Source organism: Paenarthrobacter ilicis (genome assembly GCF_016907545.1).
Taxonomy (GTDB): Bacteria; Actinomycetota; Actinomycetes; order Actinomycetales; family Micrococcaceae; genus Arthrobacter; species Arthrobacter ilicis.
Genome location: NZ_JAFBCD010000001.1, coordinates 970,438 through 1,085,780, shown reverse-complemented (window position 1 = coordinate 1,085,780; position 115,343 = coordinate 970,438). Strand labels below are relative to the sequence as shown.

The following is a 115,343-nucleotide window of genomic DNA, read 5'->3' as shown; positions in this document are numbered from 1 at the left end:
GTGGCTCCTGCCATCAGCGAGCTGTTTCTTGGCGACCTCCATTCGAACTTCCCCTATGCCGTGGAGCAAGCCCAGTCCGGCGCTCCCGTTCTCCAGGTCGCCTTCAGCACTGGCGTGGGAATCTTCTTCGGCCTCACGGGTTTCTTCGTAGGCCTCGCGGTGAGAAGCACGCTTCTGCCGAGCTTGGCTGCTGGTGGCTTGCTGATGGTTGCGCCGTTTGCCGGATCGTACGATCCTCGAAACATACTCACGGCCGCGGGCCAGAACGTCTTCACTTACCGGGGTGGCTTCAGTCCGCGGCCACCCTACCCAGTAGCGGTCGAGCCTGGGCTTCTACTGCTTATGGGATGTCTGATGGTGCTCGGAGTTTTGTCCATCGGCACCTGGGTACGCATTCCGAAGTTCGACTGACGGGCACCACCAGAACGAGCCTTAAACAAAAGCAGGGCCGGTCAGTGACCGGCCCTGCTTTTTGCGTTATCCGAAGACTAGATAGCCTGGATGTTTACTGCCTGGGGACCCTTGGGGCCCTGCTCTACGTCGAAGGAAACCTTCTGGTTCTCTTCGAGGGAGCGGTAACCCGAGGAGTTGATCGCGGAGTAGTGAGCGAAAACGTCCTGGCTGCCATCTTCAGGAGAGATGAAGCCGAAGCCCTTTTCGGAGTTGAACCATTTCACGGTACCTGTAGCCATTTTTTTCAGTCCTAACTGAAGGTGGAGATGATCCCGACTGTCGGGTCTCCGGTGTGGGGTGTTCTCCACCGTTACTTCAGAACATCACAATCCGGAAGGATTGCGGGGACTGCCTGAACTACCAAATGCCAAACACAACAACAGTCTCAAGTGTACAGGGATTCGGCCGTATGGCTAGTGCCACGAAACATTTATCCATCGGATGTTCAGGATGAGCATCAGCATGCTGGTCACGTGGAGTGTCTGCGTCCTGTTGTCTGTGGTCACGATCTGCAATCCCACCAATAGTTGATGAGGCGCCAGCCTTACGCTGGTGCCAGAGAAAAGCAGGTCAAGAGCATCCCCCCGCACCGTCCTGAAGCGTAGAATTCCACCGTGGGATCTGCCCCAGATACCGTGATCATTGGTGCCGGCCAAGCCGGGCTCGCCACCAGCTACTGGCTGACCCAGGCCGGCGTGGAACACCAACTCCTTGAGCGTCGCGAATCTCTGGGCGGCGCGTATCAGGACCGATGGGACGGGTTCTTCCTCAACACTCCGAACTTCTCACTCAACCTCCCCGGTATGCCCTACACCGGCGACGAGCCAGAAGCCTTCCTGCCCCGCACCGCCGTCGTGAATCTCCTGCGGCGCTATGCGGAACTGATCAGCGCCCCGGTGAATACCGGCGTCGACGTCCTCCGGCTCGACGTGGAGCCGGGTGGGGCCTTCAGCTTGGAGACCTCGGCAGGCCACCTGATGGCCAGGAACGTGGTCTTGGCGACGGGTGCGTACCAGGTTCCCAAGCTGCCGCCCATCGCCAAGCAGCTGCCGGCGACCGTTACCCAGCTGCACACCCACCACTACCGCAACCCGCAGCAACTTCCTGACGGCGCGGTGTTGATTGTCGGGACCGGCCAGTCCGGCGGGCAGATCGCCGAGGAACTGCACGACGCCGGACGCGAGGTCCACCTGGCCGTGTCCACGTGTCCCGAGGCTCCCCGCCGATACCGCGGGCACGACATTCTCTACTGGCTCCTGGAAACCGGCAAGCACGGACCGGGCGTCGGCATCAACGCGCTCACCCGCGAGGCCCTGCCCTCCCCCGCCGCCCGCTTCGCCTGCAACCCGCTCCTTTCCGGCACCGACGGCGGCCACAACATCCACCTCCGCGAGCTCGGCCGCCGGGGCATGCACCTGCACGGCCGGTTGGAAACAATCGACGACGGCGACATCACCTTCAGCGACGACCTCCCCGAACGCCTGGCAACAGTCGAGTCAGGTTTCGATCAGCGGATGCGCAAGGCCCTGGACGGGTACATTGACGCGGCCGGCCTGGACGCGCCTCTGCAGCCGTCTGTGCCCGTGGACGACTGGCTGCCGTCCGAGCCGGCTTCACTGAACCTGGCTGATGCCGGGATCACTTCGGTGCTGTGGGCGACCGGGTACGGGCTGGACCTGTCGTTAATTAACCTGCCTGTGCTGGATGAATGGGGATACCCGAAGCACTCTTTGGGTGTTACGGAGCAGGCTGGGCTGTACGCGGTGGGGCTTCCCTGGCTGACGCGGCACTACTCGTCGATTCTGGGCGGGGTGGGGATGGATGCGGAGTATGTGGCGGGGCGGATTGCTGGATGAGACCTTGGCTTTCCGTCTGACTTCTACTGGCCTTCCGTCGTCATGTCCCCAACCACGGGCGTCCCTTCAACCAAGGAATAGCGCTGCATTACGGCACCTTTTGGCGATGTGACCACAGGTTCGATGAGCCGGAGGTTCGTCGGGACCACGCCACCGGCAAACACTTTCTTTCCACTCCCCAGCAGGATCGGGTACACCCATAGGTTGAGCTGATCGAACATGCGTTCTGCGAACAAAGTCTGGACAAGGTCGACGCTGCCGATCACGTGGATACTCTGGTGCTCCTCGCGCAACTGCCTCAGTGCGCTGACAAGGTCGGGGCCGAGCTGCGAGGTGCCTGCCCATTCGGGTTTCAAAGACTGACGCGACGCCACATATTTGGGAATGCGGTTGAACAGCTCCGCGATCCGGCCGTTCTGGTGCGGCCAATACGCGGCAAAGATGTCATAAGTACGGCGCCCAAGAAGCAGTGCATCCATCCCCTCGATGCCGGCCTCAATCTGCTGGCCCACGACCTCGTCAATCAGTGGCGCCTGCCAACCGCCGAACGCGAAGTCATTGGCCGGATCTTCCTCGGGGCCACCAGGCGCCTGCGCGACACCATCGAGCGTGGTGAACAGGTCTATGTGGATGAGTCCCATGATGGGCTCCTTCTCTGCAGCCCATCGTCACCCTGGCGACAGGATCACCACGAGGGTGCCACAGGTGGGGTTGTTGGGCAATGGCCGGGCGAGAGTCGGGCCTGCATTGCCTCTGAGCGCCCGAAGCTGAACCTGGCATCCTCGGCGTCCCGATATAGGTCCCCACCATATGTGATGGACACCTGAGGAACGTGACGCCAATTTTCGTATATTTTGACTACAGATCGGTGGCACCATGCCAAGACTCAGACGATCTAGCGATGTGAACTCAGACCACGTCGCTAAAAGGGATAGGACCGGGGGCTACTTCTGTGCGCGCATTATCGGAGCTGACTGACGCATCAGCAATCGCAAGGACCGTCGCCGAGTTTCAAGCTTTAGGGCGAACTGCATTCCTTAAAAAATATGAACAGCAGGCGTCACATAGGTACTTCGCTGACGTTGATGGCACGCTGGTGGATTCGAAGCCGCTCCTGGCCGTCGCATATGGAAAGCAACATCCGGCCAACGGCCCTCTTTCGATTCGCCTATTCTCCGGCGGGGAAGAGACGCGGCAGACCCTCAAACGCTTTGGCATCGAACTTGTCGTTCGTGACGATCACCAACCTTCACCACAATACGGAGAAATCCCTGAATGTCCCCCCGGTACCATTTTTGCTAACCGGCGAGAGGCCTACGACGCCGGTGTGCACAGGACTCTGCAGGCAGGCATTGCTGGTCAATCACACGGAACACAGTCCATTTGTCTGTCAGCGGGATACTCAGATGATGAGATTCAAGGTGACCTCATCACATACACCGGATTTGGGGGCCGCAATCCCAATTCGGGCAGACACATAGCGGACCAAAAACTCGAGCAGGGAAATCTCGGCCTCGTCGAAAACCACAATTTGGGCCGGCCCGTTCGGGTGCTGGTCAAGGAATCGGTGCTCACGGGGGTTCGGTCACACGAACAGTACATTTATCTCGGATTGTTTACAGTCACCAGTTGGAGCTGGGGCATACGCGACGGCTGGAAAGTGCTGATCTACCAGCTGCGGGCAGTCGCAGGCGACAGCCTAATGCCCGATGAGACTGCCATCGCCCTAACACGTGGGGAAGACCTGGCACCACTACGCCGCGCGTCACAGATCTATCGCATCGTTAGAAACTATGAAGTTACAACCTCGGTCAAGCGGCTTTATGACCACAAATGCCAGATTTGCGGCACACGGCTTGTCACTTCCGCAGGGCCGTATTCGGAGGGTGCACACGTCCGACCGCTGGGCATACCCCACAATGGGCCCGATACGTTGGACAACATTCTTTGTCTATGCCCAAACTGCCACAAGTTACTGGATGGGCATGCCCTGACTATTCGTCCAGACGGTACCGTGCTGAACCTGGGTGAGCCAGTTGGGCAACTTACTATCTCCGCAGCCCACGGGCTAAATTTTGAGCACATCGCCTATCAGGAGCAAATTTCCAGTAGCGTTTCAGGCCGCAGGTAGTCAGTACTTGCGGTACGAGCGATCGCTCCAGGAAGGGAGGACAGTTCCACTACTTACAAGATCAGCAAGGTGAGCGGATCGAACAACACCGTCGACCTGGCAATGGTTCCGGGCAGTCCCGCCATGGCCTAGCTAGGTCTTGCTTTCTGGACCCCTCGCCGCCAGAGTTGACTTCTTCTACCCTGGGCGCTGGAACTCATCGTCCCAGCCCCCTGCACCAAACCCACCGACCCCAGCACCAGCACCGCCCCCACAATCTGCCACCCAGACAACGCTTCCCCCAGGAACACGAACCCCAGCACCGTTGCCACAAGCGGGCTCAGGAATCCCAAGAACGACACCACCATCGTCGGCAACTTCTGGATCCCCCGGAACCAGACTGCGTAAGCAGCCAGGGCGCCGATCACGCTCAAGTAGGCAAAGCCCGCCACGTTGGGCAAAGAAACCGACCCAGGCAGACCCTCGACCGCCAAAGTCACGGGCAGCAGCATTACCCCGCCCATCGCCAACTGCAAGCCGGTAAACCCAAGCAGCCCCACGCCGTCGGGCTTTCCCCAGCGTTTGGTGAGGACGATGCCGGCCGCCATGCTCAACGCGGCCGCCAGACCGGCGAGCACACCCACAAAAGTGAGCGACGCGTCGGATCGCAGTACCAACAGGCCGACGCCCGCAGCCCCGACGGCGCAGGCCACGATATGCCTGAACCGGATCCGTTCCCCCAACAGCAAGACACCAAGGAACAATACAAACAGGGGCTGAACGGATCCGATCACCGCCGCGAGCCCGCCCGGCAATTGGTAAGCCGTGAAGAACAGCAGGAAGAAGAACAGGCCGATATTGAGTGCGCCCAGCGCGGCCGCTTTGAACCACCAAACACCTCGGGGCCACGTCCGGGTCAGCAGGAGCAGGATGATGCCCGCCGGCAACGCCCGCACAGTGGCGGCCAACAGCGGCCTGTCCGCGGGGAGGAACTGCGTGGTCACCAAGTAGGTGGACCCCCAAATCATCGGCGCCAAGGCCGTGACAAGCAGGTCGCGCGGCGACGCTCCCTTCGTGATCATTCCTGCACTGGCAACAGACTGAGCCGTCTTCATTATTTGATTCCAAACATTTTGATGTCGAACTATTTGATAGAAGACAATGTAGGTGCTGTACTGTTTGAGGTCAAGCATGGGAGGGTGATGGATCGCGACGCAGTAGACCTGATTCTTGAACAGTGGAACAAGGAGCGGCCCGACGTGGACGTCAGCTCCATGGGCGTTCTGGGCCGGCTCAACAGAGCGAGTCGACTGGTGGGCTTGGACGTTCAGCGGTTCATGATCCGGTTCGGCCTGGAACCCTGGGAGTTCGACGTCCTGGCAACACTCCGGCGGTCGGCAGCTGAAGCTCCGCTCACGCCAGGCAGGCTCGCGAGCCTGACCATGATCGGCTCCGCCGCCATGACCAACCGCGTGGATCGGCTGGTATCCCGAGGCTTGGTCCACAGGGAGACGAATCCGCATAATCGCCGCCAACTGCTGATCAGCCTTACCCCTGAGGGTCGCACCCTGGTAGACGAGGTGGTGGAGCACCACGTCGGGAACCAGCAACGGATGCTCGACGGAATGTCCAAGACTGAGCAGGCCCAGCTGGCGAACCTCCTGCGCAAGTTCCTTTTGATGAACGACGACGGCGAACCCGCCTAAGCGGGCGACGGCACCCATGCAAGGATGAGGCGTGGACACTTCCTCTGAGCAACTGGCGATCGCAATAGGCAAGGCAATGGGCGGTGGGCAGTCAAGCGCCTACAAGGGGACGGTCTTCTGCCAAGGCCTCAACCACATGATGAGTTACGCCATCTCGGTGTATCCCAGAGCTTTTATGTGGTCTGCGACGAGCCGGCCGAACGGTCCTACGCGCACGTTCGATACCCAACGACTGATCATCCAGACTGACGGCGTGGATGAACCCTATGCCCTCTCCATTGATCGCATCCCCGCGTCTTTCCCTGAGTCAGTTCAACTCTCGTTTCCTCTGTCGCTACCCATTTGGGGCCGTCGTCTGGACGACTATCACCCAATCGCCTGCGAAGTGAACGGTTCCGATACAACGCTTCTGCTCAGGCACCGCGTTGATCCGACCATCTTCGGGTCCTTCACCTTCGACACGGAAAGCGGGATAGCGAAGACGTTCTTCACACCCACGACGGCACTGAAGCTTGAGCGTGAGTTTCCGCCGGAGAACGATAAACACAACTTCGGGTTCGTCGCCGGATTTGGCGACCCCGACTTGCAGGATCGCCTCCGCCGGGACCAACCAAGCTAAGTTCGCTTGCCTCGACGCAACTGATAGATGCCGTAGCAACCGAATCCCAACATCAGGGCCGCAGCAGCGACACGCCACAACGCAAATGGCTGCCATGCCGCGAAGACCATAGCCAGGGCAAAGAATGAAGCCACCTGGAGTGGGTGGGGAACTTTGCTGTTCATATGGGTCACCCTAGTTCAGTGCGGGCGTGGCAGGATGGGCGGATGTTGACTGACGCCGATTCGTTGCTTTTGGGTCCACGTGGGCGTCGCCTGTGCCTGGAGCTGGCGATGGAGGCGGACGCGGATGTTCGGCGAGCCATCCTGGAACTGGGCTTTGACCTTGAACCCAGTTACAGCAAATCGCGGGTCGTCCGATATTCATTGGGTTCAGGCCCGCTTGAGCCCGTCCCAACATCGATGCTCAGTGTTGCTGAGGTCGCCAACATCATCGCCATGTTGGATCTGTCCCTCATTGATGATGATCTTGTTCAACGTGCGCTGCCGCAGGCCGTAGATGCCGCCAGATACTGGCAGCAACCCGACGGCGTGGATGTTTTGGCCGACACCCCGGAGGTAAGGGTTTCGTCAGCCCGCATTGCTGAGAAGGTGCTTCTGATGCCAGCCGCGCAGTGGTGGCTGCGAGGCTTCCAACCCGGCCAGTGGGCGATCGACTGGCGTGTTTCGGGCGACCCCACTCCACTCCCCCGAAACCCGCGACAAACCCTGGCCGACTGGGCACGAAAGGAACGGTCCGAGGAACTACGGGCTGTACGCGAACGGCCGCAAGACCCCCACGCCAACTACGGGGGTGAGTGGTGGTCCATCGCCCACGGACTGGTGCAGACAGTCCCACAGATTCCAGAGGGGCTCAGTTTGGTAGAAGATTCACTCGGCTGGGAATTTGCCACCACCATCCCCGTCAGCGGGTCCGGACGAATCCTTGAAATTCGCTCGGCCGAGGATTGGACTGATCTGTGCCGGGCTTTCCCCCTTGAAGTCACCGCATCACGGCGGCACGACTGGTTCCGCACCACCGGTAGGCACGTAAGGTGGGTCATTCCTGATTGGGAGCAGGCATCGGCACAATGGGACGCCGTCCATCTCACGGTCATCGGTTATCTCAGTGCAGCAGGACGGGCATTGTCCGTCGATGGAGACACGGCCTCAGTCATCGCGGGCTGGGACCCCGGCAGCACCATCTGGCTCAGGGACGTAGCCCGCGAAAATGAGGAACCCCGACAGTTCTGGCGGTCGAATCAGGAAGACCGCTGGGACCTAGTGGGAACTGGCTAAGGACTCACTTTTTGGCGAGGCCCGCAGATAGGGCCGACGCAATAGTACACAACCCACGGCGGCGCCCTCCCAGCACCTAGACGTCAGCTTTTCAGGCTGTGGCAGCCGAATCTGGCACCTAATTTGACCCAAAACGGCACCTAGATGATCTTTTTCACCACCTAGTTGTCTTTTTATAGGGCATTGTGGCTCCCGGCACATCATGACGGCCGTAGAGATTTGCAGCTGGGTGGTTTGCCTTCTGTTGGATTGCCGGGGCAGCAATGATGCTGCCCCATTCGCCAAAGAGGGGAATTTCAATGAATAACGCGCAGAATCGACGTGTTGCAATCGCTGCAACGACCTTGCTGCTTGCAGGAGCAGGTGTCGCCGTAGGCAGCGCTCCCGCACAGGCCGCTTACGACTGCCAATATGCGATGTGCCTATGGCAGGACACGAATTATGCAGGGTTCAAGGTGAGTTACAGCGGTTCTGTCAATTACGTCGGAGCCGGCATGAACGACCAAGCAAGTTCTGTTGACAGCCGATCATCCAGAGTCTCCACGTTGTACGCAGACACAAACTGGTCTGGCACTTGGTTACAACTGGCACCGGGCGAAGACGTTGGCTACCTCACGAACTACGGCGTCCCGTACAACTGGCCTTACACATACTCTGACATCATTTCGAGCTTGTCACTTTAGGCCCATCTGCGGAATGGACTAATGCCCCGGCTTCGCACTATCGCTGAGCCCGGACATCAGCTCCTCTACAACTTGAAGGAACCCATGCTGTTACGCCAACTCGTTGCTCCGTCCCTTGTTTTCACGGTGATGCTCACGGCATGCGGGGGCAACCCATCGCCATCAGATATCGGCATCAGCCCAGGCCATGGCACAGCACTGCTTCGGTCAGACATGGAATCAATCGTTTACCCGCTGGACGGATACTCTGTCTCCACTCAAGAGCTGAACCTCATCGAACGTGCTGGAAGTATCCGGATTCAGCAGTGTATGTCCAAGAACGGGCAACCTATTGACCTCATCGGTTCGTTTAAAGACAGGACTTCGGCTGCTGAGCGACCCTACGGAATCTGGCTGATGTCAACGGCAGAGCAGTACGGATACGGGCGGCCCGAAGAGAACCTGGGCACCCCACAACTAGAGACCAAAACTGTCGAGTTCAATCGCCAGTGGGATTCTTGCCTTGGTGAGGCGGTGCCCTCCACAAGCTATGGGGCTGACCAAAACGCACTCTCCGTTCAGCTTGCCGCGAGGGCTACCGCCGCAGCCAAAAAGGATCCAAAGACCATAGAACTAGTTCAAGCATGGAAAACCTGTCTTCAAGCGAAGGGAGCTACGTTCAAAGACAACGAAACGTGGAGTCCAATCGAAGCCCGCAGCGACGCCGAAACGGCGAGCAGGGTGGCTATATCGGACGTCCGATGCAAAGAAGACATGGACTTCGTACAGAAGATGGCTGATATTGAAGCGTCGTACCAAGCAACGCTCATTTCAGATAACGAAGCAGGGTTGCTGGCCCAACGGCAGAAAATCGAGAAGACGCTGCATGAAGCCGCTCAAACGGTCGCAGCCTTTGTTGGGGACTAGAACAACCTTGAGCCCGCACTTAGCTGACACTAGAGACAACGGAGCCTCGTTGGTCGGCATGAAAGTACGACGTGTTCTCCATCCAGCAAGAATATTCACTTTCTTCCTCATCTTGCTCGTACTTCTCACAGCAGCCTTTTGGGCCGGAGCCACGGTTAAAGGCCCGAACGACGAAGCTCTGAACAACGCCCAGCGGCGCTTGGAGGTCACTTATCCAGTTTCATTGAAGGTTGTAGACAAGCAGTTGGCGCTCAAAGGGGTGGTCGTCCGGGGCCAGACCACAGTTGTCAGTCCCCCCACTTCGGGAACCTCCTATCGGCACGTCGTCACCAAGCCCGGTCCGCCGGTAGGGACGGTGGTTGCGCCAGGGTCGTTCCTTGGCGCTGTCGGAGGGCAACCGGTATTTTTGCTTCCCGATAATGTCCCCATCTACAGAGACTTGGACATCGGTGATTCGGGAGACGACGTCACTCAACTCCAAGAAGCCCTACGGACGATGGGCTTCAACTCCGTCCAAATCTCAGGGAAGCTTGATGCGGTCTCCCGCGACGCCCTTAACCGGATTTACAGTGGGGACGGGCTCGTCCCGCCCGGCAAGCCCGCGTTCAGGGTTGGGGACTTCGCTCAGATCCCTGGAAACAGGGGTGTAGTAGCCCAATCTGCTGGCTTAGCAACGCTAATCACAGAGACAACAGCTCTCATCACGATCCAAACAACACCGGACACCGTCGTGGCGCGTGCCTCCGTAGTCGACGCTGATGTTCTCTCGGCAGGCATTAAGGTCCGCCTTTCGCTGGGAAACGAATCCGTGGAAAGTGACGTCCTATCCGTGGGTGGATTTACGGACAAACCCGGACCCAGCGGTGAAGGACCCGGAAGGGATGTCACTATCTCCGTTCCTTTTCAAGGCTCAGCTTGGTTGATCCCTGACAAGCAGATCACCGTGCAGGGCGTGACGCCTCCCCAAGAAAAGCTTGCGGTGCCACTCATTGGAATCCAGCACGACGGATCCGGGCCATTTGTTGAGGTGCTCGTGCCGGATTCGTCCGGTAATTCGGAAAAGACCATATACCAAAGGGTCGACATAAAGGTGAAAGCGCAGGATTCCGGGTGGGCTGCCGTTGAATCGGTCACACCTCTTACAGCTGGCCAACAGGTTCGAATCCCATGAGAAATCCCAGCTCAGGCGTTGCCTTGCAAGCAAAGCATTTGAGGCGCGTCTACGACGGCGCAGTTTCGACCATCGCTTTGGATGAGGCCAGCTTCACCGTGCGTGAGGGAGAATTTGTTGCAATAGTAGGTCCTTCAGGGTCAGGGAAGAGTACACTCCTGAATCTTCTCGGCCTCTTGGACAGTCCTACCGGCGGCAACCTAGAAGTGATGGGGCGGCGCACAGAAGATTTGACCGAAAAACAGCGTAATAAACTGAGGTCGGAAACAATAGGCTTCATCTTTCAGAACTCATTCGTTCTCTCTCACGAACCAGCAGCGCTAAATGCCGCGCTCGGTTTGAGGATTCAAGGAGCACCCACCAGACAGAGGTCAGTCGCGGTGACTAGAGTTCTGACCCAATTCAGGCTTGCCGACCGCGCCAATGTTCGCGCGGGATTGCTGTCCGGCGGTGAGCGTCAGCGACTCGCCATCGCCCGAGCGATGGCACCTGGCCCTCGAGTGTTACTGGCCGATGAACCCACCGGCAACTTGGATTCAATGAACACAATGTTGGTCATTGAGGATCTTCGAATGATGGCACAAAGCGGAGTAGCCGTCGTTGTGATAACGCACGATGAGCAAGTAGCGGCCGCCGCCGACCGCCGCCTTTCTCTTACGGATGGCGTACTGACCGAGACTTGTTCCGGCCGAGTTCCAACCTCCCTTCCTCATTTCAAGGCAATGAAACCCGAGCCAAGCTTGGCGCGCACCGCCCCTGGGTCCAGTCTTTTGCGAGTTCTTGATTCCGTGGCGGATAGCCTGAATGAGCTCTCGACCCGACCACTGCGAACCGCGTTGCTACTTGCCGCTTTCCTCTTGGGGGCCGGCGGATTGACCGCGGCGAATGGACTCACTCAGACCACCTCCGTGCAGGTCGCCGAACGTCTCGATGTCGCTGCTCTAGACGAAGTTAGATTCACAGACGACCGGCTCACCCCCGGCACGATGCCTACCCTTACCGAACAATCGTCCATCGTTGACTCCGTTGGGGCACTGGAGGGGGTTGAACTCGTCGGGCTGACATCAATGGTGGCTCCATCGGATGGGGCTATCTCACGCCCGCCTTCCTCCGAAACGTATTTCAGTGGACCAATCGAGGTTGCGGACGTCAACTTCCTGACGATCTTGGACCTGGATATGGCGCCGCGCTCGGCGCAGGACAATATGAGGGTCTATCCCGAGGTTCCGTTCGCCGTGATCGGAAGGAATGCGGCCACAACGATTGGAATTCAAAATGCGGCACCTGGCATCGTCATCTGGGTGCAGGGCGCACCTGTACCCGTCATCGCCATTATCGAGAACAGCTCAAGGGACGCTTCGGCACTGGACAAGATCTTTCTGAACCCAGCCGCAGCTTTTTCCATCCGAAACCTACAACCCACCTACGTGGTCAGAACCAAGCTGGGATCCCCAGCCCCCTTGAGCGACGCAATCCCACGAGCCTTGAGTCCAGGTAGCCCTGGTGCGATCGACGTTCAGACCGTAGCCGACCTTCGAAGCCTCAAGACCGGTATCGGCGAAGAACTGGGACTTATGGTCGGGCTAATATCAATAGTTCTCCTTGTGCTGGCCTCTTTGACGGCCGCAACTGCGATGTACTTATCAGTACAGGCACGATCCGGCGAGGTGGCTCTTAGACGGGCATTAGGTGCAAGTAGGTGGGCCATTGCTCGTATGTTTCTATTCGAAGGCATCCTCATCGGAACGGCCGGGGGCCTGTCGGGCAGCGTTCTCGGGACAGCGGCTGTAATTGCCCTATCTGCGGTCAACGGATGGACACCTGTCATGACTCCCGTCATGGCTGCCATTGGAGTAGCCGCGGGTATGGTTACCGGTGCCACTTCGGCGGTGTACCCAGCTGCTGCCGCGGCGCGCGCTGATCCAGCGGTGGGCCTCAGAACTTAGAACCACGACGGCCCCCGCCACCAAAGGCGAGGACCGTCGTCGGGCTTTAAGAACCAGATCACCCGCCCGCAATCTCCCGCAGCGTCCGCAGGTGTCCCGCCCACACATCCCTGCCAGCGGCGGTAAGGCTGGCCGAGGTCCGCGGCATCTTGCCAGCGAAGCTCTTCCTGATCTTCACGAACTCCGCCTTCTCCAGGATCGCCAGCTGCTTGCTGAGCACGGAATCGCTGACTTGGATGGCGTCCCGCAGGTCCTTGAAGTCCAGTGACTCGGCCTTGGCCAGCGCCGCCATGATGGAGAACCGGACCGGGGAATGGACCAACTCGTTGAGCTGGTGGCGTGGGTGTTCCGCCGGAGCGCTCATGCGCGCAATTCCCGGAACGCGGCAGCGAGTCCTACAGCCCCCATGGCGATGGCTGCGGGCAGGTAGAACCACAGATTACCGTCGCGGAACAGGACAGTACCCATGACGAGGACAACAACGTAGAGGGCGAAATAGGCCAGGAGCGAGGTCAGGAAACGCTTGGTGAACCCGGCCTTGGTGGAATTTTGGAACATGGGCCAGATGCAGGCAGTGATGGCGGCCCATGCGCCCACGGAGCATGCCAGCAAGGCGGCACCATAGCCGGTCACCAGGACTATGTGCATTCCGATCATCAACATCGAGCCCAGGATGGCCAAGCTGGTGAACGTCACCGCAACCGGCCAAGCCGCTGCGTTGATTGATGTTGTGCCAAGTGATTCCGCCTTGGCCAGGAGCTCCTTGGCTTCATCTGCGGACATGTGACCAGTGGTGTCGCTCATGGTTCCCCCTCGATGTGAATTGATGCACTCATCCTAAGAAACTACTTTCCAAAGTGTCAAGTACTTTCCGCTAGACAGTCTAGTTACCTAATATCGAGCTAAACCCGGTAAATTTGGTTTCACGAGTTTGACCCTCGGTGAGCAACACCACTTAGCGCGCCTCACGAAAGCAGGATCACATGACCGTCTCTCCCCTCATCTGGGGCATCACCATCGTCGTCATTCTGGCGCTTTTGGCCTTTGACTACTTCTTCCACATCCGCAAGGCACACGTCCCCTCGCTGAAGGAAGCGGCCATCTGGTCCTCCATCTACGTGGGACTGGCAGTCGTCTTCGGAATCCTCGTCCTGATCTTTGGCGGGGGCCAGATGGGGTCCGAGTACTTCGCCGGCTACATCACGGAGAAGGCCCTCTCCGTGGACAACCTGTTCGTGTTCCTGATCATCATGTCCAGCTTCCGGGTACCCCGTGAGGACCAGCAGAAGGTGCTGCTGTTCGGCATCGTCTTCTCGCTGATCGCCCGCACCGGTTTCATTTTCCTGGGCGCCGCCCTGATCAACTCGTTCGCTTGGGTGTTCTACATCTTCGGCCTCATCCTGCTGCTCACCGCCGGCAACCTGCTCAAGCCCGGCGACCACGAAGGCGATCAAGCCAACAACTTCGTGATCCGGGTGGCCAAAAAGCTCTTCCACACCACGGACAAATACGACGGCGACAAGCTCTTCACCATGGTGAACGGCAAGCGGGCCCTCACCCCGATGCTCCTGGTGATGGTGGCAATCGGCGGCACGGACATCCTCTTCGCCCTCGACTCCATCCCGGCCATCTTCGGCCTCACCCAGAACGTCTTCATCGTGTTCACCGCCACGGCGTTCTCCCTGATGGGCCTCCGGCAGCTGTACTTCCTCATTGACGGCCTGCTGGATCGCCTGATCTACCTTTCGTACGGCCTGGCTGCCATCCTGGGCTTCATCGGCGTGAAGCTGATCCTGCACGCCCTGCACGAGAACAACCTCCCGTTCATCAACGACGGCGAGCACGTGAACGTCATCGAGATCACCACGGGCCTCTCCCTCAGCGTCATCATCGGCGTCCTGATCATCACCGTGGTGCTCTCTCTGATCAGCCCTGCGGGCAAGGCCCAGACCGCCATCAACAACGCACGCCGTCACGCCGTGGACTACCTGGATCTGGACTACACGGCGGACGCCAACGAACGCGAACGTATCTACCGCGCGCTGACCGCGGAGGAAGCACAGATTGTGCAGATGCCCCTGAAGTACCGGAACAAAGCCAAGGACGTGGAGACTATCCGCGAGCAAGTGAAGGAAGCGCACCGCCAGCACGAGGAATTCCTCAAGCGCGAGGCGCACTGACACCGCACTCTGACAGCAGCACCGTGGAACGACAACGGGACCTTGGCTTCGGCCAGGGTCCCGTTTCTTATTGAAAAACCCCACAAAAAAGAGGAGATTCCCTCTCCTCACTTTCAATCTATACGGCATGGGGGGCCTTGCCGCAAGGCCCAGGGGCTGCTGCACAATGGGGAGCTGAATCCGGACCAAGGAGCTCCCCGTGCCACTGACCACCAGCATTTTCGATCTTCCCGAGCACCTCTCCCCCAAGGCCAATCCCGCCCTGATATCCGACGACGACCATCACCTCGCCGCCGTCGGCACCAGTCTGGAACAGACCATCCAAGACCTGGCCGGCCAGCTGGAGACCACCAGGAAATCGCCCAGCCGTTTCGGGCAGGAAGCGGTGGAAAAGGACGTCGAGATCCGCCGGCTCACCAGCCGCATGAGGGCCCTGAAGCGGTTTGGCGTGGACCTCTGCCTGGGCCGAATGGTCAGCGAAACATCGGGCGAAACCCTCTACATTGGCCGTCTGGGCCTCACGGACAGTGACGGCAAGCGGCTCCTGGTCGATTGGCGATCACCCGCAGCCGAGCCATTTTTCGGGGCCACCCACGCCAACCCGATGGGCCTGGCAAGCCGCCGCCGCTACCGCTGGACCCGGGGCCGGATCACTGATTACTGGGACGAGTCGTTCACGGCATCGGACACCGGTGGGACGGCAGCCTTGGAGGATCTTTCCGCCTTCATCGCCAGCCTGGGCACCAGCCGCTCCCCACGCATGCGGGACGTTCTGGGCACCATCCAGGCGGACCAGGATGCGATCATCCGAGCTTCCTCCCGGGGCACGTTGGTGGTCGACGGCGGACCGGGTACCGGCAAGACCGTGGTGGCGTTGCACCGTGCCGCGTACCTGCTCTACTCCGACCCCCGGCTGGGGCATCGCCGGGGCGGGGTGTTGTTCGTGGGACCGCATCGCCCATTCCTGAATTATGTTGCGGACGTACTTCCAAGCTTGGGCGAGGACGGGGTGCAAACATGCACCATCCGCGATCTGGTTCCCGAAGGAGCCGCCGCCGCTCCCGAGGCGAGTGCCGCCGTCGAACGCTTGAAGTCGTCAGCCAGCATGGTCAAGGCGGTTGAGCGGGCTGTCCGGTCCTACGAGGTTCCCCCGGCTGAGGGCTTGGAAGTGGAGACGCCGTGGGCGGATGTTTGGCTCAGCCCTGAGGACTGGGCGGATGCGTTCAGCGCGCCCGGTCCGGGCACCCCGCACAACGAGGCGCGGGATGACGTGTGGGAGGAGTTGGTGGCCATCCTGCTGGACAGGTTCGACACCGACGAGGTTCCAGGGGACCTGCTGCGGCGTGCGTTCGCGCAGAACACCGACCTGACAGAGACCTTCCGGAAGGCGTGGCCGTTGCTCGACTACGCTGCAATGGTGGCGGACCTGTGGCGAGTACCCGCCTTCCTTCACGCAGCGGCGCCGTGGCTGACGGAAGAGGAAGTCGCCGCGTTGCAACGATCCGAACCGGAGGCCTGGACGGTTTCGGATCTTCCCCTCCTGGATGCCGCCCGCCAACGGCTGGGCGACCCGGAAGCGTCCCTCCGCGCCCGCCGTCGTAAAGCCGAGGCTGCCGCGGAAAAGGAACTGATGGACCGCGTGGTGGAGGACCTGATCGCCTCCGACGATTCCGAGCTCATGGTCATGTCCATGCTGCGGGGCGACGATATGCAGGAGAAACTCGGCGAGGACGCAGCAGCCATTGACCCTGACACGTTGGCTGGTCCGTTCGCCCACGTGGTGGTGGACGAGGCCCAGGAACTCACCGATGCGGAGTGGCAGGTGCTGCTGCAACGCTGCCCGTCGCGCAGTTTCACGGTGGTGGGCGACCGCGCGCAGGCACGCCACGGGTTCCGCGAATCCTGGCAGGAACGCCTGCAGCGCGCTGGGCTGGGCAGCGTGAACCTGGCCAGTCTCAGCATCAACTACCGCACGCCCGAAGAGGTCATGGCCCACGCCGAACCGGTGATCCGGGCCGCGCTGCCGGATGCCAACGTGCCCACCTCCATCCGGCGCAGCGGGCTGCCAATAGTTCGCGGAGCGGTGGATTCCTTGGGGACGTTGCTGGAGGACTGGCTTGCGACGAACGGTGAGGGCGTGGCGTGCGTCGTGACAATCGACGACGCCGGACCCGGCCCGCTGCCAGCGTCGCCGCGGATCCGGGTGCTGGCGCCGGAACTGGTGAAAGGGCTGGAGTTCGATTGCGTGGTGCTCATTGATCCGGACCGGTTCGGCGACGGAATAGAGGGCGCCGTGGACCGATACGTCGCGATGACCAGGGCCACCCAGCAGTTGGTGATCCTGTCCTCCACAGAGCAGGACCAGACTATGAAGCCGGTTTCCGCCACATGACAGCCAGAACCAGAACCAGCACGCTCAAACCAAGCATCACCAGCACCATGAGCCCCCAGTTGGCCTGGTTGACCCCCGGGCCGTAGAAGACGCCGATCAGCACAGTGGCCGTAATGGCTCCCAGGTAGCGGCACGTCTGGAAGATCCCGGCGGCCACTCCCCTTTCCTCGGGACGGGCGGAAACATACAGGCCCTGGTTGGAGGCGGTGCTGACCATGCCATACGGGACACCCATCAACGCCGTCATCACGAACACCAGCGGAACGGCCAAGGACAACGTCAGCGAACCCAACGCCCCGGCGGCCACGGTCAGCACCAGCACACCGGCAATGAGCACCGAGCGCACGCCGAACCGTTCAATCAACCTCACAGTCAGCGGAGTCACCACCACCGACAACGCCGCAAGGGGCAGCATGAGCAGGCCTACTATGCCGGCGTCGTAATGTCCTGCCTCCTGCAGCAACTGCGGAAGGCCGAAGAACGCGAAGTAGTAGACACCGCTGAAAACGATGAACAGCAGGTACACCAGCAACAGTGGCCGGTTCCGACCCAGCAGCCGGAGGTCAAGGAAAGGTGGTTGGAAACGCAGCTCGCGCCATGCGAAGAGGGCACCAACCACAATTCCGGCACCCAGCAGGTACCAGCGGTATCCGGGAGCCACGTTCAGGAGCGCCATCATGGCGAGCATCAAGGAGACAACAAAGGCAAGAATGCCCGGAATGTCCGAGTCGCGGATCAGCTTGCCCAAGGAACCGGTCTCACGTCCCGCATCAACGGGAGCCGTCTGCCGCACCACGATCATGGCCAACAGGGCGATGGGAACGTTGATCGCGAACAGCGCCTGCCACCCCACCAGGCTCACCAGCAGGCCACCAACCACCGGACCCACGGCAGCCGCCGAGGTGTTGGCCATCTGGATACGGCCCAGTGGCCGCGTGGATGGCAGGTTGGCCAGTTTGCTGAGTTCGGTGACCATGACGACGGCGGACGGGTACGCCGTCGCGGTTCCCACCGCCATGAGGGCCCGGGCCACGCACACCAGCGCGAAGTTGGGTAGGAATGGTGCGATTGCACAGGTAACGGCCACCAACGCCATGCCGAACATGAACAAGCGGCGCGGCCCAAAGCGATCGGCCAAGCGGCCCATGAGCGGCTGGCCTGCAGCGGAAGCAAGGTAGAAGGAGGTGATCACCCAGGTCACCGTGGCCACGTCCAACGCAAAATGCTCCCGCAGGACCACCAGGGCCACCGCGATCATGGAGGAGTTCAGCGGGTTCAACGCTGTGCCCAGGCTGAGGGCAGCTATCGCGAGGCCGGGGCGTGGATTGGTGGCAGTCACCACCCCAGCGTGGCGCATTGTTGCTTCGGGTCACCAAACTGGCTCGCGGACCGGACGCGGAGACCCGCGCCGGGGACCGCAGGGAACCGCAGGGAACCTCAGGGAATCTCAGGGAACCGCTATCCAACATCCCCTATGCGAGATTCAGTGCCCAAAAAGAGAGGCTCACGCTACTCCTCAAAGTGCGTGGTGACCCTGTCCGACGAAACGCCCTCAATAATGGAACGCGCCAGGTGCCGCAGCTTGATGTTGCGGTTGCTGGACGCTGTCCGGAGGATGGTAAACGCCTCGTCCTGGCTGCAATGGTTTTGGGCCATGATGGTTCCCACCGCCAGATCGATGATGGTCCGTGACTGCATGGCGGCCGCCAGGTCATTCCGGGCATCGCTGAGCTGGGCGATCTTCAGGGCCAGCCGAAGGGACTTGGCCGCATGGGAGGCGAACACCTCGGCACGCCGTACATCATCCGCGCCGAACGCATTGGAGTTCTCGGAGTACAGGTTCAGCGCCGCGCGCGTCTCGCCCTCAACAAGGAGTGGCACGCTCAGGATGGACCGCACTCCCTGCTCCGAAGCGGGATTCACGTAGTCCGGCCAGCGATGCTCGAGGGCCAAATCGGACACCAGGACGGACGCAAGTTGGTCCATGGCGGTGAGGCACGGACCGTTATATTCATTCTGGAGCTCGTCCATGATCCGCGCGCGCTCGTCGCTGCTTGCTACCGCGGGGGATTTTTTGCGTCGCAGCACGGTGATGCCTGCGGAAACAGGAGCTTGGTGACGGGACAAGCACTCGGCCGAAAAAGATGCCAGGTCACCCAGAAAACCCTCAACATCCTCGCTGTCCAGAACGAGGTCCAAGAAGTATCCATTGAGGAGAGCTTCCTGCTCCGGGCGCGGGTTGTACATATGACACGTTCCTACTGACTGAAAAGCGTCCCCGGCAGACAGCAAAGGAGCGAATTTGCCGCCCTCTGCAAAACGGTCTGGGAATACCTTATCGCCCAACGATCACCGGTACAAAGTCTATGCAAACTCCCTGATGATGACGGGGGAAACGCCCTCTGCCTGCAGCAACGGCACTAAGCGCGCGCGGCGCCGTCGAGCCCCGCCCGAACCTTATGCGAACCGTACGTCCGTGTCCGGGTCCTTGCGTTCGTCCAGCATGCTGACGATCTTGCTCTCCAGCGCTGCAACGGTGGCCTCCGGCAGGACGATCAAGCCGTCGAGTTCCTTGCGGGCACGCTTGTAGGCGGTCTGCCTCTCAGCAGGGGTGGCCGCAGCGTCCTCGGCGATGCGCAGCAGCTTCCGTGCCGTCGCCAGCCGTTGGCGTTCGGGGCCGGTGAAGTTGCCGTCCTTGATACGTCGGGCTTCCCGCTCGGCGACGTCGAACGCAAGTTCGTAGCTGTGGACGGCGGCGCGGTACTCGGCCACACGGGCCGGCGTCGTGACATCCTCGGGAGCAGCCGGCCGCAAGCCGTCGGCCTCCTTCTTGGCTTTGAGGAAGGCCACTGTGAGGGGTTCACGCACGTCGGTCATGAGGGGGAAATCGATGAGGTTTCCTACGTCGAGCTCGTACTCGAGCCACCTTTGGTTCACGGAATCATGCGCAGCAATGAGCGAGACCACCTCTGCTTGGTTGGCTTCCTCATGCACCGCCAGTTGGTTTTTCAACTTCAACAGCTCCACCTTCCGGCGGTGCCGTTCCTCGCTGGCCTTGGACCATGACCTCGCCCAACCACCAGCCATCCCGCCGATAGGAAAGATGAGCCACCAGTAACTGCCAAGGAAGTTGAAGAGGGGTTCCACGGCTCCATCCTGCCACCGGCTTGGACCGGGGCTCAACAGGACATGGCCGAACCGGCCGGGCAGGTGAGCGCATCTGCGCCCCGGGCCGAGGCGGCTAGGCTTCCCCTATGGAACAGCGACTGCACTTCCTCACCTTCGCCACGCCGGACCTTGATGCCGCCCGTGCCTTCTACAAAGACGGGCTCGGCTGGGACCCGGCCATGGACGTTCCCGGTGAGATTCTCTTCTTCCAGATAGCTCCGGGGCTGATGCTCGGCCTGTTCGACGCCGAGAAGTTTGACCAGGATCTTGGCGCTGCCGTGCCAACTGCGGGCGTGAGCGGGGTGACGCTCTCGCACAACGTCGGCAGCGCAGAGGAAGTTGCCAGAACCATCGAGGCTTTGGTCGCGGCTGGCGCAACGGTGGTCAAGCCCGCCCAGGCCGGAGCTTTTGGCGGGATCTTCCACGGCCACGTCAGGGACCCCAACGGCATCGTCTGGGAAATCGCCCACAATCCCGGCTGGACCATCTCCGACGACGGCACGGTGGTTTTCGCATGAGTTCACTTCCCCCGGGCCGCGCCGACGACGTGATTAACCAGGATGCGCGCATCCAGTTCGACACCTTCCTGAACGAGCACCGCAGGGCGCTCAACGAATGCCTGGACGATCTCACGGAAGAACAAGCACGACGACGGCTGGTCGCCTCACGAACCACGCTTCTGGGACTCGTGAAGCACGTGACATTCGTGGAACGGGTGTGGTTCGACGAAGCGATCACCTGCCGGTCCAGAGCCGACATCGGTATCCCGGCCACCCCGGATGAATCCTTCATCCTGGATGATGGCGACACCATAGCCAGTATTCAGAAAGCGCACGCCGAAGCCTGCGAGGCCTCGCGTCGGGCGGCCGCTCCCTTGGCGCTCGATGATCTGGTGTTGGGCAACCGGCGCGGCCCGCTGCCGCTCAGATGGGTGTACCTGCACATGCTGCGGGAGCTGGCGCAGCACTGCGGCCACGCGGATATTTTGCGGGAACAAGTCACCGGGTAGCCGCGGCCCCCTAAAATGTCAGACCCCCATGACAGGGTTGGTCCATGGGAGCGATAGGGCAGATTTTGGCGCGGAGGGCACGTTCGCCCCTCGCCGATGCCCGCCGCACTGATGCGTCCCGCGCTGACCTGACACTGCGCCCTCGACCCCGCAGGCACGTGGCCGGCTTCATCGATACAGGAGCGACCTCCCCCGAAGTGGCGGACGGTCACCTCGAGCAGGCTGCGTTTTCCCTGGAGTCCGTCAGAGAGACCATTTCGGAAGACATCCGGTTGTTCGGGGTCCAGGACGCGGCCGACTTTGCCGGCAAGGTAGAAGACTTGTCGCGGGTCTTGGAGTACTTGCAGGTGGTAGCAGCCCAAGCCGTGGAACGGACCAGGGCAGAAACAACCAGCCCGTTGGATGATGGGTATCGCAACGCGGCTGAGTTCCTCAGGGCACGGCTGCGGATCGGCATCAGTGAGGCGAAGCGCAGGCTGGCCCTGGCCCCGGACGTCCTGCCGGGAAGCAGCATCATCGGTCAGGACATCCCTGCGCGGCGCGAAATCCTCGCTGCGGCTGTCGGATCGGCGGAAATTTCCTCCCGCTCGGCCACGATCATCAGTAATTCCTTGGACAAGGTCCGGAACCTCACTGACCACCAGACACTCACGCGGATGGAACACGCCCTGACCACCACCGCGGTCCAGACCGACCCGGACTTCGTCTCCAAAATGGCGGCACGCTGGATTGACGTCATTGATCACGACGGTGCTGAACCCTCCGAAGAGGTCCTCCGGCAGGTCCAAGGCGCCTTCCTCCGGCGTCGACGCCGTCACGGACTGCACCACATCGAAATCTTCGCCACCACCGAGCAATATGAAACCCTCACCACTGCCATGAACGTCGCCACCAACCCACGGCTCACTACCCGCGCGGGCAGCACAGGAGGCGAGGAAGATACTGCTGGCGAAACCTCTTCCGGCCCGGAACTGGACCGACGGTCCCGGGCGCAGAAACTCCTCAACGGCTTGGTGGGTGCCTGCGGCGTCGCGATGACCACCGGGGAGCTGCCCTCCAATGGTGGGCTCCGGCCCCAGCTCACCGTGACCATCGGTTATCAGGAACTCTTCGAACAACTGACGGGCCCGGGCACCAGTACCGGCACCGGCACCAGCACCAGCACCGCCACGTTCGCAGGCCCGATCCACCCCAACACCATCCGCAAAATCGCCTGCGACGCCGACATCCTCCCCGTCCTGCTCGGCAGCGACTCGCGTGTTCTGGACATCGGGCGCGCCACCCGGATCTTTCCGCCCCACATCCGCAAAGCGATCGTGGCCCGGGACGGCGGCTGTGCCTTCCCTGACTGCACCATTCCGGTGCCCTGGTGCGAAGCACACCACGTCACCTACTGGTCCCAGGGCGGCACCACTGGAACAGACAACGGCACCCTGCTCTGCAGCCATCACCACCACCTCATCCACAAGGAGCAGTGGCGCATCGACATGACAACCGGGGTCCCGTGGTTCGTTCCTCCACCCCACATCGACCCCCGCCAATCACCCCGACGGAACCACCACCACCACACACCCCACCGGACGTAGAGCTGCCCGGCGGAGATCAGTGGTGAGCGCGCGGAAATTGCTGGGATAGGACCACGAGGTCGCGGGAAGCGTGCAGAAACGCCCGACGGGAACGGCGACCCCACAGCGTTCCGGCGAACTCGCGGCAGTCGCGGCACTTGCGGCACTCGCGGCGGTCCAGTCGATACCGTTGACATGTGACTAAACGGTCACCTATTCTGGCGTTATGGACCCCGTGTTCAAAGCCCTGGCAGACCCCACCCGCAGAGAACTGCTGGACGAGTTGTTCCGCGAGGACGGTCAGTCAGCCTCCGCTCTCGGAGCCCGGTTCGAGATGACCCGCTTCGGCGTCGCCAAGCACCTCAAGCTTCTGGAGGATGCCGGCCTGGTGGTCACCCGCCGTCGGGGGCGCGAGAAACTGCACTTCCTGAATCCGGTACCCATCCGCCTCATCCACGACCGCTGGGTGAGTAAATACGCAGAACCATGGGCCGCTGCCCTCAGCGACCTCAAATCCAGATTGGAAAGTCCCATGGAAAAAATCTTCGAAATCTACATCAAGACCACCCCGGAACGGCTCTGGGAAGCCATCACCAGCTCCGACATCCGCAGCCAGTACCAGTTCGGCAACGTCTTCACCTCGGACTGGACACCAGGCGGCCGCTTCGAGATGCGGAACCCGCGGGCCGATGAGCCGCTGGGTGAGGGCCAGAACATTGAGGTGGACCCGCCCCGCAGGCTGGTGCAGACCATGACTGCGCTGTGGGGCGATGATGTGAAGGCCGAGGGGACCTCCCGCATCACGTGGGACATCGAACCCGTGGGCGATTCGTGCCACCTCACGGTTACGCATGATCAACTCCGCGACGGCGCCAATGACCAGCTGTACGGCGGTTGGCCCATGATCCTCTCCGGCTTGAAGACGTGGCTGGAAACAGGTGAAAAACTCACTACGCCCGGCTCGCTGATGTACAGCTGAAAAACGCGAAAGCCCGCCCTGGCTGCTCGGCAAGGGCGGGCTGGTCGGCAAGGGCGGGCTTTCGGTAGCTGGGTGCTAGCCGATCACGATGTCCCGCGTCTGGTGGCTGTACGTGATGGTGACGGGGCCGCCGTCGTGGTTCAACTCGTGGTTGGCACCATCGCGGGCACCGAACGCGCCGTAGTTCTCATCCCAGGAGCGGTTCAGCGCAATCTTGAAGGTGTAGTGGCCGGCCGGCAGGTCAGCCGTCAGCGTCCACACCTGGACCAACGGATTGAATTCCATCTGCGCTTCGTCGTACTGGGGAGCCCAGTCCTCGGGAGCGCCCAGGACGGTGTTGAAATCGCCCGCCACTGCCACGGCGCCAGGCTGCGGCAAGCTCTCGACGGCGGGTGTCGCCTCGGGCGTGGTCGCTGCCTTGCGCGGGGACTTCCTGGCGGCCGGCGCCTTGGCAGCCGGCACCTTGGCAGCCGGCGCAGCTTTCGCCTTTGCCGCAGTGGCCTTCGGTGCGGACACCTTGGCGGCGGCGACCTTCGGCTCGGACACTTCGGTTGCCGCGAGTTCGGGAGCCGTGACCTTCTTGGTGGCCGCCCGCTTGGTGGCAGCCTTCTTGGCCTGGGCGTTGACCGGAGGGGCGGTGGGAACGGGAGTCTCGGCCGGTACCGGAGTTCCGGCGTCGAGTGCTGCCGCGAACGTTGCCGCATCCGGGAAGGCGACCGTGGCGCGGAGGCCGTCCTCGGGGATGGTCCAACCTGAACGTCCCTTCACCAGCCAGCCGGCTTTGACCAGCTTGGCCGATGCCGAGGTGAGGGTTTTGTGCCCGCGCGGGATCCCGCCGCTGAGGAGTTCGGACTCGTGATCATTGAAGGGAACGCGGGCCGTGGCTTCTGCCAGCACTTCACCGGCATTCAACGTGGCCCCGGACCACACGCCTTCGGCGAGGATGTCCAGAACAGCCTTCAAACGAAGGGTTGTGTTTTCCGCGGTGTTCGCGCCCATGCTTCTCCTTCAACGGTGGATACTCCACAGCAGTTTGCCAATGATTTGTTAATTCCCACGACTGCCCAAGGTAAACACCGCGTGTCGTGACTGAGTGTGACATCACAGCGTTTGCAAGTGATGTACGGGTATCGGCTGCCTGCCGTCGGCCGGACCTTACGGGTGCGGAACCGAGGCTTTAACCCACTCTGTGACTTCATCCAACAGTACGGCCTTCCGGGCGTCACTTGCGAAGGATGACTTGATGGAATTGACAGCCAGCGTGGCTTGCTCCGGGACGGAGAACTTCAGAACGTCCACCAGCTGCTCAAAGTTATCGTCCACGTAACCGCCAAAGTACGCAGGATCGTCCGAGTTCACGGACACATTCAAACCGATGGCCAGCATCTCAGGCAATGGATGGTCCGCCAACGTATCCACCGCACGGAGGCGCACGTTGGACAGGGGGCACACGGTCAGGGGAATCTGCTCCACAACCAGGCGCTGCACCACGTCGGAGTCCTCCATGCAGCGGATGCCATGGTCGATGCGCTCAACATGGAGGATGTCCAGGGCCTCGGTGATGTACGACGCCGGCCCCTCCTCACCCGCGTGGGCGATCCTGCGCAGGCCGGCTTCGCCGGCGCGCTGGTACAGGCGTTCGAATTTCGACGGCGGATTGCCCACCTCCGCGGAGTCCAGCCCGATGCCGGCGATCGGAGCTTTCATGGCAATGAGTTGCTCAAGGACTTCCACAGCGGACTCCTCGGACATGTCACGCAGGAACGCGGCGATCAGCAAGGTGGATACGCCAAAATCTTCCTCGGAGGTGGCCAGCGCAGTGGCAACGCCGTTCACGCAGGTCTCCAGGGCGATGCCGCGGGACGTGTGGGCCTGCGGGTCCATCATGATTTCCGCGTGCCGGACTCCCCCGGCCGCAGCGCGCTTGAGGTAGGCGCGGGTCATATCGGTGAAGTCCTGCTCGGTTTTCAGGACCGCCATGTTGGCGTAGTAAAGGTCCAGGAATGACTGCAAGTCCGTGAACTCGTACTTTTCGCGCAGTTCTTCAATGTCTTCATACGGCAGGTCAATGCCGTTTCGTTCGGCCAGGGCAAAGATCAGCTCTGGCTGGAGAGTCCCTTCGATGTGCAGGTGCAGTTCGGCTACCGGAGGTGCCGTCGTCGTTGTTTTCTCGCCAAATGTTTCCACCCGTCAACTCTAGGCCCGAACCCGCGGGCGTGTCCCGCGGCACTGAACTTGGTGAAGATCCCCGGAACCCGTCAAACTGAAGGGATGCAGACCTTCCTCCCCTTCGCCGACTTCCGTGAGAGCGCAGCCGTCTTGGACACGTCCAGGCTCGGTAAGCAACGCGTTGAAGCACTCCAAGTCCTCCGCGCGTTGGTGATCCCGGAATACGGTTGGCAGTCCCACCCCGCCATCCGCATGTGGATGGGCCACGTTCCCGCGCTGACCATGTACGGCCTGGCCATGGCTGACGAGTGGATGAAACGGGGACACCCGGACAACACCCGTGACAACATCGCGGAATTTGCTCCCCAGGCGGCGCACCCGGAGTACGCTTCCAGGATTGTGATGCCGCCGTGGCTGGGGCATGAAGACCTGCACGTCAGTCACCGGTCCAAGCTGATCAGCAAGGACCCCAAGTTTTACAGCCAGCTTTTCCCGGGCACCGAGGAGAAGCTGGAGTACGTGTGGCCGGAACCCAAGCACGAGTTCCACCCGGAAGAACCCGAGGACGACACCCTGTGGATCCTCCGCGCTCCCGTGGGGGACCTCCGCCCGGATCAGCTCACCACCGTGAGCATGCCTCCCCACGGCAAGGCCCGCGCCGCAGCTCCCGCGAATGATGACGACTACCAGTTCGTCTACGCCGAGGAAAAATCCCGCCGCCAAGTGGGTGGACCCAAGAAGCGTCCCGTCGCCCCGAAGCAGAAGAAGCCTACGCTCAAGCGCCAGGCCCAGAATCAGGCGTTCAACACCCTCCCGGGCAAGACCGAGTTGGCAGTGCCGTTCGACGACGGCAAGTCCTTCGCGGTGGGCCTCATCCACGGACGCCCCATCACCGTCGATGGCCACTTCGCCCGAAATTTTGAGGTCACCAACGTCATTGAGCGCTCCCGCTTCGATTACCCGGCACTGTTGCAGGACCCCCGGGTGTTCTTCCGGGTGCCGGCACCCGAGCTGTAACACCGGCCCATAACTCACGACGGCGGCAGCCGGGTTCCGTTATAGCGGAACCTGACTGCCGCCGTCGTCGTTGGTGTGAGACTGTGGAGGCACGCACCGACCGGGGAGGGTCATGGATTTCCAGCACATCATCGAAGCTGTTGGCCGGTACATGGACTTCGCCGGAGTCGCCGTGATGGTGGTGGGCGCCGTGGTCTCCTTACCCATGGCCCTCCGCGGCTATAGGCCCAAGCGTGCCAGCGGGCTGGAACCTTTCTCGCCGTACCGCGCCTACCGGCAGCTCCTGGGCAGGTCCATCTTGCTGGGCCTGGAACTCCTGGTAGCGGCAGACATCATCCGAACCGTCGCCGTGACTCCCACGTTTGAAAGCGTGGGAGTACTGGCGATCATCGTCCTGATCCGGACGTTCCTCAGCTTCTCCCTGGAACTCGAAATCACGGGCCGTTGGCCGTGGCAGAAGGAAAAGTCCGCGTAGGGTTCCTGCTGCCCGGGCTGCTCCCCGGGGCTGTTGCCCCGGTTGTTCCCAGTCCGGATCTGCTATTTCCCGAGTCCGGCGCGGCGCAGAGCCTCGGCCATGGCTGTGTTGGCGGGAGCGGCTGGAGCCTGTTGGGGCTTGCCCTGACGCTGCCCACCCTGCTGTGGCCGACCTTGGTTACCGCGGCGATCGCCCTGGCCGCGTTGGCCTTGCTGACCGGCTCCCTGGGGTTGCCCGCCGCGCTGGGGTTGGCCGCCGCGCTGCCCCTGCTGTCCCCCGGGACGCTGGCCATCACCCGAAGCACGCCCACCGGAAGTGCGTCCGCCCCCGGCGCCTGGTTCGTCGTCGAGCCTCAACGTCAGTGAGATGCGCTTGCGCTCGGGATCAGCCTCAAGGACTTTGACCCTGACCACCTGGCCCGATTTCACGATCTCGCGGGGATCCGAAACGAACTTGTTGGACAACGCCGAGACGTGGACCAGGCCATCCTGGTGCACTCCTACGTCCACGAACGCGCCGAACGCGGCAACGTTGGTGACTGTTCCCTCCAGGATCATGCCGGGCTTGAGATCGGAGATCTTCTCGATGCCTTCGGAGAACGAGGCTGCTTTGAAGGCCGGGCGCGGATCGCGGCCCGGCTTTTCCAGCTCGGACATGATGTCCTTCACGGTGGGCAATCCGAAAGTGCCGTCTACAAAGGCTTGTGGATCCAGCGCCGTGGCCTGTCCGCCACCTGCCGCCACCAAAATCTTGCGGGCTACCGAGTAGGCTTCCGGGTGCACACTGGAAGCATCCAGCGGCTCCGCTCCCCCGGTGATACGAAGGAATCCTGCGCACTGCTCGAACGCCTTGGCGCCCAGGCGAGGCACCTTTTTGAGGTCGGAACGCTTGGCAAACGGGCCATTCTCGTTCCGGTAAGCCACGATGTTCTCGCTCAGCAGCGGCCCGACGCCAGCCACCCGGCTGAGCAGCGCAGGCGAGGCGGTATTCACGTCCACGCCTACCGCGTTCACGCAGTCTTCCACCACGGCATCCAGCGACCGGTCCAGCTTGGCGGCCGTAACGTCGTGCTGGTACTGCCCCACGCCTATCGACTTGGGCTCGATCTTGACGAGCTCGGCCAGCGGATCCTGAAGCCGCCGGGCAATGGAAACAGCACCGCGGAGAGAAACATCCATGCCCGGGAGTTCCGAGGCTGCGAGCGCGGACGCAGAGTACACGGATGCTCCGGCCTCGGACACCACCAGCTTCTGGATGCCCTTGGAGCCGGCGTCTTCGAGGGATTTGATGAGCTCAGTGGCCAGCTTGTCCGTTTCACGCGACGCCGTTCCGTTGCCGATCGCCACGAGTTCCACGGTGTACTGCTTGGCCAACCGGGTCAGTGTGGCCAGGGCGTCGTTCCACTTGTTGGCGGGGGCGTGCGGGTAGATGGTGTCCGTGGTGACCACCTTGCCGGTGCCATCCACTACCGCCACTTTGACGCCGGTCCGCAGTCCGGGATCCAAGCCAAGTGTTGCCCTGTTGCCGGCGGGTGCAGCGAGGAGGACGTCGCGAAGGTTGGCCGCAAAGACGCGTACGGCTTCGTCCTCGGCGTCGGCAAACATGCGGCCCCTGAGGTCGGTGGTGAGACGATCAAGGATCCGGCCGCGCCAGGCAAGCTGCGCGGTCTGGGTGAGCCAGGCGTCCGCCGGCCTGCCCTGGTTGGAAACGCCGAGGCACTTGGCCACCGCATTCTCGTATTTGCCGCGGGCGGCGGCCAGGGCGTCGTCGTCCGCGGGGTCTGCTTCGGCGAGGTCCAGCTCCAGGACGCCGTCCTTCTCGCCGCGCAGCAGGGCAAGCACACGGTGTGAGGGCATGCCCGACGGAACCTGCGTGAACTCGAAGTAGTCCTTGAACTTCTGGCCTTCGGTTTCCTTGCCCTTCTTCACCCGGGACACCATGCGGCCTTGCTTCCAGAGGCGTTCACGGAGGTCCTCGGCAAGATCGGCGTCCTGCCCCACGCGCTCCACCAGAATGGCCCGCGCGCCGGCAAGTGCCCCGGCCGGATCCTCAACCGAATGTTCGGCGTTCAGGTATTTGGCAGCCTCCGCGGCAGGATCCAGCTGCGGGTTGGCCAGCAGGGTGTCTGCCAAAGGTTCCAGCCCTGCTTCGCGGGCGATCTGGGCTTTGGTGCGCCGCTTGGACTTGAACGGCAGGTAGATGTCTTCCAGCCGGGCTTTGGTATCGGCCCCGACGACGGCGGCTTCAAGTTCCGGGGTCATCTTGCCCTGGGCGGCAATCGCCTCAAGGACGGACCTGCGCCGTTCTTCGAGCTCCCGCAGGTACCTCAGCCGTTCTTCGAGGTCGCGGAGCTGGGTGTCATCAAGCGTCCCGGTGACTTCCTTGCGGTAGCGGGCGATGAAGGGAACGGTGGATCCGGCGTCGAGCAGTTCCACGGCGGCCTTCACCTGCCACGCCTTGACGCCGAGTTCCTCGGCGATCTGGGCATGGATGGCGGCATCGGCTGATTGGCTTTGGAGATTTGAAGTCACCATGACAGTTTGCCTCAACCGGCTGACAATTTACTCAGCGATGTCCTCGGACCACAGTTCCGGGTGCTGCTCCTGGAAGTTCCGCATCATCCCGACGCAGCGCGGATCGTCCAGCACCACGACCTCCACACCGCGGGATCTGAGGAGCTCAAACTCACCCGGGAAGGTTTCTGCCTCACCCACCACCACGCGCGGGATCTTGAACTGGATGATGGTCCCGGTGCACATGGCGCAAGGGGCCAAGGTGGTGTAAAGGGTGGTGTCCCTGTAGCTCTTCTGCCGTCCGGCTGCGCGCAGGGCTGACATTTCACCGTGGGCAATGGGGTCGCCGTGCTGGACGCGCTCGTTGTGCCCGCTGGCAATGACTTCGCCGTTTCTTGCCAGGGCAGCGCCGATCGGTATCCCGCCCTCGCTGAGGCTCTTCTGTGCTGCCTGGTAGGCGGCCTCGAACGCGGGGTCTGCTGCGCGTGCTGATTCGGTCATGGGTGAAGTCTAAGGGCCCGGCCTGTTTTGTCGGTGCCCGCTGATAGCTTGGCTTCAAGGGTTCAGCCATTCATGGAAGACAGGTAGGTCGCGGTGTTCTTTCTCGAAGCAGAGGCAACAGGTGCGCCGCAGGACCATGCCTCCCGGGACCTTGTGTTCTCCGCCAGTGATCTGGTCATTGCTGCCACGTGCGAGTACCAGTTGCTCCGGAAGCTCGATGAGAAATTGGGGTGGGCAGCCAAAGCTGTCTTTGCCACGGACGCGATGCTGGAGCGGACGGCAGAGTTGGGCGATGTCCACGAGCACCGTGTGTTGGCGGATTTCATCAAGGAGTTCGGCCCGTGGGACCCTGCGACGGGCCGGGGCGTGTATGACGTCACTCCTGCGGAATCGATGGAGCGCGCAACTCTGGCGGCCAAGCACGCCGAGTCCATCGAAGCCCTGGAATCCGGCGCGGATGTGGTGTTTCAGGCTGCTTTCTTTGATGGCCAGTTCCATGGCCGCTCCGACTTCCTGGTGAAACGCCCCGGAGGAATGTACGCAGTTTATGACACCAAGCTGGCCCGGCACGCCAAAGTAACGGCCCTGCTGCAGCTGGCTGCTTACGGGGATCAAATGATGAAGGCCGGCATCACCCCTGATCCCACCATCACCCTTGTCCTGGGCAACCTGATCCACAGCGACCACCCCCTCTCCCAGGTCCTGCCGGTCTTCAAGGAACGCCGAGGACGCTTCTTGGAGATGACGGCCACCCACATTGCCGGTGAGTCTCCCGTGGCGTGGGGCGATCCCCGGTATGCGGCCTGCGGTCGCTGTAATTACTGCTTGGAACAGGTCACTCTGCACCGCGACCTGCTGATGGTGGCGGGGATGCGGATCAGCCGGCGGAAGAAGCTGATGGAGGACGGCATCACCACCATCGATCAGCTGGCAGCATCCCCGGCAGAGGGTGACGCCCTGCAGCTCCGCCTCCGCGAGCAGGCACAGCTGCAGACCGGAACGGGCACTCCCGATGGCACAATCCAGTACACGGACGCCGCCGGTGAAGCCAAGGCCGTGAGCTACACAGTTCTGCCTGACAACACTTTGGGTCGCCTTCCGGCCCCGGACGCGGGAGATATCTTCTTCGACTTCGAAGGTGATCCCCTGTGGCAGGATCCTGCCACAGGGAAATGGGGGCTCGAATACCTCTTTGGTGTCATCGAGAATCCCACCGAGCCGGGTGCCGAACCCATTTTCCGGCCGTTCTGGGCCCACTCCCGCGCCCAGGAGCGGCAGGCCTTTGTGGACTTCCTGGACTATGTGGCCAAGAGGCGGGCGCAGTACCCCGGGATGCACATTTACCACTATGCCGCTTATGAGAAGACCGCTCTCAGGAACTTGTCCCTGACGCATGTGGTGGGCGAGAACGCCGTTGATGACCTCCTCCGCCAGGGTGTCCTGGTGGACCTCTACGACACCGTGCGGCACAGCATCCGGGTGTCCCAAAACTCCTACAGCATCAAGAAACTGGAACCGCTGTACATGGGCCAGCGCCTGCGCTCCGGGGACGTGACCGACGCCGGGGCTTCCGTGGTTGCCTACGCGGACTACTGCACGGCAAGGGACACGGGACAATCAGCGGTAGCCTCAGCCATCCTGGCCGGGATCCGCGACTACAACCAGTACGACTGTCTTTCCACCCTCGAACTCCGCAATTGGTTGCTGGCCCGTGCTGATGAGCGTTCCATTCCCGTGGGAGGACCCGGCGACAAGGACGCCCCGCCCGCCACCGAAACGGTGGAGGAGGACGCTGCCGGATACCAGTCGGCACCGGAGGAGTCCGCCCTGATGGACTATCTGGCAACACTGCCCGATCAAGAGCGGGAGCAATCCCCGGACGCCCGCGCCGTGGCCATCGTGGCTGCCGGTGTTGGGTACCACCGCCGCGAGGACAAGCAACATTGGTGGGGGCACTTTGACCGCTTGGAGAAGCCCTCCTCCCAGTGGGCTGATGAGCGGGACGTTTTCCTGGTCCAAAGTGCGGAAGTAGTGCAGGACTGGGCGAAACCCACGCCCAAGAGCAATCCCGCCCGCGTGGTGAGGCTCCTGGGCAAGTCGGGCGACGGGGCCGGCCTGGATTCCGGCAGGACATATTTCCGGATGTACGGCCCACCCCTGCCAGCTGCGCTGGAGGCAGGGCAGTCATCAGTCCTCGGCAGGGCCGGATGGGGCGGCACCACCGTGACTGACGTGGGCGAAGACGGGGACGTGGAAACGGTCACCATCCTGGAGCGACTTCGCAAGGACTCCACCGAATTCACACAGTTCCCCATGGCACTGACGCCTGATGCACCCATTGCCACCACCGGACAGCGTGCAGCCCTCGCTGAACTTGCGGCCAAACTCAGCGCCACGTTGCCGGCCTGGCCGCGGGACTGTTCGCTGGACCTGATCCGGCGTGAACCCCCGCAGCTGCGGAGCCTTGGCTCGCTGCCCACGGTGGGCGCTGGACCGGATCGCTACGTCAAGGCCATCACTGAAGCCGTGAAGGACCTGGACAACTCCTACCTGGCAGTTCAAGGCCCGCCGGGGAGCGGCAAAACCCATGTGGGTTCACACGTGATCGCCAGGCTGGTGGCCCAGGGATGGAAAGTGGGCGTGGTGGCCCAATCCCACGCCGTAGTGGAGAACATGCTGTGCGCTGCCGTGGAGAAGGCCGGGCTGGACCCCCGGCTCGTGGCCAAGGACGTCAAACACAACGAGCCCGTGCCCTGGGCCAACCGTGCCAAAGGTGATGTCCAGGAATTGCTATCCCGTCCCGGGGGTGCCTTGATCGGAGGAACCGCCTGGACCATGGTGGGCAAGGAAGTACCTGCCGGCTCCTTGGACCTGCTGGTCATTGATGAGGCCGGCCAGTTCTCGCTGGCCAACACCATGGCCGTGAGCCGGGCAACCAAGCGTCTCCTTCTTCTGGGAGATCCCCAGCAGTTGCCCCAAGTCACCCAAGGAACGCACCCGGAACCAGTCAACGAGTCCGCGCTCGGGTGGCTTTCCGAGGGGCATGACACTTTGCCGGAAACGCTGGGATATTTTCTGGCGTTGTCATGGCGGATGCACCCGGAGCTGTGCCAGGCAGTTTCTGCACTGTCCTACGACGACCGCCTGGAAGCCGCCCCCGTAGCGAAGGACCGCCAGCTCCACGGATCAACTCCCGGTGTCTCCTGCGTCTACGTCCAGCACACGGGAAACTCAACGTCCTCGGTGGAGGAGGCAGTTGAAGTGGTCCGCCAAGTCCAAGCACACCTCGGGCTGGGGTGGATCAACCCTTCTGAAGCAACGGGGCAGGCAGGACATGCTGAGGCAACCCAGGAACCACGTCCCTTGGAGCAGGCCGATGTGTTGGTGGTGGCGGCGTACAACGCGCAGGTGCAGCTGATCAAGCACCACCTCAGGGACGCCGGACTGGCCAAGGTCAGGGTGGGCACGGTCGATAAATTCCAGGGACAGGAAGCCCCGGTGGTCATTGTCTCCATGGCTGCCTCGGCAGCCGGAGAGGTCCCCCGGGGCATGGAGTTCCTGCTCTCCCGAAACCGCATCAACGTGGCCGTTTCGCGTGGCCAGTGGAAAGCCGTGGTGGTACGTTCCCCGGAATTGACCAACTACCTCCCAACACATCCTGAAGGCCTGGAGAATTTGGGCGGTTTCGTCGCACTGTGCCAACGCGGCGGCGAACCCACCTAGGGGAGGGCCAAGGCTTCGTCGAGCACCAGGCCAAAGTTCGCGGCGTCGTGCGCGAAGCGGCCCAGGAACAGCCCGGAAACTCCGTCCAGCTCCGGAAGGAGCCCGGGCTTCGCCGAGCCGCCGTAAATCATGGGGAGGTCCGCCAACTGATGCTGGCCAAGCATGCCGCGCAGGGCCTTGGTAACGGCTGAAACGTACCGGGCCGAAGCAGGTTGGGAAGCACCGATGGCCCACACTGGCTCGTAGGCCAGGACCAGTTGCCCGGCCAACTGCCAGTCATCGCCCACGGCCGAGGCCACCTGCCGGAAGACCAACTCCGCAGCCGCCTCAGGTTCACTGACGAGGGATTCCCCCACACAGAGGAGCGGAGTGATGCCGGTAGCCACCGCGGCCCGCACTTTCAGGGCCACCATCGCATCGTCCTCCGCGAAGTGCCTCCGTCTTTCCGCGTGGCCTATTTCCACCAGTCCAACACCGAGCTCGGCGAGCATGGACGGCGACACCTCACCTGTCCACGGCCCGTCCTCCCAACCGCAGTTTTGGGCACCCAGGAGGACACCCGATCCCTCCAGCATCCGTGCCGCTGCCGGTAATACGGGAAAGGACGGAATCACAAACGGGACCACCCGCCCGGCCGCGAGGGCCGGACGGGCGTCCACTTGGTCAATCACATCTTGCAGCCAGGCGAGGCTCCGGGAGTAGCCCATGTACATCTTGGTGCTGACGCCTACCAACACGGCGTCCTCCCCTGGGTTCATGAAGTTGTGCAATTACTTGTCCAGCAGCTCGTCGGCCTTGTTGGTGAATTTCCGTGTTCCGAACATCAACAGCGCGGCAAGGAACGGGAGGACACCCAGCGCATAGACGCCCATGGTTCCGGTGTCCGAGGCCGTCACCTGGTTGACCGTGGTGCGCAGGATCGGAGCCACAAAACCGCCCAGGTTTCCCAGGGAGTTGATGAGGCCGATGCCGGCTGCCGCAGCAGTTCCGGTGAGGAACGCCGTCGGGTATGACCAGCAGATGGGGCCGGTCGCCAGGAAACTGCACACCGCCAGGGTGATGAAGATGATTCCAATCGCCGGCATGTGGTTTGCACCTGCCCAGGCAGAACCGAAGATGCACAGGCCGGTGGAGATGAACAATGCGGTGCCCCAGCGACGCCGGCGGGCCACAGTGTTGGCAGCCTTGCCAATGAAGTAGCAGGCGAAGATACCGAAGAACCACGGAATGGCAGCCATGAGGCCAACCGCCAGGCCCACCTTCTGCCCGGTGAGCTGAGCTACCTGCTGCGGGAGGTAGAAGGTGACACCGTAGACGGCAATCTGAAGGCAGAAGTAGATGACGGTGAAGTACCAGACCTTGCCGTTGCGCATGGCCGCCAGGACGCCCTTGGGACCTGATTCCTCCTTCACGGTGTCTTCCAAAGCCATCACGTCGGAGAGTGCCTTCTTCTCTTCCTTCGTCAGGAACTTGGCGTCTTGTGGGCTGTTGATGAGGAAGAAGTAGGCAGCAACACCAGCCAGCACAGCGAGCATGCCTTCAACGAAGAACATGACCTGCCAGCCTGCCACGCCGGGAACCTGATCGCCGATGTTGATCAGCCAACCGGACAACGGCGCGCCCATCATCTGTGAGAAAGGCTGTGCCAGGTAGAAAATGGCGAACATCTTTACGCGAACCTTGTTGGGGAACCAGGCCGCCAGGAACATGATGACACCGGGGAACAATCCTGCTTCGGTGACACCCAGCAGGAACCGCAGGATGATGAAGGAGGTCTCGCCCTGCACAAACGCGAAGCACGCTGAGACGATGCCCCAGGTGATGGCGATGCGTGCCAGCCACACTTTGGCACCGAACTTGGTGAGCAGCAAATTGCTGGGGATTTCGAACAGGGCGTAGCCGATGAAGAAAATACCGGCGCCCAGCGCGTAAGCACCGGCGGTTATTCCCCGGTCGACCTCCAACGCGGCTTCTGCGAAACCAACGTTGGTGCGGTCCAGGAACGCAACCACATACAAGATGACAAGCATCGGCATGAGCCGGCGCGAGGCTTTGGATATGGCCGACTTCAAGACCGGCGTATCCAGCAACTCCTTGGTGGAATTGGCGGTTACTGACATGGAAACTCCTCTTTGAGTGACAGCAAAGTGATGGGTGCGGCGCTATCAGCGCGGGAAGAAAATGAGCACTATGCCCACGGCGCAGGCAAGAATGCCCACGGCCAGGTAGATCTTGCGTTCCCGGGTCCAGGTCTTCATGTCCGGAACCTCAGTGCATGTACAGCCCGCCATCCACATTCAGCGTCTGGCCGGATATGTAACCGGCGTCCTCGCTGATGAGGAAGGCGATGGCTGCAGCGATGTCGCGGGTGGAACCTACGCGGTTGACCACAAGATCCTTGGTGAGCTCGTCCTTGCGTTCCTGGCTCAGGGTGCCGCCCATGATGTCGGTGTCGATTGGGCCGGGCGAGATCGCATTGACGGTGATGTCGTACTCCCCCAGTTCCCTTGCCGTGGCCCGTGTCAGGCCGATGACGCCGGCCTTCGCCACGGAGTAGGGGGTCTTGGAGAACGTGCCGCCGCCGCGCTGGGCTGATACTGAGGAAATATTGACGATGCGGCCAATCCGGTTCTTGACCATGGACTCAGCCACGCGCCGGGTGGCGTAGTGGACACCGTTGAGGTTGATATTGAGGACCCGGTCCCACTCGGACGGCTCAAGCTCCAGGTAGCCGACAGGTGAGCTCACGCCTGCAACGTTGGCCAGTGCCACGATTTGCGGGAGTTCAGCTTCGAGTTCGTCAATGGCTGCACGGACATCGGATTCGCTGGCAACGTTGGCACCCACTCCGTGGGCCTGCACACCGTATTCGGCAGCAATCTCCTTGGCTGCGAGTTTGCAGGCAGCGTCATCGAGGTCAATGATGCCGATGTTCCAGCCTTGGGAGGCCAGGTAGTTGACGGTGGCACGGCCAATGCCGCGCTCGGATACTGCACCGGTAACAATCGCAGTGCGTTCTGCGGGGAAAGTCATTGAGGGTCTCCTGGAAAGTTCGTTAGTTGATGGGTGCCGGGCCGAGCTCTTCAATGAGCTTCTGCATGGCGACGTAGGCCTTGTTGCGGTAGGCGATGAGCTCCGGGGTCCGCTCTGCCGGGACGTTGAGGAAGCCCGCACCGGTCTTGGTGCCCAGCTTGCCCGCTTCCACAAGGTCGGACAGGATCTTGGGGGTCGCGAAGCGCTCCGGGAAGCCCGTCTGCAGCGACTTGTAGCAGAAGTTGTAGACGTCCAAACCGGCCATATCGGCAATCGCGAACGGACCAAAGAACGGCAAGCGGAAGCCGAAGGTCGTACGTACCAGGGTGTCGACGTCGTCCGCTGTTGCGATGCCCTGCTCCACCAGCTGCGCTGCTTCATGGAACAGCGCGTACTGAAGCCGGTTCAGGACGAACCCGGTGACATCTTTTACGACGGCGGTCTGCTTGCCTGCCGCGTGCACCAGCTCCTGCGATGCGGACACCGTAGCCGCGGAAGTGCCCGCGTGCGGGATGACCTCCACGCCCGGAATGAACGGTGACGGGTTGGAGAAGTGCACGCCCAGGAAACGCTCCGGGTGGGTGACGGCTTCGGCGAGGGCAGCAATGGAGATGGTGGAAGTGTTGGAGCCGATCAGGGCATCCGGACGGGCTGCCGCGCTGATGCGGGCCAGCGTCTGGTGCTTGATGTCCAGGACCTCCGGGACGGCTTCCTCAATGAAGTCCGCATCGGCCACCGCTTCCTCAATGTCCTTGGCTGCCCAGAGATTTTGCTTCAGGATCTCCGTGGAACCTTCAGGGAACAGGCCATCGGCAATGAATTGGTCCGATTCCACCAACAGGCGGTCAAAGTTCTTCTGCGCAATGTCGGCCGAAACATCGGCCAATGCCACGCGGGCCCCGCCCAGCGCCAGCACTTGGGCGATGCCGCCGCCCATGTAGCCGGAGCCGACGACGGCGATCTTCCGGGCTGCGTTGCCCACGGTTGCTTCAGGAACTGTCATGATCAAACTGCCTTCGTGTAGTCAGGCTCGTACGAGCAAATGGCGTCCACCTTGGCGGCGGAGGACGAGGTCTGGTCAAAGGTGTGGCCGAGCCATTCGCCCACCAATTTCTTGGCGAGCTCCAGGCCGATGACCCGCTGGCCAAGGGTGAGGACCTGAGCGTTGTTGCTGAGGACGGACCGTTCCACGGAGTAGCTGTCGTGGGCGGTGACAGCACGGATTCCAGAAACCTTGTTGGCTGCAATTGCCACACCCAGTCCAGTGCCGCAGATCAGGAGTGCCCGGTCTGCTTCGCCTTCGGCCACCTTGCGGGCGGCGTCCACGGCGACGTGCGGGTAGGCCGTGGAATCGTCAAAGCCCACGCCCACATCCGTCACTGTGGATACACGGGGATCCGCTTCCAGCAGTGCTTTCAACGCATTCTTGTATTCAACGCCGGCTTCATCGTTGCCGATGACTATCCGCCAGGCAGGTGTGGTGCTCATGCTGATGCTCCGTTCCCGGCCGGTGCCGCAGCGTGTGCGGGGGCCAGTTGTGAATCGATGAATTGTGAAACGCGTGCTGCGATCAACGCGAAGGAGACGGCACCCGGGTCGGGGTGGCCCAGGCTCTTTTCCGCCAAGGGGCGTGCCCTGCCCTTGAGCGGGCGGAGTTCCGCAGTGGCGGCGGCAGCGGACTCAGCCGCAGCGGCGGCGACGGCCAGTGCCCTGTCAAGGGGGTTGCCGCCGTCGAGCTCGCCAAGGAAGGCATCACGGAAGGGCAGGAGGGCATCCACCATGGTTTTGTCCCCCGGCTCGGCTTTGCCGAGTTCGGTGATGGCATTGGCGAATGCCTCCACGGCGGCCGCGGCGTCCTGCGCCGAGTAGCTTTCGCGGTTCCCGAGCGACTGCCCGGCGGCGATGACCGCCGAGCCCCACAATGCACCCGAGGTGCCGCCGGCCCGTTCGCTCCAGGCTTCGCCGGCTGCGGAAAGGACACCCTTGGCGGAGGATCCGTGGGCGGCATCGCCGGCTGTGGCCGCAGCGTCTACACCGCGGCGCATGCCGATGCCATGGTCGCCGTCCCCGGCGATCGCATCCAGCTTGCCGAGTTCTTCTTCGTGTTCGATCACCACGTTCCGGATTTGGCTGATGATGGCAGCGGCTTGGCGCCCCAGTTCAGCGGCAGCAGGGGTGGGTTGTTCAACCTCGGTGGTTCCGGCGTCGTGCGTCAGCACCTCGGTGCGCGGCGCCCGCGGCGACATGCTTCCCTTGCGGAACGCAGGCGTGTCCGCCGGCGCGGACCAGAAGCCCTCCAGTTCCTCGTCCAGCCAAAGCAGGGTGAGGGACAGCCCGGACATGTCCAGGCTGGTGACCAGTTCACCGCATTCGGGTTCCACCACGGTGAGCCCGGCGTCACTGAGGAGCTTCTCCACCTTGCCGAACAGCAGGAAGAGTTCGTCGTACTTGACGGTTCCCAGACCGTTGACGATTGCGACCACGCGGTCTCCGGCGTCCTCGGGCTTGTCCGCCAGGAGCTTGCTGACCAGGAGTTCGGCGAGCTCCGACGCCGTGGGCATGGCGTGCTCGGAAATCCCTGGTTCCCCGTGGATCCCCAGCCCCAGGGACATCTGCCCTTCCGGCACGTGGAAGAGGGGGTCGCTGGCGCCCGGAAGCGTGCAGCCGTCAAAGGCCACACCCAGCGAGCGCGTGCGGTAGTTGGTTTTGATGGCCAAACGTTCGACGCCGTCAAGGTCCAGGCCCGCTTCTGCAGCGGCTCCGGCGATCTTGAAAACGGTGAGGTCGCCCGCGATTCCGCGTCGTTTCTCTATTTGGTCCAAGGGGGCGCTGGCAATGTCGTCCGTGACAGTGACCGTGCGCGTTTCGATTCCCTCGGCGTTGAGGCGCAGTTGAGCCTGACCGAAGTGCAGCACATCCCCCGCGTAGTTGCCGTAGCTGAGCAGCACTCCGCCGCCGGCATTGGCTGCCTTGGCTACGCGATAAACCTGCCCTGCTGCCGGGGAAGCGAACATGTTGCCGCATGCTGATCCTGCGGCCAATCCCGGGCCCACCAGCCCGGCGAAGGCGGGGTAATGTCCCGAGCCGCCACCCACCACCAGTGCCACCTGTCCGGCGGGCATTTCAGTCGAGCGGACTACGCCACCGTCCACGCGGGCCACATACCCGCGGTTCGCGGCGACGAAGCCGTCCAGGGCGTCATCGGCGAAGTGTGCCGGGTCGTCGAAGATCCGGGTCACGCCTGCACCCCCGCAAACTCCGGGGCAGGCTGCTGGCGGCCCTGCGCAACCTGGCTCTGTCCCAGTGCATACCCCTCTGACTTGGGGAGGACGTGTCGGCGCAGGTAATCCTGGTTGGTGGCGGTGACGCTCAGGCCATCTCCACCGTAGTGCTCCACACACAGGATGCCCTGGAAGCCGACGGAGAGTGCCACCTTGAAGGCCTCGCGATAGTTGATGAGGCCGCTTTCCATGGGTGAGGGCATGGTGATGTAGCTGTCACGGGCAACATCCTCATCGCGGATGTAGTTCTTCATGTGCCAGTAGTTGGAGTACGGCAGCGTCTTGGTCACCAGTTCGCGCCAATCCTCAATGGGCCGGTGCAGGCGGATGAGGTTCCCCAGGTCCGGGTTGAGCCCCACGTTGTCCAAACCGATGTCCTGGACCAGTTGCACGGACGAGTCGCCGGTACCCAGGTAGGTGTCCTCGTACATTTCCAGTGAAAGCAGGATGCCGGCTTCCGCGGCATGCTTGCCGAGTTCGCGGATGCGGGACACTGCGTTGTTCCACGCTTCCTTGTCCCCTACCGGATCCTTGTAGCCCTCCACTGTCCAGAACCACAACTGCTTCTGTTGCTCCGGGGTGATGGCCTGGTGAAGTCCGAAGGAGACCACTTCACAACCGAGTTCAGCTGCGGCGTCAATAGTGCGGTGGCTGTATGCGAGGTTCCCGGCCCAGTTTTCCTGATGGATCACACTGCGGCGGATGGCGGAAATAACAGGAACGCCAATGCCCACCTCATCGGCGGTGTCCTTGAACTCGGCCAACCGTGCCTTGGTGAGGTCGCCGGGACGGACCCAGCTGTCCGTGAGGTCCGCGTTGGCGAAGCCCGCTTCTTTGACTTCCTGGAAGACGGAAGCCCACTGGGAGGCATCGGCGTCGTTGATGTCCTGCCCCGCGGCGTCGGTGCCGGGGAACTGCAGAAGGGCCGCGGTGATGGGCCAGTTCTTGGCGGTGTACGCCATGAAGATCACTCCTTCGTGGAATCCTGTTTCCTATAGGATTTACGAATCCGGACATGCTGTCAAGGGTTTCGGTGAACTTCCTAGATCCTATATGTCTTACATATGCATGTGAAGGGGGTCACTTGCTGGTGTGGACGGTGCCGGCTCGCGGCGCACCACATCCCGCCGAGCGTCAGTCCTCGGGAGCGTCCGCCATTGCCCGCCCGCGGACTTTCTCCACATGGGCCGTCATCATGGCGGCGGCTTTGTCCGAGTCTCCGTTGATCATGGCGTCCAGCACCGCTTGGTGTTCGGCGATGGCTTGCTCGGCGTCGGTGATCCCCACTCCCCCGAACAGCCGGAATCTCTGGATTTGCCCACCCAGGGTGTTGTAAGCGGTGAGGAGAAACTGGTTCTTCGCCTGGGCAGCAATGAGTTGATGGAATCGCTCGTCCGCTTCGAGGTAGCTGCGGTATTCGGCGAACGTTCCCCCGCGGGGCGCAGTCCGCAGGTCCTCCACGGCCTTCTTCAGTGCCTCGAGCCCATCGGGGGTCATACGCGTACAGGCCAATTTGGCGTTCACCGGCTCAATGGACAGCCGCGCCTCCATGAGCTCGGCAAAATCCTCACGGGTGAAAACCGGCGCAACCCGGTAGCCCTTCAAAGCCACTCGCCGCACCATGCCCGTGTGCTCCAACCGGGCCAGGGCTTCACGCACGGGAGTTGGGGAAACATCAAGTTCCCTGGCCATACCGTCGATGCTGACCGCGGCGCCCGGCTCCAGCCGGCCATCCATCAGCCATTCCAACAATGCCTCGTAGACGTGATCGGCCAGCACTTGCCGACTCACGGGAAAGCCGGCACGGGCGGCGGACGAGGAAGAGGCAGGCATGCCCAAATCCTATAGGAAGCCCGGCTGCCGTCACCGAAAGCGGGCGCGTCACATTTTTCCCTCAGCCACACAGAACTTAAACCGGCGACGCCGGCACCCGAGGTGGGTGCCGGCGTCGAGGTCTTGCTGGGGTGCTGCGTTTTTAGTTCGAGTAGAACGGGTAGTCCGTGTAGCCCTCAGCGCCATCGGCGTAGAAGGTGGAGGCGTCCGGCTCGTTGAGGGGCAAGCTTTCGCGCCAACGGCGGGCGAGGTCCGGGTTGGCAATGGCGGGCCGGCCAACGACGACGGCATCGGCGAGGCCGTCCTCGATGATGGCAAAAGCTTCGTCACGGGTGGTGATCTGGCTGAAGCCGGTGTTCACGAGGAAGATGCCGTTGAAACGCTCGCGAAGGTCCTGAACCAGGGCGCTCTTGGGATCGTGGTGCAGGACGCTCAGATAGGCGAGGTTGAGCGGGGCAATGGTGTCCACCAGAACCTGGTACGTGGCGCGGACATCAGCTGCGTCCACCTCCGAGATCCCCTGGACGTTGTGCTCGGGGGAAATACGGATGCCAACGCGGTTGGCTCCAAGTGCCTCCACAACGGCCTGGACGGTCTCGATCACGAAGCGTGCCCGGTTCTCGGGGGAACCACCGTAGCTGTCCGTGCGGACGTTGGAGTTGGGAGCAAGGAACTCGTGCAGAAGGTAGCCATTGGCGGAGTGCAGCTCAACGCCGTCAAAACCGGCCTCAATGGCATTCTTCGATGCAGTGACGATTTCCTGGATGACGCTGGGCAGCTCATCAGTGCGGAGTTCACGGGGAACCGGGAACGGCTTCTTGCCCAGGGGTGTGCGGACGTCGCCCTCAATCGCCACAGCACTGGGGCCAACGATTTCCACACCGTTGGTGATATCCGGGTGTGACACCCGTCCACCGTGCATTACCTGTGCGAAGATCCGGCCGCCATCGGCGTGGACTGCTTCAGTGACCTGCTTCCAGCCGGCAACCTGCTCCTCGGTCACCAAGCCCGGCTGACCTGCATAGGACTGCCCGGCCGGCGTCGGGTAGGTGCCCTCACTGACGATCAGGCCCAAGGAAGCCCGCTGGCGGTAGTGCTCGGCGATAAGAGCTCCGGGCACACCTTTATCTCCGGCACGGAGACGCGTCAGGGGCGCCATCACCAATCGGTTGGAAAGTTCGAGCTCGCCGAGGGCCAGGGGAGAAAACAGCATGCGCAGTTCCTTTCAGAATGATGTGCGATCACTCTGGGCAACTGCGCCGCGTCTGCAACTATTCCTGATGAGTCGCAGATCACAGCACAAGACTGGCAGACGCAGCGGTCCACGATCGTGCTCGCGGACCGCGCGCCGCCTGCTATTCCGGTGTAACGTGCTTTTGCGCGTCGATGAAGCACTCGCAGAGGGCCAGCACAGCTACCAAGTGGGCTTCCTCGGCGTGCGGCGGATCTGTGTTGATGCAGATCGCCTCATTCACCGAATCCGCCAGGTCCTTGGATTCCCTGCCTGTCAGCGCCCACACCCGCGCGCCGCCCTTCTTGGCCGCAGCGGCAGCGTTCCGCAGATCGTCGGTGATTCCTTTTGCTGCCAGGAGCACCACGATGTCGCCGCTGCGCACTTGAGCTTGCAGCTGGGCGGCGACGGTCTGCTCCGAGCCGGTTGCACCCTTGGGAATGTAAATGGCTTTGAATCCGGAGCCATCAACGGGATCGTGGGCTGCGAGTTCGGACGTGAACCGTTGCGCTTCATGGGATGAGCCATCGCTGCCGGCGGCAAAAACGGTCCCCCCGCGCAGCCGGACCCTGGCCAACTCCTCTCCCCACTCCGCCAGGCGCGAAGACTCCCGACGCAAGGATGCGACGGCGGGACCAATCTCTCCGAGGTGGCCAAGCACCACATCTACGGCATGCCGGCTGGCTGCGGGCCCATCACTGCGCACAGCCTGGCCTGCCCTTCTTTCCACGAGGCTCATGCGCGGTCCTGCGTGCCGTCGGCCGTGCGCTCACCACGATCACTGCGGTCCCGGGTCAATCGTTCGCCCTCGGCAACGTGGCCATCGCCAGCGGCATTGGAACCCGAGTGGCGCGGCACCGGGGAAGCATCGCTGTCGGCATGGGGAGCGTCGGCATGGGGAGCGTCGGCACGGGTAGCGTCGGCATGGCCGTTCTTTCCCGCATTTGGATCCAACTTGTCGGCATGGCGGAGGTGCTCCTCCACGCGGTTGTGGGCCTCGTCGGCCTTGGATGCGTGGCGCTCCGCCTCCTTGCGGAGCCGGTTTGCTTCAACCTCGGCCTGCAGCGCATCTGCTTCAGCCTGTGCAGATTCGGCCTTCGCCTGATGCGCGCCAATAGCCTCCTCCGCCGCTTTCTCCCTGAGAACTTCCGCGCGCTGGCGGTTTGCCTCGGCCTTCTTGCGGCGTCCCACCGTCAAGGCGATCACTACTACGGCAATCACCACCACGGCGATGACGATGATGAGCACCAGTTGTCCTGTATCCATTGCGGATTACCTCCCTGTTGGGCGGCTTGCAGGGGCGCCGCCCGTTGCCCACACTCTGTTCTGTGCCATCTTCACGTTTAACCGGACCTTGTCCGTCCTCAGGCCGGAAGTTCCACCCGGAAACCGCAACGGCATTTGAGAACACGGGTATTCAGATAGACGTCCAGCAACTGGTCATCCGGATCTTCTGTGGAAATTGGGTCGTAGACGCTCCGCCCAGACGTCGTAGCCAGCTGCATGAGCTCACCGCAGTGCAGGTATTGTCCACCAAACTGCAGCAGGGTCGAGGTGGTTCCGTCGCGGTTAAGGACAGCGGCCACATCATGGAAGGCGGCGGTATGGGCGTCGGATGCCTCGCAGGCCAAGCACGTATAGGAAACAGCCACCATCAGTTCACCGGGATGGGGTTCGATCGACTCAATGGTTTCCAAGTTCAGATGATCTTTGGACCCGCAGTGAGGACAAAGGACGGCACGCGCCTGAGGGCGCGGCGTCGACTCCGGAACCAACGGATTGTGGATGGTGGTCACTCTGTGTTCTCCTCGGTCAACGCTGTCCGACAACTCTCCCCTACCGCGATCATAGCCAACAATCAGGATGCTTACTAGTTACTGCTTTCCAGCCTTGTATTGGCCAGTCGTCTCTGATTCGCTGGAGGGGTCTCCTGCAGCGCGGGACAACGGCAAGACAGCAGGGAGCACCAATCGTGAAAGCAGTGACTTGGCAAGGAAGGCGCTCGTTGAGCGTCATCGACGTTCCGGATCCCACCATCCAGGACCCCACGGATGCGATCATCCGCATTACGTCCTCGGCGATTTGCGGCTCGGACCTGCATCTTTACGAGGTCCTGGGGCCCTATATGCACAAAAGCGATGTGATCGGCCATGAGCCGATGGGCATCGTTGAAGAAGTTGGCTCGGCAGTCCACCGGCTCAAGAAAGGCGACCGCGTGGTGGTTCCTTTCAACATCTCCTGCGGCCGATGCTTCATGTGCAACCAGGGGCTCCAATCGCAGTGCGAAACCACCCAGGTGACCGCCAAGAACTCCGGGGCCGCCCTCTTCGGGTACTCGGAGCTCTACGGTTCGGTTCCAGGCGGCCAAGCACAGTATCTGCGGGTTCCGTTCGCGGATTACGGCCCTGTGAAGGTCGACGGCGATGCACCGGACGAGCGCTACCTCTTCCTCTCCGACATTCTCCCCACTGCGTGGCAAGCGGTGGAGTACGCCGCCACTCCCGCCGGCGGAACGCTTGTGGTGCTGGGCCTGGGCCCGGTTGGGCAGTTCGCCAGCAGAATCGGCGTCCACAAGGGATTGAGGGTCATCGGGGTGGACCCCGTCCCGGAGCGACGTGCCATGGCCGCGGCTCACGGCGTGGAAACCATGGACTTCGGCCCGGACGTCGCGGAGCAGATTCGCAAGCAGACCTTGGGCCGCGGCGCTGATTCCGTGGTGGATGCTGTGGGCATGGAGGCGCACGGGTCTCCGGTTGCCTCGTTCCTACACAAGGCGGTGTCGCTGCTTCCGGACAAGCCCGCCCAAGTTGCCATGGATACCATGAGCGTGGACCGGCTCGCCGCCCTGCATACGGCAATCGACGCCGTGCGGCGAGGCGGCACCATTTCACTGAGCGGCGTTTACGGCGGCAAGGCCGATCCCCTGCCGCTGATGACTATGTTCGACAAGCAGATCCAGCTCCGGATGGGCCAATGCAACGTGCGGAACTGGACGGACCGGCTGCTGCCGCTGGTGGAGGACGACGCCGATCCGCTGGGAGTCATGCACCTGGTCACCCACACCGGATCACTGGACGAAGCCCCGGAGCTTTACGAGAAATTCCAAAAGAAGGAAGATGGCTGCATCAAGGTTGTTCTCAAGCCCTGAGGATTCACAGGAACCTTTCAGAATTGCTAGATAGTCTAGCGAATGTCAGCGTTGGATTACATCGAAGGAGGGCCCCATGGGACTCGGAGACAAGATCAGCAACAAGGCCCAGGAAGTCACCGGCAAGGCTAAGGAAGCCCTCGGCGACGCCACCAATAACGAGAAGCTTCAGGCCGAGGGAGCAGCCGATCAGGCTGCCGCCAAGTCCAAGCAGGCAGGCGAAAACGTCAAGGACGCCGCTAAGGACGTCTTCGACAAGTAGGCCCTTGCCTCAATAGATTTACACACAGCGCAACGCCCGGCTTCCCCTGTGGGAGGCCGGGCGTTCGCGTATCCCCGCAACGGCTACTTCTGGGCCGGGAGCACCAGCGTGCCTGTCTTGTCCGTCGACAACGCGAGGGAGGAGATGTACTGGGGTTCGCCGTCGGGCCCGTCCTGACCGGAGCGGAGCATGTCCGGACGTTCGAACTCGATGCCGGTCACGTGGCACATCAACTTCGCATCAGTGGGGTTGCCGTCGGCGTCGAACATCGGAAGGTCAATGCCGTCGTCGGTGCGCCGCAGGTAGTAGCGCCCCTTGGTGGCCAAAGCCAGGACCGGAGGAAGGACCAAAGCCAGGCCTACCGCGAAGATGGGAGAGAAAGGCTGTACCGCGGAACCGAAGGCGCCAAAGAAGACGGCGATGGAGACCCCAGCCGACACCAGCATGGACACGAACCCCACGGGATTGACGGCGTACAGCATGCCGCGGCGGAACTCCGGAACCTTGGGCGAGATCTTCAGCAGGTACTTGTTGATGGCAATGTCCGATGCCACCGTGACCACCCAGGCCATGGCGCAGTTGGCGTAGAAGCCAAGAATGGTGTTGAGGAACTCAAACATGTTGGACTCCATGAGCACCAGCGCAATCACCAGGTTCACCACCACAAACACCATCCGGCCCGGGTACGTCTTGGTGATGCGGGTGAACGAGTTGGTCCACGCAAGGGAGCCGGAGTACGCATTGGTGACGTTGATCTTGATCTGCGAAATGACCACCAGGACCACCGCGAGGGTCATGGCCAGCCAGGCGGGCATCATCTCTTCGTAGACCCCCAGGAACTGGTGCACGGGTTCATTGGCGTGCACCGCAGCCGCAGGATCCAGCTTGGCGATCAGGTAAATGGCAATGAACAGGCCGATGATCTGCTTGATGGCACCGAAGATGACCCAGCCCGGTCCGGCCAGGATCACGGCACGCCACCACGCACCCTTGTTCTCGGCGGTCTTGGGAGGCATGAAGCGCAGGTAGTCGATCTGCTCAGCAATCTGCGCCATCAGGGAAAGGCAAACACCTGCAGCCAACATGACCGAGGCCAGGTTGGGTCCGCCCTGCCCGGAAGCACCCGTGAAAGCGAAGAACGCATCAATGCTTTCCGGGTGGGACAGCAGCAGGTAGCCCACGGGCACCACCATGAGCAGCAGCCACAGCGGGGTGGTCCACACCTGCAAGGTGGCCAGCGTCTTCATCCCGTAGATGACCAGGGGAATGATGATGATGGTGGACACGGCGTAACCGATCCACTGCGGTACCCCCAGGCCCAATTGGAGTCCTTGCGCCATGATGGAGCCCTCAAGGGCAAAGAAGATAAACGTGAACGTGGCGAAAATAATGTTGGTGACCACTGAGCCGTAGTAGCCGAACCCCGAGCCGCGGGTGATCAGGTCAAGGTCAATGTTGTAGCGGGCAGCGTAGTAGGCCAGCGGAAAACCGGTGGAGAAGATGATCACCGCTGCCACAATGATGCCGATGATCGCGTTGACCGTGCCGTAGGCGATGCCGATGTTGGCGCCGATGGAGAAGTCAGCCAGATACGCAATGCCGCCCAAAGCACTGGTGGCCACCACGCCGGCGCTCCACTTCCGGTAGGACCGCGGCGCAAAGCGGAGGGTGTAATCCTCCAGGCTTTCCTTCGCGGCGCTCATCGCGTCACTGTTGACTCCCGGCGGCGCGCCGTCGGTTCCATTCACGACGGCGGCGCCTCCCGGCGTCGTCGGTTCCAGCGTGGCGGTGCTCATCTTCTCAGGGCTCATGGGTGTTCACTTTCGTCCGTGGTCCGTGCCTCGCCACTGACGCTAGCCACGCACCGCGTCGGTCCCGTCACGCGCATGTTTCACCGTTGTAACTTCTGAATCAGCCGCCCCGCACGGCCAGCACCAAAATCAGGATCCATGGTTTGTACGCACCCCACAAAACCGCCCCCCACCTGCACCTATACCGTCTAGGCATGAGCACCCACCCGCCCAACCAGACTCCCGCCTACGCCATCCTGGACACCGCCCGGGAGCAGGTCCTGCGACGAGGCGAGGGCCTGAGCGAGGCACAACTCATCGAGGTCCTTGAACTCCCCGACGACGCCATCCCCGCAGCGCTGCAATTGGCCCATGAGGTCCGCCTTGAGCACTGCGGCGAGGACGTTGAGGTGGAAGGAATCATCTCCATCAAGACCGGAGGCTGCCCCGAAGACTGCCATTTCTGCAGCCAGTCGGGCCTGTTCGACTCCCCCGTTCGCGGTGTTTGGCTGGACATTCCTGCACTCGTCAAAGCGGCGAAGGAAACCGCTGCCACCGGGGCCACGGAGTTTTGCATTGTCGCAGCTGTGCGCGGCCCCGACATCAAGCTCATGAACCAGATCAAGTTCGCGATTGACCGCATCAACGAAGAAGTGGACATCAACATCGCCTGTTCGCTCGGCATGCTCACGCAGCGCCAAGTGGGCCAGCTGGCCGCTTGGGGCGTCCATCGGTACAACCATAATCTGGAGACGGCGCGCAGCTACTTCCCCGAGGTGGTCACTACCCACAGCTACGAAGAACGCCTGGAAACCTGCGCCATGGTCAAGGCCGCCGGCATGGAACTGTGCTGCGGCGCCCTGATCGGCATGGGTGAATCGTTGGCGCAACGCGCAGAGTTGGCCGTCCAACTCGCCGCCCTGGAACCACATGAGGTCCCGCTGAACTTCCTCAACCCCCGCCCCGGCACGCCCTTGGAAAACCAAGGCATCATGGACGGCAAGGATGCCCTCCGCGCCATCGCGGCATTCCGCTTGGCCATGCCACGCACCGTGCTCCGTTATGCCGGCGGCCGTGAACTTACGCTCGGGGATCTCGGCACCCGCGAAGGCTTGCTCGGGGGCATCAACGCTGTGATTGTGGGCAACTACCTCACCACCCTGGGCCGGCCCGCCAACGCTGACGTCAACCTCTTGGTGGAGCTGAACATGCCCATCAAGGAGCTCCAGAAAGCCCTGTGAGCCTCGTGGCACCTTCCACATACTGTGGGCACTGCGGCGGACGCCGCACTCTGGGCACTGACGGTGAGGGCCCGACGTCGGACACCCACCACAGCTGCCAGCAGCACCTGGCGATGGAGCCGCCGCGCTTTTGCCCCCAGTGCCGCCGACGCATGAAAGTGCAGGTCACGCCTTTGGGCTGGACCGCGGAGTGTTCACGCCACGGAGTGATGGGTGCCTGTGCAGAATCCACCCCTGCAAGCGCAGCATCCAGGTGCTGACGGTGTGGGAATGCGAGCTCAAAAACCGCTCGCTGCTTGAGGAACGTCTGGTGGACTTCCTTGACGGAACTGATGACTACGGCTTGGAGGGCGCGGACGACACCGTGTGATCCGTTCCGGAGCTGTGAGTTCCCTGCTCCCAGAGTGCGAAGGCCGCCGTCCCGCCGATTCCCAGCAGAACGGTCATGCAGAACACGATCAAAACCATGAGCCAGGGCGACGTACGGGCTTGGCTGTCCATGCAGTTCCTCCTCCTTCAACAGGGCCTGTAAGCCCCGGAACCGGGAACTTTTTGCTTGGTCCCCTTACTTTCCCGGGTGGCGATCAAGACTCCCTCTGAGTCCGCTCAAGATTGGCTCAATCTTTGGCTTTATGGCGCCTCGGCCGTTCCACGGGTCCTACTGTTTAAGGGTGAATCTATTGCGCGAGGGCAGGAGGGGTTTGGTGTCCGAATACGACGAATGCACCGAACCCCTGGTGGACCGTACGGTCCTTACCGGCCTCCAAGCCGAGCTGGGCGGCGACCGGGCCATCATTGGCGCGTTCGTCCGCAACTATGCAGCCATGCTGCCATGGCGTGTTGCCAGGCTTCACACCGCGCTTGCCAACCTGGACATTGACGATGCCATGGACGCCGTGCTGAGCCTCAAGACGTCCAGCCACATGGTGGGTGCCGTCTGCATGGAACGCCTGGCCACGGAACTGGAGATCAGGTTCCGGCTCCTGCCCAACGCCGATCACTTGGACGAGCTGCAGCCCCAGGTTGCAGCGATTGAGCAGCACGTTTCCGGGACCATCGTTGAACTGGAAACGCCGGGTTCCTAGTTGCTGCTGACGGAGGGCGCAAGCCTGTAGCCCACGCCACGCACCGTTTCCAACCAGCGCGGCGCCTGGATGCTGTCGCCCAGCTTTTTCCGCAGGTTGCCCATGTGGACCTCAACGGCGCGTTCGTCGGCGTCGCTGACGTAACTGCCGACGTCGTACGGTTCATTGCGCAGGCGACGCGCCAGATCCGCCTTGGTCCGCACAATACGGCCTGTTTCCAACAGTGCCAACAGGAGGTCGAACTCGGTACGGGTCAGCTTCAGTTCCTTGCTGTTCAGCACCGCGGTCCGTGAACCGGCGGAAACCGTCAAACCATTGTGGGAAACCTCGGGGTCCACTTCTTCAGTGACGCCTTTGGATTCCGACGACGCGCGGGGACGCCGCATCATGGCTTCCACCCGTGCGCGCAGCTCGCGGGGCCGGAACGGCTTGGTGAGGTAATCATCACCGCCGGCTTCAAGGCCCATGAGCGTATCGAGTTCCTCCGCCCGGGCAGTGAGCATGATGATGTAGGCGTCAGAGGACTTGCGGATCTGTCGGGCAACCTCGAAACCGTCAATGTCCGGCAGGCCAAGGTCCAGGGTAATGACATCAGGATTCAGTTCACGGGCGGAAGTCACCCCAGCAGACCCGGTGGCCGCAACATGCACATCAAATCCCGCTTGGGACAAGACCACACGGACCAACTCGCGGATATCCTGGTCATCTTCAATGACCAATCCCACACGTACTTCACTCATCGCTGCCCCTCAGCCCCTTCGATAACCTCAGAAGTATATCCATTTTGGATAGGCTGATCTCATGAATCGACTTTCTTCCGCTTCCCGGTTGGTTGCGCCATGACCGACCCCTCCATCTGGGACTTTGGCGAAAAGAAGAAATTGTTGATTTTCCAGCGCTCTTTTCACGAACACTCGCTCCGCATGCGGGTGGTTCTGAGTCAATTGCCGCTGTCCGTCTGCGTCTGCATTTCGGCACTGTTGGTATGGGTGTTTTTTCCCAGCACCCTGGAAAATCCGTTATTCCTTATATTTCTGCTGAGCCAGGCGCTGCTGCTTGCCCTGTGCGTCGTCATTCCCTGGCACAGGCTGCCGTTTGCCAGCTTCCTTGTCCTACCGGTTGCGGACATGGTGTCCATAGCCTTTGGACGTGAAGGCGGGCAGGAAGCCCTGACTGGTATCAGCGTTTTGGTGGTTCTGCCGGTTATTTGGCTTTGCGCCTCCGGTCTTTATCCGAAATTGGCCCTTGTCCTGTCCTTCCTTGGGCCGCTGGCCATTGTGTGGACTCCCCTGTTCGCGCGGGGAGCGGTCACCGAGCAAGCCCTCACCAAACCGCTGCTTTTTCCCATTCTCATTCTTGGCATCGGCGTGTCGGTCAGTGTCCTGACCTTGAGCATGATTCGTCAACAGCGTGTTTTGGAGCAGAAAGACCGGGCCCTCAACGAGGCCCTGGACGTCAGCACCAAGCAGGAACGGCTCCTCAACGGCGTCATGGAAGCCCTCCCCTTGGGAGTGGTGGCCGTGGACGGCGAAGGGCACGACATCCTGATGAACCGCCGGCAAAGAATCACACACCTGCTGGCCACCCCTGAAGGCAACGACGACCCCAATGAGTCCGAGCTGCTGATATTCGACACCGACAAAACCACTCCGTTGGCTACTGATCGGCGACCTGTCCGGCGGGCAGTCCTGGGCGAACGCTTCACGGACCAGCTGGTGTGGATCGGGACAAGCAAGGAACAGCGTGCCTTCACAGCCAGCGCCCGCCCCATGGTGGATCACCGGGGAGCTTTTGCCGGTTCCGTGGTGGTCTTCAGCGATGTCACTGACCTGGTGAACGCCTTGGCGGCAAAGGACGACTTTGTTGCCAACGTCTCCCACGAGTTCAGGACGCCGCTGACCTCGATCCTCGGGTACGTTGAACTGATTTTGGATTCCGAGGCGATCGATGCCCCCTCCCGCAAGCAGCTGGACATTGTGCGGCGCAACGCCGAGCGGCTCCTAACCCTGGTCTCCGACCTCCTGGCCATCCGTTCGGGTCAGATCGTGGTCCAACCGCACGCCGTGGATGTCACCGAGCTGGTCAGGGGAAGCGTCACCTCCGCCGAGCCCCGGGCCAACAAAGCCGGAATCCGGTTGTCCATGGATCTTCCGGAAACCCTGGAAGCGCGCGTCGATTCCTCCCGGATCGCGCAGGTCTTGGACAACCTGGTTTCCAACGCCATTAAGTATTCGCCCGACGGCGGCGACGTTGAAGTAGCTGCGTGGCAGGAGCACGACTTTGTTTTCTGCCGTGTCACGGACACCGGGATGGGAATGAGCGAGGACGAGCAGGCCGAGGCCTTCACCCAGTTCTTCCGCGCCGGAGGTGTCCGGAAAAGCGCCATCCCCGGAGTTGGGCTGGGACTGCCCATCAGCAAGGCGATCGTGGAGGCACACGGCGGGACCATCACAGTGGAGAGCGAGCCGGGCCGTGGCACTACGTTCACCGTGAAGGTGCCTGCCTGATCATCAGTGTTGTGGGGCCTGGCGGGCAGGAGCTATTTCGAGTCCTTGCGGTGCCCGAACAGGAACCAGCCCACGGGACCAAAGAAGTTGACGAAAGAGACTGCACGCCACACCACTTTCTTGCCCCTGACCTGGGAATCGGGTGTCTTGGCGATGCTGCGCTGGGCCGCTACCAAGAGCGCCAGGTTCACCACTCCGCTGAGGACCACGGCCAGGCGCTGACCACTGCTCAAATCCCGCCACGATTTCCTGCGAGCCATCATGCCTCCCAATGAAGTGAAAGTTTCCTTCTCAGGCTAGTCCGACGCCAGGCGGCCCGCCACAGCCTGGCGCACCACTTCACCCCAGGACTGTTCCGCGAGATCAGCCACGGCGGCGAGGATTTCCGACGGCGGCCGGGACAGGTCCAGCGGGTACTCCACAATGTCGATGTCCGTGTTGAGGATGCGTCGCAGCTTCATCTCCCCTGCTCCTGCATACACGAGCCATGCGGTGGGAACCCGGAGTGCAGTGCAGTAGGCCAGCAACTGGTAATGGTCTGCGCTCAGGGACGCACCGGCGTCGGACGCTGCTTTGTATTTGGAGTCGTACACCACCACGGGCCGTCCACCCAGGAAATGTACCGCATCCGGGCGGACCATCAGGCGGTCCGAATCGCGTACTGCCTCGTTGAGGAGGGCCCCATACTGGAGCCGCATCTCCCCGGGGTGCGCACTCATGGCGCTACGCAGTGCTGTCCCCACGAACTCCTCGAACACCTGCGCCATGTCCACCACGAACGAGGCTGTTTGCTGCTTGCCAACGCCGGCCTCGGCGGAGGAGTTACGCAGGATCACCTCGGCCAGGCGCAGCACTGCGTGGTACCGGAGGTTCATCCGGTTGGCCTGCCAGTGCGGCAGTGGCGCTCCGGGCCTGAGCCGGGTGACGGCGTCGAGCTTGCCTTTGAGCTGCCTCAGGCGGCTCAGCACCTCCGGTCGGACGGCGGGAACCTGACCCATGCGCTCCAGCGCTGCCCGAAGGATCCGGTTCTCCGCGATGTTCTCCGTGAACTCGTCATAGGAAACTTCCAGGGGAACCATCATCCCTGGCCGGCGCGAAATCTGGTCCGAGATGCGGATGCGGCCCTTCACTGTGCGCAGGGACTCGTCCATGGTCAGGTACCCCTGGAGGACACCGCGGCTGAGGGCCTTGTCCGCGAGCTGGGCCAGGGATTCAGCCAGGGCACTCCACAGGTCCGGATGTTCCACGGCCTCCACGGAGTGATCGCGGAAGCCTTGGTCCCCGGCGTAGCCGAGGAGGAACAGGAGGCGGTTCAGGCCGAGCCGGTCCTTGGGGCGGACTTCCAGCTGCACGGTGGCTGTGCGGACCGAACCCACTTTGCCAACGGGTTCAATCCGGTACAGCCCCATGCCCATGGGTGCGGCCTTGGCCAGTCCGCTGGCGTTAATGAACGCCGCTGACGGGGGGTCAAGTTTGTCCACCACTCCGCCGGAGAGCTCGTCCATGACGATGTGGCGGGTGGCCAGTGGGGCCCGCTTGGCACTGACGGGCGCCCTTCCCGGCCGTGGCGGGATGCCGCTAGCGGGCCGCAAGACGCCCCAGCAGTTGTTCCAGCCCGAACCGCTCTTCCAGCTGCGCGCGGTTCAACTGCCCGTGGTAGTGCTCTTCCAGCAAGGGCATGAGCTCGTATTTCCAAATCCGGCGCAGGCCCGTGGGGTTCTGCGCAGAGGGCTTCATGAAGTACGACGGCCCGATCATGAGGTCGCGGTCCCAATCGTCCATGGCACTGTTGAGCGCGTCCAGAAGATCCGCGTTGAGGGTGTCCAGTCCCTTGGCTTCAAGGAAGCGGCGCAGCGTGCCCCGGACAGGTTCCACGGTGGGGTGCAGCTCAATGAAGGCGAAGCGACGGCGAATGGCGGCATCCATCATGGCGATGGAGCGGTCGGCCGTGTTCATGGTGCCGATGATGTAGAGGTTGTCCGGCAAGCTGAAGGGCTCGTTGGGGCTGTACTGCAGGTAGATGCGGTCGTCGCGGTACTCCAGCAGGAAGTAGAGCTCGCCGAACACCTTGGCCAGGTTGGCCCGGTTCATCTCATCGATGATCAGGAAGTACGGCTTGTGCGCGTTCTCGGGCTTGGCGGCTTCTTCAGCGAGCCGGCGCAGCGGCCCGGCCACCAGCTTGAAGGAGACCTGGCCGTCGTCGGTCTTGTCCGGCCTGTAGCCCTCAAAGAAATCCTCATAGGCGTACGACGGGTGGAACTGGACCAGCTTCACGCGCTCGTCCGTGTGGTCCCCTGCCAGCTCCGCAGCCAAGTGCTTGGCCAAGTAGGTCTTGCCGGTCCCCGGAGGGCCGTAGAGGACCAGCTGGCGGTTGTCTTCCAGCAGTTCCGCGATCTCCTTGAGGGGCTCCAGGTCCATGTGCAGTGAGGCGGCGAACTCTTCCGTGAGGGGGCGGAACCCCTGCTGGACAACCTCGACAACGGCGGTTGGCGGCGTCTCATCCTCACCATCGGTTTCGGCTTCCACCGGAAGGAGTTCCTGCAGTGCCTGAATGACCCTGGTGACGTCCACGATGATGCCGGGGGTGGAGAGCTGCCGTTGGGCGTGGCGGGGAAGCTCAGGGATGGCATAGCTGTCATCGAACCAGCGGACCTTGCGACGGATCCGCCTGTTGTCCTCGTGAAGTTCGGGCTCGCCCAGCACCACACCCACACGGACGCGGCCCGCATGCTGGTAGAGCGTGAGGTCGCCCGGCTTCATGACGGTGAGGAACGCGAAGACCGCTGTCTTGGTGTCTTCCCGTTCCACGTAACCGAGATGTTTGTAGTCTTCGTCCACGGCATGTTGGACCACGCCGGCGGTAACGCCTGCGGTCAGTGAGCGCAGGTGCTCAACGTCCAGGGTGGCCTTCTCCTCAGCCACCCACGCGGCCAGGAGGTCAGCGTGATCGTGGTGGGTGCGCAGGAGCCAGGAGCGCCGCCCGGGGTCCCCCACCTTGCGCCACTGGCTGACAAGCTGGCGCGCATACCAATCGATGCGCTGCCCCGCTTGCTCGTCAAGGTGCAACCGGATGCGGTGGATGTCCGCGGTAATGTCCTCGTCCGTGTCGCCCTTGGCGCCGCCCACCAGCGATGCAAAGGCATCACGGATTTCCTGACGTTCAACGTCAGCAACCACCGGTTCAAAATAGCTGGGCCACACCAGGTACTCGATGCTCCTGCGCAGCGCGGGCTGGTCTTCCGGTGTGCCGGCGGCGAGTTTGTGGAACATGTGCGGGTCCGCCAATGCCTCACTGATGGCGGCCGTGCTCTGGCTGTCCACATGGGCAACAAAACGGCACAGCCATTTCAGGTGGTCCCAAATGGTCCAGTTGAACTCGGCCGTCCGGTCACGGATCACCCCGTGGTCCGTCATTCCTTCGTACAGTTCCCCGGGCAGCTCAACGGTTGGTTCCACCCAAGACGCGGCCTCGGCGACGCGGGCACGCTTGACCCGGAGGGATTTGACCTCGTGGGCCAAAGGCAGCGACTGAAGATACAACAGTTCCACGGCCAACAGCTTGGCCTCGCGGGAGGCACCCTCAAGGTTTTTGCGCAGGTTGGTCATCATGGGTGCTTTGGAGTCCTCAACCCCGCGCTCCAGGCGTTCCAGCAGCTCAGCGGCAGCCTCCGCAGTCCACGTGAGGGTCCTTCCGTCCAGCGCCGAGGGTCTGCCTTGCAGCGCCGGACCGAGCACATGCCAGGCCGCATCCTCGATCTCCTTGGAGACTCCGGGGGCGCGGTCAACGGCAGGTTCTACGGTTGGAATCACCCTGCCAACTTACCTTGTTTGGATTAGCCAAGCATCTGGATATCCACAGGCGGGAGGTCCCCCGGCCACCAGCTAATGCATGCCGAAGCGGTAAGCCGCAGGCACGGGCTCACCCGGACACACCCGTTCCCAGAGCTCCGCTATGGTGTCCTCGCCTTCCCGGATATCCGGGATTTCCACGCCCTCCCGCAGGATCGCTGCGGCCTCCGCCTGGTGCCCGGACTGCGCCAACGCCACCGCCCTGAGGAACCTCAAACGTCCGACGACGGCGCCCTCCTTGGGTGCCGACTCCGCCATATCGCGTGCCATGACAGGGTCGCCGTGGCGGATGCTGAGCGTCACGGCTTCAACCAGAAAAGCCACGTCTGACGAATCGGTTTCCACTCCGTCCCTCAGATGGGCAAGGCCCTCCTGGATCTTGCCCATCGCGAGCAGCGCCAAACCCAGTCCACGATGCGCCAACGCCCTGGTGCGCCGCCGGACGCCCGGCACTGCCAGAATCCGGCGATATCCATCGGCGGCAGCTGCCACGTCCTGGCGTGCATGCTGCATCGTGGCACGGTGGAAACAGGCCTCGGACCCGGAATCTGCACCCAGCAACTCCTCCCAGTCCTCCCCCGCGACGTAATTGTCGGCGCCGTCGAACGGTGATCCACGCAGGAGCGCCAACCACGGTTCCTGCTCCGGCGTGAGGCTGCCGTTGACAAAGGGCGTGCCGCTTTCATCCAGCCACGGCATGCCTGCCCGCCGGCGTCGGGAACGTTCCACAACTCCCCAGCCGCCGCCCACCATGATCATCCTGGACGGCGGTATGTCAGCGTCGCGAACAGCGGTGGGGAGCATGTCTTCCAGGTCCCTGTGCGACACCAGCCCCTTCAAACGTTCAGTGGCATGCTGCACGGCGCCCCGCCAGTCCGGGCTGTGGGCGGCGGCAGCATCGAGCCTGCCATTGCCGTACGCCTCCACCCATGTCCATTCCGCACCGGCCGGCATGGAGAGGTGCTCAAACTGGGTTTGCGCGAGCCCGGCTTGGATCTCGGCGTAGGGGCCGGCGCCCGGGCTCAGCCATTCCTGCCACCGTTTGCCACCGGGGCCCTGGCCCCAGACGAAGAGCTTCTTTCCGCGCAGACGGCTGCTGGAGAGCATCGCCAGCCCGTCTCCGTCCTCATCCGCCGCCACCACCCAACCCTGTTGGTCGGGGCGGACGTCAAAGAAGAAGTCGGCAGCATGCGGGTTCTTGACCGGCCACGTGGCGTCATAACCGTGGTGGTCCGCGGGCCGGACCCTGGTGATGGTGGTGGCGTAGTCGCTGCCGTACGCGTGGTCCGCGGGCGCGATCACCCTGGTGCGCTCCCTTTCCGGGATGGCCGCGTTGCTCCACCAATACATGGGAACTGCGTGATTATTGGGGTTCCGGATCCGGACTGCAGCAAACAGCACCGGTGATTCAGCCGGAAGCCAGATATCCACTTGGAAGACCACTTCCCGGAGCCTCTCGTACTCCCACATCCGCAGTATCCGCTTGCCATCCGGAGCAGTCACCAGGGCCGTGTGCAGGGGCTCCACCGTGGTGGGTGAATGGCCCCTGGTTCCGATATTCCATTCCAGGCCACCAGCGAACCACGCGTTCCGGAGAGCCAAGTTGGCCAGCTGCGGTGCGCTATGGGTGTGCAGCAACTGCTTCCCCGTGGTTTTGTCCAACAGCTCCCAGATGCGTCCGCCAAGAGACGGGAGCACGGTCACCTTGAGCTTGCTGTTCTCAAGAACGACGGCGGGAACCTCCCTGGGTGCCGCTTCCCGGCTGTAGTTGTCCTGCTGGAGATACGGATAAACATTGGGTACTCCTCCGAACCGCACCGAGGCTTGGAGTTCTTCGGGAACACCCTGGCCCACGGTGTAGGGATGGACCGGGTCAGCTGCCACCACCGGAAGCGGGTTCAGCGGTCCCAAGTGGGCCATGGTCAACCGGAGGGTGGACTTGGTCACCGTGGTGCGTCCGGCCCACAGGGGATCCTCACCCGTCGTGTTGCGGGCCGACATGTTGTGGGTCGTCGCGTTGCGGGCCGATATGTTGGGGGGCGTCGTGTTCCGGTCCGACATGTTCCGGCCCGTCAGATTCCAGTTCCGGATTTAGTGCCCGAAGCCGTGCTGACGGCATCCACCGCCGCTCGAGCAGCCCGGACGGTTGCCCAGTCTGTCACCGTGTAGGCCGTGGGATCGGTGCCGTCCTGTGAACCCAGCGAAATGGCCCCGGACGGCGACTTCTCTGTGGCCCGTGGGATGCCGACCAAGGTGGACACAGTCCTCTTTGCGGACAAGTGAACGGCGGAAACGCCTGCCGCGTGCATGGACTGGATGTCCTGAACGGTCAGCCCACCCCCGGCCATGATTTCCAAAGCTCCGTCTGCGCGCTCCACCATGCGCCGCAGCGTGTCCAACCCTGCGCCCGCGCTGGCCGCACCGCCGGAGGTCAGGACGCGGGTGAAACCGAGCTCCAGCAGCTGGTCCACGGCGGCCAAAGGATCTGCGGACTGATCGATGGCACGGTGGAACGTCAACTGCGCATCCGGATTCGCTTCTCTGGCCACGCCCACAAGCCGCTGAATCGCGGCCACGTCCACGCCGCCGTCAGGAATCAACGCACCGATCACCACGCCGTGGGCTCCCATGCGCAACAGATGGCGGATTTCATGGGCCATGGTGTCGATGTCCGTTGCCGAGTACAAAAAATCCCCTGGCCTGGATCGAACCAGCGGGTGAACTTCCAACCGACCATCCGCATGCTCCAGGCTCGCTTCCATGAGCCCTTGACTGGGGGTGACGCCGCCCAGTTCCAGGCTGCTGCACAGTTCCACACGGTCAGCACCTTCGGATGCGGCGGTTCCGGCTCCGGCAGCACCCACCACCGCGATTTCAAGTTTCATGGTGAAACTCTACGGGCACATCGGCTCAGCTCAGGCTTGATAGCGCGCCAACTTTTCCTTCTGTTCCCCGGTCAGCCGGAGCACCCGTCCTGTGGCTTCGGAGACGAATGCCAAGTGGGTACTGGCCTTAACGCAGTCCTCCCGCGTTACGGGGTCCTTGATGACATAGTGGAGGTCAAAGCTGGCACCCTTGACTGCGCCCACCCAGATCTCCACCACTGCCGGGATATTCCGGTATTCCAACGTCCGGACGTAGCGGACCTTGTGCTCCACCACCAAGGTCATGGTGCCCTCCTCAACATCGTTGAACAGGGCTGCAGGCGGTTCCACACCGGGCAGTCCGGCTCCCCGGGGAGGTCCGAAGGCCGCGACACGCGCCTCTTCCAACATCCTGACAATCTGGACGTTGTTGATGTGTCCGTAGGCATCCATGTCACCCCAGCGCATGGGTACCAAAACCTCAATGCGCTGGGGCATGGAAGACGCCCCCGGACCGGCCGGGGGCGTCAGGGCATCCGCGCTCAGCTGTGCACCGCCGTCGAATCATCCACGGCAGTTTCCTGCTCCCCGGCGAACTGGGACATGTACAACCGGTAGTAGGCGCCCTGCAAAGTCAGCAGGTGGGCATGGTTGCCTTGTTCCACAATCTGGCCGTTTTCCATCACCAGAATGGTGTCCGCGTCCCTGATGGTGGAGAGCCGGTGGGCGATGACAAAGCTGGTCCGGTCCGTGCGGAGAGCCGCCATGGCCTTCTGCAGCAGGAGCTCGGTGCGGGTATCCACCGAGCTCGTTGCCTCATCCAGGATCAACAACGAAGGATCGGAGACAAAGGCCCTGGCGATGGTGATGAGCTGCTTTTCACCGGCACTGACGTTGTTGCCTTCTTCGTCAATGATGGTTTGGTACCCATCCGGCAAAGCGCGGACAAAGCGGTCAACGTACGTAGCCTTGGCTGCCTCCATGACCTGCTCTTCGGTAGCGTCCAGGTTGCCGTACTTGATGTTGTCGTAGATGGTCCCGCCAAAGAGCCAGGCATCCTGCAGCACCATGCCTACCTTGGAGCGCAGCTCGGCACGGCTGAGGTCCTTGATGTCCACACCGTCCAACGTGATCCGCCCGGCATTGAGCTCGTAGAAGCGCATCACCAGGTTCACCAAGGTGGTCTTGCCAGCACCCGTGGGACCCACAATGGCCACTGTGTGCCCGGGTTCTGCACTGAACGAGAGGTCTTCAATCAGCGGCTTGTCCTCCACGTAGCTGAAGGAAACGTGGTCAAATTCCACGTGCCCATCCGTCTTTGCGGGGAGGTGCTTGGTGCCGGTCTCTTCCACCTCTTCGTCAGCATCCAGGAATTCGAAGACACGCTCGGCGGAGGCCACCCCGGACTGCAGCATGTTGGCCATGCCGGCGATCTGGCCGAGGGGCTGCGTAAACTCACGCGAGTACTGGATGAACGCCGTGGCGTCACCCAGGCTCATGGAGCCGGAGGCGACGCGCAGACCGCCCACCACTGCGATGCCCACATAGGCCAGGTAGGACACAAAGTTCATGGCCGGGAAGATCACGCCGGAAACGAACTGGGCCCCGAAGGAAGCCTTGTAAAGTTCCTCGTTCTTGGCGTCGAAGCGTTCCAGCATGTCGGCGTCGCGGCCGAAAACCTTCACCAGGTCATGCCCGGAAAAGGACTCTTCGATTTGACCGTTCAGTGCGCCGGTGTTCTTCCACTGTGCGGCGAACAGTTTTTGGCTGCGCGCTCCGATAACCCCGGCAACGATACCTGACAGTGGAAGGGCGACCAGCGCGATCAGCGCCAGCTCCCAGGACACGATGAACATCATGACGGTGATGCCCAGAACCGTCAGCACGGAACTGACCAACTGCGAGAACGCCTGCTGGAGGCCCTGCTGGACGTTGTCGACGTCGTTGGTGACGCGGGAGAGGATGTCGCCGCGCTGCCTGGTGTCGAAGTAGTTCAGCGGAAGCCTGTTCAGCTTCGCCTGGACGTCGTTGCGGAGCTTCTTGATGACCCGCATGACGATCCGGTTGAGCAGCCAGCCCTGTGCCCACAGGAAGATATTGGCTACGAAGTACATGAGCAGGACGATCGAGATCAGGAACGTCAGCTTGTTGAAGTCGATGCCGTTGGTGAGCTGCATCTTGGAGACCATGTCCGCGAAGTTGCCCTGCCCTTGCTGGCGCAGAAGTTCTACAAACTGATCCTGGGATACTCCCGGCGGAATCTGCTTGCCCATGACGCCACCAAAAATGACGTCCATGGCGCTGCCCAGAACCTTGGGGGCGATCACATTCAGGACTACTGAAACGATCACCAGGCCCACAACGATGTACACGCCAACGCTCTCCGGCTTCAGCAGGCCCATGAGCCGCTTGGCCGAAGGCCAGAAGGCCTTGGCTTTCTTGGCCGGCACATCACCGAACATGCCGCCATCGGCTTCCGAGGGAACGTATTCCTCTTCCACGAAGTCGTCGTCTTCCAGGACCTCCGTGGCGATGGTGGCCTCGGCGGTTGCCTGGGAATCCTCAGCCGCACGGGACTTGGCACCCCAGCCGCGCTTCTTCTGCTGGTTCTGCTCGCTCATGCCATTTCCTCTACGCTCAGCTGCGACTCCACGATTTCCTGGTACGTGGGTGACGTCTCCAGGAGTTCGTTGTGGGTACCCCGGTCAACAATGCGGCCGTTGTCCAGCACCAGGATCTCGTCAGCGTCAGCGATGGTGGAAACACGCTGCGCGACGATGATGACTGTTGCATCCTTGGTTTTGGCCTTCAGTGCCTTCCGAAGCCTGGCGTCTGTTGCCACATCCAAAGCCGAGAACGAATCGTCAAACAGATAGACGTTCGGCTTGGTGACCAGGGCCCTGGCAATGGACAGCCTCTGGCGTTGCCCGCCGGAGACGTTGGTACCACCTTGGGCGATGCGCCGGTTCAACCCCGTGGACTTCTCTTCCACGAATCCTTTGGCTTGCGCTGTCTCCAGTGCATCCCACAATTCCTGATCCGTTGCATCCGGTTTACCGAAGCGCAGGTTGTGCTCAATGGTTCCGGAGAACAGGTAGGGCTTCTGCGGAACGGCGGAAACACGCCGGGTGATCTCGGATGAATCCATGTCCGTGACGGGCACGCCGTCCAGAAGCACTTCACCCGATGCGACGTCGTAGAGCCTCGGCAACAACGACACCAGGGTGGTCTTGCCCGCGCCCGTGGATCCGATGATGGCCAGGGTCTTGCCGGGCTCGGCGGTGAACGAAATATTGCTCAGGACCGGCGCCTCAGCACCCGGGTACTTGAACGTCACGTCCCGGAACTCGACGCGCCCCTTCTTTTCAGCCGGTACCACCGGCGTGGACGGGTTGTGGATGGACGGCTCGACGTCCAGGACCTCGCCGATGCGATCGGCACACACCGAAGCACGGGGAATCATCATGGCCATGAAGGTACCCATCATGACGGCCATGAGGATCTGCAGCAGGTACTGGAGGAATGCTGTCAAAGCACCCACCTGCATGTCCCCAGAGTCAACGCGCTGCCCGCCGAACCACAGCACCGCGGCCGTGGAGAGGTGCAGGATCATGCCGATGGCCGGGAACATGAGGACAAACAGGTTGCCGATCTTCACGGACACGGCAGTGAGGTCATCATTGGCGTCTCCGAAGCGCTTGGCTTCATGTGGCTCGCGGACGAAAGCACGGACCACGCGGATGCCGATGATCTGCTCGCGGAGTACGCCGTTGATGGCATCGATTTTGGTCTGCATGGAGCGGAACAAGGGCATCAGGCGGACCACGAGGTAGCCCACGACTGCCACCAGCACAGGGACGGAAACCCACACGAGCCAGGACAGGTTGAGATCCTCGCGAAGCGCCATGATGATGCCGCCAATGCACATGATGGGCGTGGACACCATGAAGTTCAGGCCCATCAGCACCAGCATCTGCACTTGCTGGACATCGTTGGTTCCCCTGGTGATCAGGGTGGGCGCACCAAAGCGGTTGACGTCCTGGGCGGAGAAGCTGCTCACTTGCCGGAAGACGCCGCGGCGGAGGTCACGGCCAACGGCCATGGCAACGCGCGAGCCGAAGTACACGGCCACGATGGCGGCAATAACCTGCCCCAAAGCGACACCGAGCATGAGCACGCCGGTCTGCCAGATGAAATCGGTGTCCCCGCGGGAAACTCCCTCATCAATGATCTTGGCATTGAGGCTGGGGAGATACAGCGTGGCAATGGTGGAGGCCAGTTGGAAAAACAACACAGCCACTATCTGCGGCAAATACGGCTTGGAATAGCGCCGTATCAGGGTGACAAGCATGCCCACGGGTCCTTAAGAAGAGTGCGTGAATGAGATAAGAGAAGTTCTAGCAGCCGGGGCTGACAGTATTAGCCTCCCTACTGTACGAAATCCGTTGCCCCGGCGAAACAACTTACGGAAAAGATCATCCCAGCGGAGTAGTTCACTCAACCCCGGCACTGTGACGGCCCGCCGACACAGTGGGTGCAGCAAGGCGCTGGCCGGGTTTCCCCGTCCAGCGCCTTGGGTGTTGCTGATGTTCAGCTGTATTTCATGTACTACGCAGGTGATTCAGGACCCGCATGAGTCAGGACCGGCGGGGAACTGCCGAAGTGTCAGCCTGCATGCTTGCCGTGGTCTGCGCGGCTTTCTGCTCCCTGCAAGAGCATCAATGCCATGCGTTCCTGCTGGCGGCGTTCGCGCTTGAGTTCCTTGCGGATTGCCGCCAACTCTTCGGCTGTGTTGGCCTGTTGTTCGGCGATGCTCTGCTGCTCCCGAAGGCGTGCCTGGAGTTCAACGTTGGCACGGCTGAGCTGCAACTGCTGCTCCGCCAGGACGTACTGGGTCCGGGACAGTTGCTCCTGGACTTCCTTGACGTCCGCGGCAGAGTGCGGGCGTTCCTGGGTCAGGATGCGGGCGAACTCGAGGTCCAGGTCCGTGCCGGAGTCGGTCTTTGGTTCCTGACGGTCAGTACCGTTGGCCCGGGCTTTTGCCCCATCAACCAAACGCTGAGCATCCACACGCTGTGCATCCAAGCGCTGTGGATCCACAGTTCCGGCGCCACCATCAGAGGCGCGGGCACCGCCGTCGAGCGTTTCAACAGCATCCATGGAAGCCGTGTCCAGGGACATTCCCGCATCGCTGGAGGCGGTGGCAATCAGGTCCTTTTCCGGTGCTGCATCAACCGTGCGGCGAAGCGGACGTTCCTTGATGAACAGGACGGAAAGCAAGGCCACTACGCCGATGATCGCGGAGATAAGGAAGATCTGGGCCGTGGCGTCACCGTAAGCGGCACGCATGATGTCGGCAACAGGGGCGGGCAGGTCCTTAAGGTCCATGCTGGCTCCGGAGGAACCGCCTTGGACCGGGATACCGGCAGCTGCCATGCCTTCAACGGCCAAGTCCTTGACGTGGTTGGACATGATGGCGCCAAGTACTGAGACGCCAATCGCTCCACCCACGGAACGGAAGAAGGCTACCGAGGCACTGGCAGTTCCGATGTCCTTTGCCTGCACAGTGTTCTGCACGGCAAGCACGAGGTTCTGCATCAGCATGCCCAGGCCCAGTCCGAACACACCGGTGTAGATGGCGACGATCCACAGTTCTGTGGTGTGGTCCATGGTTCCGGCGAACGCCAGGCCGCCGATCAACAGGACCGATCCTGCAACCAGGAACCTCTTCCACTTGCCGAAGCGGCTGATCAGGATACCTGAGGCCACCGAGCCAATGAGGTTGCCGGCGATCATGGGAAGCGTCAGCAGGCCTGCCTCGGTGGGCGTTGCGCCGCGGGCAACCTGGAAGTACTGGCCCAGGAAGGTTGAGGAGCCGAACATGGCGATACCCACGGCAACAGAGGCCAGGATAGCCAGGGCGGTGGTGCGCTCGGAGATGATCTTGAGCGGGATGATCGGCTGGGAAACCTTGGTTTCAACGAAGACCAGGAGGGCCAAGAGTGCAACGCCGCCGCCCACCATGAGGGCCGACTGCCATGAAACCCAGTCGTAGTAATCGGGGTTGCCTGCGAAGGAGACCCAGATCAGGAGCAGGCTCACGCCGGAGGTCAGCAGGATGGAGCCCAGCCAGTCGATCTTTGCCGGACGCTTGATGTGCTCGATCTTCAGGGTGATTTGGAGCAGGATGAGCGCCACAACAGCCAAAGGAACACAGACGAAGAACGTCCAGCGCCAGCCCAGCGGGCTGTCAACGATGAAACCGCCCAGCAGTGGGCCGCCGGCTGTACCAACAGCCATGACTGCACCCATGTAGCCGGAGTACTTGCCACGGTCACGCGGCGGAATCATGGAACCGATGATTGCCTGGGCCAGTGCCGTGAGGCCACCCATGGCGACGCCCTGGATAACGCGGGCGGTCAGCAGCAGCGGGATGGTCTCGGACAGGCCCGCCATCACGGAACCTGCCACGAAGATGACGATGCTCAGCTGGACCAGGACCTTCTTGTCGAAGAGGTCCGCGAGCTTGCCCCAGATGGGGGTGGTGGCAGCATTCGCCAGCAGCGCTGCTGTGATCACCCACGCGAAGTCCGTCTGGGTGCCCTTGAGCTCGGACATGATGGTGGGAAGCGCGTTGGCAACAATGGTGCTGCTGAGGATTGCTGTGAAGAAGGCCGCGAGGAGCCCGGTGAGGGCTTCCATGATCTGCCGGTGAGTCATGGGTGCGGCGGCTTTGCTTGAGGTGGCATCAGCCGCCGTCGGGTTCTGAACTGCTGGTTTCGCCATGCTGGCTCCTAAGCTGTCTGGTTTGTTGTGATGGAGCCGGCCGCCGTTGCCCGGATTGAGTCTTTGAGGGACTCCGTGAGTTTGTTGATCACCTGGGAGGCCTCGAGGGCGTCAGCCTCGCTCCAATCCGCCAGGTAATCGCGCAGTCTCACGCTGCGTTGTTCTTCGAATTCGTGCAGTTTTGCTGCACCTTTTTCAGTGAGGGCCAAAAGTTGCGCCCTGCCGTCCGCTGGATCAGGACGCCTGATCACGAAGCCCAGGTCTTCCAGTTCAGCGACGTGCCTGCTGAGGACCGGTGCGCTGACTCCCAACCGGGTGGCCAGGTGCGTTGCGCGGGTCTCCCCCTCGCCAATGAACCTCATGACGCCCTGCACGGCCATTCCAACGTCCGGAACTTTCGCCATATGCGCCGTCACCACGCAGCGCAGCGTCCGTTGCAGGTCGAAAATCTGATGGACAAGATCGGTGGCTGTGGCCGAACCGACGGACATGGACAACACCCCTTTTTTGTTTGCCTAAAGCAACTATAACCCAGATTGATTGCTTTGGGAAACTAAAGATGGAGTCGCCTCCCGTCGTTGCGGGGCCCGCTCTGCGCCCGACTCACCCGATTTGGGGCGCAGAGCGGGCCTCACAACGCAGAAAGCCCCCGCACGGATGACCGTGCGGGGGCTTTTTTGTGGGTTCTAGTCCAGGTGGGTGGGGGCAAACATCTTCAGGAGCGTTTCAACCACGACGACGTTGGGACCGTCCGCGGCGAATGACTCCTTAAGGGCGTCCCCCACTTCCTCCGGGGATACCCGGCGGGCCGGGACGCCGAAGGACTCCGCCAGCTTCACGAAGTCAGGGCGGGCGAGCTCGGTGGCCGTGGCCTGACCGAAGGCACCCACCATGTACTCGCGCAGGATGCCGTATCCGCCGTCGTCCACGATCAACCAGGTCACCGGGACGTTGTGCTGCTTGGCGGTGGCGAGTTCGGAAATGGAGTACATGGAGGAACCGTCACCGGATACTGCGAGCACACGACTCGGCTTGCCCGTGGTCTCCAGCCCCACGGCACCACCAATTGCTGCCGGGAAACCGTAGCCCAGGCCGCCGGCGCCCTGGGCGGAGTGGAACTGCCCATCGCGGGCGTCCCAGCAGGACCAGCCCCAATACGCCGAAATGGTCATGTCCCAGAACGTCTGCATGCCGGCGGGAACAGCCTCACGGATGTCCGCCATGAACTTCAGTTCCTTGGCCAGGTCCTGCGACTCCAGGCGCGCTTTGACCTTGGCCAGGGAGTCCTTCACCACGTCCTCCGGGCTGGTCCCGTGCCAGGAACGCTCCGCAGCGGTGGCGGCACCCGCTGCCGTGAGGGCTTCGTCCAGGGCTGCCAGCGCCTGCCCGGCATCGGCACGGATGCCAAGTCCGGGCCGGTTGGATTCCAGGACACGGGGCTCGGCGTCAATCTGGATGATGCGGCCGCGGGGTTCGAACGTGAAGTAGTTCGACGTCACTTCACCCAAGGACGAGCCAATGACGATCAGGACGTCGGCGTCTTCGAGGACATCGGTCATGTACCGGTCCTCAATCCAGGACTGCAGGGACAACTCGTGGGTCCACGGAAACGCACCATTGCCACCAGGAGTACAGATAACCGGAGCGCGCAGCTGCTCGGCAATCGAGAGCAACGACTTCTCAGCCCGGCCACGGCGCGTACCGCCGCCGGCGATGATCGCCGGACGTTCCGCCGTCGAAAGCCATTTCACGGCTTCCCGGACCAACTCGACGCGCGGCGGGTTATCAAACGCTTCAGCGAGCGCGTCCTCAACCGGCGGGACCATGATGGGATCCAGGAGGACGTTCTGCGGGATTTCGATCCATACCGGCCCCTGCGGCGAGGAGATAGCTTCGGTCCAGGCGTCCTGGATGGCGGACGGAATGCCGGAGGCGTGCTGGATCAACCGCTGGCTCTTGGTGACGTTTGCCGCCGAGGCCTTCTGGTCATCAAGCTGGTGGAGCATGCCCTTGCGGCGCGCGCCCAGGCCGTCCAGCGGGATCTGGCTGGCCACAACCACCATGGGAACACCGGTAGCGTACGCCTCCTGCAACCCGGCCAGGGACGTCAATGCCCCGGGGCCCGTGCTGAGGAACAAGACTCCTACCTCGCCGGTGGCACGTGAATAGCCGTCCGCCGCGAACGCAGAGTTGTTCTCCACCCGCGAGGAAACAAAGTGCAGGTTGCCGCGGCCCATCGCGTCGAAAAGACCCAGGGCATGCTGGCCGGGGATACCGAAGACCGTCTTGGCACCCAGCGCTTCGAGGGTCTCCACTACGAGGTCCCCGCCGTTGCGCTGGTTGGCACCGGAGTCCGTGGTACCGGCTGCGGCGCCAGGTTCGACGTCGATCATCGCCGGTCCCCTGCAGTTCCGGTTGCCTGGGCTACTTCTTCCAGGCGTGCACCGAGGGCCTGCTGCGCGTAGCCGTTGGGGGTGCCGCGGCGGTCGCCTTCCACAGCGTTGTCCGCCATGAGGGTCACGAGTTCGTAGGCCACGTGGCTGCCGGCAACGCCGGTTATTTCGGCATGATCGTAAGCAGGAGCAACTTCCACGATGTCCGCACCCACGAGGTTCATGCCACGGAAGCCACGGATGATCTCCAGCAGTTCACGGCTGCTGATGCCGCCGGCTTCCGGGGTGCCGGTGCCGGGTGCGTGGGCCGGGTCCAGGACGTCGATGTCCACGGAGATGTAGAGCGGGCGGTTGCCGATGCGATCACGGATCTTGGCCACGGTCTCCAGGACGCCTTGGTAGTAAACGTCAGCGGAGGTGACAATTCCGAAGCCGAAGCGGTGGTCGTCGTCGAGGTCCTTCTTGCCGTACAGCGGGCCGCGGGTACCCACGTGGCTGATGGCCTCGGTGTCCAGGATGCCTTCCTCCACCGCGCGGCGGAAGGGGGTGCCGTGGGTGTATTCGGCACCGAAGTAGGTGTCCCAGGTGTCCAGGTGCGCGTCAAAGTGCAGCATGGCGATGGGCTCACCGGCACGCTCGGCGGCCGCGCGGAGCAACGGGAGGGCAATGGTGTGGTCTCCGCCGAGGGTCACCAACTTGCTGCCGTTGGCCGTCAGGTCCATGGCGTTCTGCTGGATGGTTTCAATGGCTTCATTGATGTTGAACGGGTTCACGGCCATGTCACCGGCATCGGCAACCTGGATGTTCTCGAACGGGCTGACGTCCCATGCCGGGTTGTAAGGGCGCAGCAGTCGGCTGGCTTCACGCACATGGTTGGCGCCGAATCGCGCGCCCGGGCGGTAGGAAACGCCGGAGTCGAAGGGGACGCCAACAACGGTGACGTCAGCCTTGGAGACCTGGTCCAGCCGGGGAAGACGGGCGTATGTGGCGGCTCCTGCGTAACGCGGGATACGGGACGAATCGATAGGGCCAAGGTTGCCGTTGGCCTCAATGCGGAGCTCTTCCAAAGTGCGCCACTCCTTAGTGGATCGGGGTGAATCAGTAACTGTGACACCCATCATACACTTTAAGTTGCCTTATATGCATCACATGTTTACAACATGGGCAATCGTTTGAGACGCCGGTCACAGCGGGCGTTAAGATTCCATAAAAACCCGGGTCCCGGCGTCGTAAGCGGCCATACGCTCCTTTCGGAAGCAGCACCATGCTGCGCGAAAGGACACCGTGACCACCCTGTCGAGGCCTCCGGCCGACCCGGCCAACCGGCCCAAGAATTCCTTCAAACTCAAGGCTTGGCTCCTTGAGGGAATGCCGGACACCTCGGGCAAGCAGCAGGGTCCACACGGCCGCCCCTCCGAGTCGCACAAGCCGCAGGCCTGGTGGAAGGTCATGTGCCTCACGGGCCTGGACTATTTCTCCACCCTTGGTTACCAACCGGCCATCGCAGCATTGGCCGCCGGTCTCCTGTCCCCGCTGGCTACGCTGCTCCTGGTGGTCGCAACCCTGGCGGGCGCACTGCCCGTTTACCGCAGGGTGGCCAGGGAGAGCCATCGCGGAGAAGGCTCCATTGCCATGCTGGAGCGGCTCCTCCCCCGCTGGGGCGGCAAACTCTTTGTCCTGGCGCTGCTGGGATTCGCCGCCACAGACTTCATGATCACCATCACCCTCTCCGCCGCGGATGCCACGGCCCACCTGATTGAGAATCCGTTCGCCCCCGATTTCCTCGAGGGCCAGCAGGTGGTCATAACGCTCGCGCTGATCGCCGGCTTGGGAATCGTGTTCCTGCGGGGCTTCAAAGAGGCCATCAACGTTGCCGTGGTGTTGGTGGCGGCCTTCCTGGCGCTCAACCTGGTGGTCATTGTCATTGCGATCGGCCACGTCTTTACCGAAGCGCACGTCATCTCCGATTGGTGGACGGCCCTGACCACCTCCCACGGAGACCCCATCATGATGGTGGCGCTGGCGTTGCTGGTGTTCCCGCGCCTGGCACTGGGCTTGTCCGGATTTGAAACCGGTGTGGCCGTGATGCCGCAGATCAAGGGCAGCCCCTCAGACACCGACGCCAACCCGGTGGGGCGGATCAAGGGGGCCCACAAGCTCCTGACCACCGCCGCGATCATCATGAGCTCGTTCCTGATCACCTCCAGCTTCACCACCATCATGCTGATCCCCGCTGCGGAGTTTCAGCCCGGAGGCAAAGCCGACGGCCGTGCCCTTGCCTACCTGGCCCACAAATACCTGGGCGATGGCTTCGGCACGGTGTACGACGTCAGCACCATTGCCATCCTCTGGTTCGCCGGCGCCTCCGCCATGGCAGGGCTCCTGAACCTGGTCCCGCGGTACCTTCCCCGCTACGGCATGGCTCCCGCCTGGGCCCGTGCGCTCCGGCCTCTGGTGCTGGTGTTCACGGTGATCGCCTTCATTGTGACCATCATCTTCAAAGCAGACGTCAACGCCCAGGGCGGCGCATATGCCACCGGCGTACTGGTGCTGATCACCTCCGCGTCGATCGCCGTGACACTCTCCGCGCGACGCAAAAAGCAGCGCGCACAGGTCATCGGCTTCGGAGTGATCTCCCTGGCTTTCATTTACACCACGGTGGTCAACTCGATCGAGCGCCCCGACGGCCTGAAAATTGCTGCCTTGTTCATCCTGGCCATCATGGTTGTCAGCTTCATCTCCCGCATGCGGAGGGCCTTTGAGCTCCGGGCCACCTACATCAAAATGGATCAGAAAGCCTTGGAGTTCACTGCCGATGCAGCCGAGGGGCCGGTCCGGATTATTGCCCACGAACCCAAGCGTCTCAGCGCCGACCGGTACCGCGAGAAACTCCAGCACGCCCAGCAGGCCAACCATCTGCCCGTGGACTGCGACGCGCTGTTCATCGAGATCATCGTGGACGACAGCTCGGACTTCGAACAGGAACTGCAGGTGGTGGGCAAGGAACGGCACGGCTTCAAGATCCTTGAAGTGCACAGCAACAACGTGCCCAACACCTTGGCCGCGGTACTCCTGCACATCCGCGACGTCACCGGCTACATGCCGCACATCTACTTCCGCTGGACCGAGGGCAACCCGATCTCCAACCTGAGCAAATTCCTGTTCTTCGGAGAAGGGGAAATTGCACCCGTCACCCGCGAGGTGCTCCGGGAAGCCGAGCCGGACATCACGCGCCGGCCTTGGGTCCACGTGGGCTGACGCGGCCTCCGCTGCGCCGCGCTCCACTCGCTGGAAGTAGACGCCCCTAGCGGCTGGCTGCCGGAACCAGGATCCAGAGCACCTCTACGGTCTGGTCCGTGGGGTTGATCCAGGTGTGCGGTTCGCGCCCAGGGAAGGAGAGGGTATCCCCTTCCTCGAGGTCGTACTCCTCGTTGGTCAGGATGAGCTTGAGCCTGCCCTTCACCACATGGAGCACATCCACGTCGCAATCCACCGCATAGAGCTCGTTTTCCCCGCGACCCCTGGGCTCGATGGTGGCTTGCAGTATCTGCAGGCGGCGTTCGGAGCGGGCCGTCAGCAGCCTCTCCACGATGCCTTGGCCACCCAGGGAAATCCGTGGGCCATCGTCACGTTTGGTCAGGTGCGTTTCCGGTGCGGCAAACAGGTCACCCACGGAGACGGAGAGTACTTGGCACAGCGTCACCAGGGAGGCCACCGACGGAGAGGTGAGGTCCCGTTCCACCCTGCTGAGGAAACCCTTGGTCAGCCCGGTGGCGTCCGCGACCTGTTCAATGGTGAGCCGCTGCGCCTGCCGGGCCGCACGGATTCTGGAACCGATGGCAACAGGGACGTTGCTTGGTTCAACGGGGAGAGCCTTCATTCACGAACCTTTCAGGCCTGTCATGTGGCCCTGTCATTGGAGCAATAGTAGCCGGACGGCACCGTCCGGCCGCCAGAAACTGCCGAACCGTGACTTCGCGTTCTTGACTGTTACTCCGGTCACAACATATCCTCAGGGGCAACAAGTGTTGCTTCTCAGGCATACGAATCCCCATCTCCCATCATCAGCACGGAGACTTCGACCCCCTTCGCGGAGTATCGTCGGAATTCCCCGCTCCGTGCATCAGCTCCAAGGACCGTTCATGGAATCTTCGGCAATAAACATCGCAATCGTGGTGGTTTACCTGATCGCCATGCTGGCGTTCGGCTGGTGGGGCAAGTCCCGCACCAAGAACAACAGCGACTTCCTGGTGGCCGGCCGCCGCTTGGGCCCCTTCCTCTACACCGGAACCATGGCCGCCGTGGTCCTTGGTGGCGCCTCCACCGTCGGCGGTGTTGGCCTGGGCTACAAGTTCGGCATCTCCGGAATGTGGCTGGTGGTGGCCATCGGCGCCGGCGTCCTCCTCCTGAGCCTGCTCTTCGCGGGAACCATCCAGCGCTTGAAGATCTACACGGTCTCCCAAATGCTCAGCCTTCGCTACGGAAGCAAGGCCACACAGACCTCCGGCATCGTGATGCTGGCCTACACCCTGATGCTTTGCGCCACCTCCACCGGCGCCTACGCCACCATCTTCGTGGTGCTCTTCGGCTGGGAACGGTGGCTCGCAATCGCCGTCGGCGGCGCCATTGTGCTGGTTTACTCCACCATCGGCGGCATGTGGTCCATCACCCTGGCCGACCAGGTGCAGTTCATCATCAAGACCGTGGGTATCTTCTTCCTCATGCTGCCTTTCGTCATGAACGCAGCCGGCGGCATGGACGGCATCCGTGCCCGTTTGGAGGACAGCTTCTTCCAGATCGACGGCATCGGCATCCAAACGATCATCACCTACTTCGTCGTCTACACACTGGGCCTTCTGATCGGCCAGGACATCTGGCAGCGGGTCTTCACCGCCAAGACCCCCACGGTGGCACGCTGGGGCGGCGCAACCGCCGGTATCTACTGCATCCTTTACGGCATCGCAGGCGCCTTCATTGGCCTGGCCGCCCGCGTGGCGCTCCCGGACATTGATGTTGCCAATCTGGGCAAGGACGTGGTGTACGCCGAAGTTGCCACGCACATCCTGCCGGTGGGTATCGGTGGCTTGGTCATGGCTGCCGCAGTTGCTGCCATGATGTCCACGGCTTCCGGCGCCCTGATCGCCGCCGCGACGGTGGCCCGCGCCGACGTCGTTCCTTTTGTTGCCAGCTGGTTCGGCAAGACCATCAACACCGATGACACCGAGAACCCGGAGCACGACGTCAAGGCCAACCGTTACTGGGTCCTCGGCCTGGGCATTGTGGCAGTCCTCATTTCCATGGCCGCGCAGGACGTGGTGGTGGCCCTCACCATCGCGTACGACATCCTGGTGGGCGGCCTGCTGGTAGCCATCCTGGGTGGACTGGTGTGGAAGCGCGGAACCGGAATTGCGGCTGCATGGTCCATGGCCGTTGGCTCCGTACTGACCCTGGCCCTGTTGATCATGTTCGCAGTGGGCGCGATTCCCAGCGAGGACGGCGTCTACGCCAACGAACCGATCTACTACGGCCTTGCGGCGTCGTTCCTGGTGTACGTGGTTGTGTCCCTGCTGACCCCGCCCACCGATGCTGCGGTCCGCGCAGCCTGGGACGCCCGGGTTGCCGGCGCCGTTTCAGAGGAGCTCCCGCCGGAAGCGCATCCGGTGGGCAGCCACAAGTAACAAGCACGACTCAACAGCAACGCTCGACGGCGGCGCTACCCTTGCGGGGGTGGCGCCGCCTTCTTTGTTGGGACGCCGTTCCCAGGATTGAGTCAGTCGTCCCGGTCCTCCCCGCGGAATTCCTCGGCCTCGTCCAGCGGGACCGCGCGGTCGTCGTCCTCCGGCGCATCCACTTCCTCCACCCAGGGTTCATCCACTTCCTGGTCCTCGGCGTAGTCGTAGGCAGGGTCGGATTCCACAGTGGTCCGCACAGGATGGTTGGCGTGTGATTCGGTGGTGTTCATGGTGCAACCTCCGTCCCAAGGTCCGCGGGCGGGGAGGACTCCCCGCCTCCTGTCCTTCCATCTTGGGCACCCGGTCCAGCGTGGGTCAAGGGGGCAAAAAATTAAGGTGCGCCGAACATTCCTGCTAAGGAATACCAGCCAAAAAACCCCGGAAATAAGCGGTACAGTAGGGCGTGCAATGGGGCCGTGACCAGCCCATCAAGCACAGGAGAAAACGTGCAAAAGCACCCGGAATCTTCCACCACACCCAGCCCGGACCGGGAAGAAACCCCCACCACAGAAGAAGCCAACGATCCGTCGTCGTCGGACATCAGGCGCTGGCGCCAGTACTTGGCCGATGAGCGGGCAGAAGCTGCTGTATACCGCCAACTGGCCCAACGCCGCGACGGCGAAGAGCGCCAGATCCTCCTTGCCTTGGCCGAGGCGGAGGGCCGCCACGAGGCCCACTGGCTCAAGCTGCTGGGCGAACACGCCGGCATGCCCAAGGCAGCATCAGCCCGCAGCCAATTCCTTGGCTTCCTGGCACGCAACTTCGGTTCCGTGTTTGTCCTGGCCTTGGCGCAGCGCGCGGAAGGCCGGTCCCCCTACGGTGCCGAGCCCGCTGCGACCCCCGCCATGGTGGCCGACGAGCAAATCCACGAAGAAGTGGTCCGCGGCCTGGCCACCCGGGGACGGAACAGGTTGTCCGGAACTTTCCGGGCAGCAGTTTTCGGCGCCAACGACGGTTTGGTCAGCAACTTGTCCCTGGTGATGGGCATGGCCGCCACCGGCGTGCCCAGCCCGGTGGTCCTGATGAGCGGCGTGGCAGGCCTTCTTGCCGGTGCCTTGTCCATGGGTGCGGGCGAATACGTCTCGGTGCGGTCCCAACGCGAACTTCTCAACGCCACCCTGCCAACCCAGGCCACGCTGACCGCTGCACCGTCGCTGGATATCGAACACAACGAACTGGTGCTGGTGTACCGGGCCCGCGGCATGACCCAGGAGGCTGCCGAACACCGTGCCGCCGAGCGCATGGGACTGTTCAGTTGTGACTGCGACCCCAGCCTGTCGCTCCAGCCGGAGAGGCCGGATGTGGACGATCACGAGTCTGTGGGCTCGGCCTGGGGAGCAGCACTCTCAAGCTTCTGCTTCTTCGCCTCCGGTGCGATCGTGCCCATTCTGCCCTTCATTTTCGGGATGACGGGTGTGGCTGCGCTGATGGTGGCCGGTGTCCTGGTGGGCATCGCACTGTTGGCGACCGGCGCCGTCGTCGGACTCCTGTCCGGAACGTCCCCGCTGAGCCGTGGGCTCCGCCAACTGGCGATCGGCTTGGGCGCTGCTGCGGCGACCTACGGGCTGGGGCTGCTGTTCGGCGCGGCGATCGTCTAAAGCTCCGATCGTCCAGGTTTGGACGGTTCCCACAGCAGCCCGTACTGTTGGTTCGTTCTCCCCGGCTGCCCCGCTCGACTCGATCAAGCACGGCTCGATCAAGCACGGCTCGATCCGGCATGAGGCGGGCAGGCATTTGGCGAGCAGGCGTGAGGAATGGAGAACCGTGGACCCGGAGCCGGTAGAGGCACGTGCGCCCAAGCACCGCCGCTCGGGTACATCGTTGCGTATCCTCCGCGGCCTCCTGCTGGCCGGCGTTGCCGCGGTGGTGGCAGTCCTGGTGAGCGGCTACCTGCACGGTGATCCGCGGATCACGGCCTTGTTCCCGGGGGCCGGGCTGCCGGGTGCAGCACCTGCCGGCCAGAGTGCCGCCAAAACCGGACGAGCGGTTGACGCGCCGCCGCCCGGGCTGGAGGAGGAGGACTCGCCGCTGGTCACCCCCTCAGCGCCCGCCGTCACCAATGACTCCTACAAGTTCCTGGCGACCAACGACGGCGGCGCTCCCGTTGGTTACTCCCCCTGCCGTCCGCTGCATTATGTGGTCAACAACGCCAATGCCCCTGCCGGATCGGACGAATTGCTGTCCACGGCAATCGCCAACATCTCGGCGGCCTCCGGGATCCGGTTCGTCAACGATGGCACCACGGATGAGCAGCCCGTGGAGCGCCGCGAACCCTATCAACGTGATAAGTACGGTGACCGCTGGGCACCCCTCCTGATCGCCTGGACCACGCCCTCGGTGGCGCCGGCCTTGGAAGGGACCGTGATCGGTACCGGCGGAAGTACCACGTACTCGCTCAACAACGGCCCCAAAAGCTACATCACCGGCAACCTTGAGCTGGACACCCCGCAGGTGGCCGAGCTCCTGGCCGCGAACGGTGCGGACTACGTGCTGGCCGTGATGCAGCACGAACTGGGGCATGTGATGGGCTTGGACCATGTGGACGATCCAGTCCAACTGATGTACCCGGAGATCGGGGCTCCGGACGGACTGGCAGCGGGCGACCTCACCGGGTTGCATCTTCTGTCCTCTGCTCCCTGCCGCAAGGACATCTAGTCCGGAACGAACACGCAGGCCCGCAGATCGGGCCGCCATGGACTGGGCGGCCCGGCGGACCTATGCTGACGGTGAAGGCCGACGGCGGCGCCCCACCACCCGCCGCAGCCTCAACGTCAGGGGGTTCCATGGAACCTGGCCGGCCACCGGGATGGTCACGCCCTGATATTCCACGGCCCGGGTACCTTCCGCCGAGTACCCGCCCACCGGAGCCTCTTCCCGTCCGGGCACCGATCAAGCACACCAGCATCGTGGCGATCGTTTTCCTTTTCGGCGTCCTGGGCCTGGTGTGCGCCGGAGCCTATTTCAGCGGTGAACTGCAGCAGATGCTGACTGGTTCCGCGGCCACCCGCGGCCAGGAAGCCCGCCCGGGTTTGGTCCCTTTCGGCGAGCGCCAGGACCCGCCGCCCGGCTTGGAGGAAGCGGATGCACCACTGGGCGCGCCCGCACCGCTGCGCAAGCCCAGCAACGATTACAGGTTCCTGTCCCTCAAGGAGGACGGAACGCCGCTGGCCTATTCGCCCTGCCGGCCCATCCACTATGTGGTGAACGCGGAGCTGGCTGACCCTTCCTGGCAAGCCATGGTGGAGGAGGCGGTACGAAGGACGGGCCAGGCTACCGGGCTGAAGTTCATTTATGACGGGCCGAGCACCGAAGCCCCCACTGTCAACCGGCCCGGCTACCAGCCTTCCAGATACGGGGACCGGTGGGCGCCGGTCCTGATCGCATGGACCACCCCGGAGCAGGTGCCCAGGCTGGCGGGCCAAACCGTGGGATTGGGCGGCAGCTCCTCCATTGGCCTGAGCAATGGCTTTAAGCGTATGTCACGGGAACGGTTTCCCTGGACGCGCCCCAGTTCGCGGGCATCGTGGAGAATCCGGGCGGGAAGGAGACGGGTACCGCGGTGATCATGCACGAGTTGGGGCACGTGGTTGGCCTGGATCACGTGGACGACCCCCGGCAGCTGATGTTTGATCAGGCCTCTTGGGTCCAGGATTATGCGTCCGGTGACCTCACGGGCTTGGCGAAGCTTGGCCAAGGCCCCTGCAGCAAGGATTTTTGAGGGATCTCACCCCTGCCGGGCGAGGACATCCACGGCCTGGTCCACGGTGTCCACCAGGAAGATCCGGTCCTGCATGGGTTTGTTGACGGCCAAACTGGTGAGCATCTGCCACGCCGGCAGTGTCTCCTCCCAGTATCCACGTCCCACCAGGACCATGGGTGTGATGGTCTCCGGCGTTCCGTAGTAGTTCTCGCAGGCGTCCTGGAAGATTTCCTGGACCGTCCCCGCAGCTCCGGGCAGGAAGACGATCCCGCCGTTGCACAGTTCCAGCAGGATTGCTTCCCGGACAGCGTTGGCGAAGTACTTGGCAATGTGGGTTGAGAACAGGTTGGGAGGTTCGTGCCCGTAAAACCAGGTGGGGATGCCCAGCGTCGGGGTTCCCTGCGGGTAGCGTTCGACGACGGCGGCGGCCTTGCGCGCCCAAGCCGACACTGACGGCCTGAACCCCGGTACTGTGGCGAGGTCATCCAGGGCGGCGGCGAATCCGGCGTCGGGTGTTCCGCTGAGGTAGGCGCCCATGTTGGCCGCTTCCATGGCCCCCGGCCCACCACCGGTAGCCACCGTGAAACCGTCCCGGGCAAGCAGCCGGCCCAAGCGGGCAGCATCGGCATAGTCCTGCGCTCCCCGCTGGGCGGAGTGGCCGCCCATCACTCCCACCAGCCGGCTGCCGGAGAATGCGCCATGGTCCAGGGCCTCGTCCAGGGCATCACCGATGGCGTGATCGTGCAGGGCTGCTGCCAGGGTGGCGTCCAGGCTCTTCCGTTGGCCTGGAAGGATGCTCCATTGGTAGATCTGTGCGTCAGGTGTGGATTCGTAGGGTGTGGAGGAGATGTCCGCATACAGTTCGGCGGCGGTGTAAAGGCCGCCACGGTAGGGGTCGAAGGGGATGCCGTGCAGTTTGGGAAAGATCAGTGCTCCGCGGCGTCGCAGGCTCTCTTCCACGCCGTCGTCAAAGGTGCAGCCCAGGAAAACCGCGCCCTGCGGGTTGAGTGCTTTGAGCTCCCGGGAGTGCCCGCGCAGGTCCAGCGACTGCGCGTGCCACCCGTGCATGGTGGCGGCTCCCTGCCCTACCAATTGCTGGAAGTGCGCCAGGCTGCCGATGTCCAGTGTCCGCGGGCTGGGATTCAACGCTCCGGAACGATTCATGATCCCAGCGTAGTGTTGGGCACCCCGGTGTAGCGGGAAGCATGGAAAGACCCTTTTCAGCGGCGGGGGGTTGGAGTACATTAACCATCAGTGCACCGCTCCAGAGCCTTTGGAGCAGGACAGGCAACACCGAAAGTATGACGCCACGCGGCGTTGTTTAGTTTGCCGGCTGGGGGGCCCAACAGTTGCTCGAGGAGCATTGCTGTGGACCGTCCAAATTCAGCCACCCGTCGTCACCTTCCTTCCCTTTCGCCCGCCCGTGGCTTGCGCCGCCGGGTTGTGGGTATGTTCCTCGGCATCACCGTGGCCGCTGGTGGGCTCATCGCCACCACAGCCCTCCCGGCAGCCGCGGCCGTTCCGCCGTGTCCCGGCACGGGCGGAGCCATGCAGGTGGTGGCGCACACCGACGATGACCTGCTGTTCCTCAGCCCCGATTTCATGCGGGACATCCAGGCCAAACGGTGCGTCCAAACGGTGTTCACCACTGCCGGGGAAGCCGGCGAGGGTGCCTCGTATTGGAGGGGCCTGGAAGCCGGCATTCGCGCCAGCTACGCGAAAATGGCGGGCGTGGCCGACTCCTGGACAACCTCGGATGCCGGGGTTCCCAACCGTCCGTTGACCAAGCAGACCCTCAACGGGGCCCCCAACGTTTCGGTGGTGTTCATGCGCCTGCCGGATGGTTTCCCGGATGGTGACGGCAGCGCAGCCTACAACGCCCAGAGCATCCTGAAGCTGTGGGACGGGCGGCTCTCCAGCATCAGGCCGGTGGACAACGCGGCAACGTTCACCAAGTCCCAGTTCCAAACCGCCTTGAACCGGCTGGTGGCCAATTTCCAACCCACAACTTTCCGCTCGCAGGACTGGACCGGCAACTTCAACAATCCCTATGACCACAGCGACCACTGGGCTACGGCCAAGTTCGCGCAGCTTGCAACCCGCAGTTACACGGGACCCCACACGTCCTCGGCCTATGACGCCTATGTCATTGACGAGTACCCGCAGAATGTCACCGGCGCTGAGCTGAACGCCAAAGTGGACACTTTTGTGCGCTTCTCAGACTTCGATATGTACATCTGCAGCAGCCCCGGAGAAGGATGTCCGGACTCGCCCTACGATGAGTGGCTGAAACGGCAGTACATCACGGCGATCGAGTGGACCGGGAATGCTGCCAAGGCCGCGGGCGCAACGGTCACGGCCTCCTCCCAGAAAGCGGCTGCACAGAGCCCGGAGAAAGCACGGGACGGCTACGCATGGGGAGCCCCCATGGACGCCAACCGCGAGTGGGTCTCGGCCGGTGAAAAGGCAGGAAGTTGGATCCAGTACAACTTCTCCCCCACCCAGACCATCAGCGCCGTCAACCTCGCCGACCGGCCACTCCTCACCGACCAGATCACCGGCGGCAACCTGCAGTTCTCCGACGGCAGCACGGTTCCCGTGCCGGCCCTTCCCAACAACGGATCCGGCCTCACCATCAACTTTCCTGCCAGGACCGTGAGCTCCGTTCGCCTGAATATCACCTCGGTCAGTGCCAGTACCACCAACGCGGGCCTGGCCGAATTCGAAGCCTTCCTAGGCACCGATACCGTGGCTCCGGTGGTCACCGCCACACCCGCCGGCGGGACCTACGCCTCCGGGCAGACAGTCACCCTGTCCGCCAATGAGACCTCCACCATCTACTACACCGTCAACGGCACCACGCCCACCACGGCCAGCAGCAAATACACCGCTCCGCTGACCCTCAGTGGCCCGTTGACCCTGAAGTACTTCGCGGTGGATGCCGCCGGAAACTCGTCCGCAGTGGTCACCCAGACCTACTCCACGGGCCCGGACGTTACCAAGCCGGTGGTCACCGCCAACCCGGTGGGAGGCCAGTTGGCGCCAGGCAGCAAGGTAACGCTGACCGCCAACGAACCCGCCGAAATCCGGTACACCACCGACGGCACCGATCCACTGACGGCCGGACTGGTCTACACAGCGGCCATCCCCTACAACGGTCCCGGCCCCATGGCGTTGAAGTACTTCGCCCGTGACACCGCCGGCAACGTATCGGACGTCGTGACGCAAACGTACACAGCACCGCCGGACACCACCGCGCCCACGGTGACGCCCAACCCCACCGGGCGTGCCCTGGCCAGCGGAGCCACCATCACCCTGACCGCCAACGAGCCTGCCGCCATCTACTACACCACCAATGGCAGCACTCCCACCGCCACGGAATCAGCAACGAACATCAAGTACACCGGGCCCATCACCATGGGCAGCTCCACCCTGGTGCTCAAGTACATCGGGGTGGACACGGCCGGCAACACCTCCGCCGTGGGAACACAGACCTACACCGTTCCCGCAGCCGGACCGCCGTCGTCGCACGATTTCAACGGTGACGGAAAGTCGGATGTCCTCGCGGCCGATACCGCCGGGAACCTGTACCTCTACCCCGGAGACGGCGCCGGTGGCCTGCTGCCCCGCCAGGTGGCGTTGCCTGCACCCGCGTGGTCCGGCATCACGGACACCATCACCCCCGGGGACTTCAACAAGGACGGCAAACCTGACCTGTTGGCACGCGCCGGAGATGTGCTCTGGTTCTACCCGGGTGACGGCGCAGGCAGCTTCGGTGCACGCAAGCAGGTCAGCACCGGCTGGAGCACCATGACCCAGCTCTTCTCCCCCGGCGACTTCAGCGGCGACGGAATCCCCGATTTCATCGGCCGGCGCAGCAACGGCGAGCTGCGCCTCTACGAAGGAAACGGGACCGGCGGGCAACGCACCCCCTACACCGTGGGCTGGGGTTGGGACGTCATGAATTCCATCATCAGCACCGGAGATTTCAACGGCGATGGCAAGGGCGACGTCCTGGCGCGGCGTGCGGATACCGGCGCACTATGGCTGTACCCGGGAGACGGCGCCGGGGGCTTCCTGCAATGGACGCAGATAGGAACGGGCTGGGCAACAAGAACCGCCCTGGCCGGCCCGCGGGACCTGAGCGGTGACGGCGCCAACGACGTCCTGGGCCGTATCGGAGACACCCTGTGGCTCTACCCCGGAACCGGCGGGGGCACGCTCAGCAATGTGCCGCCCACCAGCCTGGGTACCGGTTGGCAGTCGATGAGGATCATCGCCTAGCCAACCCCATGAACCTGGCGCGGGCTGGAGTTTTCCCCCAGACTCTTCGGTCCGCGTCAGCCACCTTGAAGAAAGCCCGACGTCGGCACTCGCGGTGAGTGCCGGCGTCGGGCTTTCTCTTGGGGGATGTGAGAGAGGAACGGTGGAAACGCGTCGGGATGTGAGAGAGGAACGGTGGAAACGCGTCGGGATGTGAGAGAGCGTCAGGAGAGGCGGACGCGGACCGCGGCCCCGGTCTCCAGGGACTCCTGCGCCGCATCGGCAACCCGCGAGGCCGCCACAGCATCTTCCGGCGTGCAGGGGTTCTTGCGCTGGCCAAGGACCACCTCCACGAAGGCAGCGATCTCGGACCGGTAGGCCTGGTCGAAGCGCTCCGCGAAGGTCTTGTGCGCCGGGCCACCAGGGAAACCGACGCCGGGTTCGGCCGAGCGCAAGGCCATCTGCTCGTCCATGCCCACGAGTACCGAACCATCGGAGCCCTGAAGCTCAAGCCGTACATCATGGCCGGCTCCGTTGTAACGGCTGGCCGAGACTGTCCCCACCGTCCCGTCGTCGAACGTCACCACTGCCAACGCGGTATCCACGTCGCCTACCCCGCCAATGGCGGGATCGCCGTTGTTGGACCCCTTGGCATACACCTCCACGATCTCCTTGCCGGTGAGCCAGCGGAGGATGTCGAAGTCGTGGACGGAGCAGTCCCTGAACAACCCGCCCGAGGACGCCAGGAACTCCACGGGTGGCGGGGTCATGTCGCACGTAACGGCCCGGACCGAGTGGATCCAGCCCAGCTCACCGGCATCGTAAGCACGTTTCGCTTCCAGGTAGCCGGCGTCGAAGCGGCGCTGGTGGCCAATCTGCACCACTCCGGCTTTCTCGCTGATGTACCCCAGAACGGGCAGTGACTCCGCCACGTTCACGGCCACGGGTTTTTCGCAGAACACCGGGACGCCGGCGTCCACTCCTGCCCGGATGAGGTCCGGGTGGGTTGCCGTGCCCGTAGCGATGACCAGCCCGTCAATGCCGGAAGCGATCAGCTCCTCCACGGATCCCACAAACTCAGCGCCGACGCTTGCAGCCACGGATCGGGCGTGGTCTGCTGCCACGTCCGTGAGCTTCAGCCGGACCTGGATACCGTCCTGGTCCAGCTGCCCGTTGAGCGCCCTGATGTTTTTCGCGTGCATCACGCCGATCCTGCCGACGCCTACCAGGCCCAGGGTTACTTCTCTCATGGCTTTTCCACTTCCCTTACATCACGGACAACGAACAAGAGGCCCCGGCCGATGGACATCTGCCGGGGCCTGTCAGCGGAGGAACTCAGTGCCGTTTGGCAGTGGCCTCTGGAACCGCGTCGGCAACGTCTGCAACCTCGGCTTTCACTTCCTTCAGGGCTTCGGAGTGGCCGCCCAGCTGCTCCAGCTCGTGGGCCAGCTCAGCCAGTTCAGCGCCGCCGGCCATCTGGGCCGTCAACTCATCCAGGGTGATGTCCTTCTTGTCGTAGTAACCAATTGACTTACCACGCTTGAGCAGCAGGAACCGGTCCCCCACAGGAAAGGCGTGGTGCGGGTTGTGGGTAATGAAGATGACGCCCAGGCCCCGGTCGCGGGCCTGCAGGATGTAGCGGAGCACGACGCCGGACTGCTTGACGCCCAGCGCGGCCGTGGGTTCATCGAGGATCAGCACCTTGGCGCCGAAGTACACAGCACGGGCGATCGCCACACACTGGCGCTCGCCGCCGGACAACTGCCCGATGGGCTGGTCCACATCGCGAAGGTCGATGCCCATCTCGGCCAGTTCTTTGAGCGTGATGTCCTTCATCTTCTGGACGTCCATGCTCTTGAACGGGCCAAAACCGCTGGTGAGCTCGGAGCCAAGGAAGAAGTTCCGCCAAATGGGCATCAGCGGGACCACGGCCAGGTCTTGGTACACGGTGGCGATGCCGGCATCCAGGGCCTCCCTGGGAGAGGAGAACTTCCTGGGGTCGCCCATGATGTTCAGCGTGCCTTCGTCGTGCTGGTGCAGACCGGCGATGATTTTGATCAGTGTCGATTTGCCGGCGCCGTTGTCGCCCAGGACGCAGGTGACGCGGCCGTTGTCTACGGCCATGGTCACATCCCGGAGGGCAATGATGTTGCCGTAGTGCTTTCCCACGTTCTCCAAGGACAGCAGGTGCACGGGCGTGTGGGTCAGCGGGTCCTTTTCATTCCTGAGCAAGGTTTGCTGGTCGATCTCTTTGGCATTCATGATGCGGCTACCCTTCTACTTCAGTTCCGCACGGCGTTTGACGACGAGGTTGACGATGGTGGCCAGCAGCAGCATCAAGCCCAGGAAGAACTTGAACCAGTCGGGGTTCCATTGTGCGTACACAATGCCCTTGTTGGCCATGCCGAAGATGAAGGCACCGATGGCGCCACCCACGGCGGAGCCATAGCCACCGGTAAGGAGGCAGCCACCGATCACTGCGGCGATGATGTACAGGAACTCGTTGCCCACGCCTTCGCCGGACTGCACTGCGTCAAAGGCGAAGAGGTTGTGCATACCCAGGATCCAGCCACAAAAGCCCACTGCCATAAACAGGCCGATTTTGGTCTTGGTGACCGGGACGCCCACAGCGCGGGCGGCTTTGTCATCTCCGCCGACGGCGAAGATCCAGTTGCCAACACGGGTGCGCAGAAGGACCCACGAAGCCACGGCCACTAGGGCGATCCAGATGAACACGGTGATTTTGATTTCCACGCCGCCCAGGCTCACGGACGAGGCGAAGACTGCCTGGGCTGACTTGTAGCCGTCCATGGTGGAGATCGACGGGGACGATACGCCGCCGCCGATCATGCGGGTCAAGCCAAGGTTGAGGCCCGTCAGCATCAGGAACGTGGCCAAGGTGACGATGAAGCTGGGAAGTTTGGTCTTCATCAGGATCCACCCATTGATGAAGCCAATGCCCAGGGAAACAACCAGGGCCAGCAGGACCCCCACCCAGACGTTCACGGAGAAGTACCAGCTGAACATGGAAGCAGTGAGTGCTGAACTGATGACTGCAACACCGGTGGAAAGATCGAATTCCCCACCGATCATCAGCAGCGATACTCCCACTGCCATGATGCCGATGGTGGAACTTCCATAAAGGACGGTGGCGATTGACGCCGGCTGGATGAACGTCTGTGAAACCGACGCGAAGAAAATGAAGAGGACTACGGCACCCACCAGGGCACCGACCTCGGGCCTGCCAAGGAGCTTCTGCAGCGGGTTGCGCCGGCCTACGCGCTCATCACGGGCTGTGGTCTGAACGGCTGTTTGTGTCATGGTGTTTCTCCTACTTCGTGCCGGTCCGGGGCCGAAGCCCCGGACCGGCGAACCGAAATCCTTAGCGGATGCCTTCCTTGGCGAACTTGAGGACGTCGGATGCAGAGGACTGGTCAATGATGGATGGACCGGTCAGCACCGCAAGGCCACCGCCTACGTGGATGCCGCCGCGCTTGACCTGCCACAGCGCGTCAACCGCACCGTAGCCCTGGAGCCACGGCTGCTGGTCCACAGTGAAGGCCACCTTGCCGTCGATGATCGACTGCGCCAACTCGCCGTTCATGTCGAACGAGGCCACTTTGACCTTGTCCTTCAGGTTCAGCGATTCCACGGCCTTCTGGATAGTCAGGGTGAACGGAGCACCCAAGCCGATGATGGCGTCGGCGTTGGGGGTAGCCTGCAACTTGGCCGTCACAGTTGAGGACACCTGGGTCATGTCAGTGCCTTGGACGAAGAGGTTCTCCGTGGAGGGGATCTTCGACTTGACGCCTGCACAGCGCGAGTCCAGGGCTACGTTGCCCTGCTCCATGATCACGCAGATGGGGTTCTTGACGCCCATGGACGCCAGCTTCTCTCCCACTGCTGCTCCGGCGAGGTTCTCATCCGAGCCGAAGTGGGTGAAAGCACCCACCTTCTGCCAGACGTCGGCACCGGAGTTCAGGCTGACCACAGGGATTCCTGCGTCCTCCGCCTTCTTGAGGACATCCTTCAGGGCATCCGGCTTGGCCAGGGTCACGGCAATGCCGTCAACCTTCTGGTCGATGGCCTGCTGGATCAGCTGGGCTTGACGCCCACCTTCGGGATCCGAGGTGTAAAGCAGTTCCACGTTGTCCTTGGCTGCAGCTTCTTCGGCACCCTTGCGGAGGATGTCCCAGAAAGTGTCGCCGGGGGCGGCGTGGGTAATGAGGGCAACTTTAATGCGTGGTGTGCTGGCTGCTTGTCCGGCAGCGGCACCGCCGCCGGTATCTGCAGGCTTGCCGCCCTGGCTCGAACAGGCGCTCAGTGCTATGAGGGGAACCACTGCTGCGGCGAGCGCCGCTTTGCGCCACGAGAATTTTGCCACCGTTATCTCCTTTGATCTCAGCTTCGCGTATCCGGAAGACTCGTGTCCGGAACAGCTGCTACTCAGATCATGGTGACTCCCCTCACACTTTGTCAATAGTTTGTCCTGACATTAGGATGTTTTTACGTAATATCTTTAGCGCGAAAGGTCTCCATTGCCGTTCATTGACGGCCGCACCTCGGCTGCTATCATCAAAAGGCAGTATGTCCTATCAAGCGAACATGAACGGACATGCCAGACATCCGGCAGAGGAGCCGAAACCCGCTCCCGGCCGGTCTTTCCAGGCGTCAAGGAGAAACCAGTGGCGAACCAACTCAGCCTCAGCATCGACCGTTCGTCCCCCGTGCCCCTCTACCACCAGGTGGTTCAGGGCATCGAGGCCGCAATTCATAACGGCATCCTTGAACCCGGCAGCCGGCTGGACAACGAGATCGACCTCGCAGCGCAGCTCAACCTCTCCCGCCCCACCATGCGCAAAGCCATGGATGAACTGGTCCGCGCGGGGCTCCTGGTCCGTAAGCGGGGCGTGGGTACGCAGGTTGTGTCCAGCCAGGTCCGCAGGCCCCTGGAACTTTCCAGCCTCTTCGACGACCTCAGCAACAACGGCAAAAAGCCCACCACGGATGTGTTGAGCTTCGCGCACATCGAAGCCGACGCAGCCACCCTCACTGCCCTCCAGCTCCCGGCAGGTTCCAAGGTGTACCACTTCACCCGCCTCCGCAAGGTGGGCGGCAAGCCGCTGGCCCTCATGGAGAACTGGGTGCGCGACGATATCACCGGCATGGATGAGGCCTTGCTCGCCAGCGAAGGCCTCTACGCCATCCTGCGGCGCGGCGGCGTGAACTTCCGGCTGGCTTCGCAACGGATCGGCGCCATGATCGCCAACGACTACCAGGCACCGCTCCTGGAAACAGAAGTGGGCTCCGCCCTGGTCACCATGGAACGCACGGCAGTGGATGACACCGGACGCATGGTGGAAACCGGACACCACGTGTACCGCGCAGACTCCTACAGCTTTGAAATGACCCTCGTACAACGCTGACGCAAGGACAAGAACTGATGGCCAACTGGGTATACCCACTGGGAACCGCCTCCGACAACACCTGGGACATTTCCCTGGGCACCTCCGACTCCACCCTCGCGGTTGACGGCTGGGCCCATACGGGACTGAAGGTGGCAACGCTGGCTGCCGGTGCCGCCGTCGAACTTCCTGCGGATCCTGAAGAACGAATCGTGGTGCCGCTGAGCGGTTCCTTCACGGTGACGCTCGACGACGGCCAGTACAGCCTTGCGGGACGCCAGTCGGTGTTCCACGGCCCCAGCGACGTCCTGTACACGGGTATTGGCCAGGCCGTCACCATCACATCGAACGACGGCGGCCGGGTGGCTATCGCGACCGCCCCGGCAAAGGCGTCGTACCCCACCCGGCTGATCACCGCCGCTGAAACCCCGGTTGAATTGCGCGGCGCGGGCAACTGCTCCCGCCAGGTCCACAACTTCGGCACACCGGCTGCGCTGGAAGCGGACCGCTTCATTGTCTGCGAAGTCATCACGCCCGCAGGCAACTGGTCCTCCTACCCTCCCCACAAGCATGACGAGGAAAAAGAAGGCGAGACCAGCTTGGAGGAGATCTACTACTTCGAAACCCGGGTGGCCCAGGGCTCCCCCGCCCCGGCCGACGCCGACGCTTTCGGCCACGCCCGCGTGTACGCCTCGGATTCCCGGCCGATCGATGTCTCCGCGGAAGTACGGACGGGGGACGTTGTGCTGGTCCCCTACGGCTGGCACGGACCAGCCATGGCAGCCCCCGGCTACGACCTCTACTACCTCAATGTCATGGCCGGCCCCGGCCGCGTCCGTGACTGGCTCATCAGCGATGACCCCCACCACGGCTGGATCCGCCAGACCTGGGAAGGCCAGGACGTGGACCCCAGGCTGCCGTTCAGCGCCTGACAGTAGAACGAGAAGAAAGCCCCTGTGATGATCCACAGGGGCTTTCTTCTGGTTGGGTCCTACTTCGCCTGGGCGATGTAGTCGTTCATCGTCTTCAGCTGGTAGCGGGACACTTCCTCGGCGTGATCGTCCTCGGCAAAAACGGAGGACACCATCACGGTGTTTTCCTTGTCCAGGAACCCGATCTCCTTCAGTCCGCCAAAGAACTCGTCCCAGTTCACGTCGCCGTCGCCGATTTTCAGGTGTTGGTGGACGCGGACTGCGTTGCCCGGCGGGTTGGTGATGTAGCGCAGCCCGTGGGACGCGTGGTGGTTCATGGTGTCGGAGACGTGGACCAGGCGCAGTTTGTCGCTCGCTGCCCGCATGATCTCCAGCGGCTTGTTGCCCATGTGGAAGGTGTGCGAAGCAACGTACACCATGCCGATGTTGGGCGAGTTGATGCCACGGATTACCCGCAGGGCGGCCAGGCCGTCTTCCACGAAGTCGTCCGGGTGGGGATCGATGAGGACGTCCAGGCCCTCGCGCTCAATGATCGGCACCAGTTCTTCCATGGAACGGTAGAACGCGCGCTCGGACTCTTCCGCCTTCTCCGGGCGGCCGCTGAACTCGGTGTTCATGGTCTGGACGCCCAGGTCAACGGCAATCCGGATGGCACGCTTCCAGTACCGGACTGCAGCCTCGCGGGCGTCTTCATCCGGCCCGGACCAGCGCAGCACGGGAAGCACGGACGCGATTTCCACGCCGGCGTCCTTGCACGCGGCCTTCAGTTTTCCCACCAACTCGTCGTCGGCCTTGGGATGGTTGAAGAACGGGATGAGGTCCGCATGCGGGGTCATCTGGAGGTACTTGTAGCCCAGGTCAGCCGCTACGCGTGGGAACTCCAACAGGTCATGGCTGTGATGGAACGGTGTGGGATCCAGTGCAATCTTCATCAGTTACTCCCTAGCTGTAGAGCGCAGGCTTGGTGTTCAGCTGGACCTTGACCTTGTCGCCGGACTTCTGGGCCTCGACGCCGGCCTCGCAGCACGCGGCGGTGGCGTAACCATCCCAGGCGGTGGGACCGCCGATTTCACCACGCAGCGCGGCGTCCACCCAGGACTGCACCTCGACGTCGTACGCCGCACCAAAACGGTCCTCAAACCCGGGGGTGACGTTGCCGCCCCACTTGCCGGCGGATTGGACGTAGGGTCCGTTGTCCCCGCCAATGCTCACGATGCCGTCTTCGAACGAGGCCTGCGTGGCCACTTGGTAGCCGAACTTGGCATTGACGTAGATCTCGACGTCGGCCAGCACGCCGGACTCGGTCTCCAGCAGTACGTGCTGGGGATCGTGCTGACCCGCGGGAGCACTGCGGGTGGGCTTGCCCAGGCGGACCTGGACTGAGGTAATTTCCTCGCCGGTGAAGTACCGGATGGCGTCAAACTCATGCACTACAGAGTCGTTGATCAACATTTCGTTGGTGAAGCCCTCGGGAGTGGTGGGGTTGCGGTGCTGGTGGTGCAACATCAGCAGTTCGCCCAGTTCGCTGGTGCGGATGATGGAACCAAGCGCTGCGTACTCGGCGTCGAAGCGGCGCATGAACCCCACCTGGATGCGCTTGTGGCCCAAAGCCAGCTCAGCCTGGACAACCTTCCAGGCGCTCTCGGCGTCCGGGGTCAGCGGCTTCTCGCACAGGATCGGGAAATCCTTCTCGAGGGCCTTGTACAGGATTTCCTCGTGGAGGAAGCCCGGGGTGGCAATCAGCACGGCGTTGACGTCGCCGTTGTTGAGGGCTTCGTCTGCGCTTGCGAGCGCCACGGCTCCGTCAATACCTTCGATGGCCGCTTGTGCGCGGGCCAGGTCAACGTCAACAACCGCGGCAACTTCAGCGCCGTGAATACGCGTGCTGAGACGCTTGATGTGGTCTGCACCCATGCGGCCAGCGCCGATGACGGCAACGCGAAGAGTCTGTGTCACTGTTTCAATCCTTTGGTGAGTGTGGTTGCTGCTGGGAGGCTGATCGGAACTACTGGACGCGGGTCCGGGAACCGCAGGACAGAAGGTAGTTCCGCGTGCGCTTGGCAATCGGCATGGGAACATCAAACGCCACCGGGTACATGTCCTGCTCCACAATGCCGAAGATCGGCCGGTTGAGGGCCTCCACGGCTTCGATCACGGCGCGAAGGTCAGGGAGCCCGTTGGGAGGTTCGGTCATGACGCCGGCCAGGTTGGCAGCGGCCCACGTCATGTTCTTCTCGTTGACCTCGGCCAGGATCTCCGGGTTGATCTGCTTCAAGTGCAGGTATCCGATGCGGTCCGGGTGGTTCTTGATGAGCTCAAGGCTGGAGGCTCCGCAGTACTCAGCGTGGCCGGTGTCCAGGCACAGGTTCAAATACCGGGGGTCTGTGGCGCCCAGGAGCGTCTCGATGTCCCGCTGGGCGCCGACGTGGGAATCCGCGTGGGAGTGGAACTGCTGGTGCAGGCCAAAGTCTTCCAGGAGGACCTTGCCCATGCGGTTGTGGCCGGCAAAGAGGTCAGCCCATTGCTCGTCGGTGAGTTCGCCGTTCTCCACGGCCTCGCCGGTCACGTCGTCACGCCACATGGCCGGGATGACCACAATGTGCTCGCCGCCCATGGCAGCCGTGAGTTCGGCAACCTTGCGGGCCGGCTCCCACGCTTCCTCGTATTGCTTGGCGCCGCGGTGGAATGCTGTGAAGACCGTTCCCGCGGTGACCTTCAGGTCGCGCTGTTTCAGTTCCTCCGCCAAACGGGTGGGATCGTTCGGGAGGTATCCGTAGGGACCCAATTCGATCCACTTATAGCCGGATTCGGCAACCTCATCCAGGAACCGTTCCCAAGGGGTCTGCTGGGGGTCATCCGGAAACCAGACTCCCCAGGAGTCGGGTGCGGTGCCGATGATGAGCTTGTTCTGGACGTCGGTCATGACAACGGTGTCTTTCTTCGGGAAGGTGGTCAGTTGGAGGGGAAGTTGTAAGAGGCGCCGGAGGCGTGGTGGGTTTCGGGCCAGCGGGAGGTGATGACCTTGCCACGGGTGTAGAAGGAGACGCCTTCGGGGCCGTAGATGTGCTTGTCACCGAACAGCGATGCCTTCCAACCACCGAAGGAGTGGTAGGCAACCGGGACGGGCAGCGGGACATTGATGCCGATCATACCCACGGTCACGGAGCGCTGGAACGTCCGTGCAGCTGCGCCGGAAGAGGTGAAGATCGCGGTGCCGTTGCCGTACGGGTTGGAATTGATCAGCGCGATGCCATCTTCCAACGTGTCTACGCGGACAACCACCAGGACCGGCCCGAAGATCTCTTCCTGGTAGGCGGTCATTTCGGTCTTGACGTGGTCAATCACTGTGGGGCCAACCCAGAAGCCTTCTTCGTGGCCCGGAACCACAAGGTCACGTCCGTCCACCACCATGGCAGCGCCGGCGGCCTCTGCTTCGGTGACGATCCTGACGATGCGTTCCTTGGAGGCCGGGGTAATGACCGGGCCCATTTCAGCGCCGGGTTCGGTGCCGTTGTTGACCTGGACAGCCAGGGCACGCTCTTCGACCTTCTTGACCAGCAGGTCCGCAGCATCACCCACGGCCACGGCAACGGAGATCGCCATGCACCGCTCGCCCGCGGAACCGAACGCAGCAGCGGCAAGGTGGTCCGCGGCGTTGTCCAGGTCAGCGTCCGGGAGCACGATCGCGTGGTTCTTCGCCCCGCCCAGGGCCTGGACGCGCTTGCCATGCTTGGTGGCGGTCTCGTGGACATACTGGGCAATTGGGGTGGATCCAACGAAGGAGATGCCGTCCACGTCCGGGTGGGTCAGCAAGCCATCAACCGTTTCCTTGCCACCGTGGAGGACCTGGAACACGCCATCGGGCAGGCCTGCCTGCTTCCACAGCTTGGCCAGCAGCATCGATGCCGAAGGATCACGCTCGGAGGGCTTGAGGATGAAGGCGTTGCCGGTGGCGATCGCCATCGGAGCCATCCACAGCGGCACCATGACCGGGAAGTTGAACGGGGTAATTCCCGCCACCACGCCCAGGGGCTCGCGGAAGGAGAAAACGTCAATGCCGGTGGATACCTGGTCCGAATAATCACCCTTAAGCAGGGTGGGGATTCCGCAGGCGAACTCGATGACCTCGAGCCCGCGGCCGATCTCGCCCTTGGCATCGGAAAGCACCTTGCCGTGCTCGGCAGTGATGAGCTCGGCAAGCTCGTCCACGTGCGCTGCAACAAGTTCGCGGAACTTGAACAGGACCGCTGTGCGCTTGGCCAGTGAGATGTCACCCCAGGAGTCAGCTGCCTTGCGGGCCGCTGCAACGGTGGCGTTCAGGTCAGCTTCGTTGGCAAGGCGCAGTTCAGCGGTCACCTGCCCGGTGGCCGGGTTGTACACCGGCTGGGTGCGGTCGCCTTCACCGGCTGATTCGGCGCCGTTGATGAAGTGGTGGATGGTGGTCAGTGTGGTCGTCGTCGACATCTGCGGACTTCCTTTGTGGTCTGTGGATCTAAGTGTCTGGGAATCAGCCGAGCAGCTTGCGCTGGCGGCTCTTGTGATCGGTGTAGGTGACGTAGGCCTGCTGGGTGGATTCGAGTTCGGAGACGGCCGAAACCGGAACGTCCCACCACGACTCGGATGAGGGGGCGTCCAGCAAAGGATCGGATTCAACGTGGATCACGATCGGGCCGGTCTCCTCGGGAGCGGCTTTGGCTTCCTTGATGGCGGCACCCAGGGCCTCAATGACATTCTCGCCGGGTTCAATCCGGATGACCTTGGCACCCAGGGATTCAGCATTGGTGGCCAAATCGATGGGAAGGTTTTCGCCGGCGTCGAAGCTGTGCTGGTCTTTGTCCAGCACCCGGTACTGGGTGCCGAAACGCTGCGAACCCAAGGACTCGGACAAGGAACCGATCGAGGCATAGCCGTGGTTCTGGATCAGGACCACAATCAGCTTGATGCGCTCGGCGACGGCGGTGACCAGCTCGGTGTGCATCATCAGGTAGGAGCCGTCCCCCACCATCACCACCACATCCCGCTGAGGGCCGCCCTTCGCTGCCTCGTCCAAAGCTGCACGCTTGACGCCCAGTCCGCCCGGGATTTCGTAACCCATGCAGGAGTATGCATATTCAACGTGGTAGCCGAACGGGTCGCGGACCCGCCACATCTTGTGGAGGTCGCCGGGGAGGGACCCGGCTGCACAGATCACCACGTCCTGGTCATCCATGGCCTTGTTGGTAGCACCGATGATTTCGTTCTGGGCCGGCAACGGTGTGTAACGGGTCTCGAAGGCCTGGTCCACAGTCGCGTTCCACCGCTTCTTCTCAGCCGCGATCTTTTCCTCGAGGTCGGCACCCACCCGGTAGCCGCCCAGAGCCTGGTTGAGCTTGACCAGGGCCTTCCGGGCATCGGCCACGATCGGCAGCGTGGTGCCGTGCTTGTAGGCGTCGATCGCGGCAACGTTGATGTTCACGAATTTCACGTCCGGGTTCTGGAACGCCGTGCGGGAGGCTGTGGTGAAGTCCTCGTAGCGCGTCCCGATGCCGATGATCAGGTCCGCCTCGGCAGCGATGGCGTTTGCCGCCGTCGTTCCCGTTGAACCGATGGCACCGAGGGAGAGTTTGTGGTCCCACGGAAGGACACCCACACCCGCTTGGGTGTTCCCCACCGGAATTCCGGTGAGCTCGGCGAACCTGGCCAGTTCCTCGTTGGCATAGGCGTAAAGGACGCCGCCGCCGGCAATGATCAAGGGACGCTTTGCGGCCCGGATGGCTTCCACGGCGCGGCGGATATCGTCGTCCTCGGCCTCGGGGCGGCGGATCCGCCACTCACGCTCGGCCAGGAACTCCTCCGGCACGTCGAAGGCCTCGGCCTGGACGTCCTGTGGGAGGGAAATGGTCACCGCGCCGGTTTCGGCGGGATCTGTCAGCACCCGCAGGCCGTGATGGAAGGCGGAGAACAACTGCTCCGGACGGGACACCCGGTCAAAGAACTTCGAGAGCGGACGGAAGGCATCGTTGACGGTGATGTCGTAGGCGTGCGGCAACTCAAGTTGTTGCAAGACGGGATCCGCGGCACGCGTCGCAAAGGTGTCGCTGGGAAGCAACAGCACAGGCAAACGGTTGGTGGTGGCCAGCGCCGCGCCGGTCAGCAGGTTGGACGAGCCCGGACCAATGGAGGTGCTGATCGCGAACGTCTGGCGACGGCGGGTATGGCGGGCATAGCCTACTGCCTGATGCACTTGGGCTTGCTCGTTGCGGCCCTGGTAGTACGGCATGATCGTGGGGTCCGCGGCCTGGTACTGCTTCAAGGCCTGGCCCACGCCGGCCACGTTGCCATGGCCGAAGATACCGAACGTCCCCGGAATCAGGCGCTCACGGAACTGGACGCCATCAACAGAGTCAACGGTGTACTGCTTGGACAGGAACTCCACCACGGCCTGCGCCACGGTCATTCGACGGGTTGCTGTTCCCACTGGTCTTACTCCGATACTTTCACTGGAATGCGGTCTGGCGAGGCATGGCCGTTAAGGCCGGCGTTGGTGTTGGCCGCGGCAGCGGACGCCGGTGCGTTCAGCAGCGAGGCGGCCGTGGCGACGGCACCTGCAACATCGCCGTCGTGCGGGTACAGCAGCGTGCGCCCCACGGTGAGGCCCTGGACTCCGGGGAGGGCAAGGGCCGCCTGCCACGACGCGAATACTTCATCCTGGGTACCGTCCGGGTCCCCGCCCAGCAGAACGGTGGGCAACGTGGTGGATGCCATAACGCGCTCCATGTCCTTGACCACCGGAAGCTTCATCCAGGTGTAGGCGCTGGTGGAACCGAGGCCCTCGGCGATGCCCACCGACTTGATCACGGCGTCTGCGCGGAGGTCGTTGCGGACCTTGCCGTTGGCGTCGCGGATGGAGAGGAATGGCTCCACCATGGCGATGAGTTTGCGCTCGGCCAAAGAATCAATGGCTTTGGCGGTGGCTTCGAGGGTGGCAACCGTATCCGGGTCGCCCAGGCAGATGCGGGTGAGCATCTTGCCACCGTCAGCGCCCAGCGCCTCCAGCGCGGCCGCTGTGTGGCCAGTAAAGCGGTCATCGAACTCGTTGACCAGGCCGGCCAGCCCGCCGCGGTTCATGGAACCGAACACCAACTTCCCTTCCAGCGCACCCAGGAGAAGGAGGTCATCCATGATGTCCGGAGACGCGAGGATTCCGTCCACGGCCGGGTTGGCCAAAGCGATCTGCAGGCGGTCCAGGAGGTCGCGCCGGTCAGCCATGGCCATCGGCTGTGAACCGACTGACAGGGCACCGCGGGCGGGATGGTCCGCTGCCACGATGAAGCTCTGCTGGCCGTACTTCAGGCCGGGATGCCGACGACGGGTGGCAGCTGCGCGGGAAATGGACTCGGGGTCCTCCAGGCGCTGGCGGCTCAAGTGCTCGTAACGGCGTGGGTCTTGGCTGAGGCTCAACGCACGGCTCCTTCTGTGACGGGTGCAGCTGCGGCATTGGCCGAAGCACCGGGGACGGGGCGGCCACGCTCGGCCAGCAATGCATTGACCTCGTGGGGTGTGGGCATGGCATCCGCGCAGGACAGCCGGGAGGCAACAATGGCCCCGGAGGCATTGGCGTAGTCAAGGACTTCAGACAGGGGCCAGCCCGACAGGAGGCCGTGGACAAAAGCGCCACCGAAGGAGTCGCCCGCACCCAGTCCGTTAAGGGTTTGCACCGGCACCGGGGCGGAGACCACGCGCTCGGTGCGGGTCTTGGCCATCACGCCCTCGGGGCCGAGCTTTACCACGGCAATTTCGACGCCGGCATCCAGGAGGCGGTCGGCCTGCTCGTCGGGAGTTCCCTCGCCCACCGCTACGGCACATTCTTTGTCATTACCGATTGCCACGGTCACGTGCGGGAGGATTTTGGCCACCTCGGCACGCGCCTCTTCCTCGGAGTTCCAGAACATCGGACGGTAGTCCAGGTCAAGGATGGTGAACTGGCCGTCCTTCAATTCCGTCCGCGGACGGGCCTGATGAGCGGCCAGGTGTGCCGCGCGGGACGGTTCCTGGCAGAGGCCGGTCACCGTGGACCAGAAAATTCCTGCGTCCCGGATGGCGTCCAGGTCCAGCTCATCGGCGTGGATCTGGAGATCCGGTGCCGTGGGGGTGCGCCCGTAGAAGTACAAGGGAAATTCGTCGGTGGCTGGCTTGATGGCACAGAATGTCACCGCCGTCGGATAAGCAGCAACCGGGGTGACAAACGAGTCGTCAACGCTGAACTTGTGCAGCTCCCTGTGCAGGTATTTGCCAAATGCGTCGTCGCCGGTCCGCGTGATCACGCCGGTGCGGCGGCCATGGCGGGCAGCAGCCACAGCCACGTTGGAGGGTGAGCCTCCGAGGTATTTGCCGAAGGACGAGACGTCCTCCAGGTCCACTCCGATGTCATTCGGGTAGATATCAACGCTGATGCGCCCGATCGTGAGCAGTTCGTGGGTCACGGTGATCGTTGACCTTTCTCTTGTGAACTCTGAACCTGTGAGCGCTGGGCCCCAATGCCTTGCCACCCCCAGTGAGCGGGGCCACATGACTACTTTGCCCCAGATCTCATGTCCTGTCAAAGGTTTGTACTGACATATTTACAACATGACACGGGGGCGAACTTACTTTCTCGGAACAGCGAGTTCCCCGGTGACGTACTGACTGCGCCCAAAGCCGAAAGACCAGTCGCCGGCAGTGTTCTCCACATAGCCAATGAAGACGTCTTCGCCGGCCACGCCGACGCCACCCAACCCCTCGGCAATGGCCTCGAAAAGCGAACTTTTTGCCACCTGCGTCCGGCCGCCCTGGGTGAAGATCTGGATCATCACCACGCCTGCCGAGCGCTCGAATCCAAGCCCCGCATCCTGGGCCACAATCTGTCCCTGCGGGTGCTCGGTGATGATATGGAAGTAGTCCCGCTCGGGAATTCCATACTCGGCAAGGATCGCGTCGTGGATGGTGCGGCTGATGCTGGAAAGCTCTTCAGGGGAACGTCCTCCATGGACATCAATGCGTACCAACGGCATAGTGGGCCTCCTCAAATAGTTTGTACTGACATACTAACAAACTATGTCAATCCCGAACAGTCGGACACCGCCCACTACCAGCCGCAGATCCCGACCGACAGTCAATTGCCCACCATGAAGCGGCCCAGGCCCTGAACTGGGGCTTTACCCCGGAGAGTGATTGCACGGTCTCCAACTAATTGCTATATTCACCGGTGTCGGCGCGTATTTCTTAGCCCCGGCACCGGAGTTGGGGGCTCTTCTCGGACCTGGCGTACCCTATGGTCGCCTACCGTCGTGGACATCTGACATCGACCACGACGACGAGAGGGGCGTCTCCTACGTGGAGGACGAATCCAACCGGGCTGATGCCCCAAGGCGCGGCACCCGCGTTCTCGCTGCCCTGGCTGCCGTCCTTGTTGTCGTGGGAAGCTGGGGCTCCGCCGTAGCAGTATCACCGGCCGCGGCTACCTCCGCTCCCTCGCCATCCACCACATCAACTGCACCCGTCCCGGGAGTCGAACCTCCGGCGCCCTCTGCCGAAGCGACCCTTCCTGCTGCGCCTTCTCCCGCTGTGGAGCACCTCTCTCCCGAAGCGGACGATGCCACTCAAAAGCCGTCACCGGAGAAGCCAGATCCCGCAGTCCCGGGCCCCGCAAAGTCCCCTCACCCAAGCGACTCCATGGCAACGCCGGGGATCACCGCCGAAGAAAAGACGCCCCCGGAGGCATCCGAGGCTGAGGCAGGACGTGCACCTCCGGCACCGGAAGAAGCCACCGAAAAATTCCGGACCACCGCAGACGCCCAGCGCGCTGCCGCCGGGGTTGCCGAAGCACCCCGCCAAATATGGAACGAAACTTTCGAGCAAGGCCTGGGGAACACGGCCACCGGGATCAGCACCTACTCCGGCAACCTCTACACCTCCTCCACCGGCTGGGCCAACGGCACCAGCTGCACCGGGGTCCTGGTCAATTACCTGGCCGCCTACCCCAACCCCTCTTTCTGCCCCACCCAGCCACTCGCCGTCGTCGGCCAGTCTTCAGTGGCCGCCCGCGACACCCGCCGCATGGCCGACGTCCTGGGCCAGGTGGCTGCCGGAGTCACTGGTTCCAGCACCGCGAATTCGCCCGCAAATGGCTCCGCCGCTGCAACGACGCAGCGAAACCACGCACTGGTAGCCATTCCCTACGCGGCGGTCACCGGCGGCACCACCGTCCTGCAATCCACCAACGGAATCGGCGTGACTGCCCCGGATTCGCGGTTCTACGCACTGGGAATGAACGCTGTGGGAACACAGTGCGGTACCAACAACGCCTCACTGTCCCTGAACCTGGTATCAGGCGCCACCACCCTTTTGGCCGGGTACGCGGCACCCGTTGTTCCCTGCACCAGCACCGGCGCCGTGTACTACACCTCCCCCGCCCTGCCCACTCTGGGAACAGTGGGCGGCATCCTTGACCCGGCGTTGTCTGCCTCGGTTCGCGCTGCCAGCTACAACGGCACCAACACGGCATTGCTCACGCCGGCCCAGATCTCGGGTGCACGCGTCCAGGTGGTCAACACCGTCACCGGCGCCGGCAGCGGATTCGGCGTGGACAACCTCCGCCTGCTGGATGTCACCCCGGCCCTGGACGTCGCCTTCGATCCCGCGGGGGCCACAGCCACTGTCCCCACCACGCTGACTTACACCGTCACCAATACCTCCGATCTGTATGCAAAGACGGACTGGGGATTCTCCACGGCACTTCCCTCCGGGCTGGTGGTTGCGCCCACACCGGCGGTGGCCGGAACGTGCACCAACGTGGCGGGAACCGCGTACGCCGTGACGGCCACCGCAGGCGCCGGCACCCTGACCGTCACAGGCGGAGACCTGGCTGCCGGAGCAACGTCCTGCACAATCTCGGTCTCGGTTGTGGCAGCCACCGCCGGTACCTACACCAGCGGCACGGTGACCCCTGCGGGCCTGGTGGCCAGCGCTCCGGTCAGCGTCACCGTTGCTCCCGCCACCACCATCACCATCCGCAAGAACCTCCCGGTCCGGACAACGTCCACGGACCAGTTCACCCTGTCCCTGCGCTCCGGAACCAGCGTGCTGGCTTCGGCCACCACCAGCGGCACCGCCACCGGCATCCAGTCCGCGCAGATCAACCGGTCCGTGGTCCAACCCGGAGCCACGTACACCATCCACGAGTCACCCACCTCGGGCCCCGGGCTTGCCTACTTCAATGGTTACGAGTGCGTCAGGTCCGGAACCGTGATCGCCTCGGGCTCGGGAGCCTCGGGATCACTGACCATTCCGGATGAGCCGGGCGCGGACATCACCTGCACCTTCACCAACACAGCCCAGGCCCAACGCCTCTTCTGCGACTCCAACCATTTCTATTCGGTCACCGCTGCCGGTGCCCTGGAACAGGGGGACATCGTTTCCGGAGGCCTGACGTCCGTGGGTTCCTGGACCGGCGTTACCGCCGCCAATGCCCTGGGCATCGGAGCCAACGGGAACCTCGCGTACGCGCTGGACAGATCCACTGATGCCAGCGACGTCGCGTCGGTGCTCAAATGGACTCCGGGCGGAGGCTTCGAAAAACTGGCCAATACCGCCTACTCCACCGCAGTGGGCGGAACCCAGATCGAGGGCAGCATCGTCGCCGGAGCCATCGACCTCACTACGGGCCGCTACCTCTTCGGCATCTTCGCGAACTCCCAGTTCTACATCTGGAGTTTCACCGAGTCCAACCCCACCGCCACCCGCTTTGCCTACGTGGGAGCTTTTCCCACGGGCACTGCCCCGAACGGCAACGGCGACATGGCCTTCGACGTCCAAGGCAACCTCTACGTTGTGGGCGCAGCCACGGTCAACACCGTCAACAGCGCCACCATTTACACCGTCACGGCTGAGGCGTTGGCAGCTGCCAACGGTGGCACGCTCGCAGTCAACGCCTCCGCTACCAAACCGTCAACCAACACGGATGCCGCTTTCGCGAACATCAACGGCATTGCCTTCTCGCCCCGCGGCTCGGTCTACCTGTCCAACGCGGGCAGCGCCTACGAATTCGATGCCACCACCTGGCGCCGTATCAACGGCACTGCGCGGGTACCCGTCAACTCGGTTGACCTGGGCGGTTGCTCCTCGCCAGCCACTGTGACGGTGCAGAAAAACATAGTGGCACGCCAATCAACCACGGACCAGTTCGTCCTGACGGCTGCCACCGGCTCCCCCGCTGCCGCCTTCGCTACAGCCACCACCTCGGGAACAGCTACGGGCCGGCAACCGGCGCAGATCGGGCCCTATCCCACCATCAGCGGGACCACGGTAACCATCTCGGAGGCCATGGCCGCCGGATCTGCTTCCCCGATCAGCGCGTACACCACCATTTACGAGTGCTGGGCAGACGGCGTCCGGCTGAGTACCGGCACCACGGCCACCGGCACGGTGACAATGCCCAACAGGCAGAGCGTGAATGTCACCTGCACCTACTTCAACTCCCCGTCACCGGTCTCCACCGTGCGGATCACCAAAACCATCCGGGAATTCTCGGGCCTCACCCGCCCCGGGGTGAACTGGACGGTAGGTACGACGGCGGTTGCCACCTCGGGTTCGGCAACTTCCCTTCCGCTGGGCACGGCCCGCCAGCAGACCGACGCTGCGGGCCAAGCCACGTGGACCGTCCTCTACGGTGGGGCATCGTCGGCAGCAACAGTGGCTGTGTCCGAGATCCAGCAGGACGGCTTTGCGTTCGTCAGTGGCGCCTGCACCGTCAATGGCACGGCCCGCGCAGCGACGTTTACCCAAAACGGCACCACCATCAGCGCCAACCTCACTGCCATAGGTCCGTCCTCCACGGTGGAGTGCACCATCGTCAACAGACCCACCGCTTCGCTCACGCTGGTCAAGGAAGTGACCTACGGATCAGCCCTGCCGACCGACTGGACGTTGGGCGCCACCGGGCCCACTGGTTCACTTCCGGGCCCCTCGGGCCGCTCCGGCTCTGCTGCTGCTTCCGGGATCCCGGTCACTCCGGGGGTGGCCTACCGCCTGGCTGAAACCGGTGGCCCGGCAACCTACGTCCAAACCGGATCATGGCAGTGCCGTACGGCCACTGGAACCGCGGTGGATGTCACGGCAGCGGGAGATGTGACCCCGCCCGCCGGAGCCACCCTCACCTGCACTGTGCAGAATTCCACGGCCTCGGTCACGCTCCTGAAGCAGGTCATCAATCCGCGGACCGGATTCCAGGCCCCGGACTGGAAGGTCACCGCCACACCCGCAGCCTTGGCAGGGGGAAGCTTGGCCACCGAGGTCCGGCTTGGCGCAGAATACGTTGCCGCCGGCAATCCCGCGAATACCTTTGACGTCCGTCCCGGGCATACCTACACGCTGTCCGAGGCGGCCACGGATCCCAACCGCCGGATCGCCTACCAGGAGCTCAGGCTGGAAAGGCTCACCGGCACCACCTGGACACCAGTGTCCTCACGAACCATCACTGCACCTGCGGCCGGGCAAACAGCGGTGTACCGCTTTGTCAATGCCCCCGTGGCGCCCACCAAACTGCCGCTCACGGGTGGCACCAGCGCGGACGTGTTCTACATCGGGGGTGGGGTCCTGTTCATGGTGGCCTTCGCCTTCCTGGTGTGGCAACGGCGTCAACGGATGCGAGGCGCCTTCCGGTGATACACGCTCCCCCACTGCCCTGAATGCCAGCTCAACTTCTTCATCTCTCGACTCACCCATAGGAGAAACCACAATGTCCAGCCCTATCCTCAGGCGGTTATCAGCCGCTCTCGGCGTCCTGGCGCTGAGCACGGCGGCGGCCATCGTCGCCGTCGCTCCAGCGACTGCCGTCACCCTTCCGGGAAACATCGACCCCGCCATTCCCCGCACCCTGACCATCCACAAGTCCGCACTGGGACCCAACAATGGCCAGCAGATCGGTACCGGCCAGGAAGTCACCGTGCCGGGCACGCCGCTTTCGGGAGCCACGTTCACCGCTGCACTGGTCCAGGGCGTGGACTTGACCACTCCTGAAGGGTGGAACCAGGTCTCGGGCATCACCCCCGCCACCGCCGCGGGCCGCGTCACGGTCAACGACACCTACACCGCCACCACCGGCACCAACGGTGTGGCCACGTTCACCAACGGCACCAGCAGCCTCCCCATCGGCCTTTACCTGGTCACGGAAACTGTCCTGCCCGTGGGTGCCACCAACCCGTCCGCACCGTTCCTGGTGACCCTGCCGTTCCCCACCGGCCCCAGCGGAGCCCCGGCGAACCAGTGGATCTATGACGTCCACGTCTACCCGAAGAACGCCGTGACGGACTTGACCAAGACCCGCGTTCCGGCGCCGGCCAACTCGGTGGAAGCCCGCAACCCGGACCTGATCCGCTGGGCCATCAACTCGGATATCCCCACCCTTGCCGCTGGCGACACCCTGAGCAACTTCACACTCACTGACACGCTGCCCGTGGAACTTGAGTACCTCGCCGCTGGACCCACCGGTGTTGCGCCCACCAGCGTGAGGGTTGCCAACGCCGCCAACATCACCCAGAACTTTGTGAGCGGCACGGACTACAACCTGGCTTACGACACGGCCACACGTAATGTCACGGCCACCTTCACCCCGGCCGGCCTCACCCGTCTTGCCGCGTTGCCTGGTGGCGACGTGACCCTGACCGTGCTCAGCCGCGCCGTGACGATTCCCGCTAACGGCGTAATCACCAACACGGCAACAGCTGTGGTGAACGGCAGCACCGAGACCGTGACCGGCAGCACCCCCATCGGTCAGCTCACCGTCTTTGCCTACCAGAGCGAAAACAACGTGCGCACCCCGTTGGCCGACGCCGTCTACCAGGTGTTCCTCAACCAGAACGATGCCACCCTTGGCCAGAACCCAGTGTTCATCAACGGCATCCAGAACTGGACCACCGGTGCCAACGGGACGGTAGCGATTCCGATCATCACGCCCGGCAACTACTGGGTCCGTGAAATAACACCGCCAGCCGGTTTCCAGCTGCCCACGCCTTTCCAGGTCCAGACCCAGGTTGTCGCCGGTCCCAGCTCCACCACGGCGCCTGTACAGAACTACGTGGAATTCCGGCACGACCAGGTTCCCGCGTTCGCACTGCCGCTGACCGGTGGTGACGGCGCTCTCTGGTTCACCGTAGGCGGCATCGGCCTGCTGGCCATCGCCCTCGGCACCGGCATTGTGGCCACGCGCCGCCGTCGTGCCACTGCTCCACCCTCTGCAGTGGCACCCGCCAAAGCGTAACCCCATAGTGTGAGATGGAAGGCGGGACGTCCCCGGGCGTCCCGCCTTCCCTTGTCTTCGGATTTATACTTCCCCGCCGCCCAGCGTTTCGAGACCAGCCTTCATGAGCACCCCCGTAAAGACCCACCGGCGTCGATGGCGCCTCACTGTGCTGCCGGCGGTTGTCGCGCTGACCACCATCGCCGGAAGCGCCTTGCTGCTGTACCCGGCTGCCGCTGCCTGGTTCAGTTCCGTGGAACAGTCCCAGGAAATCGACAAGCTCACCCAGGGCATCAAGGACCTCGGCGCAGAGACCCTCCGCCAACGGATTGCCGAAGCGCGTCACTACAACCAAGGCTTGGGCGGAGGTGGCGCCGCCGTGGCTGCCAACGAAAGGCTCCCCCTGGCCAACGATCCCCAGCCGGAGGACCAGCAGAAGTACTCCACCATGCTCAGGGGCGACACCGAGGGCTTGATGGCCCGCATCAAAATTCCCTCCATCAAGGTGGACCTTCCGATCTACCACGGCACCAGCAACGCCGTCCTGGAGCACGGGATCGGGCACTTGGAGGGCACCGCGCTCCCCGTCGGCGGAGAGTCCACCCACTCCGTGGTCACGGGGCACCGGGGGCTGGCAACGGCAGAGCTCTTCACCAACCTGGACCAGGTCAAAGCGGACGACACCTTCACCGTTGAGGTTTTTGGCGAGACGCTCACCTACAAAGTGACGGAGACCCTGGTGGTGGAGCCGGAGGATACCGAGAGCCTGCTCATCCAGCCGGGCAAGGACCTCATGACGCTGGTCACCTGCACTCCGTTGGGCATCAACAGCCACCGCATCCTGGTGACCGGTGAGAGGGTCCTGCCCACGCCACAGTCCGACGTCGATGCCGCCGGCGGCTCCCCCGACGTCCCTGGGTTCCCTTGGTGGATGGTCACCGCCGGAGGGGTGCTGGCCGCCGCCGGAACATACGTGTGGTTCTCGGGGCGCCCGCCACGAAGAGTCTAGTTAAACCAAAAACGCGGGGTCACCGTCATAGTGACCCCGCGTTTTTCCGTGGAGCTTAGAGTGCTGCGAAAACTTCGCGCAGCAGCGTTGCGGTCTCGGACGGCGTCTTGCCGACCTTCACGCCTGCAGCTTCAAGAGCTTCCTTCTTGGCTTGTGCCGTTCCTGCAGAGCCGGAGACGATGGCGCCTGCGTGGCCCATGGTCTTGCCCTCAGGAGCGGTGAAGCCTGCAACGTAGCCAACAACCGGCTTGGTGACGTTGGCCTTGATGAAGTCGGCTGCGCGCTCTTCAGCGTCGCCACCGATTTCGCCGATCATCACGATCGCCTTGGTTTCGGGATCAGCTTCGAAGGCAGCCAGGGCGTCGATGTGCGTGGTGCCGATGATGGGGTCGCCACCAATACCGATCGCGGTGGAGAAACCGAGGTCGCGGAGTTCGTACATCATCTGGTAGGTCAAGGTACCGGACTTGGACACCAGGCCGATGGGGCCCTTGCCCGTGATGTTCGCCGGGGTGATGCCAACCAGGGCTTCACCCGGGGTGATGATGCCGGGGCAGTTCGGTCCAATGATCCGGGTGATCTGCTTGCCGTCAGCGTCAACCTTGGACTGGGCCAAAGCCCAGAACTCGGCGGAGTCCTGAACCGGAACACCCTCGGTGATGACCACTACCAGGCCGATGCCGGCCTCGATGGCTTCCACAACGGCGTCCTTGGTGAATGCCGGCGGAACGAAGACGATGGATACGTCAGCGCCGGTCTCGGCGATGGCTTCCTTTACGGTGCCGAAGACGGTGATTTCCTTGTCGCCGTGCTTCACGCTGGTGCCGGCTTTACGGGCGTTCACGCCACCAACAATGTTGGTGCCGGCCTTGAGCATCAGTGCGGTGTGCTTGGTGCCCTCGCCGCCGGTGATGCCCTGAACGATGACCTTGGAGTCCTTGTTGAGGTAGATAGACATAGTGTCGCGTCCCTTACTTAGCTGCGTTGGCGAGCTCGGCGGCCTTGTCGGCGCCCTCGTCCATGGTGGCGGCCAGGGTAACCAGCGGGTGGTTGGCCTCGGTCAGGATGCGGCGGCCTTCCTCGACGTTGTTGCCGTCGAGGCGAACTACCAGCGGCTTGTTCGCGGAGGAACCGAGCTCGGCCAGTGCACCAACGATGCCCTTGGCCACGGCGTCACAAGCGGTGATGCCACCGAAGACGTTCACGAAGACGCTCTTGACCTGGTCGTCGCCCAGGATGACGTCAAGGCCGTTGGCCATGACCTCTGCGGAAGCTCCACCGCCGATGTCCAGGAAGTTGGCAGGCTTGACGTTGCCGTGGTTCTCGCCAGCGTAAGCAACAACGTCCAAGGTGGACATCACGAGTCCGGCGCCGTTGCCGATGATGCCTACTTCGCCGTCCAGCTTGACGTAGTTGAGGTCCTGGGCCTTTGCCTTGGCTTCCAGCGGGTCAGCTGCGTCCTTGTCCTCCAGCGAGGAGTGGTGCACGTGACGGAAGTCGGCGTTCTCGTCCAGGGAAACCTTGCCGTCCAGGGCAACGATGTCGCCGGCGCCGGTGCGGACCAGCGGGTTGACCTCAACCAGGGTGGCGTCTTCTTTCTTGAAGACGTCCCAGAGCTTCAGAATGACGTCGGCCACTTTGCCGCGCAGTTCTTCAGCGAAACCTGCAGCTGCGACGATCTCGTCAGCCTTTGCCTGGTCGATGCCAACAGCGGGGTCGATGGCGATCTTGGCCAGGGCCTCGGGACGCTCGACAGCAAGCTGCTCGATCTCCATGCCGCCTTCCACCGAGCACATGGCCAGGTAGTTGCGGTTGGCACGGTCCAGGAGGACCGAGAAGTAGAATTCTTCAGCGATGTCAGCACCCTGGGCGATCATCACCTTGTTGACGGTGTGGCCCTTGATGTCCATGCCCAGGATGTTGGTGGAGTGCTCAAGCGCCTCTTCGGCAGTCTTGGCAACCTTCACGCCGCCAGCCTTGCCGCGGCCACCAACCTTAACCTGTGCCTTGACGACAGTTACGCCGCCGATCTTCTCGGCAGCTGCCTTTGCTTCTTCAGGAGTGTGCGCCACGATGCCGGCGAGCACGGGTACACCGTGCGCTTCGAACATATCGCGCGCCTGATATTCAAACAGGTCCACGGTTTAGTGTCCTTCTACGTCGAAGTAGTTTTCTGTTCAGCCGGGAACCGCGATGACCGCGATAGCCAGCTGCGGAAAGTACGCAGTCGCAACCGGATTTCAGTCGGTCACATTGCGTAAGGTCCTCTCGGAACTTTAGCCCTTTAGGGAGTCCCGCCACCTACACACTACCGGTTATGTGAGTAACCTTACACTTCTATGGGATGTAGAAAACCCGCAGAATGTCGCGGTTTTTCGCGCCTTGGCGTGTCCCCGCCAGGTGGTCAGGACGCTTGTTTCAGGGTCCCGCTGACCGTTTTGCCGCCGTCGGAAATCAGCTGGTAGCCATCCTTGCTGACAAAGAATGCCACTCCCCCGGAGAGATTTCCGCAGGCTACGCCGCCGTTGTAGGCCGAACACCGCAAGCCGTTCCGTTCAATGTTCTGCCCCTCAGCCAATTCCCGCAGCTTGGAAATGGGTCCTGTCCGGCTGCCCTTGGGCCCGTACTCGGACTCCATTTGTGTTACGCCGGAACGACATGAGCCGTACACAGCCTTGTCCGGGGACAACAGCACGGTGCCGCCCAGGTATCCCAGGCCGGTGCCCGCGCAGTTGTCTGCGATGTCCGCGGCGTCGGGCTTGCCGTACTGGGCCAACTCGCACTGCACCACCGGGACCACCGGGAACTTGTTGTTGGCTGCATCCGAGTATGTGTTGGCCTGGTACGGGAGGTTCAGGTGCCCGCCACGCGAGGACGTCATGGCACACACAATGTTCCGGTCCGGGGTCACAAAGGACGTGACGCCTTCCCCTGCGGAGAGCGTGGTTTGCTCCGTCACGGGAACCTGCTGCAGTTGCTCCAGGGGCGGAAGCGGGGCCGGCGGCACGTAGTCCGGATCCTTGGTGGCGAACGAGCACCCCGATGCCACCAGCAGCAGCAAGGCGGCAAGAATCCCCAATACAGTCCGTCGCATGGCACCCATTATGCCCGCTGCATCACGCGGGCTAGGCCTCCACCTTGGTCAGCGGTGCGTATCGCAGCAGCAGCCGCTTCTCTCCGATGTCGAACTTCACCTTGGCAACCATCTTGTCCCCCGTGCCTTCGACACCAAGGACCACGCCATTGCCGAAGCTGGTGTGGTTGACCTTGTCCCCCACCACCACGGAAATGACTTCTTTTTGGGGCTGGACGCGGTTGCGCGCGACGGCGGCCGGCACGTCCGCGTCGAAGCCGGCAGTGGGGCTCGCGGCAACACCCCGGGACGTTCCGGCGCCCCAGAATGAACCACCGTAGCGGTTGGACCCAATGGGAGCGCTGCCCCATCCGCCCGCGGCAGAGCGGCTCATGCCCTCGCGCTTCCACTCCACCAATTCCGCGGGGATCTCCTCCAGGAACTGGCTGGCCGGGTTGTACTGGCTCTGGCCCCACATGCTGCGCACCTCGGAGCGCGTCACGTAGAGCCGTTTACGGGCGCGGGTGAGGCCCACGTAGGCCAAGCGGCGTTCTTCCGCGAGTTCCTTGGGATCCGTGGCGGAGCGCTGGTGCGGGAAGATCCCATGCTCCATGCCGGTCAGGAACACCACGGGGAATTCAAGCCCCTTGGCGGTGTGCAGGGTCATCAGCGTGACCACGCCCATGCGTTTGGCTTCGGCCACCGCGGCATCGATGTCTGCGCCCGGGGCATCCGGGATCTGGTCGGCGTCGGCCACCAGGGAGACCTGCTCCAGGAACTCGCCCAGTGTTCCCTCCGGATTGTCGCGCTCGTACTCACGGACCACGGCCACCAGTTCCGCAAGGTTTTCCACGCGGGACTCATCCTGGGGATCGTTGCTGGCCCGCAGGCCGGCCAGGTAACCGGTTTGTTCCAGGACAGCTTCCAGGGCTGCCGCTGCTCCCGAGCCAGCGGCCACCTCCGCAAGGTCATCGAGGAGCTTCACAAATCCCAGCACGGCATTGACGGATCGAGTGGCCATGCCAGGAGCTTGGTCCGCACGGCGGGCGGCAGCCATGAAGGATGTCCGCTCCCGTTCGGCCAAGGCCGCTACTGCGCCCTCTGCACGGTCACCGATTCCCCGCTTTGGCTCGTTGAGCACGCGGCGGAGGTTGACGTCGTCGTCAGGGTTAACAAGCACCCGCAGGTAGGCCAGTGCGTCCTTGATTTCCTTGCGCTCGTAGAAGCGCGTGCCGCCCACTACCTTGTACGGCAGGCCCACCCGGACCAGGACGTCCTCGATGGAACGTGACTGGGCGTTGGTGCGGTAGAAGATTGCGACGTCGCCGGGCCGCAAATTGTCCTCGTCCTGCAGCCTGTCGATTTCCTTGGCAATGAACTGTGCTTCGTCGTGCTCGTTCTCCCCCACATAGCCGACAATTTTTTCGCCATCACCCTCGGCCGTCCACAGCCGCTTTTCCTGGCGGTTGGGATTGCGGGAGATCACCGAGTTGGCAGCGCTGAGGATGTTTTGGGTGGAGCGGTAGTTTTGCTCCAGCTTGATGGTGCGCGCGTCGGGGTAATCGGCCTCGAACTCCACGATGTTGCGGATATCGGCGCCACGGAACGCGTAGATGGATTGGTCGGAGTCGCCCACAACGGTCAGTTCGCTGGGCTCCACCCCTGACTTCGCGCCGACGCCAACGATTTCCCGTACCAGGGCGTATTGGGCGTGGTTGGTGTCCTGGTACTCGTCCACCAGGACATGGCGGAACCGGCGACGGTACGACTCCGCCAGCGCGGGGAAGGCGCGGAACATGTAGACGGTCTCTGCAATGAGATCGTCAAAGTCCATGGCGTTGGCTTGCCGCAGGCGCTGGGTGTAGCCCTTGAAGACTTCTGCCACGGCGGTGTCGAAGGGGTCGTTGTAGTTGGCGGAGGACGCGTAGGAGTCGGCGTCGATCAGCTCGTTCTTGACTGCCGAGATTTTGTGCTGGATGGCCTTGGGCGGGAACTTCTTGGGATCCAGGTCCAGGTTCTTGACCACCAAAGTGATCAGGCGCAGCGAATCCGCGGAGTCGTAGATGGAAAAGTTGGAGTTCAACCCCACGTTGGCGGCTTCCCGGCGGAGTATCCGGACGCAGGAGGAGTGGAAGGTGGAGATCCACATGGTTTTGGCGCGCCCGCCCACCAACGCCTCGATGCGCTCCCGCATTTCCGCAGCGGCCTTGTTGGTGAAGGTGATGGCCAGGATTTCGCCGTGGTGGGCGCGCTTGGTGGCAATGAGGTACGCAATCCGGTTACTGAGGACACGCGTTTTGCCGGAGCCGGCACCGGCCACGATCAACAGCGGACTTCCTGCGTGCTTGACTGCTTCTTCCTGCTGCGGGTTCAGCCCCTGAAGCAGGTCGCCGGCGGAGGGCAGGCCGGACCCACCCTGTGTCCCCCAACCGCCGGAAGCAGGCCCGTGGGGATGGTCCGCAGAGCCTCCCCCACCCGGCTGCGCGAGCTTCCCACCCGGCTGCGCGAGCTCCGGGGCAGCCTTGACTGCGGCTTTGGTGCCTGCTTTGAAGGGTCCGTCTGCGTAGGGGTCAAACAACATATCCATGGTGCCTACCAGTCTAGGCGTTGCCCCCGACAGTATTTATTTGGCTAACTGAACTGCGGCACCGAGGTCAGTGCCGCAGCCAACTCACGGACCGCCGTCGGGCTTCCCGCGACGAACCAATTGAACCCGTTGACCTGGACGACGGCGGTGTCCCCGCCCGCCGCGCGGACGATCGCCTTGCCGGGGAGCCAGTCCCATTCAGGGCAGCTGTGCTGGAACCAGCAACCCAGCTCCCCGTCTGCGACGCGTCCCAGATCGCAGGAACCCGAGCCGAACATGCGCAGGGAGGCGGCCGAAACCGCGGCGGCATGCCAAGGCATGGCGGTGCGCGGATCCGCGAGCCACGTGGGGTGGATGTAGGTGGCTGCGCAGATTTCGGCCACTGCCGAGTCTCCGGAACCCTGGATCGGTTCGCCGTTGAGGGTTGCCGGATGTTCCTGGCCGCCAACCCACAGCTTGTCCAGTTCCGGCTGGAAGATGGCGCCCAGCAGAACCTCGGGATCCACGGTGGTGTCCTTAGAATCACGCTTCAACGCGATGGCCGAGCACCAGTAGGTGGAGCCGTGCAGGAAGTTGTAGGTGCCATCCACGGGGTCGATCACCCAGGTGCGTCCGCTGGTGCCGGCCACGGATGCCCCTTCCTCACCGAGGATGCCGTCGTCGGGGCGGCAGCGCCTCAACTGCTCCAGCACGTAAGCCTCAGCTGCGTGATCGGCGGCCGTGACGACGTCGGACACCGAGGTCTTCCGTTCGCCCTGCAGTCCGCCCATCCGCATGAGCAGCGCCAGTTGGCCTGCTTCGCGAACCAGTGCGCTGGCCAGTTGGTAGTCGTTCAGTGATGGATCAAGGTCAGTTGCTGCGTGCCTGCCAGTGGTCATGGGTCCAGCTTATGTGGCGGGATAATGATTGACATGGCCAAGACACCAGCGCAGCGCATCAAGAAGCACGGAGCCAAGGCGGTGGTCCCGGACCACTCCTTGCCGCCAGTGATCAACAACACCACGCAGCGCACCCCGCAAAAGGCGCAAAGCAACTCCAAGCTCATTGTCATCGCGGGCGTCGTGGTCAGCCTCTTCCTGTTCTGGTACCTGCATTTGCTGACGCTGAACCAGATGACCCAGCTTTCGGGTGGACTGGCCATGCCCGACTCCCTGGTCGGCGGATTCTCGCAGGATTACATCGCCCAACTGCGCAACGCCATGGATGAGTCAGCCCGCGGGCAGTTGAACTACGTCCACAAAACCGCCGGCACCCTGTTTCCTCTGATTTTCGGTTTCAGCTGGCTGCTGCTGATCGGTACCAACGTGGCGCGGAAGTCCCTGCGCTGGGCCATGTGGGCGGCACCGTTGCTGTTTGCCGTGGCACACCTGTGGTCCAACGTGGCCATCGACTCCATGTTGTCGGCAGAAACGCCTGACGCCGGATCGGTGGCGTTGGCGTCGGGCCTCACCGTCGCATCGTGGATACTTTTCCTGCTGAGCCTCCTGTGCGGCGTGGTTGCGGTATTCCTGGGCAAGAAGTCCCCCAAACCTTCCTGACGTTCTGCCCCTGCCCGGCGCCGCACCCCCACGCGCCCGGCGCACCAGTGGGTACGGGCTCGGAAGGCGGCAACGGGTGCGCGAATCTCACAGAGCCCGGAGCCCTCGCCTTTCCGTGTGAACACGCTGCGCAATCACTAGGCCGGCAGCGGCCAGGCCCACGGTGGCCGGGTAGCCCATGAACCGCTCCAGTGTTCCCGGCTGCGGCACCTCCATGCCCGTGAGGCCGCCGATCGCCAGGGCAACGACGCACACCAGGCCGCAGGCCAGGAGGAACCAACTGACCGGGGTTTGCCGGAACCACAACAGTCCCAGCAGGATCAACGCAAACCCTCCGCCAATGAAGAACATCAGCGCCCCGGCAAAATGCCACGGCGAGCCCAGATCCTCCGGCACCAAGCCCACAATGATGGTGCCCACACCGGCCACCCCCGTCAGGACGCGGATTGCCACCGCAAGGATCCAGGGAACCGTGAGGACCCGCAGGGCGCTTGCTCCGGGGCTGAGGGTGCGGAAGCGACGCGCCTCGGTGCCGGGTTGGGCCGCGACGCAGAGCAGCCCGGCCGTGAGGAACAAGGCACCCAGGACAAGTCCCAGCCCCTGCAGCAGGAACGAGGCGTTCATCAGCAGGTGGAGGGGTGAACACACCGCACGGTCCTCGTATATTCCACAGGAAACAGCGCCGAGATCGCTGATGTATCCGGTGGCACGGCTGTACGGCTCGGGCCCGGCCCATGCCTGGATCACCGCGGCCTCGGCCACGAAGTACTGGACGATGCTCAGTTGCGCCCACCCGCCGAAAGCCGCCCTGACGCTGCTGACGTCGGGAAGGAAGGAACCGGCTGGTGCTGCCTGGGTCAGGTGCCCTTTCATGATGGCCAGCCTAGCGGTGTTCAGCCAGCAGCCCGGCAGCTTGTATGCTTGTAGTCGTGTCCGGGCCCTGGCCCCCAGCAATGGGGATCTGCAGTGCGGACGCAGGCCCTCGTAGCTCAGTGGATAGAGCACGGCTCTCCTAAAGCCGGTGTCGTTGGTTCGATTCCAATCGAGGGCACTTGAACCCCCAGCAGCCCATCCCGGACCTGCGGGCCTACCTGGCCGGCCGGTGGAGTGTGGAGCGCACCCTCCTTGACCGTTCGTCCGGCACCCGCGGCACCTTTACCGGCGTCGTGCGTTATGTGGAGAACCCCGACGGCGGCCTGGACTACCGCGAGGACGGCACCATGCACTGGCCCTCCCACTCCGGCCCGGCGTTCCGTGAATACCTCCTCAAACCTGGCACGGGACCGGACACCATGAAGGTGTTCTTCCCGGACGGCAGGCCCTTCCATGTGATGGGCTTCTCCGGGGAGCGGCAGGAGGACAGCCACTGGTGCGATCCCGATGACTACCGCGTCCACTACAGCTTCCGGGGACCGGACAGTTTCAGCTTCAGCTGGGACGTCAAGGGGCCGGCCAAGGATCTCCTGCTCGAATCGCAGCTGAAGAGGCAGAAATGAACCTGATCATTGTCAGCGCAGTCTGCGTCTACAACCAGGACGGCCATTTGCTGACCGTCCGTAAGCGCGGCACGGACAAGTTCATGCACCCGGGCGGCAAGCCGGAAGCCGGCGAAACCGCAGCCCAGGCCGCTTCCCGCGAACTGCAGGAAGAAGTGGGAATCGCCGTAGCACCGGAGGATCTGGAACCCCTGGGCGTATGGCTGGCAGCAGCCGCCAACGAGGCCGCCACGGATATCCACGCCACCGTCTTCACTGCCCCCGGAACCTGGGACGCCCATCCGTCAGCTGAGATCGCGGAGATCCGGTGGCTGGACTTGCACGCGCCACTTCCCGCCGATTTGGCCCCGCTCCTGACAGACCACGTGCTTCCGGCCCTCAACCAGCCAGCCTAAGCAGCCTAGACTTCCGGCACGGCTTCCTGGGCCACCGCGGTGGCCTCGGCAAACTGGGTCTGGTAAAGCTCGGCATAACGCCCGTCGGCGGCCAGGAGCTCGGTATGCGTTCCCCGTTCCACGATCCGGCCGTCCTCCACCACCAGGATTGCGTCAGCAGCCCGGATGGTGGACAGGCGGTGCGCGATCACGACGGCGGTACGCCCCTGCAGTGCCTCGCCCAAGGCAGCCTGGACGGC

The 115,343-nt window shown here is 62.9% G+C and carries 102 protein-coding genes and 1 tRNA gene (2 of these 103 only partly in view); 41 read left to right on the top strand and 62 right to left on the bottom strand.

Annotated features, from left to right (window positions below; translation table 11 throughout):
• Positions 1-411: the 3' end of a hypothetical protein gene (locus JOE60_RS05080; RefSeq protein ID WP_338114742.1), read on the top strand. 534 nt of this gene lie to the left of the window's left edge; 411 of the gene's 945 nt are visible here — the last part of the coding sequence; the start codon falls outside the window, past its left edge; it ends in the stop codon at positions 409-411.
• A 77-nt stretch (positions 412-488) separates the two neighbouring features.
• On the opposite strand, the gene cspE is transcribed toward JOE60_RS05080, so the two are convergent.
• On the bottom strand, positions 489-692 hold the full coding sequence (gene cspE / locus JOE60_RS05075; RefSeq protein ID WP_011773907.1) for a transcription antiterminator/RNA stability regulator CspE: 204 nt from the start codon (positions 690-692) through the stop codon (positions 489-491).
• 375 nt (positions 693-1,067) lie between these two features.
• On the opposite strand from cspE, the gene JOE60_RS05070 reads away from it, so the two are divergent.
• Positions 1,068-2,309 (top strand): NAD(P)-binding domain-containing protein, encoded by a 1,242-nt coding sequence (locus JOE60_RS05070; protein WP_167264560.1) that lies wholly within the window; start codon positions 1,068-1,070, stop codon positions 2,307-2,309.
• A gap of 23 nt (positions 2,310-2,332) precedes the next feature.
• Here the strand turns inward: JOE60_RS05070 and JOE60_RS05065 are convergent, their stop codons facing one another.
• Complete coding sequence (locus tag JOE60_RS05065) at positions 2,333-2,950, bottom strand: dihydrofolate reductase family protein (RefSeq protein WP_167264559.1); 618 nt, start codon at positions 2,948-2,950, stop codon at positions 2,333-2,335.
• Between the two features lie 311 nt (positions 2,951-3,261).
• Here JOE60_RS05065 and JOE60_RS05060 point away from each other — a divergent pair, with 311 nt between their 5' ends.
• Positions 3,262-4,440: a YDG/SRA domain-containing protein gene (locus JOE60_RS05060; RefSeq protein ID WP_167264558.1), complete on the top strand. Its 1,179-nt coding sequence runs from the start codon at positions 3,262-3,264 to the stop codon at positions 4,438-4,440.
• Between the two features lie 128 nt (positions 4,441-4,568).
• On the opposite strand, the gene JOE60_RS05055 is transcribed toward JOE60_RS05060, so the two are convergent.
• Positions 4,569-5,612 carry an EamA family transporter gene (locus JOE60_RS05055; RefSeq protein ID WP_239528819.1) on the bottom strand — a complete coding sequence of 348 codons (1,044 nt, stop codon included), beginning with the start codon at positions 5,610-5,612 and terminating at the stop codon, positions 4,569-4,571.
• Between the two features lie 9 nt (positions 5,613-5,621).
• On the opposite strand from JOE60_RS05055, the gene JOE60_RS05050 reads away from it, so the two are divergent.
• A complete protein-coding gene (locus JOE60_RS05050; RefSeq protein ID WP_167264557.1) occupies positions 5,622-6,125 on the top strand; it encodes a MarR family winged helix-turn-helix transcriptional regulator in 504 nt (167 codons plus the stop codon).
• A gap of 31 nt (positions 6,126-6,156) precedes the next feature.
• Positions 6,157-6,744 (top strand): hypothetical protein, encoded by a 588-nt coding sequence (locus tag JOE60_RS05045; protein WP_167264556.1) that lies wholly within the window; start codon positions 6,157-6,159, stop codon positions 6,742-6,744.
• Here the strand turns inward: JOE60_RS05045 and JOE60_RS05040 are convergent.
• Positions 6,741-6,908: a hypothetical protein gene (locus JOE60_RS05040; protein ID WP_167264555.1), complete on the bottom strand. Its 168-nt coding sequence runs from the start codon at positions 6,906-6,908 to the stop codon at positions 6,741-6,743. The two genes, JOE60_RS05045 and JOE60_RS05040, sit on opposite strands and share 4 nt — an antisense overlap.
• Before the next feature lie 42 nt (positions 6,909-6,950).
• Here JOE60_RS05040 and JOE60_RS05035 point away from each other — a divergent pair, with 42 nt between their 5' ends.
• From JOE60_RS05035 to JOE60_RS05015, 5 genes are all read left to right on the top strand, one after another.
• Positions 6,951-8,021, top strand: a complete 1,071-nt coding sequence (locus tag JOE60_RS05035) for a hypothetical protein (protein WP_167264554.1) — start codon at positions 6,951-6,953, stop codon at positions 8,019-8,021.
• A 263-nt stretch (positions 8,022-8,284) separates the two neighbouring features.
• A complete protein-coding gene (locus tag JOE60_RS18570; RefSeq protein ID WP_405474878.1) occupies positions 8,285-8,704 on the top strand; it encodes a peptidase inhibitor family I36 protein in 420 nt (139 codons plus the stop codon).
• Positions 8,705-8,788: 84 nt separating this feature from the next.
• Positions 8,789-9,610 carry a hypothetical protein gene (locus tag JOE60_RS05025; protein WP_167264552.1) on the top strand — a complete coding sequence of 274 codons (822 nt, stop codon included), beginning with the start codon at positions 8,789-8,791 and terminating at the stop codon, positions 9,608-9,610.
• Between the two features lie 58 nt (positions 9,611-9,668).
• A complete protein-coding gene (locus JOE60_RS05020) occupies positions 9,669-10,781 on the top strand; it encodes a peptidoglycan-binding domain-containing protein (protein WP_167264551.1) in 1,113 nt (370 codons plus the stop codon).
• A complete protein-coding gene (locus JOE60_RS05015) occupies positions 10,778-12,727 on the top strand; it encodes an ABC transporter ATP-binding protein/permease (protein WP_167264550.1) in 1,950 nt (649 codons plus the stop codon). The genes JOE60_RS05020 and JOE60_RS05015 overlap by 4 nt, the downstream gene beginning before the upstream one ends.
• A gap of 58 nt (positions 12,728-12,785) precedes the next feature.
• On the opposite strand, the gene JOE60_RS05010 is transcribed toward JOE60_RS05015, so the two are convergent.
• Complete coding sequence (locus JOE60_RS05010) at positions 12,786-13,091, bottom strand: winged helix-turn-helix domain-containing protein (RefSeq protein ID WP_167264549.1); 306 nt, start codon at positions 13,089-13,091, stop codon at positions 12,786-12,788.
• Positions 13,088-13,531, bottom strand: coding sequence for a hypothetical protein (locus JOE60_RS05005; protein WP_167264548.1), 444 nt, complete (start codon positions 13,529-13,531; stop codon positions 13,088-13,090). Before JOE60_RS05005 ends, JOE60_RS05010 begins: the two co-directional genes overlap by 4 nt.
• A 179-nt stretch (positions 13,532-13,710) precedes the next feature.
• Here JOE60_RS05005 and JOE60_RS05000 point away from each other — a divergent pair, with 179 nt between their 5' ends.
• The gene (locus tag JOE60_RS05000) at positions 13,711-14,907 is read left to right on the top strand and encodes a TerC family protein (protein WP_167264547.1); all 1,197 of its coding nucleotides are present in this window, start codon (positions 13,711-13,713) and stop codon (positions 14,905-14,907) included.
• Positions 14,908-15,106: 199 nt separating this feature from the next.
• Complete coding sequence (helR, locus tag JOE60_RS04995; protein ID WP_167264546.1) at positions 15,107-17,299, top strand: RNA polymerase recycling motor ATPase HelR; 2,193 nt, start codon at positions 15,107-15,109, stop codon at positions 17,297-17,299.
• Here the strand turns inward: helR and JOE60_RS04990 are convergent.
• The 3 genes from JOE60_RS04990 to JOE60_RS04980 form a co-directional block, all read right to left on the bottom strand.
• Positions 17,274-18,638, bottom strand: coding sequence for an MFS transporter (locus tag JOE60_RS04990; RefSeq protein WP_167264545.1), 1,365 nt, complete (start codon positions 18,636-18,638; stop codon positions 17,274-17,276). The two genes, helR and JOE60_RS04990, sit on opposite strands and share 26 nt — an antisense overlap.
• A 170-nt stretch (positions 18,639-18,808) precedes the next feature.
• Entirely contained in the window at positions 18,809-19,546 is a 738-nt protein-coding gene (locus tag JOE60_RS04985) for a GAF and ANTAR domain-containing protein (protein ID WP_167264544.1), read from the bottom strand.
• 210 nt (positions 19,547-19,756) lie between these two features.
• Positions 19,757-20,446 carry a hypothetical protein gene (locus JOE60_RS04980; protein WP_167264543.1) on the bottom strand — a complete coding sequence of 230 codons (690 nt, stop codon included), beginning with the start codon at positions 20,444-20,446 and terminating at the stop codon, positions 19,757-19,759.
• Between the two features lie 107 nt (positions 20,447-20,553).
• Here JOE60_RS04980 and JOE60_RS04975 point away from each other — a divergent pair, with 107 nt between their 5' ends.
• The 4 genes from JOE60_RS04975 (at position 20,554) to JOE60_RS04960 (ending at position 24,020) form a co-directional block, all read left to right on the top strand.
• The gene (locus JOE60_RS04975; protein WP_167264542.1) at positions 20,554-20,985 is read left to right on the top strand and encodes a VOC family protein; all 432 of its coding nucleotides are present in this window, start codon (positions 20,554-20,556) and stop codon (positions 20,983-20,985) included.
• Positions 20,982-21,476 (top strand): DinB family protein, encoded by a 495-nt coding sequence (locus JOE60_RS04970; protein ID WP_167264541.1) that lies wholly within the window; start codon positions 20,982-20,984, stop codon positions 21,474-21,476. Before JOE60_RS04975 ends, JOE60_RS04970 begins: the two co-directional genes overlap by 4 nt.
• A 44-nt stretch (positions 21,477-21,520) precedes the next feature.
• Positions 21,521-23,062: an HNH endonuclease signature motif containing protein gene (locus JOE60_RS04965; protein ID WP_167264540.1), complete on the top strand. Its 1,542-nt coding sequence runs from the start codon at positions 21,521-21,523 to the stop codon at positions 23,060-23,062.
• 205 nt (positions 23,063-23,267) lie between these two features.
• The gene (locus JOE60_RS04960) at positions 23,268-24,020 is read left to right on the top strand and encodes an ArsR/SmtB family transcription factor (RefSeq protein ID WP_167264539.1); all 753 of its coding nucleotides are present in this window, start codon (positions 23,268-23,270) and stop codon (positions 24,018-24,020) included.
• Positions 24,021-24,095: 75 nt separating this feature from the next.
• On the opposite strand, the gene JOE60_RS04955 is transcribed toward JOE60_RS04960, so the two are convergent.
• Together JOE60_RS04955 and JOE60_RS04950 are read right to left on the bottom strand one after the other, a co-directional pair.
• Positions 24,096-25,019, bottom strand: a complete 924-nt coding sequence (locus JOE60_RS04955; RefSeq protein WP_167264538.1) for a pullulanase X25 domain-containing protein — start codon at positions 25,017-25,019, stop codon at positions 24,096-24,098.
• 156 nt (positions 25,020-25,175) lie between these two features.
• Positions 25,176-26,207: an adenosine deaminase gene (locus JOE60_RS04950; protein ID WP_167264537.1), complete on the bottom strand. Its 1,032-nt coding sequence runs from the start codon at positions 26,205-26,207 to the stop codon at positions 25,176-25,178.
• Positions 26,208-26,291: 84 nt separating this feature from the next.
• On the opposite strand from JOE60_RS04950, the gene JOE60_RS04945 reads away from it, so the two are divergent.
• Both JOE60_RS04945 and JOE60_RS04940 read left to right on the top strand, forming a co-directional pair.
• The gene (locus JOE60_RS04945; protein WP_167264536.1) at positions 26,292-27,206 is read left to right on the top strand and encodes an MSMEG_6728 family protein; all 915 of its coding nucleotides are present in this window, start codon (positions 26,292-26,294) and stop codon (positions 27,204-27,206) included.
• Positions 27,207-27,318: 112 nt separating this feature from the next.
• Entirely contained in the window at positions 27,319-27,681 is a 363-nt protein-coding gene (locus JOE60_RS04940) for a DUF1622 domain-containing protein (RefSeq protein ID WP_167264535.1), read from the top strand.
• A 62-nt stretch (positions 27,682-27,743) separates the two neighbouring features.
• On the opposite strand, the gene JOE60_RS04935 is transcribed toward JOE60_RS04940, so the two are convergent.
• Both JOE60_RS04935 and JOE60_RS04930 read right to left on the bottom strand, forming a co-directional pair.
• Positions 27,744-30,215 carry a Tex family protein gene (locus tag JOE60_RS04935; protein ID WP_167264534.1) on the bottom strand — a complete coding sequence of 824 codons (2,472 nt, stop codon included), beginning with the start codon at positions 30,213-30,215 and terminating at the stop codon, positions 27,744-27,746.
• A gap of 27 nt (positions 30,216-30,242) precedes the next feature.
• Positions 30,243-30,695 carry a nucleoside deaminase gene (locus JOE60_RS04930; protein WP_167264533.1) on the bottom strand — a complete coding sequence of 151 codons (453 nt, stop codon included), beginning with the start codon at positions 30,693-30,695 and terminating at the stop codon, positions 30,243-30,245.
• A 93-nt stretch (positions 30,696-30,788) separates the two neighbouring features.
• Between JOE60_RS04930 and JOE60_RS04925 the strand changes: the two genes are divergently transcribed.
• Positions 30,789-34,418, top strand: coding sequence for a TM0106 family RecB-like putative nuclease (locus JOE60_RS04925; protein ID WP_167264532.1), 3,630 nt, complete (start codon positions 30,789-30,791; stop codon positions 34,416-34,418).
• On the opposite strand, the gene JOE60_RS04920 is transcribed toward JOE60_RS04925, so the two are convergent.
• From JOE60_RS04920 to JOE60_RS04865, 12 genes are all read right to left on the bottom strand, one after another.
• Positions 34,415-35,176: a triose-phosphate isomerase family protein gene (locus JOE60_RS04920; protein WP_167264531.1), complete on the bottom strand. Its 762-nt coding sequence runs from the start codon at positions 35,174-35,176 to the stop codon at positions 34,415-34,417. The genes JOE60_RS04925 and JOE60_RS04920 overlap by 4 nt on opposite strands.
• 12 nt (positions 35,177-35,188) lie before the next feature.
• Positions 35,189-36,538, bottom strand: coding sequence for an MFS transporter (locus JOE60_RS04915; RefSeq protein WP_167264530.1), 1,350 nt, complete (start codon positions 36,536-36,538; stop codon positions 35,189-35,191).
• A gap of 148 nt (positions 36,539-36,686) precedes the next feature.
• Positions 36,687-37,451 (bottom strand): SDR family NAD(P)-dependent oxidoreductase, encoded by a 765-nt coding sequence (locus JOE60_RS04910; RefSeq protein ID WP_167264529.1) that lies wholly within the window; start codon positions 37,449-37,451, stop codon positions 36,687-36,689.
• Positions 37,452-37,473: 22 nt separating this feature from the next.
• Positions 37,474-38,454, bottom strand: coding sequence for a 3-hydroxyacyl-CoA dehydrogenase family protein (locus tag JOE60_RS04905; protein ID WP_167264528.1), 981 nt, complete (start codon positions 38,452-38,454; stop codon positions 37,474-37,476).
• Between the two features lie 2 nt (positions 38,455-38,456).
• Positions 38,457-38,939: a ribose-5-phosphate isomerase gene (locus JOE60_RS04900; RefSeq protein WP_167264527.1), complete on the bottom strand. Its 483-nt coding sequence runs from the start codon at positions 38,937-38,939 to the stop codon at positions 38,457-38,459.
• Positions 38,936-40,690 carry a dihydroxyacetone kinase subunit DhaL gene (gene dhaL, locus JOE60_RS04895; RefSeq protein WP_167264526.1) on the bottom strand — a complete coding sequence of 585 codons (1,755 nt, stop codon included), beginning with the start codon at positions 40,688-40,690 and terminating at the stop codon, positions 38,936-38,938. Before dhaL ends, JOE60_RS04900 begins: the two co-directional genes overlap by 4 nt.
• Positions 40,687-41,694, bottom strand: a complete 1,008-nt coding sequence (locus JOE60_RS04890) for a sugar phosphate isomerase/epimerase family protein (RefSeq protein WP_167264525.1) — start codon at positions 41,692-41,694, stop codon at positions 40,687-40,689. Before JOE60_RS04890 ends, dhaL begins: the two co-directional genes overlap by 4 nt.
• A 172-nt stretch (positions 41,695-41,866) precedes the next feature.
• Positions 41,867-42,565, bottom strand: coding sequence for a GntR family transcriptional regulator (locus JOE60_RS04885; RefSeq protein ID WP_167264524.1), 699 nt, complete (start codon positions 42,563-42,565; stop codon positions 41,867-41,869).
• Between the two features lie 142 nt (positions 42,566-42,707).
• Entirely contained in the window at positions 42,708-43,778 is a 1,071-nt protein-coding gene (locus tag JOE60_RS04880; protein ID WP_167264523.1) for an alkene reductase, read from the bottom strand.
• A 142-nt stretch (positions 43,779-43,920) separates the two neighbouring features.
• Positions 43,921-44,535: an SIS domain-containing protein gene (locus tag JOE60_RS04875; RefSeq protein ID WP_167264522.1), complete on the bottom strand. Its 615-nt coding sequence runs from the start codon at positions 44,533-44,535 to the stop codon at positions 43,921-43,923.
• Positions 44,532-45,062 (bottom strand): hypothetical protein, encoded by a 531-nt coding sequence (locus tag JOE60_RS04870; RefSeq protein ID WP_167264521.1) that lies wholly within the window; start codon positions 45,060-45,062, stop codon positions 44,532-44,534. Before JOE60_RS04870 ends, JOE60_RS04875 begins: the two co-directional genes overlap by 4 nt.
• A 98-nt stretch (positions 45,063-45,160) precedes the next feature.
• Positions 45,161-45,493, bottom strand: coding sequence for a hypothetical protein (locus tag JOE60_RS04865; RefSeq protein WP_239528818.1), 333 nt, complete (start codon positions 45,491-45,493; stop codon positions 45,161-45,163).
• 275 nt (positions 45,494-45,768) lie between these two features.
• Here JOE60_RS04865 and JOE60_RS04860 point away from each other — a divergent pair, with 275 nt between their 5' ends.
• Together JOE60_RS04860 and JOE60_RS04855 are read left to right on the top strand one after the other, a co-directional pair.
• Positions 45,769-46,944, top strand: coding sequence for an alcohol dehydrogenase catalytic domain-containing protein (locus tag JOE60_RS04860; protein WP_167264519.1), 1,176 nt, complete (start codon positions 45,769-45,771; stop codon positions 46,942-46,944).
• Between the two features lie 76 nt (positions 46,945-47,020).
• Positions 47,021-47,206, top strand: coding sequence for a CsbD family protein (locus JOE60_RS04855; RefSeq protein WP_167264518.1), 186 nt, complete (start codon positions 47,021-47,023; stop codon positions 47,204-47,206).
• An 83-nt stretch (positions 47,207-47,289) separates the two neighbouring features.
• Here the strand turns inward: JOE60_RS04855 and JOE60_RS04850 are convergent, their stop codons facing one another.
• Positions 47,290-49,017 carry a purine-cytosine permease family protein gene (locus tag JOE60_RS04850; RefSeq protein ID WP_167264517.1) on the bottom strand — a complete coding sequence of 576 codons (1,728 nt, stop codon included), beginning with the start codon at positions 49,015-49,017 and terminating at the stop codon, positions 47,290-47,292.
• 194 nt (positions 49,018-49,211) lie between these two features.
• On the opposite strand from JOE60_RS04850, the gene bioB reads away from it, so the two are divergent.
• The gene (bioB, locus tag JOE60_RS04845; protein WP_167264516.1) at positions 49,212-50,237 is read left to right on the top strand and encodes a biotin synthase BioB; all 1,026 of its coding nucleotides are present in this window, start codon (positions 49,212-49,214) and stop codon (positions 50,235-50,237) included.
• Positions 50,234-50,497, top strand: a complete 264-nt coding sequence (bsaP, locus tag JOE60_RS18600) for a biotin synthase auxiliary protein BsaP (RefSeq protein WP_476739288.1) — start codon at positions 50,234-50,236, stop codon at positions 50,495-50,497. Before bioB ends, bsaP begins: the two co-directional genes overlap by 4 nt.
• Positions 50,498-50,573: 76 nt before the next feature.
• Here bsaP and JOE60_RS04840 read toward each other — a convergent pair whose 3' ends face one another.
• Positions 50,574-50,738 (bottom strand): hypothetical protein, encoded by a 165-nt coding sequence (locus JOE60_RS04840; protein ID WP_167264231.1) that lies wholly within the window; start codon positions 50,736-50,738, stop codon positions 50,574-50,576.
• Positions 50,739-50,941: 203 nt separating this feature from the next.
• Between JOE60_RS04840 and JOE60_RS04835 the strand changes: the two genes are divergently transcribed.
• Complete coding sequence (locus JOE60_RS04835) at positions 50,942-51,322, top strand: Hpt domain-containing protein (RefSeq protein WP_167264515.1); 381 nt, start codon at positions 50,942-50,944, stop codon at positions 51,320-51,322.
• Here the strand turns inward: JOE60_RS04835 and JOE60_RS04830 are convergent.
• Positions 51,319-52,062, bottom strand: a complete 744-nt coding sequence (locus JOE60_RS04830; RefSeq protein WP_167264514.1) for a response regulator transcription factor — start codon at positions 52,060-52,062, stop codon at positions 51,319-51,321. The genes JOE60_RS04835 and JOE60_RS04830 overlap by 4 nt on opposite strands.
• Before the next feature lie 99 nt (positions 52,063-52,161).
• Here JOE60_RS04830 and JOE60_RS04825 point away from each other — a divergent pair, with 99 nt between their 5' ends.
• Positions 52,162-53,829: a sensor histidine kinase gene (locus JOE60_RS04825; protein ID WP_167264513.1), complete on the top strand. Its 1,668-nt coding sequence runs from the start codon at positions 52,162-52,164 to the stop codon at positions 53,827-53,829.
• A 32-nt stretch (positions 53,830-53,861) separates the two neighbouring features.
• Here JOE60_RS04825 and JOE60_RS04820 read toward each other — a convergent pair whose 3' ends face one another.
• The 12 genes from JOE60_RS04820 to speB form a co-directional block, all read right to left on the bottom strand.
• A complete protein-coding gene (locus JOE60_RS04820) occupies positions 53,862-54,092 on the bottom strand; it encodes a PLDc N-terminal domain-containing protein (protein ID WP_239528816.1) in 231 nt (76 codons plus the stop codon).
• A 33-nt stretch (positions 54,093-54,125) separates the two neighbouring features.
• Positions 54,126-55,334: a 5-methylcytosine restriction system specificity protein McrC gene (locus tag JOE60_RS04815; protein WP_167264512.1), complete on the bottom strand. Its 1,209-nt coding sequence runs from the start codon at positions 55,332-55,334 to the stop codon at positions 54,126-54,128.
• A 73-nt stretch (positions 55,335-55,407) separates the two neighbouring features.
• Positions 55,408-57,639 (bottom strand): AAA family ATPase, encoded by a 2,232-nt coding sequence (locus JOE60_RS04810; protein ID WP_167264511.1) that lies wholly within the window; start codon positions 57,637-57,639, stop codon positions 55,408-55,410.
• Positions 57,640-57,711: 72 nt separating this feature from the next.
• Positions 57,712-59,679, bottom strand: coding sequence for a DUF5107 domain-containing protein (locus JOE60_RS04805; protein WP_239528815.1), 1,968 nt, complete (start codon positions 59,677-59,679; stop codon positions 57,712-57,714).
• Positions 59,680-59,750: 71 nt separating this feature from the next.
• Positions 59,751-60,563 (bottom strand): copper homeostasis protein CutC, encoded by an 813-nt coding sequence (locus tag JOE60_RS04800; protein WP_167264510.1) that lies wholly within the window; start codon positions 60,561-60,563, stop codon positions 59,751-59,753.
• A 30-nt stretch (positions 60,564-60,593) separates the two neighbouring features.
• Entirely contained in the window at positions 60,594-61,010 is a 417-nt protein-coding gene (locus JOE60_RS04795; RefSeq protein ID WP_167264944.1) for an acyl-CoA thioesterase, read from the bottom strand.
• 74 nt (positions 61,011-61,084) lie between these two features.
• Positions 61,085-63,163: an ABC transporter ATP-binding protein gene (locus JOE60_RS04790; RefSeq protein WP_167264509.1), complete on the bottom strand. Its 2,079-nt coding sequence runs from the start codon at positions 63,161-63,163 to the stop codon at positions 61,085-61,087.
• A complete protein-coding gene (locus JOE60_RS04785; protein WP_167264508.1) occupies positions 63,160-64,893 on the bottom strand; it encodes an ABC transporter ATP-binding protein in 1,734 nt (577 codons plus the stop codon). The genes JOE60_RS04790 and JOE60_RS04785 overlap by 4 nt, the downstream gene beginning before the upstream one ends.
• Positions 64,894-65,207: 314 nt before the next feature.
• The gene (locus JOE60_RS04780; RefSeq protein ID WP_167264507.1) at positions 65,208-67,328 is read right to left on the bottom strand and encodes an MFS transporter; all 2,121 of its coding nucleotides are present in this window, start codon (positions 67,326-67,328) and stop codon (positions 65,208-65,210) included.
• 8 nt (positions 67,329-67,336) lie between these two features.
• A complete protein-coding gene (locus tag JOE60_RS04775) occupies positions 67,337-67,819 on the bottom strand; it encodes a MarR family winged helix-turn-helix transcriptional regulator (RefSeq protein WP_167264506.1) in 483 nt (160 codons plus the stop codon).
• Positions 67,820-68,014: 195 nt separating this feature from the next.
• The gene (locus tag JOE60_RS04770) at positions 68,015-69,721 is read right to left on the bottom strand and encodes a thiamine pyrophosphate-binding protein (RefSeq protein ID WP_167264505.1); all 1,707 of its coding nucleotides are present in this window, start codon (positions 69,719-69,721) and stop codon (positions 68,015-68,017) included.
• Positions 69,718-70,788, bottom strand: a complete 1,071-nt coding sequence (speB, locus tag JOE60_RS04765; protein ID WP_167264504.1) for an agmatinase — start codon at positions 70,786-70,788, stop codon at positions 69,718-69,720. The genes JOE60_RS04770 and speB overlap by 4 nt, the downstream gene beginning before the upstream one ends.
• A gap of 217 nt (positions 70,789-71,005) precedes the next feature.
• Between speB and JOE60_RS04760 the strand changes: the two genes are divergently transcribed.
• Positions 71,006-72,979 (top strand): APC family permease, encoded by a 1,974-nt coding sequence (locus JOE60_RS04760; RefSeq protein ID WP_167264503.1) that lies wholly within the window; start codon positions 71,006-71,008, stop codon positions 72,977-72,979.
• A gap of 46 nt (positions 72,980-73,025) precedes the next feature.
• Here the strand turns inward: JOE60_RS04760 and JOE60_RS04755 are convergent, their stop codons facing one another.
• On the bottom strand, positions 73,026-73,601 hold the full coding sequence (locus JOE60_RS04755; protein WP_167264502.1) for a helix-turn-helix domain-containing protein: 576 nt from the start codon (positions 73,599-73,601) through the stop codon (positions 73,026-73,028).
• Between the two features lie 262 nt (positions 73,602-73,863).
• Between JOE60_RS04755 and JOE60_RS04750 the strand changes: the two genes are divergently transcribed.
• Positions 73,864-75,399 (top strand): sodium:solute symporter family protein, encoded by a 1,536-nt coding sequence (locus JOE60_RS04750; protein ID WP_204814835.1) that lies wholly within the window; start codon positions 73,864-73,866, stop codon positions 75,397-75,399.
• A gap of 92 nt (positions 75,400-75,491) precedes the next feature.
• On the opposite strand, the gene JOE60_RS04745 is transcribed toward JOE60_RS04750, so the two are convergent.
• Positions 75,492-75,683, bottom strand: coding sequence for a hypothetical protein (locus JOE60_RS04745; protein WP_167264500.1), 192 nt, complete (start codon positions 75,681-75,683; stop codon positions 75,492-75,494).
• Between the two features lie 216 nt (positions 75,684-75,899).
• Here JOE60_RS04745 and JOE60_RS04740 point away from each other — a divergent pair, with 216 nt between their 5' ends.
• The 4 genes from JOE60_RS04740 (at position 75,900) to JOE60_RS18295 (ending at position 79,171) form a co-directional block, all read left to right on the top strand.
• The gene (locus JOE60_RS04740; RefSeq protein WP_167264499.1) at positions 75,900-77,051 is read left to right on the top strand and encodes a VIT1/CCC1 transporter family protein; all 1,152 of its coding nucleotides are present in this window, start codon (positions 75,900-75,902) and stop codon (positions 77,049-77,051) included.
• Between the two features lie 166 nt (positions 77,052-77,217).
• Positions 77,218-78,108: a matrixin family metalloprotease gene (locus JOE60_RS04735; protein ID WP_314322925.1), complete on the top strand. Its 891-nt coding sequence runs from the start codon at positions 77,218-77,220 to the stop codon at positions 78,106-78,108.
• A gap of 251 nt (positions 78,109-78,359) precedes the next feature.
• On the top strand, positions 78,360-79,016 hold the full coding sequence (locus tag JOE60_RS04730; protein ID WP_239528814.1) for a hypothetical protein: 657 nt from the start codon (positions 78,360-78,362) through the stop codon (positions 79,014-79,016).
• Between the two features lie 2 nt (positions 79,017-79,018).
• The gene (locus JOE60_RS18295) at positions 79,019-79,171 is read left to right on the top strand and encodes a matrixin family metalloprotease (protein WP_338112540.1); all 153 of its coding nucleotides are present in this window, start codon (positions 79,019-79,021) and stop codon (positions 79,169-79,171) included.
• A gap of 6 nt (positions 79,172-79,177) precedes the next feature.
• Here the strand turns inward: JOE60_RS18295 and JOE60_RS04725 are convergent, their stop codons facing one another.
• Positions 79,178-80,317, bottom strand: coding sequence for an LOG family protein (locus JOE60_RS04725; RefSeq protein WP_167264498.1), 1,140 nt, complete (start codon positions 80,315-80,317; stop codon positions 79,178-79,180).
• 204 nt (positions 80,318-80,521) lie between these two features.
• Between JOE60_RS04725 and JOE60_RS04720 the strand changes: the two genes are divergently transcribed.
• Positions 80,522-83,437, top strand: coding sequence for a chitobiase/beta-hexosaminidase C-terminal domain-containing protein (locus tag JOE60_RS04720; RefSeq protein ID WP_338112521.1), 2,916 nt, complete (start codon positions 80,522-80,524; stop codon positions 83,435-83,437).
• Positions 83,438-83,640: 203 nt separating this feature from the next.
• Here JOE60_RS04720 and JOE60_RS04715 read toward each other — a convergent pair whose 3' ends face one another.
• The 4 genes from JOE60_RS04715 to JOE60_RS04700 form a co-directional block, all read right to left on the bottom strand.
• Positions 83,641-84,666 carry a Gfo/Idh/MocA family protein gene (locus tag JOE60_RS04715; RefSeq protein ID WP_167264497.1) on the bottom strand — a complete coding sequence of 342 codons (1,026 nt, stop codon included), beginning with the start codon at positions 84,664-84,666 and terminating at the stop codon, positions 83,641-83,643.
• Positions 84,667-84,751: 85 nt separating this feature from the next.
• A complete protein-coding gene (locus JOE60_RS04710) occupies positions 84,752-85,678 on the bottom strand; it encodes an ATP-binding cassette domain-containing protein (protein ID WP_167264496.1) in 927 nt (308 codons plus the stop codon).
• A 15-nt stretch (positions 85,679-85,693) separates the two neighbouring features.
• The gene (locus JOE60_RS04705) at positions 85,694-86,737 is read right to left on the bottom strand and encodes an ABC transporter permease (protein WP_167264495.1); all 1,044 of its coding nucleotides are present in this window, start codon (positions 86,735-86,737) and stop codon (positions 85,694-85,696) included.
• Between the two features lie 61 nt (positions 86,738-86,798).
• Entirely contained in the window at positions 86,799-87,800 is a 1,002-nt protein-coding gene (locus JOE60_RS04700) for a substrate-binding domain-containing protein (RefSeq protein ID WP_167264494.1), read from the bottom strand.
• 301 nt (positions 87,801-88,101) lie between these two features.
• Here JOE60_RS04700 and JOE60_RS04695 point away from each other — a divergent pair, with 301 nt between their 5' ends.
• Positions 88,102-88,842: a GntR family transcriptional regulator gene (locus JOE60_RS04695; RefSeq protein WP_167264493.1), complete on the top strand. Its 741-nt coding sequence runs from the start codon at positions 88,102-88,104 to the stop codon at positions 88,840-88,842.
• Between the two features lie 17 nt (positions 88,843-88,859).
• Positions 88,860-89,753, top strand: coding sequence for a 5-deoxy-glucuronate isomerase (gene iolB / locus JOE60_RS04690; RefSeq protein WP_167264492.1), 894 nt, complete (start codon positions 88,860-88,862; stop codon positions 89,751-89,753).
• 59 nt (positions 89,754-89,812) lie between these two features.
• On the opposite strand, the gene JOE60_RS04685 is transcribed toward iolB, so the two are convergent.
• The 8 genes from JOE60_RS04685 to JOE60_RS04650 form a co-directional block, all read right to left on the bottom strand.
• The gene (locus JOE60_RS04685; RefSeq protein WP_167264491.1) at positions 89,813-90,685 is read right to left on the bottom strand and encodes a sugar phosphate isomerase/epimerase family protein; all 873 of its coding nucleotides are present in this window, start codon (positions 90,683-90,685) and stop codon (positions 89,813-89,815) included.
• A gap of 10 nt (positions 90,686-90,695) precedes the next feature.
• Positions 90,696-91,709: a Gfo/Idh/MocA family protein gene (locus tag JOE60_RS04680; RefSeq protein ID WP_167264490.1), complete on the bottom strand. Its 1,014-nt coding sequence runs from the start codon at positions 91,707-91,709 to the stop codon at positions 90,696-90,698.
• Positions 91,710-91,758: 49 nt separating this feature from the next.
• Positions 91,759-92,676 (bottom strand): sugar phosphate isomerase/epimerase family protein, encoded by a 918-nt coding sequence (locus JOE60_RS04675; protein WP_167264489.1) that lies wholly within the window; start codon positions 92,674-92,676, stop codon positions 91,759-91,761.
• Positions 92,677-92,705: 29 nt separating this feature from the next.
• Positions 92,706-94,217 carry a CoA-acylating methylmalonate-semialdehyde dehydrogenase gene (locus tag JOE60_RS04670; RefSeq protein ID WP_167264488.1) on the bottom strand — a complete coding sequence of 504 codons (1,512 nt, stop codon included), beginning with the start codon at positions 94,215-94,217 and terminating at the stop codon, positions 92,706-92,708.
• A gap of 43 nt (positions 94,218-94,260) precedes the next feature.
• Positions 94,261-96,189 (bottom strand): 3D-(3,5/4)-trihydroxycyclohexane-1,2-dione acylhydrolase (decyclizing), encoded by a 1,929-nt coding sequence (iolD, locus tag JOE60_RS04665; RefSeq protein WP_167264941.1) that lies wholly within the window; start codon positions 96,187-96,189, stop codon positions 94,261-94,263.
• Positions 96,190-96,215: 26 nt separating this feature from the next.
• Positions 96,216-97,193, bottom strand: a complete 978-nt coding sequence (locus JOE60_RS04660) for a Cgl0159 family (beta/alpha)8-fold protein (RefSeq protein WP_167264487.1) — start codon at positions 97,191-97,193, stop codon at positions 96,216-96,218.
• Positions 97,190-98,215, bottom strand: a complete 1,026-nt coding sequence (iolC, locus tag JOE60_RS04655) for a 5-dehydro-2-deoxygluconokinase (RefSeq protein WP_167264486.1) — start codon at positions 98,213-98,215, stop codon at positions 97,190-97,192. Before iolC ends, JOE60_RS04660 begins: the two co-directional genes overlap by 4 nt.
• 162 nt (positions 98,216-98,377) lie before the next feature.
• The gene (locus JOE60_RS04650) at positions 98,378-98,782 is read right to left on the bottom strand and encodes a tautomerase family protein (RefSeq protein ID WP_167264485.1); all 405 of its coding nucleotides are present in this window, start codon (positions 98,780-98,782) and stop codon (positions 98,378-98,380) included.
• A gap of 322 nt (positions 98,783-99,104) precedes the next feature.
• Between JOE60_RS04650 and JOE60_RS04645 the strand changes: the two genes are divergently transcribed.
• From JOE60_RS04645 to JOE60_RS04635, 3 genes are all read left to right on the top strand, one after another.
• Positions 99,105-103,433, top strand: coding sequence for a beta strand repeat-containing protein (locus tag JOE60_RS04645; protein ID WP_167264484.1), 4,329 nt, complete (start codon positions 99,105-99,107; stop codon positions 103,431-103,433).
• Between the two features lie 73 nt (positions 103,434-103,506).
• The gene (locus JOE60_RS04640) at positions 103,507-105,027 is read left to right on the top strand and encodes a SpaH/EbpB family LPXTG-anchored major pilin (protein ID WP_167264483.1); all 1,521 of its coding nucleotides are present in this window, start codon (positions 103,507-103,509) and stop codon (positions 105,025-105,027) included.
• A gap of 103 nt (positions 105,028-105,130) precedes the next feature.
• Entirely contained in the window at positions 105,131-106,015 is an 885-nt protein-coding gene (locus tag JOE60_RS04635) for a class C sortase (RefSeq protein ID WP_167264482.1), read from the top strand.
• Positions 106,016-106,070: 55 nt separating this feature from the next.
• Here the strand turns inward: JOE60_RS04635 and sucD are convergent, their stop codons facing one another.
• The 5 genes from sucD to JOE60_RS04610 form a co-directional block, all read right to left on the bottom strand.
• The gene (gene sucD, locus JOE60_RS04630; protein ID WP_167264481.1) at positions 106,071-106,973 is read right to left on the bottom strand and encodes a succinate--CoA ligase subunit alpha; all 903 of its coding nucleotides are present in this window, start codon (positions 106,971-106,973) and stop codon (positions 106,071-106,073) included.
• 13 nt (positions 106,974-106,986) lie between these two features.
• Positions 106,987-108,156 carry an ADP-forming succinate--CoA ligase subunit beta gene (gene sucC, locus JOE60_RS04625; RefSeq protein WP_167264480.1) on the bottom strand — a complete coding sequence of 390 codons (1,170 nt, stop codon included), beginning with the start codon at positions 108,154-108,156 and terminating at the stop codon, positions 106,987-106,989.
• A gap of 263 nt (positions 108,157-108,419) precedes the next feature.
• Complete coding sequence (locus JOE60_RS04620) at positions 108,420-109,118, bottom strand: hypothetical protein (protein WP_167264479.1); 699 nt, start codon at positions 109,116-109,118, stop codon at positions 108,420-108,422.
• 22 nt (positions 109,119-109,140) lie between these two features.
• The gene (pcrA, locus tag JOE60_RS04615; RefSeq protein ID WP_167264478.1) at positions 109,141-111,675 is read right to left on the bottom strand and encodes a DNA helicase PcrA; all 2,535 of its coding nucleotides are present in this window, start codon (positions 111,673-111,675) and stop codon (positions 109,141-109,143) included.
• Between the two features lie 44 nt (positions 111,676-111,719).
• Positions 111,720-112,553 (bottom strand): inositol monophosphatase family protein, encoded by an 834-nt coding sequence (locus tag JOE60_RS04610; RefSeq protein ID WP_167264477.1) that lies wholly within the window; start codon positions 112,551-112,553, stop codon positions 111,720-111,722.
• A 33-nt stretch (positions 112,554-112,586) separates the two neighbouring features.
• Here JOE60_RS04610 and JOE60_RS04605 point away from each other — a divergent pair, with 33 nt between their 5' ends.
• Positions 112,587-113,213, top strand: coding sequence for a hypothetical protein (locus JOE60_RS04605; protein ID WP_167264476.1), 627 nt, complete (start codon positions 112,587-112,589; stop codon positions 113,211-113,213).
• Positions 113,214-113,300: 87 nt separating this feature from the next.
• Here the strand turns inward: JOE60_RS04605 and JOE60_RS04600 are convergent, their stop codons facing one another.
• Positions 113,301-114,086, bottom strand: coding sequence for a DUF998 domain-containing protein (locus tag JOE60_RS04600; RefSeq protein WP_167264475.1), 786 nt, complete (start codon positions 114,084-114,086; stop codon positions 113,301-113,303).
• A gap of 105 nt (positions 114,087-114,191) precedes the next feature.
• Here JOE60_RS04600 and JOE60_RS04595 point away from each other — a divergent pair.
• From JOE60_RS04595 to JOE60_RS04585, 3 genes are all read left to right on the top strand, one after another.
• Positions 114,192-114,264 (top strand) — tRNA-Arg (locus JOE60_RS04595).
• Position 114,265: 1 nt separating this feature from the next.
• A complete protein-coding gene (locus JOE60_RS04590; protein WP_167264474.1) occupies positions 114,266-114,709 on the top strand; it encodes a DUF6314 family protein in 444 nt (147 codons plus the stop codon).
• Positions 114,706-115,104, top strand: a complete 399-nt coding sequence (locus tag JOE60_RS04585) for an NUDIX hydrolase (RefSeq protein WP_167264473.1) — start codon at positions 114,706-114,708, stop codon at positions 115,102-115,104. Before JOE60_RS04590 ends, JOE60_RS04585 begins: the two co-directional genes overlap by 4 nt.
• Before the next feature lie 5 nt (positions 115,105-115,109).
• Here JOE60_RS04585 and JOE60_RS04580 read toward each other — a convergent pair whose 3' ends face one another.
• On the bottom strand, positions 115,110-115,343 hold the end of the coding sequence (locus tag JOE60_RS04580; RefSeq protein ID WP_167264472.1) for an ABC transporter ATP-binding protein. 1,680 nt of this gene lie beyond the right edge of the window; the window shows 234 of its 1,914 coding nt (coding positions 1,681-1,914); its start codon lies beyond the right edge, outside the window — the gene reads right to left on this strand; its stop codon occupies positions 115,110-115,112.

Excerpts from the sequence above, each read along its gene's own strand:
- JOE60_RS04945 (WP_167264536.1), top strand. The coding sequence starts at position 26,292 with ATGCAGACCTTCCTCCCCTTCGCCGACTTCCGTGAGAGCGCAGCCGTC.
- JOE60_RS04940 (WP_167264535.1), top strand. The coding sequence starts at position 27,319 with ATGGATTTCCAGCACATCATCGAAGCTGTTGGCCGGTACATGGACTTC.
- JOE60_RS04640 (WP_167264483.1), top strand. The coding sequence starts at position 103,507 with ATGTCCAGCCCTATCCTCAGGCGGTTATCAGCCGCTCTCGGCGTCCTG.
- JOE60_RS05055 (WP_239528819.1), bottom strand. The coding sequence starts at position 5,612 with ATGCTTGACCTCAAACAGTACAGCACCTACATTGTCTTCTATCAAATA.
- JOE60_RS04670 (WP_167264488.1), bottom strand. The coding sequence starts at position 94,217 with ATGTCGACGACGACCACACTGACCACCATCCACCACTTCATCAACGGC.
- JOE60_RS05015 (WP_167264550.1), top strand. The coding sequence starts at position 10,778 with ATGAGAAATCCCAGCTCAGGCGTTGCCTTGCAAGCAAAGCATTTGAGG.
- JOE60_RS04880 (WP_167264523.1), bottom strand. The coding sequence starts at position 43,778 with ATGCTGTTTTCTCCCCTGGCCCTCGGCGAGCTCGAACTTTCCAACCGA.
- JOE60_RS04930 (WP_167264533.1), bottom strand. The coding sequence starts at position 30,695 with ATGACCGAATCAGCACGCGCAGCAGACCCCGCGTTCGAGGCCGCCTAC.
- JOE60_RS04715 (WP_167264497.1), bottom strand. The coding sequence starts at position 84,666 with ATGAGAGAAGTAACCCTGGGCCTGGTAGGCGTCGGCAGGATCGGCGTG.
- JOE60_RS04935 (WP_167264534.1), bottom strand. The coding sequence starts at position 30,215 with ATGGTGACTTCAAATCTCCAAAGCCAATCAGCCGATGCCGCCATCCAT.
- JOE60_RS04900 (WP_167264527.1), bottom strand. The coding sequence starts at position 38,939 with ATGAGCACCACACCTGCCTGGCGGATAGTCATCGGCAACGATGAAGCC.
- JOE60_RS04705 (WP_167264495.1), bottom strand. The coding sequence starts at position 86,737 with ATGACACAAACAGCCGTTCAGACCACAGCCCGTGATGAGCGCGTAGGC.
- JOE60_RS04610 (WP_167264477.1), bottom strand. The coding sequence starts at position 112,553 with ATGACCACTGGCAGGCACGCAGCAACTGACCTTGATCCATCACTGAAC.
- JOE60_RS04790 (WP_167264509.1), bottom strand. The coding sequence starts at position 63,163 with ATGAGCGAGCAGAACCAGCAGAAGAAGCGCGGCTGGGGTGCCAAGTCC.
- JOE60_RS04825 (WP_167264513.1), top strand. The coding sequence starts at position 52,162 with ATGACCGACCCCTCCATCTGGGACTTTGGCGAAAAGAAGAAATTGTTG.
- JOE60_RS04915 (WP_167264530.1), bottom strand. The coding sequence starts at position 36,538 with ATGTCAGTAACCGCCAATTCCACCAAGGAGTTGCTGGATACGCCGGTC.
- JOE60_RS04750 (WP_204814835.1), top strand. The coding sequence starts at position 73,864 with ATGGAATCTTCGGCAATAAACATCGCAATCGTGGTGGTTTACCTGATC.
- JOE60_RS05050 (WP_167264557.1), top strand. The coding sequence starts at position 5,622 with ATGGATCGCGACGCAGTAGACCTGATTCTTGAACAGTGGAACAAGGAG.
- JOE60_RS04875 (WP_167264522.1), bottom strand. The coding sequence starts at position 44,535 with ATGAGCCTCGTGGAAAGAAGGGCAGGCCAGGCTGTGCGCAGTGATGGG.
- JOE60_RS04775 (WP_167264506.1), bottom strand. The coding sequence starts at position 67,819 with ATGTCCGTCGGTTCGGCCACAGCCACCGATCTTGTCCATCAGATTTTC.
- JOE60_RS05065 (WP_167264559.1), bottom strand. The coding sequence starts at position 2,950 with ATGGGACTCATCCACATAGACCTGTTCACCACGCTCGATGGTGTCGCG.
- JOE60_RS04985 (WP_167264544.1), bottom strand. The coding sequence starts at position 19,546 with ATGTACAACCCGCGCCCGGAGCAGGAAGCTCTCCTCAATGGATACTTC.
- JOE60_RS04795 (WP_167264944.1), bottom strand. The coding sequence starts at position 61,010 with ATGCGCTGGGGTGACATGGATGCCTACGGACACATCAACAACGTCCAG.
- JOE60_RS04840 (WP_167264231.1), bottom strand. The coding sequence starts at position 50,738 with ATGGACAGCCAAGCCCGTACGTCGCCCTGGCTCATGGTTTTGATCGTG.
- JOE60_RS04785 (WP_167264508.1), bottom strand. The coding sequence starts at position 64,893 with ATGCTTGTCACCCTGATACGGCGCTATTCCAAGCCGTATTTGCCGCAG.
- JOE60_RS04805 (WP_239528815.1), bottom strand. The coding sequence starts at position 59,679 with ATGTCGGCCCGCAACACGACGGGTGAGGATCCCCTGTGGGCCGGACGC.
- JOE60_RS05010 (WP_167264549.1), bottom strand. The coding sequence starts at position 13,091 with ATGAGCGCTCCGGCGGAACACCCACGCCACCAGCTCAACGAGTTGGTC.
- JOE60_RS04685 (WP_167264491.1), bottom strand. The coding sequence starts at position 90,685 with ATGAAGATTGCACTGGATCCCACACCGTTCCATCACAGCCATGACCTG.
- JOE60_RS04815 (WP_167264512.1), bottom strand. The coding sequence starts at position 55,334 with ATGGACGAGCTCTCCGGCGGAGTGGTGGACAAACTTGACCCCCCGTCA.
- JOE60_RS04970 (WP_167264541.1), top strand. The coding sequence starts at position 20,982 with ATGAGTTCACTTCCCCCGGGCCGCGCCGACGACGTGATTAACCAGGAT.
- JOE60_RS05000 (WP_167264547.1), top strand. The coding sequence starts at position 13,711 with ATGACCGTCTCTCCCCTCATCTGGGGCATCACCATCGTCGTCATTCTG.
- JOE60_RS04965 (WP_167264540.1), top strand. The coding sequence starts at position 21,521 with ATGGGAGCGATAGGGCAGATTTTGGCGCGGAGGGCACGTTCGCCCCTC.
- JOE60_RS04905 (WP_167264528.1), bottom strand. The coding sequence starts at position 38,454 with ATGACAGTTCCTGAAGCAACCGTGGGCAACGCAGCCCGGAAGATCGCC.
- JOE60_RS04960 (WP_167264539.1), top strand. The coding sequence starts at position 23,268 with ATGGACCCCGTGTTCAAAGCCCTGGCAGACCCCACCCGCAGAGAACTG.
- JOE60_RS04870 (WP_167264521.1), bottom strand. The coding sequence starts at position 45,062 with ATGGATACAGGACAACTGGTGCTCATCATCGTCATCGCCGTGGTGGTG.
- JOE60_RS04830 (WP_167264514.1), bottom strand. The coding sequence starts at position 52,062 with ATGAGTGAAGTACGTGTGGGATTGGTCATTGAAGATGACCAGGATATC.
- JOE60_RS04755 (WP_167264502.1), bottom strand. The coding sequence starts at position 73,601 with ATGAAGGCTCTCCCCGTTGAACCAAGCAACGTCCCTGTTGCCATCGGT.
- JOE60_RS04605 (WP_167264476.1), top strand. The coding sequence starts at position 112,587 with ATGGCCAAGACACCAGCGCAGCGCATCAAGAAGCACGGAGCCAAGGCG.
- JOE60_RS04675 (WP_167264489.1), bottom strand. The coding sequence starts at position 92,676 with ATGACCGACGTCCAGAACAAGCTCATCATCGGCACCGCACCCGACTCC.
- JOE60_RS04620 (WP_167264479.1), bottom strand. The coding sequence starts at position 109,118 with ATGGGTGCCATGCGACGGACTGTATTGGGGATTCTTGCCGCCTTGCTG.
- sucD (WP_167264481.1), bottom strand. The coding sequence starts at position 106,973 with ATGTCTATCTACCTCAACAAGGACTCCAAGGTCATCGTTCAGGGCATC.
- iolD (WP_167264941.1), bottom strand. The coding sequence starts at position 96,189 with ATGACCGTGGCGCAGGCCGTGGTGGAGTTCCTGTCCAAGCAGTACACC.
- JOE60_RS04975 (WP_167264542.1), top strand. The coding sequence starts at position 20,554 with ATGGAACAGCGACTGCACTTCCTCACCTTCGCCACGCCGGACCTTGAT.
- JOE60_RS04710 (WP_167264496.1), bottom strand. The coding sequence starts at position 85,678 with ATGAATGCCAAAGAGATCGACCAGCAAACCTTGCTCAGGAATGAAAAG.
- JOE60_RS04780 (WP_167264507.1), bottom strand. The coding sequence starts at position 67,328 with ATGGCGAAACCAGCAGTTCAGAACCCGACGGCGGCTGATGCCACCTCA.
- JOE60_RS04725 (WP_167264498.1), bottom strand. The coding sequence starts at position 80,317 with ATGAATCGTTCCGGAGCGTTGAATCCCAGCCCGCGGACACTGGACATC.
- JOE60_RS04650 (WP_167264485.1), bottom strand. The coding sequence starts at position 98,782 with ATGCCGTTGGTACGCATTGATGTCCATGGAGGACGTTCCCCTGAAGAG.
- JOE60_RS04585 (WP_167264473.1), top strand. The coding sequence starts at position 114,706 with ATGAACCTGATCATTGTCAGCGCAGTCTGCGTCTACAACCAGGACGGC.
- JOE60_RS18295 (WP_338112540.1), top strand. The coding sequence starts at position 79,019 with ATGCACGAGTTGGGGCACGTGGTTGGCCTGGATCACGTGGACGACCCC.
- bioB (WP_167264516.1), top strand. The coding sequence starts at position 49,212 with ATGAGCACCCACCCGCCCAACCAGACTCCCGCCTACGCCATCCTGGAC.
- JOE60_RS04890 (WP_167264525.1), bottom strand. The coding sequence starts at position 41,694 with ATGGCGTACACCGCCAAGAACTGGCCCATCACCGCGGCCCTTCTGCAG.
- JOE60_RS05020 (WP_167264551.1), top strand. The coding sequence starts at position 9,669 with ATGAAAGTACGACGTGTTCTCCATCCAGCAAGAATATTCACTTTCTTC.
- JOE60_RS04955 (WP_167264538.1), bottom strand. The coding sequence starts at position 25,019 with ATGGGCGCGAACACCGCGGAAAACACAACCCTTCGTTTGAAGGCTGTT.
- JOE60_RS05025 (WP_167264552.1), top strand. The coding sequence starts at position 8,789 with ATGCTGTTACGCCAACTCGTTGCTCCGTCCCTTGTTTTCACGGTGATG.
- JOE60_RS04800 (WP_167264510.1), bottom strand. The coding sequence starts at position 60,563 with ATGAAACTTGAAATCGCGGTGGTGGGTGCTGCCGGAGCCGGAACCGCC.
- JOE60_RS04910 (WP_167264529.1), bottom strand. The coding sequence starts at position 37,451 with ATGACTTTCCCCGCAGAACGCACTGCGATTGTTACCGGTGCAGTATCC.
- JOE60_RS04600 (WP_167264475.1), bottom strand. The coding sequence starts at position 114,086 with ATGAAAGGGCACCTGACCCAGGCAGCACCAGCCGGTTCCTTCCTTCCC.
- JOE60_RS04850 (WP_167264517.1), bottom strand. The coding sequence starts at position 49,017 with ATGAGCCCTGAGAAGATGAGCACCGCCACGCTGGAACCGACGACGCCG.
- JOE60_RS04920 (WP_167264531.1), bottom strand. The coding sequence starts at position 35,176 with ATGAACCCAGGGGAGGACGCCGTGTTGGTAGGCGTCAGCACCAAGATG.
- JOE60_RS05005 (WP_167264548.1), bottom strand. The coding sequence starts at position 13,531 with ATGAGCGACACCACTGGTCACATGTCCGCAGATGAAGCCAAGGAGCTC.
- JOE60_RS04745 (WP_167264500.1), bottom strand. The coding sequence starts at position 75,683 with ATGAACACCACCGAATCACACGCCAACCATCCTGTGCGGACCACTGTG.
- JOE60_RS04855 (WP_167264518.1), top strand. The coding sequence starts at position 47,021 with ATGGGACTCGGAGACAAGATCAGCAACAAGGCCCAGGAAGTCACCGGC.
- JOE60_RS04820 (WP_239528816.1), bottom strand. The coding sequence starts at position 54,092 with ATGATGGCTCGCAGGAAATCGTGGCGGGATTTGAGCAGTGGTCAGCGC.
- JOE60_RS05035 (WP_167264554.1), top strand. The coding sequence starts at position 6,951 with ATGTTGACTGACGCCGATTCGTTGCTTTTGGGTCCACGTGGGCGTCGC.
- JOE60_RS04885 (WP_167264524.1), bottom strand. The coding sequence starts at position 42,565 with ATGCCTGCCTCTTCCTCGTCCGCCGCCCGTGCCGGCTTTCCCGTGAGT.
- JOE60_RS18570 (WP_405474878.1), top strand. The coding sequence starts at position 8,285 with ATGATGCTGCCCCATTCGCCAAAGAGGGGAATTTCAATGAATAACGCG.
- JOE60_RS05040 (WP_167264555.1), bottom strand. The coding sequence starts at position 6,908 with ATGAACAGCAAAGTTCCCCACCCACTCCAGGTGGCTTCATTCTTTGCC.
- cspE (WP_011773907.1), bottom strand. The coding sequence starts at position 692 with ATGGCTACAGGTACCGTGAAATGGTTCAACTCCGAAAAGGGCTTCGGC.
- JOE60_RS04635 (WP_167264482.1), top strand. The coding sequence starts at position 105,131 with ATGAGCACCCCCGTAAAGACCCACCGGCGTCGATGGCGCCTCACTGTG.
- iolB (WP_167264492.1), top strand. The coding sequence starts at position 88,860 with ATGGCCAACTGGGTATACCCACTGGGAACCGCCTCCGACAACACCTGG.
- pcrA (WP_167264478.1), bottom strand. The coding sequence starts at position 111,675 with ATGGATATGTTGTTTGACCCCTACGCAGACGGACCCTTCAAAGCAGGC.
- JOE60_RS04770 (WP_167264505.1), bottom strand. The coding sequence starts at position 69,721 with ATGATCGACGTCGAACCTGGCGCCGCAGCCGGTACCACGGACTCCGGT.